The organism is Streptomyces sp. NPDC020747 (assembly GCF_044334695.1).
Taxonomy (GTDB): domain Bacteria; phylum Actinomycetota; class Actinomycetes; order Streptomycetales; family Streptomycetaceae; genus Streptomyces.
Window position 1 is genome coordinate 114,019 of the sequence record NZ_JBIRTJ010000006.1, and the last position, 111,798, is coordinate 225,816.

At 70.8% G+C, this 111,798-nt stretch carries 104 protein-coding genes and 4 pseudogenes (1 of these 108 only partly in view); 58 read left to right on the top strand and 50 right to left on the bottom strand.

Annotated features, from left to right (window positions below; translation table 11 throughout):
• The 9 genes from ACH4YP_RS17925 to ACH4YP_RS17965 form a co-directional block, all read right to left on the bottom strand.
• Positions 1 to 253: the 5' end (the start) of a TetR/AcrR family transcriptional regulator gene (locus ACH4YP_RS17925; RefSeq protein ID WP_361050832.1), read on the bottom strand. It extends 386 nt beyond the left edge of the window; 253 of the gene's 639 nt are visible here — the first part of the coding sequence; the start codon lies at positions 251 to 253; its stop codon lies off the left edge, out of view.
• Positions 241 to 978, bottom strand: coding sequence for an enoyl-CoA hydratase family protein (locus tag ACH4YP_RS17930; RefSeq protein ID WP_361050829.1), 738 nt, complete (start codon positions 976 to 978; stop codon positions 241 to 243). Before ACH4YP_RS17930 ends, ACH4YP_RS17925 begins: the two co-directional genes overlap by 13 nt.
• Before the next feature lie 66 nt (positions 979 to 1,044).
• Positions 1,045 to 2,631 carry a 4-coumarate--CoA ligase family protein gene (locus tag ACH4YP_RS17935; protein ID WP_398491130.1) on the bottom strand — a complete coding sequence of 529 codons (1,587 nt, stop codon included), beginning with the start codon at positions 2,629 to 2,631 and terminating at the stop codon, positions 1,045 to 1,047.
• Between the two features lie 50 nt (positions 2,632 to 2,681).
• Entirely contained in the window at positions 2,682 to 3,848 is a 1,167-nt protein-coding gene (locus ACH4YP_RS17940; protein WP_398491131.1) for an acyl-CoA dehydrogenase family protein, read from the bottom strand.
• 107 nt (positions 3,849 to 3,955) lie between these two features.
• Positions 3,956 to 5,827, bottom strand: a complete 1,872-nt coding sequence (locus ACH4YP_RS17945) for an acetyl/propionyl/methylcrotonyl-CoA carboxylase subunit alpha (protein WP_398491132.1) — start codon at positions 5,825 to 5,827, stop codon at positions 3,956 to 3,958.
• 8 nt (positions 5,828 to 5,835) lie between these two features.
• Entirely contained in the window at positions 5,836 to 7,443 is a 1,608-nt protein-coding gene (locus tag ACH4YP_RS17950; protein ID WP_361050820.1) for a carboxyl transferase domain-containing protein, read from the bottom strand.
• Positions 7,440 to 9,233, bottom strand: a complete 1,794-nt coding sequence (locus ACH4YP_RS17955; RefSeq protein ID WP_398491133.1) for an acyclic terpene utilization AtuA family protein — start codon at positions 9,231 to 9,233, stop codon at positions 7,440 to 7,442. The genes ACH4YP_RS17950 and ACH4YP_RS17955 overlap by 4 nt, the downstream gene beginning before the upstream one ends.
• Complete coding sequence (locus tag ACH4YP_RS17960) at positions 9,230 to 10,036, bottom strand: TIGR03084 family metal-binding protein (protein ID WP_398491134.1); 807 nt, start codon at positions 10,034 to 10,036, stop codon at positions 9,230 to 9,232. The genes ACH4YP_RS17955 and ACH4YP_RS17960 overlap by 4 nt, the downstream gene beginning before the upstream one ends.
• A gap of 620 nt (positions 10,037 to 10,656) precedes the next feature.
• Entirely contained in the window at positions 10,657 to 11,331 is a 675-nt protein-coding gene (locus ACH4YP_RS17965) for a TetR/AcrR family transcriptional regulator (RefSeq protein ID WP_361050806.1), read from the bottom strand.
• Between the two features lie 80 nt (positions 11,332 to 11,411).
• Between ACH4YP_RS17965 and ACH4YP_RS17970 the strand changes: the two genes are divergently transcribed.
• Complete coding sequence (locus ACH4YP_RS17970) at positions 11,412 to 12,185, top strand: SDR family oxidoreductase (protein WP_398491135.1); 774 nt, start codon at positions 11,412 to 11,414, stop codon at positions 12,183 to 12,185.
• Positions 12,186 to 12,788: 603 nt separating this feature from the next.
• Here ACH4YP_RS17970 and ACH4YP_RS17975 read toward each other — a convergent pair.
• From ACH4YP_RS17975 to ACH4YP_RS17985, 3 genes are all read right to left on the bottom strand, one after another.
• Complete coding sequence (locus tag ACH4YP_RS17975) at positions 12,789 to 13,775, bottom strand: EamA family transporter (RefSeq protein WP_398491136.1); 987 nt, start codon at positions 13,773 to 13,775, stop codon at positions 12,789 to 12,791.
• A gap of 249 nt (positions 13,776 to 14,024) precedes the next feature.
• On the bottom strand, positions 14,025 to 14,579 hold the full coding sequence (locus ACH4YP_RS17980) for a hypothetical protein (RefSeq protein ID WP_398491137.1): 555 nt from the start codon (positions 14,577 to 14,579) through the stop codon (positions 14,025 to 14,027).
• Positions 14,580 to 14,804: 225 nt separating this feature from the next.
• Positions 14,805 to 18,227 carry an FAD-linked oxidase C-terminal domain-containing protein gene (locus ACH4YP_RS17985; protein ID WP_398491138.1) on the bottom strand — a complete coding sequence of 1,141 codons (3,423 nt, stop codon included), beginning with the start codon at positions 18,225 to 18,227 and terminating at the stop codon, positions 14,805 to 14,807.
• A 190-nt stretch (positions 18,228 to 18,417) separates the two neighbouring features.
• Between ACH4YP_RS17985 and ACH4YP_RS17990 the strand changes: the two genes are divergently transcribed.
• From ACH4YP_RS17990 to ACH4YP_RS18010, 5 genes are all read left to right on the top strand, one after another.
• Positions 18,418 to 20,571, top strand: a complete 2,154-nt coding sequence (locus ACH4YP_RS17990; protein WP_398491139.1) for an ATP-binding protein — start codon at positions 18,418 to 18,420, stop codon at positions 20,569 to 20,571.
• 107 nt (positions 20,572 to 20,678) lie between these two features.
• Positions 20,679 to 21,068: a roadblock/LC7 domain-containing protein gene (locus tag ACH4YP_RS17995; protein WP_398491400.1), complete on the top strand. Its 390-nt coding sequence runs from the start codon at positions 20,679 to 20,681 to the stop codon at positions 21,066 to 21,068.
• Positions 21,065 to 21,421, top strand: a complete 357-nt coding sequence (locus tag ACH4YP_RS18000) for a DUF742 domain-containing protein (protein WP_361050792.1) — start codon at positions 21,065 to 21,067, stop codon at positions 21,419 to 21,421. Before ACH4YP_RS17995 ends, ACH4YP_RS18000 begins: the two co-directional genes overlap by 4 nt.
• Positions 21,422 to 21,581: 160 nt before the next feature.
• Positions 21,582 to 22,280, top strand: coding sequence for an ATP/GTP-binding protein (locus ACH4YP_RS18005; RefSeq protein WP_361051081.1), 699 nt, complete (start codon positions 21,582 to 21,584; stop codon positions 22,278 to 22,280).
• Positions 22,277 to 23,560: a cytochrome P450 gene (locus tag ACH4YP_RS18010; RefSeq protein WP_361050789.1), complete on the top strand. Its 1,284-nt coding sequence runs from the start codon at positions 22,277 to 22,279 to the stop codon at positions 23,558 to 23,560. The genes ACH4YP_RS18005 and ACH4YP_RS18010 overlap by 4 nt, the downstream gene beginning before the upstream one ends.
• A 101-nt stretch (positions 23,561 to 23,661) precedes the next feature.
• Here ACH4YP_RS18010 and ACH4YP_RS18015 read toward each other — a convergent pair whose 3' ends face one another.
• Positions 23,662 to 24,282: a TetR/AcrR family transcriptional regulator gene (locus tag ACH4YP_RS18015; protein ID WP_361050785.1), complete on the bottom strand. Its 621-nt coding sequence runs from the start codon at positions 24,280 to 24,282 to the stop codon at positions 23,662 to 23,664.
• 186 nt (positions 24,283 to 24,468) lie between these two features.
• Between ACH4YP_RS18015 and ACH4YP_RS18020 the strand changes: the two genes are divergently transcribed.
• The 3 genes from ACH4YP_RS18020 (at position 24,469) to serC (ending at position 27,705) form a co-directional block, all read left to right on the top strand.
• The gene (locus tag ACH4YP_RS18020; protein ID WP_361050781.1) at positions 24,469 to 25,614 is read left to right on the top strand and encodes an NAD(P)/FAD-dependent oxidoreductase; all 1,146 of its coding nucleotides are present in this window, start codon (positions 24,469 to 24,471) and stop codon (positions 25,612 to 25,614) included.
• A 28-nt stretch (positions 25,615 to 25,642) separates the two neighbouring features.
• The gene (locus ACH4YP_RS18025; RefSeq protein ID WP_361050778.1) at positions 25,643 to 26,479 is read left to right on the top strand and encodes an alpha/beta hydrolase; all 837 of its coding nucleotides are present in this window, start codon (positions 25,643 to 25,645) and stop codon (positions 26,477 to 26,479) included.
• 107 nt (positions 26,480 to 26,586) lie between these two features.
• Entirely contained in the window at positions 26,587 to 27,705 is a 1,119-nt protein-coding gene (serC, locus tag ACH4YP_RS18030) for a phosphoserine transaminase (RefSeq protein WP_361050775.1), read from the top strand.
• 111 nt (positions 27,706 to 27,816) lie between these two features.
• On the opposite strand, the gene ACH4YP_RS18035 is transcribed toward serC, so the two are convergent.
• From ACH4YP_RS18035 to ACH4YP_RS18045, 3 genes are all read right to left on the bottom strand, one after another.
• Entirely contained in the window at positions 27,817 to 29,373 is a 1,557-nt protein-coding gene (locus tag ACH4YP_RS18035) for a cellulase family glycosylhydrolase (protein ID WP_361050772.1), read from the bottom strand.
• A 152-nt stretch (positions 29,374 to 29,525) separates the two neighbouring features.
• Entirely contained in the window at positions 29,526 to 30,395 is an 870-nt protein-coding gene (locus ACH4YP_RS18040) for an ABC transporter permease (protein ID WP_398491140.1), read from the bottom strand.
• Positions 30,392 to 31,435 carry an ATP-binding cassette domain-containing protein gene (locus ACH4YP_RS18045; protein WP_398491141.1) on the bottom strand — a complete coding sequence of 348 codons (1,044 nt, stop codon included), beginning with the start codon at positions 31,433 to 31,435 and terminating at the stop codon, positions 30,392 to 30,394. Before ACH4YP_RS18045 ends, ACH4YP_RS18040 begins: the two co-directional genes overlap by 4 nt.
• Before the next feature lie 115 nt (positions 31,436 to 31,550).
• On the opposite strand from ACH4YP_RS18045, the gene ACH4YP_RS18050 reads away from it, so the two are divergent.
• Together ACH4YP_RS18050 and ACH4YP_RS18055 are read left to right on the top strand one after the other, a co-directional pair.
• Entirely contained in the window at positions 31,551 to 32,315 is a 765-nt protein-coding gene (locus ACH4YP_RS18050) for a TetR/AcrR family transcriptional regulator (protein ID WP_361050763.1), read from the top strand.
• A 48-nt stretch (positions 32,316 to 32,363) separates the two neighbouring features.
• A pseudogene (locus ACH4YP_RS18055) lies at positions 32,364 to 32,550 on the top strand (hypothetical protein); the annotation flags it as partial.
• Positions 32,551 to 32,643: 93 nt separating this feature from the next.
• Here ACH4YP_RS18055 and ACH4YP_RS18060 read toward each other — a convergent pair.
• Positions 32,644 to 33,402, bottom strand: coding sequence for an SDR family oxidoreductase (locus ACH4YP_RS18060; protein ID WP_361057761.1), 759 nt, complete (start codon positions 33,400 to 33,402; stop codon positions 32,644 to 32,646).
• Positions 33,403 to 33,551: 149 nt separating this feature from the next.
• Here ACH4YP_RS18060 and ACH4YP_RS18065 point away from each other — a divergent pair, with 149 nt between their 5' ends.
• Together ACH4YP_RS18065 and ACH4YP_RS18070 are read left to right on the top strand one after the other, a co-directional pair.
• Positions 33,552 to 34,205: a TetR/AcrR family transcriptional regulator gene (locus tag ACH4YP_RS18065; protein ID WP_398491142.1), complete on the top strand. Its 654-nt coding sequence runs from the start codon at positions 33,552 to 33,554 to the stop codon at positions 34,203 to 34,205.
• A gap of 147 nt (positions 34,206 to 34,352) precedes the next feature.
• A complete protein-coding gene (locus ACH4YP_RS18070) occupies positions 34,353 to 34,847 on the top strand; it encodes a GNAT family N-acetyltransferase (RefSeq protein WP_398491143.1) in 495 nt (164 codons plus the stop codon).
• Between the two features lie 177 nt (positions 34,848 to 35,024).
• Here the strand turns inward: ACH4YP_RS18070 and ACH4YP_RS18075 are convergent, their stop codons facing one another.
• Positions 35,025 to 36,110 carry a medium chain dehydrogenase/reductase family protein gene (locus ACH4YP_RS18075; protein WP_398491144.1) on the bottom strand — a complete coding sequence of 362 codons (1,086 nt, stop codon included), beginning with the start codon at positions 36,108 to 36,110 and terminating at the stop codon, positions 35,025 to 35,027.
• 227 nt (positions 36,111 to 36,337) lie between these two features.
• Between ACH4YP_RS18075 and ACH4YP_RS18080 the strand changes: the two genes are divergently transcribed.
• Positions 36,338 to 37,039: a TetR/AcrR family transcriptional regulator gene (locus ACH4YP_RS18080; protein ID WP_398491145.1), complete on the top strand. Its 702-nt coding sequence runs from the start codon at positions 36,338 to 36,340 to the stop codon at positions 37,037 to 37,039.
• A 136-nt stretch (positions 37,040 to 37,175) separates the two neighbouring features.
• Here ACH4YP_RS18080 and ACH4YP_RS18085 read toward each other — a convergent pair whose 3' ends face one another.
• Positions 37,176 to 38,168 (bottom strand): WD40 repeat domain-containing protein, encoded by a 993-nt coding sequence (locus ACH4YP_RS18085; protein ID WP_398491146.1) that lies wholly within the window; start codon positions 38,166 to 38,168, stop codon positions 37,176 to 37,178.
• An 88-nt stretch (positions 38,169 to 38,256) separates the two neighbouring features.
• Here ACH4YP_RS18085 and ACH4YP_RS18090 point away from each other — a divergent pair, with 88 nt between their 5' ends.
• Positions 38,257 to 38,940, top strand: a complete 684-nt coding sequence (locus ACH4YP_RS18090; RefSeq protein ID WP_361057772.1) for an SGNH/GDSL hydrolase family protein — start codon at positions 38,257 to 38,259, stop codon at positions 38,938 to 38,940.
• 88 nt (positions 38,941 to 39,028) lie between these two features.
• The gene (locus ACH4YP_RS18095) at positions 39,029 to 39,616 is read left to right on the top strand and encodes a Uma2 family endonuclease (protein WP_398491147.1); all 588 of its coding nucleotides are present in this window, start codon (positions 39,029 to 39,031) and stop codon (positions 39,614 to 39,616) included.
• Positions 39,617 to 39,810: 194 nt separating this feature from the next.
• Here the strand turns inward: ACH4YP_RS18095 and ACH4YP_RS18100 are convergent, their stop codons facing one another.
• From ACH4YP_RS18100 to ACH4YP_RS18115, 4 genes are read right to left on the bottom strand one after another with little or no spacing between them, the layout of a single operon-like run.
• Positions 39,811 to 40,983 carry an ABC transporter permease gene (locus ACH4YP_RS18100; protein ID WP_398491148.1) on the bottom strand — a complete coding sequence of 391 codons (1,173 nt, stop codon included), beginning with the start codon at positions 40,981 to 40,983 and terminating at the stop codon, positions 39,811 to 39,813.
• Between the two features lie 11 nt (positions 40,984 to 40,994).
• Positions 40,995 to 41,732 (bottom strand): ABC transporter ATP-binding protein, encoded by a 738-nt coding sequence (locus tag ACH4YP_RS18105; RefSeq protein WP_398491149.1) that lies wholly within the window; start codon positions 41,730 to 41,732, stop codon positions 40,995 to 40,997.
• On the bottom strand, positions 41,729 to 42,949 hold the full coding sequence (locus ACH4YP_RS18110; protein WP_398491150.1) for an efflux RND transporter periplasmic adaptor subunit: 1,221 nt from the start codon (positions 42,947 to 42,949) through the stop codon (positions 41,729 to 41,731). Before ACH4YP_RS18110 ends, ACH4YP_RS18105 begins: the two co-directional genes overlap by 4 nt.
• 14 nt (positions 42,950 to 42,963) lie before the next feature.
• A complete protein-coding gene (locus tag ACH4YP_RS18115) occupies positions 42,964 to 43,482 on the bottom strand; it encodes a hypothetical protein (RefSeq protein WP_398491151.1) in 519 nt (172 codons plus the stop codon).
• Positions 43,483 to 43,612: 130 nt separating this feature from the next.
• Between ACH4YP_RS18115 and ACH4YP_RS18120 the strand changes: the two genes are divergently transcribed.
• The 3 genes from ACH4YP_RS18120 (at position 43,613) to ACH4YP_RS18130 (ending at position 46,024) form a co-directional block, all read left to right on the top strand.
• Positions 43,613 to 44,269: a response regulator transcription factor gene (locus tag ACH4YP_RS18120; RefSeq protein WP_361057784.1), complete on the top strand. Its 657-nt coding sequence runs from the start codon at positions 43,613 to 43,615 to the stop codon at positions 44,267 to 44,269.
• The gene (locus tag ACH4YP_RS18125) at positions 44,266 to 45,462 is read left to right on the top strand and encodes a sensor histidine kinase (protein ID WP_398491152.1); all 1,197 of its coding nucleotides are present in this window, start codon (positions 44,266 to 44,268) and stop codon (positions 45,460 to 45,462) included. Before ACH4YP_RS18120 ends, ACH4YP_RS18125 begins: the two co-directional genes overlap by 4 nt.
• A gap of 91 nt (positions 45,463 to 45,553) precedes the next feature.
• Positions 45,554 to 46,024 (top strand): MarR family transcriptional regulator, encoded by a 471-nt coding sequence (locus ACH4YP_RS18130; RefSeq protein WP_398491153.1) that lies wholly within the window; start codon positions 45,554 to 45,556, stop codon positions 46,022 to 46,024.
• 67 nt (positions 46,025 to 46,091) lie between these two features.
• On the opposite strand, the gene ACH4YP_RS18135 is transcribed toward ACH4YP_RS18130, so the two are convergent.
• The 3 genes from ACH4YP_RS18135 to ACH4YP_RS18145 form a co-directional block, all read right to left on the bottom strand.
• Complete coding sequence (locus tag ACH4YP_RS18135; RefSeq protein ID WP_361057790.1) at positions 46,092 to 46,433, bottom strand: hypothetical protein; 342 nt, start codon at positions 46,431 to 46,433, stop codon at positions 46,092 to 46,094.
• A 55-nt stretch (positions 46,434 to 46,488) separates the two neighbouring features.
• Entirely contained in the window at positions 46,489 to 47,523 is a 1,035-nt protein-coding gene (locus tag ACH4YP_RS18140) for a hypothetical protein (RefSeq protein ID WP_398491154.1), read from the bottom strand.
• 107 nt (positions 47,524 to 47,630) lie between these two features.
• On the bottom strand, positions 47,631 to 48,050 hold the full coding sequence (locus ACH4YP_RS18145; protein ID WP_398491155.1) for a hypothetical protein: 420 nt from the start codon (positions 48,048 to 48,050) through the stop codon (positions 47,631 to 47,633).
• Positions 48,051 to 48,133: 83 nt separating this feature from the next.
• On the opposite strand from ACH4YP_RS18145, the gene ACH4YP_RS18150 reads away from it, so the two are divergent.
• The 4 genes from ACH4YP_RS18150 (at position 48,134) to ACH4YP_RS18165 (ending at position 51,683) form a co-directional block, all read left to right on the top strand.
• The gene (locus ACH4YP_RS18150; protein ID WP_361057800.1) at positions 48,134 to 48,943 is read left to right on the top strand and encodes a helix-turn-helix transcriptional regulator; all 810 of its coding nucleotides are present in this window, start codon (positions 48,134 to 48,136) and stop codon (positions 48,941 to 48,943) included.
• Entirely contained in the window at positions 48,940 to 49,200 is a 261-nt protein-coding gene (locus tag ACH4YP_RS18155) for a DUF397 domain-containing protein (protein ID WP_361057802.1), read from the top strand. The genes ACH4YP_RS18150 and ACH4YP_RS18155 overlap by 4 nt, the downstream gene beginning before the upstream one ends.
• A 141-nt stretch (positions 49,201 to 49,341) precedes the next feature.
• Positions 49,342 to 49,704, top strand: coding sequence for a hypothetical protein (locus tag ACH4YP_RS18160; protein WP_398491156.1), 363 nt, complete (start codon positions 49,342 to 49,344; stop codon positions 49,702 to 49,704).
• Positions 49,701 to 51,683: an esterase-like activity of phytase family protein gene (locus tag ACH4YP_RS18165; protein WP_361057804.1), complete on the top strand. Its 1,983-nt coding sequence runs from the start codon at positions 49,701 to 49,703 to the stop codon at positions 51,681 to 51,683. The genes ACH4YP_RS18160 and ACH4YP_RS18165 overlap by 4 nt, the downstream gene beginning before the upstream one ends.
• A gap of 30 nt (positions 51,684 to 51,713) precedes the next feature.
• Here the strand turns inward: ACH4YP_RS18165 and ACH4YP_RS18170 are convergent, their stop codons facing one another.
• Positions 51,714 to 52,622 (bottom strand): NADP-dependent oxidoreductase, encoded by a 909-nt coding sequence (locus ACH4YP_RS18170; protein ID WP_361057806.1) that lies wholly within the window; start codon positions 52,620 to 52,622, stop codon positions 51,714 to 51,716.
• Positions 52,623 to 52,911: 289 nt separating this feature from the next.
• Between ACH4YP_RS18170 and ACH4YP_RS18175 the strand changes: the two genes are divergently transcribed.
• Positions 52,912 to 53,268, top strand: a complete 357-nt coding sequence (locus ACH4YP_RS18175; protein WP_361057807.1) for a MerR family transcriptional regulator — start codon at positions 52,912 to 52,914, stop codon at positions 53,266 to 53,268.
• A 67-nt stretch (positions 53,269 to 53,335) separates the two neighbouring features.
• Here ACH4YP_RS18175 and ACH4YP_RS18180 read toward each other — a convergent pair.
• Positions 53,336 to 53,599 (bottom strand): annotated as a pseudogene (locus ACH4YP_RS18180) (MFS transporter); the annotation flags it as partial.
• Positions 53,600 to 53,695: 96 nt separating this feature from the next.
• On the opposite strand from ACH4YP_RS18180, the pseudogene ACH4YP_RS18185 reads away from it, so the two are divergent.
• A pseudogene (locus ACH4YP_RS18185) lies at positions 53,696 to 54,853 on the top strand (transposase).
• A 356-nt stretch (positions 54,854 to 55,209) separates the two neighbouring features.
• Here ACH4YP_RS18185 and ACH4YP_RS18190 read toward each other — a convergent pair.
• Complete coding sequence (locus tag ACH4YP_RS18190; protein WP_354609174.1) at positions 55,210 to 55,962, bottom strand: SDR family oxidoreductase; 753 nt, start codon at positions 55,960 to 55,962, stop codon at positions 55,210 to 55,212.
• 122 nt (positions 55,963 to 56,084) lie between these two features.
• Here ACH4YP_RS18190 and ACH4YP_RS18195 point away from each other — a divergent pair, with 122 nt between their 5' ends.
• Together ACH4YP_RS18195 and ACH4YP_RS18200 are read left to right on the top strand one after the other, a co-directional pair.
• Positions 56,085 to 57,041: an AraC family transcriptional regulator gene (locus ACH4YP_RS18195; protein ID WP_398491157.1), complete on the top strand. Its 957-nt coding sequence runs from the start codon at positions 56,085 to 56,087 to the stop codon at positions 57,039 to 57,041.
• A 192-nt stretch (positions 57,042 to 57,233) separates the two neighbouring features.
• On the top strand, positions 57,234 to 58,073 hold the full coding sequence (locus ACH4YP_RS18200; RefSeq protein WP_398491158.1) for a recombinase family protein: 840 nt from the start codon (positions 57,234 to 57,236) through the stop codon (positions 58,071 to 58,073).
• Here ACH4YP_RS18200 and ACH4YP_RS18205 read toward each other — a convergent pair.
• Positions 57,999 to 58,331, bottom strand: coding sequence for a winged helix-turn-helix transcriptional regulator (locus ACH4YP_RS18205; protein ID WP_398491159.1), 333 nt, complete (start codon positions 58,329 to 58,331; stop codon positions 57,999 to 58,001). The two genes, ACH4YP_RS18200 and ACH4YP_RS18205, sit on opposite strands and share 75 nt — an antisense overlap.
• A gap of 156 nt (positions 58,332 to 58,487) precedes the next feature.
• On the opposite strand from ACH4YP_RS18205, the gene ACH4YP_RS18210 reads away from it, so the two are divergent.
• The 3 genes from ACH4YP_RS18210 (at position 58,488) to ACH4YP_RS18220 (ending at position 61,400) form a co-directional block, all read left to right on the top strand.
• Positions 58,488 to 59,381: an NAD(P)-binding domain-containing protein gene (locus ACH4YP_RS18210; RefSeq protein WP_361057813.1), complete on the top strand. Its 894-nt coding sequence runs from the start codon at positions 58,488 to 58,490 to the stop codon at positions 59,379 to 59,381.
• A 66-nt stretch (positions 59,382 to 59,447) separates the two neighbouring features.
• Entirely contained in the window at positions 59,448 to 60,320 is an 873-nt protein-coding gene (locus ACH4YP_RS18215) for an NAD(P)-binding domain-containing protein (protein ID WP_361057815.1), read from the top strand.
• Positions 60,321 to 60,407: 87 nt separating this feature from the next.
• Positions 60,408 to 61,400 (top strand): aldo/keto reductase, encoded by a 993-nt coding sequence (locus ACH4YP_RS18220; protein ID WP_398491160.1) that lies wholly within the window; start codon positions 60,408 to 60,410, stop codon positions 61,398 to 61,400.
• Positions 61,401 to 61,696: 296 nt separating this feature from the next.
• Here the strand turns inward: ACH4YP_RS18220 and thpR are convergent, their stop codons facing one another.
• From thpR to ACH4YP_RS18235, 3 genes are all read right to left on the bottom strand, one after another.
• The gene (thpR, locus tag ACH4YP_RS18225) at positions 61,697 to 62,284 is read right to left on the bottom strand and encodes an RNA 2',3'-cyclic phosphodiesterase (protein WP_361057818.1); all 588 of its coding nucleotides are present in this window, start codon (positions 62,282 to 62,284) and stop codon (positions 61,697 to 61,699) included.
• A 64-nt stretch (positions 62,285 to 62,348) separates the two neighbouring features.
• Positions 62,349 to 63,698 (bottom strand): MFS transporter, encoded by a 1,350-nt coding sequence (locus ACH4YP_RS18230; protein ID WP_361057820.1) that lies wholly within the window; start codon positions 63,696 to 63,698, stop codon positions 62,349 to 62,351.
• Positions 63,699 to 63,758: 60 nt separating this feature from the next.
• Entirely contained in the window at positions 63,759 to 64,196 is a 438-nt protein-coding gene (locus ACH4YP_RS18235; RefSeq protein WP_143639706.1) for a MarR family winged helix-turn-helix transcriptional regulator, read from the bottom strand.
• 155 nt (positions 64,197 to 64,351) lie between these two features.
• Between ACH4YP_RS18235 and ACH4YP_RS18240 the strand changes: the two genes are divergently transcribed.
• Positions 64,352 to 64,534 (top strand): hypothetical protein, encoded by a 183-nt coding sequence (locus ACH4YP_RS18240; protein WP_055616674.1) that lies wholly within the window; start codon positions 64,352 to 64,354, stop codon positions 64,532 to 64,534.
• Between the two features lie 76 nt (positions 64,535 to 64,610).
• Here ACH4YP_RS18240 and ACH4YP_RS18245 read toward each other — a convergent pair whose 3' ends face one another.
• Positions 64,611 to 66,062, bottom strand: coding sequence for an NCS2 family permease (locus ACH4YP_RS18245; RefSeq protein WP_398491161.1), 1,452 nt, complete (start codon positions 66,060 to 66,062; stop codon positions 64,611 to 64,613).
• Between the two features lie 201 nt (positions 66,063 to 66,263).
• On the opposite strand from ACH4YP_RS18245, the gene ACH4YP_RS18250 reads away from it, so the two are divergent.
• Together ACH4YP_RS18250 and ACH4YP_RS18255 are read left to right on the top strand one after the other, a co-directional pair.
• Positions 66,264 to 66,545: a DUF2530 domain-containing protein gene (locus tag ACH4YP_RS18250; RefSeq protein ID WP_361057825.1), complete on the top strand. Its 282-nt coding sequence runs from the start codon at positions 66,264 to 66,266 to the stop codon at positions 66,543 to 66,545.
• A gap of 111 nt (positions 66,546 to 66,656) precedes the next feature.
• Positions 66,657 to 69,065 carry a cation-translocating P-type ATPase gene (locus tag ACH4YP_RS18255; RefSeq protein WP_398491162.1) on the top strand — a complete coding sequence of 803 codons (2,409 nt, stop codon included), beginning with the start codon at positions 66,657 to 66,659 and terminating at the stop codon, positions 69,063 to 69,065.
• Positions 69,066 to 69,242: 177 nt separating this feature from the next.
• Here the strand turns inward: ACH4YP_RS18255 and ACH4YP_RS18260 are convergent, their stop codons facing one another.
• The 4 genes from ACH4YP_RS18260 to ACH4YP_RS18275 all read right to left on the bottom strand — a co-directional run bounded on the left by ACH4YP_RS18260 (position 69,243) and on the right by ACH4YP_RS18275 (position 75,876).
• A complete protein-coding gene (locus ACH4YP_RS18260; RefSeq protein ID WP_398491163.1) occupies positions 69,243 to 70,169 on the bottom strand; it encodes a hypothetical protein in 927 nt (308 codons plus the stop codon).
• Between the two features lie 209 nt (positions 70,170 to 70,378).
• Positions 70,379 to 71,158, bottom strand: coding sequence for a DUF5707 domain-containing protein (locus ACH4YP_RS18265; RefSeq protein ID WP_361057831.1), 780 nt, complete (start codon positions 71,156 to 71,158; stop codon positions 70,379 to 70,381).
• Between the two features lie 216 nt (positions 71,159 to 71,374).
• On the bottom strand, positions 71,375 to 74,530 hold the full coding sequence (locus tag ACH4YP_RS18270) for a sacsin N-terminal ATP-binding-like domain-containing protein (RefSeq protein ID WP_398491164.1): 3,156 nt from the start codon (positions 74,528 to 74,530) through the stop codon (positions 71,375 to 71,377).
• Positions 74,531 to 74,952: 422 nt separating this feature from the next.
• Positions 74,953 to 75,876, bottom strand: coding sequence for a DUF3027 domain-containing protein (locus tag ACH4YP_RS18275; RefSeq protein WP_398491165.1), 924 nt, complete (start codon positions 75,874 to 75,876; stop codon positions 74,953 to 74,955).
• A gap of 502 nt (positions 75,877 to 76,378) precedes the next feature.
• Here ACH4YP_RS18275 and ACH4YP_RS18280 point away from each other — a divergent pair.
• From ACH4YP_RS18280 to ACH4YP_RS18295, 4 genes are all read left to right on the top strand, one after another.
• Positions 76,379 to 77,800, top strand: coding sequence for an MFS transporter (locus tag ACH4YP_RS18280; protein ID WP_361057837.1), 1,422 nt, complete (start codon positions 76,379 to 76,381; stop codon positions 77,798 to 77,800).
• Between the two features lie 88 nt (positions 77,801 to 77,888).
• The gene (locus ACH4YP_RS18285; protein WP_361057839.1) at positions 77,889 to 78,377 is read left to right on the top strand and encodes a hypothetical protein; all 489 of its coding nucleotides are present in this window, start codon (positions 77,889 to 77,891) and stop codon (positions 78,375 to 78,377) included.
• Positions 78,378 to 78,396: 19 nt separating this feature from the next.
• Complete coding sequence (locus ACH4YP_RS18290) at positions 78,397 to 79,158, top strand: futalosine hydrolase (protein ID WP_398491166.1); 762 nt, start codon at positions 78,397 to 78,399, stop codon at positions 79,156 to 79,158.
• On the top strand, positions 79,142 to 80,020 hold the full coding sequence (locus tag ACH4YP_RS18295; RefSeq protein ID WP_398491167.1) for a 1,4-dihydroxy-6-naphthoate synthase: 879 nt from the start codon (positions 79,142 to 79,144) through the stop codon (positions 80,018 to 80,020). Before ACH4YP_RS18290 ends, ACH4YP_RS18295 begins: the two co-directional genes overlap by 17 nt.
• Before the next feature lie 72 nt (positions 80,021 to 80,092).
• Here ACH4YP_RS18295 and ACH4YP_RS18300 read toward each other — a convergent pair whose 3' ends face one another.
• Complete coding sequence (locus ACH4YP_RS18300; protein ID WP_055610283.1) at positions 80,093 to 80,476, bottom strand: cold-shock protein; 384 nt, start codon at positions 80,474 to 80,476, stop codon at positions 80,093 to 80,095.
• A gap of 316 nt (positions 80,477 to 80,792) precedes the next feature.
• A pseudogene (locus tag ACH4YP_RS18305) lies at positions 80,793 to 80,951 on the bottom strand (hypothetical protein); the annotation flags it as partial.
• A 202-nt stretch (positions 80,952 to 81,153) separates the two neighbouring features.
• Between ACH4YP_RS18305 and ACH4YP_RS18310 the strand changes: the two are divergent.
• A complete protein-coding gene (locus tag ACH4YP_RS18310; RefSeq protein ID WP_361057847.1) occupies positions 81,154 to 81,402 on the top strand; it encodes a hypothetical protein in 249 nt (82 codons plus the stop codon).
• 51 nt (positions 81,403 to 81,453) lie between these two features.
• On the opposite strand, the gene ACH4YP_RS18315 is transcribed toward ACH4YP_RS18310, so the two are convergent.
• Positions 81,454 to 82,086 (bottom strand): HAD family hydrolase, encoded by a 633-nt coding sequence (locus ACH4YP_RS18315; RefSeq protein WP_398491168.1) that lies wholly within the window; start codon positions 82,084 to 82,086, stop codon positions 81,454 to 81,456.
• A 167-nt stretch (positions 82,087 to 82,253) separates the two neighbouring features.
• On the opposite strand from ACH4YP_RS18315, the gene ACH4YP_RS18320 reads away from it, so the two are divergent.
• From ACH4YP_RS18320 to ACH4YP_RS18330, 3 genes are all read left to right on the top strand, one after another.
• On the top strand, positions 82,254 to 83,246 hold the full coding sequence (locus ACH4YP_RS18320) for an iron ABC transporter permease (RefSeq protein ID WP_361057851.1): 993 nt from the start codon (positions 82,254 to 82,256) through the stop codon (positions 83,244 to 83,246).
• Between the two features lie 107 nt (positions 83,247 to 83,353).
• Positions 83,354 to 84,352, top strand: a complete 999-nt coding sequence (locus ACH4YP_RS18325) for an iron ABC transporter permease (protein ID WP_361057887.1) — start codon at positions 83,354 to 83,356, stop codon at positions 84,350 to 84,352.
• Between the two features lie 40 nt (positions 84,353 to 84,392).
• The gene (locus ACH4YP_RS18330; RefSeq protein ID WP_361057853.1) at positions 84,393 to 85,289 is read left to right on the top strand and encodes an ABC transporter ATP-binding protein; all 897 of its coding nucleotides are present in this window, start codon (positions 84,393 to 84,395) and stop codon (positions 85,287 to 85,289) included.
• On the opposite strand, the gene ACH4YP_RS18335 is transcribed toward ACH4YP_RS18330, so the two are convergent.
• Positions 85,240 to 86,247 (bottom strand): hypothetical protein, encoded by a 1,008-nt coding sequence (locus ACH4YP_RS18335; protein WP_361057855.1) that lies wholly within the window; start codon positions 86,245 to 86,247, stop codon positions 85,240 to 85,242. The two genes, ACH4YP_RS18330 and ACH4YP_RS18335, sit on opposite strands and share 50 nt — an antisense overlap.
• A gap of 369 nt (positions 86,248 to 86,616) precedes the next feature.
• Here ACH4YP_RS18335 and ACH4YP_RS18340 point away from each other — a divergent pair, with 369 nt between their 5' ends.
• On the top strand, positions 86,617 to 89,178 hold the full coding sequence (locus ACH4YP_RS18340; RefSeq protein WP_398491169.1) for a helicase-associated domain-containing protein: 2,562 nt from the start codon (positions 86,617 to 86,619) through the stop codon (positions 89,176 to 89,178).
• A 425-nt stretch (positions 89,179 to 89,603) separates the two neighbouring features.
• Positions 89,604 to 89,861 carry a hypothetical protein gene (locus ACH4YP_RS18345; RefSeq protein ID WP_398491170.1) on the top strand — a complete coding sequence of 86 codons (258 nt, stop codon included), beginning with the start codon at positions 89,604 to 89,606 and terminating at the stop codon, positions 89,859 to 89,861.
• Here ACH4YP_RS18345 and istB read toward each other — a convergent pair.
• Positions 89,839 to 91,146 (bottom strand): IS21-like element helper ATPase IstB, encoded by a 1,308-nt coding sequence (istB, locus tag ACH4YP_RS18350; protein WP_361057889.1) that lies wholly within the window; start codon positions 91,144 to 91,146, stop codon positions 89,839 to 89,841. The two genes, ACH4YP_RS18345 and istB, sit on opposite strands and share 23 nt — an antisense overlap.
• Positions 91,147 to 91,441: 295 nt before the next feature.
• Between istB and ACH4YP_RS18355 the strand changes: the two genes are divergently transcribed.
• Positions 91,442 to 93,085: a DNA repair helicase XPB gene (locus ACH4YP_RS18355; RefSeq protein ID WP_190228949.1), complete on the top strand. Its 1,644-nt coding sequence runs from the start codon at positions 91,442 to 91,444 to the stop codon at positions 93,083 to 93,085.
• A gap of 49 nt (positions 93,086 to 93,134) precedes the next feature.
• On the opposite strand, the gene ACH4YP_RS18360 is transcribed toward ACH4YP_RS18355, so the two are convergent.
• Positions 93,135 to 93,323, bottom strand: coding sequence for a hypothetical protein (locus ACH4YP_RS18360; protein WP_361057861.1), 189 nt, complete (start codon positions 93,321 to 93,323; stop codon positions 93,135 to 93,137).
• A 401-nt stretch (positions 93,324 to 93,724) separates the two neighbouring features.
• Between ACH4YP_RS18360 and ACH4YP_RS18365 the strand changes: the two genes are divergently transcribed.
• The gene (locus ACH4YP_RS18365; protein ID WP_398491403.1) at positions 93,725 to 95,830 is read left to right on the top strand and encodes a HelD family protein; all 2,106 of its coding nucleotides are present in this window, start codon (positions 93,725 to 93,727) and stop codon (positions 95,828 to 95,830) included.
• A 75-nt stretch (positions 95,831 to 95,905) separates the two neighbouring features.
• Here ACH4YP_RS18365 and ACH4YP_RS18370 read toward each other — a convergent pair whose 3' ends face one another.
• Positions 95,906 to 96,595: a copper homeostasis protein CutC gene (locus ACH4YP_RS18370; protein WP_361057863.1), complete on the bottom strand. Its 690-nt coding sequence runs from the start codon at positions 96,593 to 96,595 to the stop codon at positions 95,906 to 95,908.
• Positions 96,596 to 96,750: 155 nt separating this feature from the next.
• Between ACH4YP_RS18370 and ACH4YP_RS18375 the strand changes: the two genes are divergently transcribed.
• The 3 genes from ACH4YP_RS18375 (at position 96,751) to ACH4YP_RS18385 (ending at position 99,903) form a co-directional block, all read left to right on the top strand.
• A complete protein-coding gene (locus tag ACH4YP_RS18375; protein ID WP_398491171.1) occupies positions 96,751 to 97,440 on the top strand; it encodes a hypothetical protein in 690 nt (229 codons plus the stop codon).
• A 108-nt stretch (positions 97,441 to 97,548) separates the two neighbouring features.
• Complete coding sequence (locus ACH4YP_RS18380) at positions 97,549 to 98,799, top strand: Cmx/CmrA family chloramphenicol efflux MFS transporter (RefSeq protein ID WP_398491405.1); 1,251 nt, start codon at positions 97,549 to 97,551, stop codon at positions 98,797 to 98,799.
• Positions 98,800 to 98,817: 18 nt separating this feature from the next.
• Positions 98,818 to 99,903, top strand: coding sequence for a GNAT family N-acetyltransferase (locus ACH4YP_RS18385; protein WP_361057867.1), 1,086 nt, complete (start codon positions 98,818 to 98,820; stop codon positions 99,901 to 99,903).
• An 84-nt stretch (positions 99,904 to 99,987) separates the two neighbouring features.
• Here ACH4YP_RS18385 and ACH4YP_RS18390 read toward each other — a convergent pair whose 3' ends face one another.
• The gene (locus ACH4YP_RS18390; RefSeq protein WP_361057869.1) at positions 99,988 to 100,263 is read right to left on the bottom strand and encodes a DUF4031 domain-containing protein; all 276 of its coding nucleotides are present in this window, start codon (positions 100,261 to 100,263) and stop codon (positions 99,988 to 99,990) included.
• Complete coding sequence (locus ACH4YP_RS18395) at positions 100,260 to 100,682, bottom strand: hypothetical protein (RefSeq protein ID WP_361057871.1); 423 nt, start codon at positions 100,680 to 100,682, stop codon at positions 100,260 to 100,262. The genes ACH4YP_RS18390 and ACH4YP_RS18395 overlap by 4 nt, the downstream gene beginning before the upstream one ends.
• Before the next feature lie 164 nt (positions 100,683 to 100,846).
• On the opposite strand from ACH4YP_RS18395, the gene ACH4YP_RS18400 reads away from it, so the two are divergent.
• The 4 genes from ACH4YP_RS18400 (at position 100,847) to ACH4YP_RS18415 (ending at position 104,181) form a co-directional block, all read left to right on the top strand.
• Entirely contained in the window at positions 100,847 to 101,764 is a 918-nt protein-coding gene (locus ACH4YP_RS18400; protein ID WP_361057873.1) for a MurR/RpiR family transcriptional regulator, read from the top strand.
• A gap of 163 nt (positions 101,765 to 101,927) precedes the next feature.
• Positions 101,928 to 102,911 (top strand): N-acetylmuramic acid 6-phosphate etherase, encoded by a 984-nt coding sequence (murQ, locus tag ACH4YP_RS18405; RefSeq protein WP_398491172.1) that lies wholly within the window; start codon positions 101,928 to 101,930, stop codon positions 102,909 to 102,911.
• Positions 102,912 to 102,984: 73 nt separating this feature from the next.
• Positions 102,985 to 103,572 (top strand): hypothetical protein, encoded by a 588-nt coding sequence (locus tag ACH4YP_RS18410; RefSeq protein ID WP_361057877.1) that lies wholly within the window; start codon positions 102,985 to 102,987, stop codon positions 103,570 to 103,572.
• A 117-nt stretch (positions 103,573 to 103,689) separates the two neighbouring features.
• Positions 103,690 to 104,181 (top strand): MarR family winged helix-turn-helix transcriptional regulator, encoded by a 492-nt coding sequence (locus ACH4YP_RS18415; RefSeq protein ID WP_361057879.1) that lies wholly within the window; start codon positions 103,690 to 103,692, stop codon positions 104,179 to 104,181.
• Between the two features lie 24 nt (positions 104,182 to 104,205).
• Here the strand turns inward: ACH4YP_RS18415 and ACH4YP_RS18420 are convergent, their stop codons facing one another.
• Positions 104,206 to 104,856, bottom strand: coding sequence for an FMN-dependent NADH-azoreductase (locus ACH4YP_RS18420; RefSeq protein WP_398491173.1), 651 nt, complete (start codon positions 104,854 to 104,856; stop codon positions 104,206 to 104,208).
• Positions 104,857 to 105,037: 181 nt separating this feature from the next.
• On the opposite strand from ACH4YP_RS18420, the gene ACH4YP_RS18425 reads away from it, so the two are divergent.
• The gene (locus ACH4YP_RS18425) at positions 105,038 to 105,703 is read left to right on the top strand and encodes a nitroreductase (protein WP_398491174.1); all 666 of its coding nucleotides are present in this window, start codon (positions 105,038 to 105,040) and stop codon (positions 105,701 to 105,703) included.
• A gap of 45 nt (positions 105,704 to 105,748) precedes the next feature.
• Positions 105,749 to 106,546, top strand: a complete 798-nt coding sequence (locus tag ACH4YP_RS18430; protein ID WP_398491175.1) for a DUF899 domain-containing protein — start codon at positions 105,749 to 105,751, stop codon at positions 106,544 to 106,546.
• Positions 106,547 to 106,574: 28 nt separating this feature from the next.
• Here the strand turns inward: ACH4YP_RS18430 and ACH4YP_RS18435 are convergent, their stop codons facing one another.
• Entirely contained in the window at positions 106,575 to 107,195 is a 621-nt protein-coding gene (locus tag ACH4YP_RS18435) for a VanZ family protein (protein WP_398491176.1), read from the bottom strand.
• A gap of 15 nt (positions 107,196 to 107,210) precedes the next feature.
• Here ACH4YP_RS18435 and ACH4YP_RS18440 point away from each other — a divergent pair, with 15 nt between their 5' ends.
• The 3 genes from ACH4YP_RS18440 (at position 107,211) to ACH4YP_RS18450 (ending at position 110,113) form a co-directional block, all read left to right on the top strand.
• The gene (locus tag ACH4YP_RS18440) at positions 107,211 to 108,548 is read left to right on the top strand and encodes a sensor histidine kinase (RefSeq protein ID WP_398491178.1); all 1,338 of its coding nucleotides are present in this window, start codon (positions 107,211 to 107,213) and stop codon (positions 108,546 to 108,548) included.
• On the top strand, positions 108,545 to 109,198 hold the full coding sequence (locus ACH4YP_RS18445; RefSeq protein ID WP_361058333.1) for a response regulator transcription factor: 654 nt from the start codon (positions 108,545 to 108,547) through the stop codon (positions 109,196 to 109,198). The genes ACH4YP_RS18440 and ACH4YP_RS18445 overlap by 4 nt, the downstream gene beginning before the upstream one ends.
• Positions 109,199 to 109,483: 285 nt before the next feature.
• Positions 109,484 to 110,113, top strand: a complete 630-nt coding sequence (locus ACH4YP_RS18450; protein ID WP_398491181.1) for a class I SAM-dependent methyltransferase — start codon at positions 109,484 to 109,486, stop codon at positions 110,111 to 110,113.
• A 149-nt stretch (positions 110,114 to 110,262) separates the two neighbouring features.
• Here the strand turns inward: ACH4YP_RS18450 and ACH4YP_RS18455 are convergent, their stop codons facing one another.
• Entirely contained in the window at positions 110,263 to 111,252 is a 990-nt protein-coding gene (locus ACH4YP_RS18455) for a helix-turn-helix transcriptional regulator (protein WP_398491183.1), read from the bottom strand.
• A 93-nt stretch (positions 111,253 to 111,345) separates the two neighbouring features.
• On the opposite strand from ACH4YP_RS18455, the gene ACH4YP_RS18460 reads away from it, so the two are divergent.
• Positions 111,346 to 111,777, top strand: a complete 432-nt coding sequence (locus tag ACH4YP_RS18460; RefSeq protein WP_398491185.1) for a VOC family protein — start codon at positions 111,346 to 111,348, stop codon at positions 111,775 to 111,777.
• Positions 111,778 to 111,798: the final 21 nt, after the last annotated feature.

Here is a 111,798-nt window from a genome sequence, read left to right on the forward strand (position 1 = left end):
ACTCGACGGCTGCCGTGAAGAGGTCCTCGCGGGTCGGGAAGTGGTGCTGGGCGGCGCCCCGGGAGACGCCGGCGCGTTCGGCGACGACGGAGACCGTGGAGCCTGCCCAGCCGTGTTCGGCGAGGCAGGCGACCGCGGCTTCGAGGAGGCGCTGCCGGGTGGCCCGGCTGCGGTCCTGTTTGGGTACGCGTTCGGCCGTCGTCGCGCCGTTCACCGCGCCGCCCGTCGTCGCGCCACCGTTCAGCACACCCATGGAGGATCCCGTCGTTCGAGGAAGGCCGTCATTCCCTCGCGGGCCTGCGGGGAGGAGAACAGCCGGGCCGAGAGCGCGGTGAGGTCGGCCGCGTCCCGGTCGAAGGTGTCCAGCACCTTAGCCGTGAGCAGCCGTTTCGTCTCGGCGAGACCTTGCGGGGAGGATCGCCGCAGCCCGTCGAGCACGGGCGCGAGTACGTCGTCGGCGTCCTCGCCCGCCGCCGTGACGAGGCCGATCCGGGCGGCCTCGGCGGCGTCGAACCGTTCTCCCGTGAGGTAGTAGCGGGCCACGGCGCGCGGGTCGAGCCGCGGCAGCAGGGGCAGCGAGATCACCGCGGGGGCGACCCCGATGCGTACCTCTGTGAAGGCGAACGTGGCCTCCTGGGAGGCGACGGCGATGTCGCAGGCGCCGAGCAGTCCGAGGCCGCCCGCGCGCACGTGGCCGGTCACGCGGGCTACGACGGGCTTCGACAGTTCGACGATCTGGCGCAGGAGACCGACCAGGACATCTGGGTGCGGAGGGTCGCGCAGGTCCGCGCCCGCGCTGAAGGTGTTGCCGGTGTGGGTGAGGACGACGGCGCGTACGTCGCCGTCGTCCTCACCGCACTCCGTGAGCGCCTCCGCCAGCTCCCCCACCAGTCGGGCGGAGAGGGCGTTGCGCCGCTCGGGCGCGTCGAGCGCGAGGGTGGTGATCCCGCGCTCGTGCGACCGCCGTACCACCGTCATGCGCGCTCCCCCGGTTCCCGTCGTACCACCGTCATGCGTGCTCCCCCGGTTCCCGTCGTACCACCGTCATGCGTGCTCCCCCAGTTCCCTCAGGTCTCGCAGTTCCCGGCGCAGGATCTTGCCGGAGGCCGCCCTGGGCACGCCTTCGATGAAGACGACCTGCCTGATCTTCTTGTACGGGGCGACGTGCTCGGCGACGTACGCCATGACCTCGTCCCCGGTGAGGCCCTGTGCGGCCGGCTGGCGCACCACGTACGCGTACGGCCGTTCGTTGTTGTCGCTGTCGTAGACGCCGATGACGGCGGCGTCGGCGATGCCGGGGTGGGTGAGCAGGAGGGCCTCCAGTTCGGCGGGGGCCACCTGGAAGCCCTTGTACTTGATGAGTTCCTTGACGCGGTCGACGACGTACAGCCAGCCGTCCGCGTCGACGTGCCCGACGTCCCCGGTGTGCAGCCAGCCGTCCTCGTCGATCATCGCGGCGGTCGCGTCGGGGCGGCCGAGGTAGCCCTTCATGACCTGCGGTCCGCGGATGACGATCTCGCCGCGCTCGTCGGCACCGACGTCCTTGCCGGGGTCGTCGAGGGAGACGATGCGCATCTCCGTGCCGGGGATGAGTTTTCCGACGCTTCCGGGGGGCGGGTTCACGCTGTCCCGGGGTACGACGTGCGTGCCGGGCGAGAGTTCCGTCATGCCGTACGCCTGGCCGACGGGCGGCAGTCCCAGCCTGCGCGAACAGGCCGCCGCCAGTTCGGCGTCCAGGGGCGCGGCGGAGCTGATGACGTACTCCAGGGACGACAGGTCGTAGCCCTCGACGGCCGGGTGCTTGGCGAGGGCGAGGACGATCGGCGGGGCCACGAACAGGCCGGTGATGCGGTGTTTCTCGATGGCGGCGAGGAACGTCTCCAGGTCGAAGCGCGGCAGTACGACGACGGTGGCGCCCTGCCTGAGCGGCGCGTTCATGAGGGCGGTGAGCCCGTAGATGTGGAAGAACGGCAGGACGGCGAGGATGCGGTCGCCGGGGCCCATCGGCATGGTGGGCGACAGCTGGGCGAGGTTGGTGGCGATGTTCCGGTGGGTGAGCATCACGCCTTTGGGGATGCCGGTCGTCCCGGAGGAGTAGGGGAGGGCCGCCACGTCCTCGGCGGGGTCGATGTCGATCCGCGGCTCGGGGGCCGTGGAGCCCAGCATGTCGAAGAGCGAGCGGTGTCCGGGTGCCTGGTCGCAGACGAAGATCTCCCGTACTCCGCCCGCGAGTTCGGCCGCCGTACGGGCCGCGTCGAGGAGCGGTGACACGGTGACGATCCACTCGGCCTTGCAGTCCCGCAGCTGCTTGGCGAACTCCTCGGGTGTGGCGAGCGGGTGCACGGTCGTGACCGACGCCCCCGCGCGCGTGGCGGCGAAGAACGCCACCGGGAAGGCGACGGTGTTGGGGCTGTGCAGCGCCAGCACGTCCCCCTTGCGGACCCCGAGGTCGGCGAGTTCGGCGGCGATCCGCCGGTGGAACGTGTCGAGTTGGGCGTAGGTGAGGGTCATTCCGTCCACGCCGTCGATCAGCGCGGGCGTGTCGCCCCGGGAGGCGGCGCGGCCCAGCACCGCCTCGTGGATGGGTTCTTCGACGGCGGGGACGTCTTCGTACTCGCTGCGGAACGCCATGGCGGGCCCTTTCCGGGAGCCGGAGGTTGCAGTTGGTAGGGGAGATAGTGCTAGTAGGACTTCGGCAGGCCCAGGGTCTGGTGCGAGACGTAGTTGAGGATCATCTCCCTGCTGACGGGGGCGATCCGGGCCACGCGGGACGCGGTGATGAGGGACGCGAGGCCGAACTCGCCGGTCAGGCCGTTGCCGCCGAGGGTGTGCACGGACTGGTCGACGGCTTTCACACAGGCTTCGGCGGCCGCGTACTTGGCCATGTTGGCGGCCTCTCCGGCTCCCGCGTCGTCCCCGGAGTCGTACAGGAAGGCCGCTTTCTGCATCATCAGACGGGCCAGTTCGAGTTCGATGTGGGCCTGCGCCAGGGGGTGTGCGATGGCCTGGTGGGCGCCGATCGGGTCCCTCCACACGGTGCGTTCGCGGGCGTAGGTGACGGCCCTGGAGAGGGCGTAGCGGCCCATGCCGATCGCGAAGGCGGCGGTCATGATGCGCTCGGGGTTGAGGCCCGCGAAGAGCTGGAGCAGGCCCGCGTCCTCGTCTCCGACGAGTGCGCCGGCGGGCAGGCGTACGTCGTCGAGGGTCAGCTCGAACTGCTTCTCCGCGCCGTGCAGTTCCATGTCGATCCGCCGCCGCTCGAAGCCGGGGGCGTCGCGCGGGACGATGAACAGGCAGGGCTTGAGTTTGCCCGTACGGGCGTCTTCCGCGCGGCCGACGACGAGTGTGGCGTCCGCGATGTCCACGCCGGAGATGAAGACCTTGCGGCCCTTGAGGATCCAGTCGGTTCCGTCGGGTGCGCGGCGGGCCGTGGTGGTGATGCGGTGGCTGTTGGAGCCGGCGTCGGGTTCGGTGATGCCGAAGGCCATGGTGCGGGTTCCGTCGGCCAGGGCCGGGAGCCACTCCTGCTTCTGGTCCGCCGTTCCGAAGCGGGCGATCACTGTGCCGCAGATGGCCGGGGAGACCACCATCATGAGGAGGGGGCAGCCCGCGGCTCCCAACTCCTCCAGGACGATGGAGAGTTCGGCGATTCCGCCGCCTCCGCCGCCGTATGCCTCCGGCAGGTTGACGCCCAGGTAGCCGAGCTTGGCGGCTTCGGCCCACAGCTCGTCGGGGTGGGCGCCCGCGGCGATGACCTTGGTGAGGTAGTCGCGGCCGTAGCGGGCGCCGAGGGCTGCTGCGGCTGCTCGGAGGGCCTTGTGTTCGTCTGTTTCGAGGACCGTTGTCATTGGGGGCTCCTCAGGGGGAGGGGGCTCGTGGCGTTTGGAGGGTGCGGGTGCGTTGTGGCTGGGCGCGCAGTTCCCCGCGCCCCTGAAGACAGCCGGTCTCGACGCCTCTAAAGGGGCGGCTCTTGCTGGACGACCGCCAACAAGGCGCCCACCTCCACCTGTTGCCCGGGGACGGCGTGCAGGGCCGTGAGCGTGCCTGTCGCCGGGGCTGTGATCTTGTGTTCCATCTTCATCGCCTCCAGCCAGATGAGGGGGTCTCCGGCCTGTACGGCGGAGCCGGTGGTCAGGCCGTCGGCGATGCGGGCGACCGTGCCGGGCATGGGGGCCAGGAGGGAGCCGGGGGCCTGTTGGGCGGTGGGGTCCGGGAAGCGGGGCAGGGCGGTGAGCGTGGTGGTGTTCACGTAGACGCGGTCGTCGTGGCGGGTGACGTCGAACTTCCGTCGTACGCCGTCGATTTCGAGTACGACGAGATCCGCGGCGGCGCTCAGCACGCGGACGCCGTCGGCCGTCGGGCCCTCGCGGGTGTGGCGGTAGTGGACCTCGTGTTCGCCGTCCGCCGAGGCGTAGCGCTTGGTCTGGGGCTGGGAGGGCAGGTTGCGCCAGCCGCCGAACCGGGAGCGGCCGTGGGCGTCCGCGAGGGCGGCGGCCAAGGGGGCGTACGGGTCCGGGTGGACCGTGGTGAGGTCGGCGAGGTGGCGTTCGTAGAAGGCCGTGTCCATGCGGGCCGTCGTGAACTCCTCGTGGCGCAGGGAGCGTACGAGGAGGTCGCGGTTGGTGACCGGGCCGTGGATCGTGGCGCGTTCCAGGGCGCCGGCGAGGCGGCGGATGGCCTCCGCGCGCGTGGGGGCGTACGCGACGGCCTTGGCGAGCATGGCGTCGTAGTGGACGCCGATCGTGTCGCCGTCCTCGTAGCCGGTGTCCAGACGGATGCCGGGTACGGAGAGACGGTGCAGGGTGCCGGTCTGCGGGGCCCAGTTCCGGGCGGGGTCCTCGGCGTAGAGGCGGGCCTCGACCGCGTGGCCGGAGGGCTGCGGCGGGTCGCCGTCCAGGCGCGCTCCCTCGGCGACGCTCAGTTGCAGGGCGACCAGGTCGATGCCGAACACGGCCTCGGTCACCGGGTGTTCGACCTGGAGGCGGGTGTTCATCTCCAGGAAGTGGACGTCGTCCCCGGAGACCAGGAACTCGACGGTGCCCGCGCCCGTGTAGGTGATCGTGCGGGCGGCGGCCGTCGCCGCGGCGCGCAGGCGTCGCTCGACGCCGGGGGCGAGGGCCGGCGCGGGGGCCTCCTCGATGACCTTCTGGTGGCGGCGCTGGAGGGAGCAGTCGCGGGTGCCGTAGGCCCACACGGTGCCGTGGGTGTCGGCGACGATCTGTACCTCGACATGGCGTCCGCGTTCGACGTACGGCTCGACGAAGACCGTGCCGTCCTCGAAGGCGCTCCGGGCCTCGGTCGACGCGGCCTTCAACTCGCTCTTGAGGTCGGCGAGTTCGCGGACGATCCGCATGCCGCGGCCGCCGCCGCCGGACGCCGCCTTCACCAGGACCGGCAGATCGGCCTCGGTCACCGCGCCGGGGTCCAGGGGCGCGAGCAACGGCACTCCGGCGGCCGCCATCAGCTCCTTGGCGCGGGTCTTGGAGGCCATCGCCTCGATCGCCTCGGGGGGCGGGCCGATCCAGACGAGGCCCACGTCGAGGACGGCCCGCGCGAAGTCGGCGTTCTCCGACAGGAAGCCGTATCCGGGGTGCACGGCGTCCGCGCCGGCCGTCAGTGCGGCCTTCACGATCAGCTCGCCGCGCAGATACGTCTCGGTGGGCGTCGCGCCCGGCAGGCGTACCGCGGTGTCGGCCACGCGCGCGTGGAGGGCGTTTTCGTCCGCGTCCGAGTACACGGCGACGGTTCGGATTCCCAACTCACGGCAGGTTCGGAAGACTCGGCAGGCGATCTCGCCCCGGTTGGCGACCAGCACACTCGAAATCATGGGACCTCTCACATCCTGAAGACGCCGAAGCCGCCGCGTGCGCCCTCGTAGGGAGCCGTGTGGATCGCGGACAGGCACAGGCCGAGGACGGTGCGGGTGTCGCGGGGGTCGATGACCCCGTCGTCGTACAGCCGCCCGGACAGGAACATCGGCAGGGACTCGGACTCGATCTGCTGCTCGACCATGGCGCGCAGGGCGGCGTCGGCGTCCTCGTCGTACGGCTGCCCCTTCGCGGCGGCGGACTGCCGGGCGACGATCGACAGGACGCCCGCGAGCTGCTGGGGGCCCATGACGGCGGACTTGGCGCTGGGCCAGGCGAACAGGAAGCGGGGGTCGTAGGCGCGGCCGCACATGCCGTAGTGACCGGCTCCGTACGACGCGCCCATGAGCACGGACAGGTGGGGTACGCGGCTGTTGCTGACCGCGTTGATCATCATCGCGCCGTGCTTGATGATGCCGCCCTGCTCGTACTCCTTGCCGACCATGTAGCCGGTGGTGTTGTGCAGGAAGAGGAGCGGGATGTCCCGCTGGTTGGCCAACTGGATGAACTGGGCGGCCTTCTGGGACTCCTGGCTGAACAGCACGCCCTGGGCGTTGGCGAGGATGCCGACGGGGTAGCCGTGGAGGGTCGCCCAGCCGGTGACCAGGCTGCTCCCGTACAGCGGCTTGAACTCGTCGAAGTCGGAGGCGTCGACCAGGCGCGCGACGACCTCGCGGGGGTCGAAGGGGGTGCGCAGGTCCCCGGGGACGATGCCGAGGAGTTCGTCCTCGTCGTACTTGGGCGGGGCGGCCGGGCCCGGATCGCCGTACGCCTTGCGGTGGTTGAGGCGGGCGACGACGCGACGCGCCTGCCTGAGGGCGTCCTGCTCGTCGACGGCGAAGTAGTCGGCGAGGCCCGACACGCGTGCGTGCATCTCGGCGCCGCCCAGCGACTCGTCGTCGCTCTCCTCGCCGGTGGCCATCTTGACGAGAGGCGGACCGCCGAGGAAGACCTTCGCCCGCTCCTTGACCATGATCACGTGGTCGGACATGCCGGGGATGTACGCGCCACCGGCCGTGGAGTTCCCGAAGACGACCGCGACGGTCGGGATGCCGGCAGCCGAAAGCCGGGTGATGTCACGGAAGATGGCGCCCCCGAGGATGAAGATCTCCTTCTGGGAGGACAGGTCGGCGCCGCCGGACTCGACGAGGCTGATGCAGGGCAGGCGGTTGGCGAGCGCGATGTCGTTCGCCCTGAGGGCCTTCTTCAGGCTCCAGGGGTTGCTGGCGCCGCCGCGCACGGTCGGGTCGTTCGCCGTGATCAGGCACTCCACGCCCTCGACGACCCCGATGCCGGTGACGAGCGAGGCGCCGACCGCGTATTCCGGGGAGGCGCTCCCCCAGGCGGCGAGCGGTGACAGCTCCAGGAAGGGGGTGTCGGGGTCGAGGAGCAGCTCGATGCGTTCGCGGGCCAGCAGTTTGCCGCGCCCCCGGTGCCGGGCGACGTACTTCTCGCCGCCGCCCGCGAGGGCCTTCGCGTGCTCCGCGTCCAGCTCGGTGAGCTTGGCGAGCATGGCCTCGCGGTGGGCGGCGTAGTCCGGGGAGGCGGTGTCCAGCGCGGACGCCAGGACCGTCACAGCAGTACCTCCGGGATGTCGAGGTGGCGGGAGCGCAGCCATTCGCCGAGGGCCTTGGCCTGCGGGTCGAAGCGGTGCTGGGCGGCTACGCCCTCGCCGAGAACTCCCTCTACTACGAAGTTGAGGGCGCGCAGGTTCGGCAGGACGTGCCGTACGACGGTCAAGTCGGCCGTTTCCGGCAGGAGTTCGCGGAACCGGTCCGTGGTGAGGGTGTGCGCCAGCCAGCGCCAGGCGTCGTCCGTGCGGGCCCAGACGCCGACGTTCGCGTTGCCGCCCTTGTCGCCGCTGCGGGCTCCGGCGACGAGGCCGAGAGGGGCGCGGCGGGTGGGGCCCGGAGGTGGGGGTTCGGGCAGCGGGGGTTCCTCCAGCGGCTCCAGTACGCGGGTGTCGTGGGCCGGCATCACATGGATCCGGTGCCCGTCATGGAGGACGGCCATATGTTCCACGTCGCCATGGGGGACGTACACATCCTCGAAGACCCCATAGGGCACGCCCTTTCCGGGTGGCGCCAACACATGGAATCCGGGGTAGCTGCCGAGGGCCAGCTCGACGGCGGCTCCGCTGAGGGTCCGGCCGACGGTGTCCTGGTCGGGGTCGCGCACAACGAGCCGGAGGAGGGCGCTGGCCGTCTCCTCGGTGGGGGCGTCGGGTTGGTCGGTGCGGGCGAGCTCCCAACGGACGTCTGCCGGGCGGGACTTGGCCGCCATGAGCGCGGTCTCCAGCTGGGCCCGTACGAACGCGGCCTTCTTCTCGATGTCAAGCCCGGTCAGCACGAAGACGACCTCGTTGCGGAAACCGCCGAGCCGGTTGAGCCCGACCTTGAGGGTGGGCGGCGGGGCCTCGCCGCGCACACCGTCGATCCGTACCCGGTCGGGGCCCTCCTGGGTGAGCCGGACCGAGTCGAGGCGCGCGGTGACGTCGGGGCCCGCGTACCGGGCGCCGGACGTCTCGTACAGGAGCTGGGCGGTGACCGTGCCGAGGTCGACGACGCCGCCGGTGCCGTCGTGCTTGGTGATGACGCTCGTGCCGTCCTCGTGGATCTCGGCGACGGGGAAGCCCGGGTGGCGCAGACGCTCCGGGTCGTGTTCGGCGAAGAAGGCGTAGTTGCCGCCGGTGGCCTGCGTGCCGCACTCCAGCACGTGCCCGGCGACGACGGCACCCGCGAGCCGGTCGTACTCCCCCACGCTCGACTGCGCTCGCGCGGGGGGACCCCCACCCGGTGCCCAGCCGAAGTGGGCGGCGGCCGGTCCCGTGACCAGGGCGGCGTCGGTGACACGGCCGGTGACGACGATGTCCGCGCCCTCGCGGAGGCAGGTGGCGATGCCTTCGCCGCCCAGGTAGGCGTGCGCGGCGAGGCTCTTGGGGTGGCGTGCGGTGAGGTCGTCACCCTCGACGTGCGCCACCCGCGCCGGGATGCCGAGCCGCTGGGCCAACTCCCGTACGGCGTCGGCGAGTCCGGCCGGGTTGAGGCCGCCGGCGTTGGCGACGAGCCGTACACCCTTCTCGTGCGCGAGCCCGAGACACTCCTCCAACTGCCGCAGGAAGGTGCGCGCGTAGCCGCCGGCCGGGTTCTTGAGGCGGTCGCGGCCGAGGATGAGCATGGTCAGCTCGGCGAGGTAGTCGCCGGTCAGGACGTCCAGGGGACCGCCGGTGAGCATCTCGCGCATCGCGTCGAACCGGTCACCGTAGAAACCGGAGGCGTTGCCGATGCGGAGGGGGCGGGCTGCGGGGGCGGGTGTCGATCCTGCCCTGACTGTCGCGCCTGTTGCGCCTGTCGGGGAGTCGGTCATCCCGTGGTGGTCCCCTTCTTCGGTACGCGGCCGGTGCCGGGCGGGCCCGCGAAGGCCTGCGCGATGTCGAGCCAGCGGTCGGCGTCGGGCCCCTGCGCCCGTACGGCGAGGTCGGCGCGGTGGGCCCGCCGGGTGACGAGCAGGCAGAAGTCGAGGGCGGGGCCGGTGACGCGCTGGGCGGCGTCCTCGGGGCCGTACGTCCACGAGGCGCCACCGCCGGAGGGTGACGTCAACTCGACGCGGAACTCCTCCTCGGGTGGGGTGAGTCCCCGCACCCCGAAGGCGAAGTCCCGGGCCCGCACCCCGATGCGCGCCACATGCCGCAGCCGGTCGTTGGGTGGCCTCATCACATGCAACGCGTCGGCGATGTCCTGGCCGTGGGCCCAGGTCTCCATAAGGCGGGCCGTCGCCATGGAGGCGGCGGACATGGGCGGCCCGTACCAGGGGAAGCGCACTCCTCTGGATGCCGAACACAGTGCCTTGTGCAGGGCGTCGCGCCCCGCCCGCCACTCGGCGAGCAGCTGTGCGGGCGGCAGCCCGGCGCCCTCCTCGGCACCCTCGTCGACGAACCGCTCCGGGGCGGCGAGCGCCTTCTCCACCTCCACCGCGAAGGCCTCCAGATCGGTCACCGCGAGCAGCGCCGACCGGTCGGTCCAGGTGAGGTGCGCGATCTGATGGGCGACGGTCCAGCCCACCGCCGGGGTCGCGAGCGCCCAGGCGTCCTCGCTCAACTCCCCCACCAGCCGTTCGAGTTCCTCGCTCTCCTCGCGCAGATCGTCGAACACGGGCGTCGGATCGCTCACGATGCGCTCCCCTCGGGCACGGCGGTGTACGGCGCGGTGTGCCCAGGAGCATGGCAGCGCGGAAAGAAACAATCAAGCGTGCTTGGATAATTGACGCGTGTTGCAGAGCGTCGCGCCCAGGCGGCTCTCAGTCGCGAGAACATCGAGGGTGGAGCCCTTTACCGCATCCATGACGACCGCCGCCATAGGCAGAACGCGCTTGTCGCCGGTCTGCCCATACCTGTTTCCGGGGGTGCCGATCTGGCGCCGATCACAGGATGGACGCCCTCGGCGGGCTCGTTGTCGTTCGTCACACAACGTCAACGGCCGCCGGAGGCACCGCGGTTACGCCTATCGGCGTGCGGCGCCGCAGGTCGCAGGCGCGCAGTGAAGCGGCCGTCGGGCAGCTTGCGCAGCCGGCCCCGCCCTGCGAGCTTGGACAGCTTCCCGCGCAGCGGCTCCAGCTTTCCCCGCACCGCCACCTGCAACCCCAGCTCCTCGCCGACCCGCTTGACCGTCACCGGACCGCCCGCGCCCCGCACGATCGCGGGGATCCGCTGGTAGTCCGGCGGCAGCGCGTCCTGGTCGGCGCCGGGCCCGCGGTGCGGGACCAGCAGAGTCCAAGGCGGCTTGGATCTCCTCTACAGCCCGCTTCCACTCTCGATCGGCCCTGTCCTACCGGAATCGACGGTTGTCGACCCTGCGGCTTCCGACCGTGCTCGTGTCGGGGCCCCGTTGTCGAGCAAGGCCTTCTCCAGCATGTCCCGCAGCATCTCGAGGGCGTGATCAAGGTCAACGTGCTGCGGGTCGTTGCGCCAGATCAGATGCAATCCGGTGGCATGGGCTACGAGCGCCAACGCGAAGTCGTCGGGGGTCACGCCCGCGCGCAGCGGAAGCCGGGCCCCGACCGTGGCCAGATGCCCACGAAGACCCGCCCGCAACCGGGTGCTGGCCTGCGTACCGTCACCGCCTGGTTCATCGGTCAGAGCAAGGCTGGTGAACAAGGCGCTCTCCGGCATGCGCAGCGCTGCGCCGAGCGTGGCGATGACCGATCCGAGGAGCTCAGAGCCGGCCATATCGGCTGTCGATGCCTCGAATTGCCCGTACACCAGCTGGGAGAAGTCCGCCAGCACCGCTTCGAGCAGCCCCGCCTTGTTCCCGAAATGCCAGGGGATCGAGCCGCGACTGATGCCCGCGCGCTGTGCGACGTCCTCGAACCGCGTCGCCCGATAGCCCTTCTCCGCGAACAGCGCACCAGCCGCGGCGATCAGTCGGCTGCGACTCTCGGCGCTGGTCTGCTCACGACGCGTGTTCATCGACGCACCTCCAATCCGGGGACTGTACCCTCCTATGCCAGCGAACACTTTATATGTTGACCAGCATAGGGAGTCGATTCATGGACGAGTCGCTCGCAGGAACAGCCCGCCTCGCCGGGAAGGTCGCTGTGATCGCAGGGATCGGGGGAGCCATCGGAACCGCGGTCGCCGGACGCTTCGCCCGCGAAGGCGCCGTGGTCGTGGGAATCGACCAGGCCGAGGTGGAAACCGGCGCCGCGCTCCACCAGGCCGACCTCACCGACGAGAGCCAGGTCCGCGAGGCGTTCGCGCGCATCGCCGACGACTTCGGTCGCATCGACGTGCTCTACAACAACGCGGGGCCGCTCCACCGCGGCGACTCCTCGATCGAGGTCACCGACCTCGAGACCTGGGATCAGGTCTTCCGCTCGGTGCTCACGCCGACGGTCTTGGCCTGCAAGTACGCGGTACCGCTCATCAGGGCCAACGGGCCGGCAGGCGGATCCATCATCAACACCGGCTCGTTCCTGGCTGGAATGGGTGCGGCGACCGCCCAGATGGCGTTCTCCGCAGCGAAGGCTGCCGTTGTGCAGCTCACGCGCGACCTTGGGACGAATCTGGCCCGAGCCAACATCCGCGTCAACGCCCTCGCTCTCGGCCCGGTCGAAACCCCGGAGATCCGGGAGATGTTCGCCAGGCTCGGCGACGAGGGACGCAGCCGCCGGTTCACCCACATCCCCAATGGGCGGTTCGCGACGCTCGAGGAGATCGCCGGGGCAGCCGCCTTCCTGGCCAGCGCCGACGCGGGCTACCTGACTGCCGACGAGCTGCCAGTTGTCGGCGGCATCAGGAACGCCTACACGATTCCCGACTGATCGGGACCACCCCGCACGCGAATGGCATGGTGGCATCCGCCGCACAGGAACAGCTCTTCTTTCGAGGGCACCACCCAGCATCACCCCTTCACGGAGACCTGCATCGAGCGTCCCGACGCCACGTCGAAAGTGGGGCCACCGCAGAGCGCAGGAACCGCAGAAACCGCCCCCGTCAGACGATCAAGGCCGCAGACTCCCGCCCGCCACCACCACGAGCACGCTCAACGACCCGCACGCCGGCCCCTCCGACCAGCACGTTCGAACCACGACGGCGACCAGCGCCGTTGTGAGTGCCCCGAACCCCGCTCCGAGGAGCGTGGCTATCACGGGCGTGATTTCCATGGTCGAGAAGGACACGGGCGGACGAGAGGCTCCGGGGCCTCAAAGGGCGGGGACGGCCGGATACCCCGGGGCGGTTCACCTGCACCTGCCTCACGCGTCTGGGCCTCACGCATCTGGGCCTCACGCATCTGGGCCTCTCGCATCTGGTGGATGCGAGCAGAGGTGAACGTCGGCCACGCTGACGACCCCACCGCACCCCGCGGAGGTGGTCACCCCGCGGAGGTGGTCAGGCCGTCGTGCTCGGGTGTCCCCGGGCGTACGTCAGGACGCCGACCCCGCGTCCAGTCCCTTCGCCCTGCCCCGCCCCACCTGTGTCCGTACCGCCCCCATGCTCGCCGCGATGACGAGTGTGACCGCCAGGGCCTCTGTCATGGACAGGGTCTGGCTCAGGACGAGGAAGCCGGCGATGGAGGCGACGGCCGGTTCGAGGCTCATGAGGACGGCGAAGGTGGAGGCGGGGAGGCGGCGGAGGGCGAGGAGTTCGAGGGTGTAGGGGAGCACGGAGGAGAGGACGGCGACGGCGGAGCCGAGCGCGATCGTGGTCGGGTCCAGCAGCTTCGCGCCGGACTCGGCGATGCCCAGCGGCAGGAACAGCACGGCCCCGACCACCATGGCGAGCGCCAGCCCGTCGGCCTGCGGGAAGCGCCGCCCCGTACGGGCGCTGAAGACGATGTACGCGGCCCACATGACTCCGGCCGACAGGGCGAACGCGACACCGACCGGGTCGAGGCTGTCGAAGCCGCCGCCGCCGAGGAGGAAGACTCCGCCGAGGGCGAGGCCGGCCCAGACGAAGTTGAGGGCGCGGCGGGAGGCCACCACCGAGAGCACGAGGGGGCCGAGCACTTCCAGCGTGACGGCGGGGCCGAGCGGGATGCGGGCGACCGACTGGTAGAAGAGGCCGTTCATCGCGGCCATCGTGACGCCGAAGACGACGACGGTGCTCCAGTCGACGCGCGAGTGCCCGCGCAGCCTGGGACGGCAGACCACGAGCATCACGATCGCGGCGACCACGAGGCGGAGCGTGACGACGCCCAGCGCTCCGGTACGCGGCATCAGGGTCACGGCCAGGGCGCCGCCGAACTGGACGGAGATGCCTCCGGCGAGCACCAGCCCGACGGGCCCGAGGGCCCGGATCCCTCGCGGGGCGCCCGCCGGGCCGGCTCCCGAGTCGGACACGGGGGCCGGGCCGGCGACGGCGGCCGCGGGGTCGGCGACCGACGGGGACCGGTCAGCGCTGGGGATGTTCACGGGGCCGTCCAGGTGGTTCGGGTCAAGAGCGGCTGCACGCCGCAGTGCAGCGTGATGGACTCGCCAGTCCAGGGTAATGGACTCGGTCAGGACTGTACAGCAGTTTTGCAGCTTACGCTGCGGTGAAATGTCGGCCGGTTGGGCGCAGGGGGGCGTTGTAGCTGGTCGCGCTTACGCGGCGGAGCCGCAGGGGGCCGCCGGCCTCCAGGTCGTTGATGGGACTGCAAGATCGGCTTCCGGCATGTGCCCCTAGTGCGGGCAGAGGGGCCCGGGCCTCTTTCGCTCGCCTTCCGGGGTGAAGGTGAAGGTCTCACGGAAAGGGCCGTCACCGAATCGCACCGCGAGGAGGAGCGGCTGTTCGTGCTCGGGCGGCCAGGAGTCGACTCCTGGAGCACTGCCGTTCCACAGGTGGAAGACCACCATCGGCTGCTCCGTGTCCTCGCTGAGGTAGCCGAGGGTCTTCCCGTACAGGGGGTTGTCCCCTCCCAACAGGACAGAGGGCGGCCCGAACGCCGCAGTCACGTCCGGCCATGTGCGGTCCTTCTCGACCCATGACCGCACGGAGCCCTTGAGAGCCTCGTACTCGGCGGGCGTGAGGAGCCGGTCCGACTCCAGCCGGCCGCACCGCTGCGCGAATTCCGCGTACACCGAGGCCATGCCGTCGTAGTAGTCGCGTCCGGGGATCAATTCCCTGTAGGCCCCGATCACACCGGTGGCCAGGAAAGTTCCGCTGTCGATCCAAGCCTGCCGTTGGGGGGCGAAGGCCTCGGACCGGCGTTCGACGAACAGCAGGTCTGTGATCATGACGTTCAGTGAGACCTCGCGTCCGAACGTCTCAGGGGAACGCAGGGCGCGGTTGAACTGATCGACAAGGTGGGCGTGTATCTCGGAGGCGGTTGCGAGGGAGTCGTCAGATGCCACAGATTTCACCCCACAGTTTCTCGTACACGAGGGCCGACCCGCCAGCCTGGAACCCCTTGAACGAGTGGCCTTGACCAGCGCATTCGGTACAGGCCCTATGTCTCGCGTTCAGTAGGTCTCCGGGTCGTCCAGAGCCTCCGCCAGCACCTCGGCGAGGTGTCTGCCCCTGTGGCCTCCGAGCTGTTCCAGTTGGGTGCGGCACGAGAAGCCGTCCGCAAGGATCACCGGTTCCTCCCCGGCCGCCCGGACCGCCGGCAGCAGTTGTTCCTCCGCGCAGGCCACCGACACTTCGTAGTGGCCCTTCTCGAAGCCGAAGTTGCCCGCCAGGCCGCAGCAGCCGCCGGAGAGCTCGCCGGTCAGGCCCGCTGCCGTGCGCAGGCGGCGGTCCGGGGCGTCGCCGAGGATCGCGTGCTGGTGGCAGTGGGTCTGGCCAACGACCGGGCGGTCCAGGCGGGGTGGGGTCCAGTGCGGGTCGGCGTGGCGCTCCAGCGCCTCCGCGAAGGTCACGACCGCCGACGCCACACGATGGGCGCGCGGATCATCGGGCAGCAGCTCGGGCAGGTCCGTGCGCAGGGCGGCGGCACAGCTGGGTTCGAGGACGACGATGGGCGGGCCTTCCCCGGGGAAGGCCGGGTCCCCGAGCGGGTACAGCAGGTCGAGCGTGCGACGCATCACCTTGCGGGCGCGGTCCAGTTGGCCCGTCGAGACGTAGGTCAGACCGCAGCAGACCCGGCCGCGGGGAGCGGAGCGCGGAACGGCCCGCGGGTCCGTCCCCGGGTCGGTCCGCCGGTCCGCGCCTGGGTCGGTCCGCTGGTCCGCGCCCGGGTCCGCCCGCCGGTCCGCCTCCGGGCCCGACCCTGGGGCCACGCCCGGGTCTGCCCCTGGTTCGGTCCGCTGGTCCACCTCCAGGTCCGCCCCCAGGCCGGTCTGCAGACCGGCCTGCCCATCCGACCGCGAGTCCGCCCCCGGAGCCGCGCCCCGGTCCGTCCGCCCGTCCGCCCCAAGGTCCGCCCCCGGAGCCGCCCCGGTGACCAGGCCGGTGGCCGGGCCGGTCGGCACCCCGGCGCCCGGCGTCCGGCCCGGCAGCGGCCGCAATCCCCTGGTCTGCTTCCGCCGAAGCCACCTGCCCACGGCCGGCACCCGCAGAAGCCGCCTCTCCCTAGGCGGCCACGGCAGCACCGTCAGCCCCGCCGCCTCCAGGACCCGTGCGGCCGCCTTCCCGACGGACGGCGACAGGTACTCCGTGAAGGTGTCCGGCCAGAGGACGACCGTCTTGGGCAGGCCGTCCGGGTGCTCGACGTGCTCTTCACGCTCGACGCGCTCTTCGTACTCGGCGTACTCGGCGTACTCGGCGTACTCGGCGTGCTCGGCGTGCTCGGCGTGCTCTTCGCGCTCGTCGTATTCGACGTGCTCTTCGTGCTCGACGCCCGCGCGCATTTCCTGCCGTGCCTGCTCCCTGGCCCTGCGGCCCCACCACCGGGTGAACGTCTCCCCCATCACCCGCGGAATCTCCCGCTCGGGCGCGATCCCGCCCAGTCTCTTGGCGAGGGCCGCCAACGGGCGTACCGATGCGAGGAAGTTGACCGGGCCGGCCAGGCGCAGGCGGGACACCGTCCGGAGCCAGAGGGGCAGCCATCCCATCGCGTAGTGCGCGGCCGGTCGCCGACGGCCCTCGTAGTGGTGGTGCAGGAACTCCGCCTTGTACGTGGCCATGTCGACGCCGACCGGGCAGTCGGAGCGGCAGCCCTTGCAGGACAGGCACAGGTCCAGCGCGTCGCGGACCTCCGTGGACGCCCAGCCGTCGGTGACGACCTCGCCCGCGAGCATTTCGTGCAGCAGCCGGGCCCGCCCGCGGGTGGAGTGCTCCTCCTCGCCGGTCGCGCGGAAGGAGGGGCACATGACGCCGGAGCCCGGACCGGCCGTCTCCGTGCGGCACTTGGCGACGCCCACGCATCTGCGGACCGCCGCCGAGAAGTCCCCGCCGTCGTGCGGATAGCCGAAGGCCACGTCCACCGGCTCGCGCGGGAGGACGGCGAATCTCAGGTTCTCGTCCAGGGCTGCGGGCCTGACCAGCATTCCCGGGTTCAGCAGATCGTCCGGGTCCCACACCGACTTGGCCCGCTCGAAGAGGGCGACCATCTCCTCCCCGTACATCTTCGGGAGCAGTTCGGCCCGGGCCTGGCCGTCGCCGTGCTCTCCGGAGAGCGAGCCGCCGTGGGCGACCACCAGCTCCGCCAGCTCCTCCGAGAAGCGGCGGAAGCGGCCGATGCCCTCGGGGGAGAGCAGGTCGAAGTCGATGCGTACATGGATGCAGCCGTCCCCGAAGTGCCCGTACGGCGTGCCGCGCAGGCCGTGGGAGGTCAGCAGCCCTCTGAAGTCCCGCAGGTACGGGCCGAGTCGGGCCGGGGGCACCGCGCAGTCCTCCCAGCCGGGCCAGGCCTCGGTGCCGTCCGGCATCCGGGTCGCCGTGCCGCTCGCGTCCTCGCGGACGCGCCACAGGGCCCGCTGACCGGCCGGGTCGGTGACCACGAGGGAGTCGACGACGTCCGCGGCACGCACGATCGCGTCCGCACGCGCGCGTGCCTCCGCCGCCGTCCCGCCGCCCGTCTCCACGAACAGCCAGGCGCCGCCCCTTGGCAGTCCCGCGTCCGCCCGTACGAGATCGGCCGCCATGCCCTCCACCGTCAGCGGCCGGTGCGGCAGCAGGCCCGCGGCTGCCTCGGCCGCCGCGCTCTCGTCGGCGTACGCCAGCACGGCCAGCGCACGCGCGCGTGGGGCCTCGACCAGGGCGACGACCGCCTCCGTCAGCACGCCCAGGGTGCCCTCGGAGCCGCAGAAGGAGCGGGCGACGTCGGCGCCCTTCTCGGGGAGCAGCGCGTCCAACGCGTACCCCGAGATCCGGCGGGGCAGTTCCGGGAAGCCGGTGCGCAGCCGCCCCAACTCGCCCTCCACCAACGCCCGCAGCCCCTCCGGAGCACCGGCCCAGGACCTGCCCGGTGACAGGAACTCGCCCCTCGCCGTCACCACGGACAGCTCGCGCACGCTGTCGGCCGTCGTGCCCCAGGCCACCGAGTGCGACCCGCACGAGTTGTTGCCGATCATCCCGCCGAGCGTGCACCGGCTGTGGGTCGACGGGTCGGGCCCGAAGCGCAGACCGTGCGGCGCGGCCGCCTCCTGGAGACGGTCCAGGACGACTCCCGGCTGGACGACGGCCGTGCGCGCCTGCGCGTCCAGGGACACGACGCGGTTCATGTGGCGGGTGAAGTCCAGCACCACACCCGTGCCGGTCGCCTGTCCCGCGATCGACGTACCGCCACCGCGCGCGACGACCGGCACGCGGAGACGGGAGCAGACGGACAGCGCCGCCGCCACGTCGTCGGCGTCTCTCGGGGCGACCACTCCGAGCGGCACACGCCGGTAGTTGGACGCGTCCATCGTGGTCAGCGCCCTCGCCGTCACGTCGAAGGCGACCTCTCCGCGCACGGCTTTCCGCAGCTCCGACCGCAGCTCCCCGAGATCCTTTTCCGTCATGCCTCCAAGAATGCACCCCGTCACTGACAGTGACCCCCGGCGAGTGAAAGAGGGCCTGCCCCCGGATTGGGGACGACTTGTGAAAGCGGGCACGAATCCTGCCCGGTCCGATCACGAACTCCCATATAGTGACCGCCAGTTGAGCACCAGGTGTCGCATCCCGCCCAGGACACGACCGAGGACACGATTCATGACCGCGCCCACCCCGCAAGCGCGCCCCACCCCAGATCGGCCGTCTCCGGCGCACCTCGGCGGGGAACGACCTCGCCTGCGTGCCGTCGTGCTCGCCCCTCTCCTGGCCGCCGTACCCGCGGCGCTCGCCGTCGGAGCCGCGGTCGCCCTGGCCCCCGCGTCCGTGCGCGTGCCCCTCGCCTGGGGCGGCGGCGCGGGCGTCGTCCTGCTGTGCGCGGCCGTCGCCCTGGCGAGCCGCGCCATGGCGACGTCGCGATTACTCGTCCGCCGCCTCGAAGCGGTGTCCGAGGAGGCCGGCCGCCTGCTCCAGGAGCACGCCCGCCTCACCGAGGAGTCCGCGCGCGAACGCGCGCGTCTGATCGACGAGCACACCCGGGAACGCGCCCGCCTCGCGGAGCAGAACACCCACCAGAAGGTCCGTCTGGCCGCCGAACTCGACCGGGAGCGCGTCCGCCTCGGCGCCGAGCACGCGCGCGTGGCCGACGAACTGCGGCAGGCGAGAACCGACCGCACCGCCGCGATCTCGGCGGCAGCCAACACCGCGGGCCGGCTGCAGGCCCTGGCCACGAGCATGCTGGCCGACCTTCGCGCCATGGAGGAGCGGCACGCCGACGAGGACGTCCTCACCGACCTCCTCCACCTCGACCACCGCACCGCCCAGGCGGGCCGTCTCGCCGACTCCGTCGCCGTCCTCGCGGGCGCGCGCTCGGGCCGCCGCTGGGCGCGGCCGATCGTCATGGAGTCGATCCTGCGCGGCGCGATGGGCCGTATCAGCGGCTACCAGCGCGTACGCGTGCACTCGTCGAGCGAGGCCGCCGTGGCCGGGCACGCCGCCGAGGGCGTGATGCACGCGCTCGCCGAGATCCTCGACAACGCCGCGAACTTCTCGCCGCCGACGGCCGAAGTGCACGTCTACGTAGAGGAGGTTCCGGCCGGAGTCATCGTCTCCGTGGAGGACAGCGGGCTGGTGATGGGCGACGTTCAGCTGCGCCGCGCCGAACGCGCCGTCTCCGGTAAGGAGGCCGAACTCGGCGGCCTCAGCGGCACCCGGCTCGGCCTCACGGTCGTCGGCCGCCTCTCCCGCAAGTACGGCCTGAAGATCTCCTTCCGCCCCTCCGCGCGCGGCGGCACGGGCGTCCTGGTGCTCATCCCCCAGGACATCCTCGCGAGCCCGGCCTCGACCGCGACGCCGACGCAGGCACCGACGCAGGCACCGGCTTCGAGGCCGACCTCGGCTTGGATGCCGACTCCGGCTCCCGGTCCGGGTCCGGGTCCGGACCCGGACCCGGCTTCAACATCGGCTTCTATGCCGACTTCGACGACTGCCTCGGCTCCGGAGGCCGCCCCGACACCGGCATGGGCCTCCACCACGACGCCGACCTCGACACCGACGCCGGCCTCGACAACCGCTTCGGCCCCGGACGATGCCCCGAGGCCGGAATGGGCGTCGTCCTCGCCCTCGCCTTCGCCCTCGGCGCCTGCCCCGACGCCGCCTTCGGACCCGGATGCGACTCCGGGCCACGTACCGGCCGAGCACCAGGTACCTACCGCGAACCCGACCTCGGCCTCTGCACCCGGCCCGGCCGTGGCCTGGGTCCCGGTTCCGGCCGCCCATGAGGTCTCCGAGAGCCATGGGCGCCATGCGGCTCACGGCACCCACTCCGCCCGTCACGGCCACGAGCCCGAAGTGTCCGAACCGGCTCCGCAGTCCTGGCCCCTGCCGCAGCCCTGGCCCCGCCCCCAGGAGTCGTACGCCGCCGCGCACGCCCTCTCCGACCTGGACCCGGAGCCCGTGCCGGCCCACGGCTCCCCGCTCCAGCCGGTGGTCGCCAACCCCCTCGTCAGCCTCCCCAAACGCCACCGGGGCCGCACCCTCGCCGAGGCGGAGGCCGAAGTGGAGGCCCAGCGCTCCCGCAACCGGCCCCCGGCCGCCCTCGGCAGACCCGACGGTTCCGACGGTCCCGATGGATCCGACGGCTACGGCACCCCCCACTCCCCGGAGGCCCCCGGCTCCGCACCCGACGACGTCATGACCCGCGCCGCGCGCTTCAGCAGTTTCCGCCAGGCCGTCCGAGGGACGTCGGCGGAGGAGCCCGTACAGGCCCGTACAGGCCCTGCCACCTCCCACCCGGAAAGCGACCCCACTTCATGACCGGCCCCACCGGCCCCATCGGCAGCACGGCCACGGCCGCCATCGCCGCAACCTCCTCCCGCACCGCCTACTCCTCCGCCTCCACCGAGGAGAAGCTGATCTGGCTCATGCAGGGCATGCTGGCGCGCACCCCCGGCGCCCGGCACGCGCTCGTGCTCTCCCGGGACGGCCTGAAGCTGTGCCGTACGCCGGAACTCTCCGTCGACCAGGCCGACCAGCTCGCCGCCATCGCCGCCGGTATCCAGGCGCTGTCCCAGGGGGCGTCCATGGAGTTCGGGGACGGCACCGGGGGCGTACGGTCGGCGATGGCCGAGTTCTACGGCGGGGTCCTGTTCATCGTGGAGGCGGGCGAGGGCGCGCATCTGGCCCTGGTCACGGCCGAGGAGGCGGACCCCGGGCTCGTCGGGCACAACATGGCCGAGCTCGTGGAACAACTCGGCGAACACCTGAGCTCGCGACCCCGTACGTCACTGAGCGCGCAGCCACGTACGTCATGAGCCGGCCGGGCAGGGACGACGCGCCCGACCGGCTCTACACCGTCACGCAAGGACGCAGCCGGTCCACGCCCGGAACCCCGTTCGACCTGGTGACCCTGGTCGTCGCCGAGTGCGCCGCGGTCCCCGGCATGCAGTCGGAGCACGCGGCGATCCTGCGCCTCGCCGAACGGCCCACCGCCGTCGCGGAGGTCGCCGCGGAGCTGCGGCTGCCGATCAGCATCACGAAGATCCTGCTCTCCGACCTCCTCGCCGAGGGCCGCGTCAGCGCCCGCCACCCGCGCAGGGCCGAAATCGCCGGCCGCCCCGATCCCGACATCCTGGAGCAGGTGCTCGTTGGACTCCGCAACCTCTGAACCAACCGCCACCACCCGGACACCCGACACGGGTACGCCCGGGGGCGGTGCGTCCGACGCCCGTACGCCGAAAGACCGGGCGCCGGACGACCGTACGCCCGAGCACCGAACGTCGGACGCGCGTGCACCCGAGGACCGCGCGCCCGAGGTCCGTACGCCCCTGGAGGCGTCCGCCGACAACGGGCTGAAGATCGTGGTCGTGGGCGGTTTCGGCGTCGGCAAGACGACGATGATCCACTCGGTGAGCGAGATCCGCCCGCTCAGCACCGAGGAGACGATCACGGGGGCCGGTGGGACGGTCGACGACGTCAGCGCGGTGCCCGGCAAGTCCCGGACGACCGTCGCCTTCGACTTCGGCCGCATCACGCTCAGCGCCCGCACCGTGCTCTACCTCTTCGGCGCGCCCGGCCAGGAGCGCTTCTGGTACCTCTGGGACCGGCTCTTCACCGGCGCGCTCGGCGCGGTCGTCCTCGTCGACACCCGGCGCATCGACGACTCCTGGTACGCCATCGACCGGCTCGAACGCCTCGGTACGCCGTTCATCGTCGCCCGCAACGACTTCGGCGGCCCCGCCCACACGCCCGACCAGGTCCGCGACGCCCTCGACCTCGCCCCGCACATCCCGCTCGTCGACTGCGACGCGCGCTCCCGCGACTCCGGAAAGCGTGTCCTGATCACACTGGTCGAGCACATCAAGAGCCTGTACCTCGCCGAGGACCCGCAGGTCGTCGAGAGGGTGCGGGCCGCCAGGAGTCCGTACGCGGCCCAGGAAGCCGCCCAGGCCGCCGCCGGTACGCCGCAGGCCCAGGCAACCGCACCCGCACCCGCACCCGCACCCGCACAGGAGTTGTCCCGGTGAACCCCGCCCCCGTGCGCCTCAACGGGCCCCGGTTCCTGGCCGAACCAGCCGAGCTGTACCGGGAGTTGAGGCGCGAGCACGGTGCCGTGGCGTCGGTGCTGCTCGACGGGGACATCCCGGCCTGGCTCGTGCTCGGCTACCGCGAGCTGCACCAGGTCACCGGGGATCCCGTGCTGTTCAGCCGCGACTCGGGCCTCTGGAACCAGTGGGACCGGGTCCCCGACGACTGGCCGTTGCTGCCGCTGATCGGCCGCGGCCAGCCGTCCATCCTCTACACCGTCGGCGAACGCCACCGCGAGCGGGCGGCGATGGTCAGCGACGCCCTCGAAGCCGTCGACGCCTTCGAACTGCGCGCCCTCGCCGAGCGGTTCGCCGACGAACTCATCGACGCGGTGTGCGCCAAGGGCGCGACGGACCTCGTCGCGGACTACGCGTCCCTGCTCCCCGTACGCGTCCTCGCCACCCTCTACGGCTTCGCCGACGAACAGGGCCCCGGGCTCGTCGCCGCCCTCAACGACATGGTCGACGGGCACGAGGACGCCATCGCCGGGCAGTTGCACGTGGCCGCCGCGATGGCCCACCTGGTCGCGGACCGGGCGGCACGGCCCGCGGACGACGTGGTCAGCCGGATGCTCGCGCGGGGACACGGACATGCGGGAGGGGGCGCGGGCGGCTTCACGCCCGGCGCCCCCGTCACACCCGTCTCACCCTTCACGCACGAGGAGATCACCCAGGACCTGATGGTCATGATGGCCGCGGGACACCAGCCGACCGCCGACTGGATCGGCAACTCCCTGCGGCTGATGCTCACGGACGAGCGGTTCGCGGCCTCGCTCTTCGGTGGGCGGCGCAGTGTCGCCGAGGCCATGAACGAGGTGCTGTGGGAGGACACGCCCACCCAGAACGTGGCCGGGCGCTGGGCCGCCCGCGACACGTGGCTCGGGGGACGGGCCGTCCGCGCCGGTGATCTGCTGCTGCTCGGCCTCCAGGCCGCCAACCACGATCCGCAGGTCCGTACCCACAGCTCCGCGCTCACCGGCGGCAACAGCGCGCACTTCTCCTTCGGCCACGGCGAGCACCGCTGTCCGTTCCCTGCTCAGGAGATCGCGGAGGTCGTCGCCCGCACGGCCATCGAGGTCGTCCTGGACCGCCTCCCGGACATCGACCTGGCCGTCCCCGCCGCGTCGTTGACCCGCCGCCCCTCCCCCTGGCTACGGGGCCTCACACAACTGCCCGTGCGCTTCACACCCTCCCCGCCCCTCAGGGGCCCGTCCGCATGATCAGGACAGTTCGATCGGGACCCTCTGATCGGGACCGGCTGTTCGAGACCGGCTGACCGGGATCGGTGCGATCGGAACCGGCGTGACCGGGACCGGTCGGGTCAGTCCTCGTGGGGCTCCGTGGTCGCGTCCCCTGAGCCGAGCTGCGACGACCGCCAACCGTGGATCAGCAGATCGAACACCGTCTCCACGGAGGCGTGTGGATCGTGCCGACCCGTGGCCAGGGCCGGGACCTCCAGGACGAACCGTGCGAGTGCCGCGCAGGCGAGATCATCGGGTTCCCGGCCGAGTTCCTCCGCGATCGCGGCGCCGAGGGCGCCCGCGTGCCGCATCCACATCCGCTCCCAGTACTCGCGCAGCGCGGGCGTTTCGTTCACCAGGGCGGTGAACCGGTCCCGGCGTGGATCCGACGCGATCCGCGCCCAGGACGTCAGCGCGTGGGCGCGGAGCGCTTCGACGACGTCCCGACCCGCGGGCCGTTCACGGACGGCGGAGGTCAGCCCGGCCTCGACCTCCGCCTCACGGTCGAACACCAGCGCCTCCTTGCTCGGGAAGTGCGCGAAGAGGGTCGTCGTCGACACGTCGGCCCTCTCGGCGACGTCACGGACGCTCACCCGCTCGAATCCGTGCTCCAGGAAGAGCTCCAGCGCGGCGTCTGCGATGGCCTGCCTGGTAGCGGCCTTCTTGCGCTCGCGGCGGCCAACGGTCGGGGTGTCGGGCATGCCACCACCGTACCCCACAACTGGAACAAAGCAGAAAGCACATCGAATACGAAACTTGAGCGGTTGCAGTTTCGTACTCGTTGCTGCTTTCCTGGTCCCGGCAGGGGTCGCCGCCCATCAGGGCTCGGCACCGGACATCGCCGCGCCGCGGCGTCACGGAACCCCGCCCGACGGAAGGAATCCACCGTGGGCTCTCCGACACCCGCAAGCGCGCGCATCGCCGTCATCGGCGCAGGCCCGGGAGGCCTCACCTGCGCTCGCGTCCTTCAGCAGCACGGCATCGCGGTGACCGTGTACGACCGCGATCCGGACGCCGACTCCCGGAACCAGGGCGGCTCGCTCGACCTGCACGAGGACGACGGCCAGCTCGCACTCCGTGAGGCCGGCCTGCTGGAGGAGTTCTTCGCGCTCGCCAGGTTCGAGGGGCAGGAGATGCGCCTGCTGGACCCGGCGGGGAGCATTCAGGCCCACCACGTGCCGGGCGAGGACGAAACGGCCCGCCCCGAGATCGACCGCGGGCAGCTGCGCGATCTCCTGCTGCGCTCACTCTCCGCGGGGACGGTTCGGTGGGGCCGCACCCTCGACTCGGTGCGCGGACCGGCCGACGGGCCGCGCACGTTGACGTTCACCGACGGGACGGCCGTCGAGGCCGACCTCGTGATCGGCGCGGACGGCGCCTTCTCCCGCGTCCGCGCCGCGGTGTCACCCGCGACACCGCACTACACAGGGGTCAGCTTTCTCGAAGCACGGTTCGACGACATGGAGACCGCGCACCCCGAGCTCTCCGAACTGGTCGGCAAAGGCAGCGCCCACGCCGCCGACGGGGAGCGTGGCCTCTTCGCGCAGCGGAACAGCGGCGGCCACCTGCGCGTCTACATCATGCGGCGCGTCCCTGTGGACTGGATCGCGGCGAAGGGGCTCCGCCCCGAGGACACCGAGGGCATCCGCGCGCAGCTGCTCGGCGAGTTCGCGGCCTGGTCACCACGGACACTCCGGATGATCACCGACAACGACGGCCCGTACGTCGACCGCCCGATCCTCGCCCTCCCGGTGCCGCACACCTGGGAGCACTCGCCCAGCGTGGCGCTCCTCGGAGACGCCGCACACCTCATGCCCCCGCTCGGCGTCGGCGTCAACCTCGCCATGCTCGACGCCAGTGAACTCGCGCTCGCACTCGTCCAGTCCGCCACCATCGACGACGCCGTACGCGGCTACGAGAAGTCGATGCTCCCGCGCTCGACCGAAACAGCCCAAATGCTCGAAGGCGGCGCCGAGTTCCTGCTGGCCGTGCCCGACCCCGACGAGGAGCGGTTCGGCCCGGCCCGGTCCTGACAAACGCTCGAAGCGCGAGGAGATCACCATGGCCTACGCACACATCCCCGACCAGGTGTTCAGTCACCCGGAGAACACCGCCACCGGCACGGCCACCACCCCCCTCATGCTCGATGTCCATCGCCCAGCGCATGACGAGCAACTCCCGGCGGTCCTGTACGTACACGGAGGCGGCTGGGGGCGCGGTGACCGGACGACGGACGTGGACAAGCGCGTACTGCCACTCGTGGACGCCGGATTCGTCGTCGCGACGCTGGACTACCGGCTTGCGCCCGACCACTCCTATCCGTCGCCCGTCGAGGACGTCATCGCGGCCGGCGAGTACCTGCGCTTCGAGGCGAACCGGTTCCGCCTCGACCCACAGGCCGTCGGAGTCTGGGGCTCTTCGGCCGGTGCCTCGCTCTCCACGCTGGCCGCGCTCCGACGGCCGGACCTCTTCGGGGCGTTCGTGCACTACTGCGGGCCGACCGATTTCCACGCCTCGTCATCCAGAAGCCCCATGGAAGCCCTCCTGCTCGGCAAGCCGATGGAAACGGCCTACCTCGGTGGCGAAGACGACAAGCACGATGAGGGTGACGCGGGCGACGAGTACCTCAAGCGCGCAAGGGACGCCAGCCCGATCTCCCTCGCCGCACAGGCCGCGCGGCCGAGTCTCGTCGTGCACGGCGACCGGGACCGCCTGACGGGGCTCGCGGACGCGGAGGCACTGCACTCGCGGCTCTCCCGCGCCGGCAGCGAGTCGACGCTGATGACCGTCGCCGGAGCGGGCCACGACGATCCCCGGTTCGACAACTCGTTCATCAGGGCCGCGACGGCCGCGTTCCTCACCGACGCGCTTCACCGACAGCCGCTCGCCCTCGGGTGACACGGCTGGGTGACGCGGCTGGGTCACGCAGCAGGGATGCCGCCCACTCCGTCTCATCGGACGGACGACGTTTCACCCAGGTTTCCGGAAACGGCTACGCTCCCGTCGTGGCTGATATCCAGATCCCCGCTGACCTCAAGCCCGCCGACGGCCGTTTCGGCGCGGGCCCCTCCAAGGTGCGTACGGAGTCGCTCACCGCGCTCGCCGCGACCGGCACGTCCCTGATGGGCACGTCCCACCGCCAGGCCCCGGTCAAGAACCTCGTGGGGAAGGTCCGCGAGGGTGTGCGCGACCTCTTCCAGCTCCCCGAGGGCTACGAGGTGGTCCTCGGCAACGGCGGCTCCACCGCGTTCTGGGACGTCGCGACGCACGGCCTGATCGAGAACAAGTCGCAGCACCTCACCTTCGGTGAGTTCAGCTCGAAGTTCGCGAAGGCCGCCAAGCTCGCGCCCTGGCTCGCCGACCCGGACGTCATCACCTCCGAGCCTGGCACCCACCCGGAGCCGGTCGCCCAGTCGGGCGTGGACGTGTACGCCCTCACGCACAACGAGACCTCCACCGGTGTCGCGGCCCCCGTCAAGCGCGTTGCCGGCGCCGACGAGGGCGCCCTCGTCCTCGTGGACGCGACGAGCGGCGCGGGCGGCCTGCCCGTCGACATCGCCGAGACGGACGTCTACTACTTCGCCCCGCAGAAGTCCTTCGCGGCGGACGGCGGCCTGTGGATCGGGATCTTCTCCCCGGCCGCGATCGAGCGGGCCGAGCGCGTCCACGCGAGCGGACGCCACGTCCCGGAGTTCTTCAGCCTGCCCACGGCGATCGACAACTCCCGCAAGAACCAGACGTACAACACCCCGGCCCTCGCCACCCTCTTCCTGCTGAACGACCAGCTGGAGTGGATCAACGGCCAGGGCGGCCTCGACTGGTCGGTCCGCCGCACGGCGACCTCCGCGCGCACGCTGTACGGCTGGGCCGAGGACGTCAAGTACGCGAACCCGTTCGTCACCGACCCGGCCAAGCGCTCGCAGGTCATCGGCACGATCGACTTCACCGACGACGTCGACGCGGCCGCCGTCGCCAAGGTCCTGCGCGCCAACGGCATCGTCGACACCGAGCCCTACCGCAAGCTCGGCCGCAACCAGCTCCGTGTCGCCATGTTCCCCGCGATCGACCCGGCGGACATCGAGTCCCTCACGAAGTGCGTCGACTACGTGATCGAGAAGCTTTAGCTGTAACAGTCGTTCGTACGGCAACTGGGGCGCCCGGCACAGCAGTTGTGCCGGGCGCCCCTGTCCGCGTCAGGTCGCGCGTCTCATGCCGCCTGCGTCATGCCACCTGTCTCATGTCGCCGTGCAGCTCACCGCCGGTGCCCCGCCGCCGCCCGGCGCACCACCGAACCCGAAGCTCGCCGAACCGCCCACCGCGACCGCGCCGTTGTGGTCGGCGTTGGTGGCCGTGACGGTCGCCGCGCTCTGCGTGTACGAGGCGTTCCACATGCTGGTGACCTTCTGGGCGCCGGGCCAAGTCCATGCGACCTTCCAGGACTTGAGGGCGGTGGTGCCCGAATTGGTCACCTTGACCTCGGCGTTGAAGCCGCCGCCCCAGTCGCTGCTGACGGTGTAGGCGGCGGTGCAGGCCGCCGTACCCCCTCCGGGATCACCAGGGTCGCCGGGGTCACCCGGATCACCCCCGCCGCTCGGGAAGCCCGGCGCCTTCACACTCGCCAGGTAGCCGTCCTTCACCGTGTCCACGGTCGTCCAGTCGTCCTTCAGGATCCCGCCCGTGTCACCGGAGTTGGGGTTCCACGACCAGAAGGTCCAGGAGATGCTGTCGGCGCCGTACGTGCTCGTGGGCCGGAGGTAACTCACCAGCGCGGCAAGCCACTTCTGGTCGATCGTCGACTGGAGCGTCGTGCCGAACTCGCCCACCCACACCGGCGCGATGTTCTGCTTGAAGATGTAGCCCCAGTACTTGTCCCAGATGCCCGGCATGTTGGCGGGGAAGGTGGGGTCGCTGAACCAGCTCTGCTGGGCCACGCTCGTGGCGTAGTCGTGGGCCGAGTAGACGACCCGGTTCGGGACGTCCAGCTGGACCGGGTACTGGGCGACACCCATCAGGTTGCCGCCCCACCAGCCCGACACGCCGTTGAAGGTCTGCACGCCCTCCACGAAGATCAGCAGCTCGGAATTGACGGACAGGACCGCGTTCCCGGCGCGCTGGGCGGCCAGCCGCCAGTCCCTCGCCGTGTCGCCGCAGCCCCAACAGGCCGGATCGTGCGGCTCGTTGTGGAGGTCGATGCCGATCACTGTGGGGTTGCCCTTGTAACGGGTGGCCAGCGCCTTGAGGTTGGCGATCCACGTCGACTCCGGGACCGCGGAGGTGTACCAGAGCGCCGACTGTCCGGCCGCGTCCGGACGATGCCGGTCCAGTACGACCTTGAGGCCGCCCTGACCCGCGTACGCCACGATCCTGTCCATGATCTGGAGGGAGCCGAGGCCCTGGAGGTCGGCGTTCTTGCCGCCGGAGAAGTCGATGCTGTTGGGGACGGTGCCGCTCTTGAAGAGGTCGTCGCTGTACGGCAGCCGGACGGTGTTGTAGCCGAGCGACTTCATCTGGTCGATCATGCTCTTGTAGTCGCGCGCCCAGAGGCCGTGCGGGGTGTGGTTGGCGGTCTCGAAGCCGAACCAGTTGATACCGGCGATCCGTACGGACTGACCGGCCGCGTCCAGGATCTGACGGCCGCTGGTGTGCCAGTAACCGGCTCCGGGGGCCGCCGCCACGGCCGCCCGGTCCGCGGCGGCCGCCGGTTCGGCGTGGGCGACCGTCTGCACACCGGCCAGCGGTAACAGGAGCGCCGCGGCGGCAGCACACAGCGCTCTTCGCAAGCTGCGGAACATGTCGCTGCTTCCTCTCGGGAGGCGCGGGCCCGGAACGGGTGGGAGCGCTCCCACCACACCGCGCACCCCCATGGAAGAGATCCAGCGTGGACACGTCAAGAAGTCGTGCGGTATTCGGGACACTTGAGGTCCCGAACACCGCCCACGACCGACTACTTGCTGAGCTTCTGGAACCTCCGCACCGCGAGCGGGACGAAGAGCAGTGTGAGGACCAGCGGCCAGGCGGCCGACATCAGCAGGGCGTGCTGCTCGACCCACGAGTCGCCGCTGCCCACCGGTGTGCCGAACAGTTCGCGGGTGGCCGCGGCCGTCGACGAGATCGGGTTCCAGGCCGCCACGAAGCCGAGCCAGTCCGGCATGAGCTGCGGGGCGACGAAGATGCTGGAGATCATCGTCAGCGGGAACGCGACCGCGAACAGACCGCCCGCCGCCTCCGGGTTGGGCACGAGCAGCCCGAGCCACACCCCGAGCCAGATCAGCGCGAACCGCAGCCACACCAGCAGCGCGAAGGCCCCCAGGAAGCCGAAGCCCCAGTCCGGCCGCCAGCCCATGGCGACGGCGGTGAGCATCAGGATCGTCAACTCGGCGCAGGCGACGATGAGATCGGTGACCCCGCGCCCGGCGACGACCGCGGACGGCGCCATCGGCATGGAGCGGAACCGGTCGATGACGCCCTTGGTGGAGTCGTACACGACGAGCGTCGCGGTGTTGATGAACCCGAAGGCCATCGTCATCACGAACATGCCCGGCATCAGGAAGTCCCGGTAGTCACCGCCGCCGGGCACCTTCATCGCGCTGCCGAAGACATACCCGTACAACAGCACGGACAGGATCGGGAAGCCCAACTGCCAGGCGATGTTGATCGGTTGGCGCTGGTAGTGGGTGAGCCCGCGCCGGACGACGTTCCAGCAGTCGGCAAGGGCCCAGTACGCGCGGCCGTGGTCGCTCTGCGGGGCCGGGTCGGGGGTGGCCTTCGCGGCCGGGTCGGGGGTGACCTGTGCGGCCGGATCGAGGGTGGTCACGCCGCCGCCTCCTTCTCTTTCAGCACGTCTTTCTCGTCAGGCACGTCCTTCTCTCTCGACACGTCCGTCTCGTTCGACGCGCCAGTCTTGTTCGACGCGGCCGTGCGGTGGCCGGTCAGGCGCAGGAACACGTCGTCGAGGCTCGGCCTGCGCAGGCCGATGTCCTCCACGCGCACGCCCTCGTCCTGGAGGGTGCGGGCCACCTCGGTGAGGGCCGCGACCCGGTCGGTGACGGGCGCGTGGACCCTCAACTCGGTCTCGTCCGACTCCGGTTCACCGTCCGAGACGCGGGCGACGACCTTCACCGCCCGTGCGATGTCGGCGCGCTCGGCGACGACGACCTCGATCCGGTCGCCGCCCACCGTGCTCTTCAGCCCGTCCGGGGTGTCGTCGGCGATGGACCGTCCCTGGTCGATCACGGTGATGTGCGAGGCGAGCTTGTCGGCCTCCTCCAGATACTGCGTGGTCAGCAGCACGGTGGTGCCGCCGGTCACCAACGCCCGTACGGAGTCCCAGACTTCACCCCGGCCGCGCGGGTCGAGGCCGGTCGTCGGCTCGTCCAGGAACAGCACGCGCGGGGTGAGGATCATCGACGCGGCGAGGTCGAGCCGCCGTCGCATGCCGCCGCTGTACTTCCCGACTCCCTTGTCCGCGGCGTCGGTCAGGTCGAACTGCTCCAGCAGCTCGCCCGCCCGCAGCCGCGCCCGGCGCCCGCCCAGGTGGAACAGCCGCCCGAACATCTCCAGGTTCTGCCGGCCGGTGAGCACCTCGTCCACCGCGGCGTACTGGCCGGTGAGCCCGATCCGGGCCCGCACCTCCCGCGGCTGCCGGGCGACATCCAGGCCCGCCACCTGGGCACTTCCCCCGTCCAGCTTCACCAGCGTGGAGAGGATGCGGACGGCGGTCGTCTTCCCCGCGCCGTTCGGCCCGAGCAGGCCGTGCACCGTGCCCTCCCGCACGGCCAGGTCGAAGCCGTCGAGCGCCCGCTTCTCCCCGTACCTCTTCTCAAGCCCCTCGGCCCTCACCGCGTAACCGCTCACAGCACTCCCCCATCCCTGAAACCCATTCCTGGACCCATCCACCGAACTGAGTACACCGTACCCTTTTGAGAGTACAGCGTACCCAGTTCTGGCCCAAGGGATTATTCTGAGGTCCATGACAAGCGGTTCGGGCGGTACGGAGACCAGCGGGAGCGGAGACATCGTCCGCACCCTCCACCTGCTGTGGGACACGGGCCCCCGGCCCAGCCGCGGACCCAAGCCGGGCCTCACGCTCGACCGGATCGTGGAAGCGGCGGTCCGGATCGCGGACACGGAAGGCCTGGAGGCCGTCTCGATGCGCCGGCTCTCCACGGAGCTCGGCACCGGCACGATGTCCCTCTACCGGTACGTTCCCGGCAAGGGCGAGCTGCTCGACCTGATGCTGGACCGCGTGCAGCGCACGGGCGACGACACGTCGGTCTTCGGCGACAACTGGCGCTCGGCCCTGGAGTTGGTCGGCCGCGAGAGCCTCGCCCTCTACCAGCGCCACCCGTGGCTGCTGATGGTCAACCAGTCCCGCCCGGTCCTCGGCCCCAGCGCCATCGACGGCATGGAGAAGGTGATCTCCCGCATCAAGCCCATGGGCCTGAGCGACCCGGAGCTGGTCTCGGTGGTCATCATGATCGACTCGTACGTCATCGGCGCCGCCCGCTCCCAGCTGTACACCCAGGAAGCGGAGCGCAGGACCGGCCTGACGGACGCGGAGTTCTGGGCCGCGCAGGCCCCGGTCCTGGAAAAGGTCATGACCAGCGGCCGCTACCCCGTGATGGCCACACTCTCCGAGGAGGCCTTCGGCCCGGACTTCGACCACTTCGACTTCGGCCTGCAGCGCATCCTGGACGGGCTGGAGACACTGGTCGAGCGCAGAGGTGGCCGCTAGTTACGTACTTCGCGGGTGGCTTCGGGTGGAGTGATGGTCCGTGCCGGACCTGAGATCGACCTGCCGGACCTGCTGTTCGAGGTGCACTCCTGGACCGGCCACCTCGACGCCTTCGTCCACCTCGGCGACGGCACCACCCGCATGAAGGACCTGGCCACCTCCCTCCACCGCGGCGAACGCGAAGCTGACCGAGGCCCGGGCCCAGGTGCCCATCGTGCAGTTCTGGGGCAACGGGCGGACATGCGCCGGGGCTGGACGAGGACGAGACCGGCTGGGAGTGAGTCGGGGCCGTCGCTGCCTGCGTTTCTATGAGCCGTCGCCCGGTCGTTCAGAGGAGGGCGCCGCCGGAGACCTCGATTCGCTCGGCGGTGACCCAGCGCAGGCCCTCCGAGGCCAGCGTGGCGATGGCGTCGCCGATCTCCTCAGGTTCGCCGACGCGGCCGAGCGCGATCTGTCCGGCGAGAACCTGGCGCATCTCGGCGTTGTCCCGCATCGCTCCACCGTTGAAGTCGGTGGCGGTCGGTCCCGGGGCGATGGAGTTGACCCGGATGCCGCGCGGGCCGAGTTCCGCGGCGAGGGTGCGGCTCAGGGCTTCGACGGCGGCCTTCGAGGCGGAGTAGACCGAGGTGGCGGGGCTGGTGTGGCGGGTCAGTGACGTCGAGACGTTGATGACGCGGCCGCCCTGGGTCAGCAGCGGCACAAGTGACTGGATGAGGAAGAACGTGCCCCGGAGGTTGGTGCCCATCACCGTGTCGAAGTCGTCGATCGTGACGTCCTCCAGCGGTCCGAAGACCCCCACTCCCGCGTTGTTGACCAGGATGTCGAGCCGCGAGGTACCCCAGCGCTCCAGCTGCTCGCTCAGTTCGGAGGTGAAGGACGCGAAAGAGGAGACGTCGCTGATGTCGAGCCGGAGAACAGCGGCAGTCCCACCCACCTCCTGCACCTGTTGCACCGTCTTCTCGGCCCCGGCCTCATCACCGCGGTGGGTGACCACGACCCGCACCCCGCGTGTGGCGAGGGCGATGGCCGTGCTGCGTCCGAGGCCGCGATTCGCACCGGTCACCAGGGCGATCTTGTCGATCGTCATGAACTGTTCCTCCACCGCGCGGCTACCGGAATTCACCCGGGCACCACAAATAGGATGCGAGTCACTTGACTCGCCTTACTCTCGTACCGTAAGCAGGACCGCCGAGACGAGTCAAGTGACTCGCCTCGGGCCTGCGGCATACTGTCCGCATGGCAGCAGAACTCTCCGCACACCACCGCAGAGTCGCTCAGCAGAAACGCGAGGCGATCACCACCGCAGCCACAGAACTGTTCCTGGACCGTGGCTACGACGGCACCTCACTGGCCCGGATCGCCGAAGTGGCCGGGGTCTCGAAGTCCACCCTGTTCAAGCGGTTCCCCACCAAGGCGGCCCTCTTCGAGGCCATCGTCACCGAGTCCTGGCAGCGTGACGCCGGCGACGGTGCCGCCCAGCCACAGACCGGAGATCTGCGCTCCGGACTGACGACCATCGGCCACCGCTATGCCGACCTGGTCGGCCGGCCCGGCATGACAGCCCTGTTCCGGATCGTCATCGCCGAACTGCCTCGTTTCCCCGAACTGGGACGGATGCAGTTCGAGCTCGGCAAACTGCCCTACTTCACCTCTGTTCAGCACTACTTGGAATCCGAGCACGAGGCGGGCAACGCTGATGTCCCGGACGCGGCGAGCGCCGCGAACCAGTTCCTCGGCATGATCGCCAACTACGTCCTGTGGCCCCGCATGCTGCTGACCGACTGGAACCCCGCAGCCTCCGACATCCACGGCGCCGTCGAACAGGCCGTCCAGACCATGCTCGCCAGATACGCCCCGACCCACCGGCCCGACCCGAAGCCGGAACGTTGAAACTGGCCCGGTCGCCTTCGAGGAGGCCGTCGCCCCCTGAGCTGCCGGTCACCCAGCAGGACTTCGCTGCCCGACCTGGTCTTGGGGCTGTCTGACACTGGCGGAAACTCAGGTGGCCTCGGCGCACGATCTGGTTAGAGTCGGGCGGTGCCCGAGCTGAAGCGGCTGCATATCAGCCACGCCCCGGCGGTCCTGGCCTTCGAGCTGGCGAACCGCAGCTATTTCGCCGCCTCGGTCTCCGACCGTGGTGACGACTTCTTCGACCAGTTCACCGACCGGTACAACGCCGTGCTGGCCGAGCACGAGACCGGCAGCTGTGCCTTCTACGTGCTCGTCGCCGAGGACGGCTCGGTACTCGGCAGGTTCAACCTGTACGACCTGGCGGACGGGACTGCCAGACTCGGCTACCGGGTCGCGGAGCGGGTCACCGGCCGCGGCCTGGCGACCACGACCGTCCGGGAGCTGTGCCGGACGGCGACCGCGATACACGGCCTGTGCACACTGCGGGCGGCCACCTCCCACGACAACGCCGCGTCCCGGAAAGTCTTGACCAGGGCCGGTTTCGTCCCGGTCGGCCCTGCCACCCCGGCCGACCTCGGCGGCAGGTCGGGCACCTGGTACCAGCGCGACCTCCAGCCATAGACCTTGATCCTGCACAGACCTTGATCCTGCTCGTGGGCCTGCTACGTGCCGGCCGTCGCCTGCTCACCTGAAGTCGCCACCGGCGCAGGGGAGTTCCGCGCGGACACCCTGGCCGCGAAGGTGCCCGAACAGGCCTGACAGAAGCTGTCGGCCGGGGCCGGTGCCAAGGGGCACCGCTCAGGGTACGAGGGTGATCTTGCCGACCGTCGTGCGGCCGGAGGACTCTGCCAGCTCCATGGCCTCGGCGACCTCGGTCAGTGGGAAGCGGGCGGCGATCTTCGCGGTGAGCCGGCCGTCGCGCAGCAGGCCGAAGACCTGCGCGAGGTCGGTGCGCATCCGGGCCCGGAACGCCTCGCGCTTGGCCGACTCCGGCTTGCCGGAGCCTGCCCAGATGTCGTAGAAGCTCGCGTGCCTGCCGGTGGGCAGGTAGTTCCAGAACGCCAGCTTGGCCAGCAGCGGCAGGAAGTCGAGGATCACGGGCTTGGTGTCGTCGAGCGCGGCCGCGATGCTGTACGAGACCAGCGTGCCGGTGCGGTTGAGCAGCCGGTAGGAGAGGGTGACACTCGCGCCGCCGAGGTGGTCGAACACCGCGTCCACCCCGTCGGGGGCCAGTTCCCGGACGCGGGCGGCCAGGTCGGGGTCCCGGTAGTCGACCGGCTCCACGCCCAGGGCGCGCAGCGCCTCGTGATGACGCGGGTGGGCCGTGCCGATCACGCGGGCACCGGTGTCCCGGGCGAGCTGCACCAGGACCGAGCCCACGCCGCCGGCGGCGCCCGTGACGAGGACCGTCTGCCCGGCCTGCACCTTCGCGCTGCGGTGGAGCATCTGATACGCGGTCAGCCCGTTGACGATCAGCGTCTCCGCCTCGTCGGCGCCGATCCCGTCGGGCACCTCCACCAGGTCGGCGGCGGTCAGCACGACGGCGCTGCTCCAGCCGCCGGTCTTGGTCAGTGCGGCCACCCGTCGGCCGAGCAGCGCGCGGTCCACTCCGGGGCCGACGGCCTCGACGACGCCCACGAGGTCGTAGCCGGGCACGAACGGGAACGCCGGCTGGCCGAAGTAGCGGCCCCGGCGCATCGCGCTCTCGGCGAAGGACACGGCAGTCGACTCGACGCGGACCAGGGCCTGACCGGCGGCGGGCGCCGACAGTTCGCGCTGGACCAGTCGCAGACCGGACGGGTCCACCTTGCCGGGCAGCAGCACCTCGGTGGCGGTCACGGTAGCGGTCACGGTGGCCTCGTTGGTGACACTCGTCTCGATCATGATCCGACTCCCTCAGAGTTTCGCGACTGCCCGTCGCTCCGTTAATGGTCGTAACTATGCACCTGACTGTCAGCCTGCGTTAACGGATAACTCAAAGCGGGGTGGCGCGGATCAAGGCCGCCGTCACGGCCCAGGTGCTCGAAGCCGCCTCCAGGCGGGCCATGCGTTACTGCTCGTAGCATGCTGTTGGATCCGTAAGTATTAGAACGATCCGTTACGATGCGACGATGACCAACGAAACGCGGGCGGTAAGCAGGCGCGAGCGGCTACGGGCCGAGTTGCTCCAGGAGATCGAGGACACGTCGTTCGCGATCATCGACGCGGACGGCGTACAGGCGTTGTCGATCGCGGCGCTGGCCCGGAGCATGGCGATGTCCGCGCCGGCGCTCTACCGCTACTTCCCGTCGCGGGACGCACTGGTGGCGCACCTGGAAACCGCGTCCTACCAGCAACTCGCGGCGGCGATGAGCCAGGCCGTGGAGGGCAGCAGGAAGGCGCCGCGCACCCAGCTGCGGCAGGTGGTCACCGCGTACCGTGACTGGGCGCTGCGCTACCGGCGCCGCTACGGAATGCTGTTCGGCGAGCGGGCCGGCGCCCTGCCCGGCAAGGCCACCACGCAGACTCCGCTGGATCAGGCGATGGCGATGCTCGTGGACATGCTGGTGGCCCTCCAGGACACCGCCTCGGCCGACAGCACCAGCGGCGACCGCACCCTGGACGGGCAGTTGCGGCGGTGGGCCCGCTCGCAGGAGCGGCCGGACACCCCACCGGGTGTGGCCCGCGCCGCCATCCTGATCTGGACGCGGGTCCACGGGATCGTGAGCCTCGAACTCACCGGCGTGTTCGACAACCAGGCGGTCGAGGCGCAGCGGCTGATCGACCTGGAGATCGACAGCGCCGTCCAGTCCATGCGGCCGACCACCCCCTGAACAGCCGGCGGTCCGCCGCGTGAGGCGCGAGGTGGGGGGCGCGCGTGGGACGTGAGGCGTGGGGCGGGCGTGAGGCGTAGGCCGTGGGCCACGGCGAACCGCCAGCCGTCGTCGAACACCCCCGCCGGCGGCGCCCTCAGTCGCGCCGCAGCAACCGCTTGAGCCCGTAGATGACGGCCAGGGCGACCACCAGGGCAACCGCCCCCATCTTGATGTCGGCGTTCATCCCGTCACCGCCGCTGCCCCCGTCGGCCGAACTGCCTTCCCCGGAAGGGGACTTGCCGTCTCCGCCGCCCCCGCCCGGCACGTTCCCCGGTTCGACCGAACTGCCGGAGCCCTCGCTCCCGTACAGCAGGGTGGAGCCGTCGGGGGTGTACGCCATGGACTCGCCCTGGCCCTGGAGGGGCACGCTCAGTCGGCCCTCCTTCTTCACCTTCCCGCCGTTCCAGTCGTACGCGAGGCCGCCGAAGTAGCCGCGTACGGCGAGCTGCTTGCCGTCGGGGGAGAAGGCGCCGTCGGTGACCCAGAGGTCGATGGGGGCGGTGCGTTTGAAGGTGTTGGTGCCGGAGGGGGAGAGCTTGGCGGGCCCCTCGTACAGGCCTCCGCCGTCCTCGTTCTTCGAGACGATGTAGACGCGCCCGGTCTTCGGGTGGACCATCAGCGCCTCGGCGTCCCGCGCCCCGTCGGCGTACTTCACGTCGTACTGCGTGGCGCGGACGCTCTGGTTCTTGAGCTGTTTCGGCTCGGGCAGTTCGTAGATCCAGACGTGGTCCCAGGTGCCGCCGAGGTTGTCGCCGATGTCGCCGACGTAGAGGTGGCCGTTCGGGCCCATGGAGATGGCCTCGACGTCGCGGGGGCGGCCGACGCCCGTCATGGTGACCGTGGCGACGGTCTCGCCGGTCTTGCTGTCGACGGCGTAGAGGAAGGCCCCGTCGTCGCTGTCGTTGTGGGTCCAGTAGACGCCCGGGTGGGCGCGGGAGGCGACGAGCCCGCTGGACTCGGTGATCCGGGGATCCTTGATCGTGAACCCGTCCGCCCCCTCCGAACCGGCGCTGTCGGCGGCAACGGCGGGCGCGACGAGCACCCCGGCGAGGAGGGCCCCGAAAAGGAACGCAAGCGAGCGACGCATGCCCCAAGACTGCCATCCCCGCCACCGGTTCAGCGGGCGTGTCCAGCCTCACACCCTGCCTCTCACACAGATCGTCCATGATGAGCGGATGCTCAGGTTCATGCCCGTCGGCGATTCCATGACCATCGGAAGCGCGGGTGAACACACCTGGCGTTACCGGATGTGGCAGCACCTGCGTGCGACGTACGGCGGCCCCTTCAAGATCGTCGGCCCCCGCGAGACGCTCTACGACAAGGCCACGGAGAACGCCGACTCCTACGAGTACGCCGATCAGGACTTCCCCCGCGCCCATCTGGCGGGGTGGGGCGAGGGCTGGCACCACCTGACCCCGCTGATCGCGGACGCGGTCCGCAAGTCCCGCGCGGACGTCCTCCTCGTCTCCCTCGGACTGATCGACCTGGGCTTCTACACGAACGCGGCCCAGACGGCGGAGAACGCCCGCACCTTCATCGCCGAGGCCCGCTCGGCGAACCCCCGCGTGGCGATGGTCGTCCTCCCGGTGATCCCGAACACCAGGGCGGAGACGGACGCGCCCTTCGCCCGCGAGGTCGGCCTCTTCAACGAACTCCTCGCGAAGTCGGTCGCGGATCTGGACGAGCCCGCGTCCCCCCTCCTCCTGGCCTCGATCCCGCCCTCGTACGACGTCAACGACGACACGTACGACGGCACCCACCCCAACGCCTCCGGCGAACACAAACTGGCGGCCGCCTTCGCCGAGGCGATGCACCAGGCGTGGGACGTGGGCGAGCTGTACGAGGCCGAAAGCGGCTGACCGAATCCCGGCGTGCCTTGGTCACCGTGCGTATCGTTGTACTGCGCGGCTGTACTCGTCCGAGGAGCGGCCGGGGAGGAGCGCCACGATGACCGTCCTGGAAGACAGGATCGAGATGGCCGACAAGAACGTCGATCGCCTGGACCAGTGGTTCGCGCGACTTGAGCGGATGCCCGTCCCCGAGGGAATCAAGGTCGAGATCGTCGGGGGTAACGTCTTCATGACGCCGCAGCGAAGCGTCCACTGGCACGTCATCCGGAGGGTCATCCGGGCGTTGGAGGACAGGTTCGGCATGGACGTCGAGGCATTGTCCGACGTACGGATCGACTTCCCCGGTCACGAGAACGGCTTCTGCCCCGACGTGGTCAAGATGCGTGACGGCGCTACGGATGGCCTCGAAGGCCGCTGGCGTCACGAGGATGTCGAATTCGTCGCCGAGGTCATCTCGAAGGGAACGGCCCAGAACGACTACGGCCCCAAGAAGGCCGCCTACGCACTCGCTGAGGTCCCCGTCTACCTCATCGCCGACCCATACCAGGGCAAGTGCCACCTCTTCACGCAGCCCAAGGACGGGGAGTACGTCATCGAAACCTCCGTCGGCTTCGGCGCGGACGTCGACATGACAGGCACGGTCATCGACCTCACCCTCAGGACGGCCGAGTTCCCCCGGGACTGACCACCCCTGAACGCGATCCGCCCCGCTCAACCCGTACTTGGTCTGCCGCCGCAGCGCTTCCACCACGTCGGCGATTGCCCTCGCTGGTACTCGTAGGGCCGGCAGGCGGTCGGGAAGAGCGGTCGAGCAGCCGTCCTCGCCGCGTGCCGCAGCTCGCTCTGCGGCACGCGGGCCTCCGTTCGTACGGGCCGGCATCAGGCCCCGGACAGTGCCTCCGTCGGGGCTAGACGAGACGCCCGTACGGCGGGGTACAGGCCTGCCAGGGCGCCGATGGCCAGCGTGGCGAGCAGGCCGCCCGCCATCGCCCAGGGCGGGACTACCGCCGGCCAGCCCTGCGAGACGGCGTACGCGGTGGTGACGGCCACCCCGATGACGACTCCGGCGATCCCGCCGAGGCCTGCCAACAGCTGTGATTCCGCGAGGAATTGGGTGCGGATGTCGCCGCGCCGTGCGCCGAGGGCGCGGCGCAGGCCGATTTCGGCGCGGCGTTCCAGGACGGAGATGACCATGGTGTTGGCCACGCCGACCCCGCCGACGAGGAGCGCGACGCCGCCGAGGCCGAGCATCAGGCCGGTGAAGGCCTTGTCGGTGGCGCCCTTGGCGGCGAGAGCGTCCGAGGGACGGCTGACGGTCACTTCGGTGGGTGCCTCGGGGTTGACGGTGGCGGCGAGGACGTCGCGTACGGCCGTGACCCCACTGTCTGCGGTGCGGACGTAGAGCGTCGTCGGGTGTCCGTCGAAGTCCAGGTACCGCTTGGCGGCGTCCCAGCCGACGAGCGCGCTGTCGTTCAGTTCCGGTGCCAGTTCCGCCTCGTCGAGGATGCCGACCACGCTGAACCACTGGCCACCGAGCCAGACCCGGGTGTCGGCGCCGACCTCCCCGATGCCCAGGCGGTCGGCGGCGCCGGAGCCGAGCACGACGGCCGGGTACTTGGCGGTGGCGGGGTTGAGCCAGTCGCCGCGGGCGAGTGTGCCGCCGACGGTGTCCAGGAGGTCGATGCGGGCGGCCTTGACGTTGATGCTGCCGGTCTCGACGGCCGGGATGCGGTCGTTGCGGTAGACGTACGCCTTCACCTTGCCGGTGCCGGTCGCGGACTCGACCGGGGCGATGCGGCCCGCCATGTCGATGGAGCGCTCGGGAAGTTTGGCCTCGCCGCCGGTGAAGGTCTGGCCGGGGGTCGCGGTGAGGAGGTTGGTGCCCAGGCGGTCGAGGGTGCGCTGCAGTTCGGCGTGGCTGGAGGTGGAGATGCCGACCACGCCGATCATCGCCGCGATGCCGATGGCGATGCCGAGAGCGGACAGGAAGACCCGCAGCGGGCGGGCGCGCAGTCCGGAAGCGCCGACGCGAACGATGTCGCGGGTGCTCATGCGGGGGACCTTCAGCACGCGGGCACCGCCTGAGAGCCGGGCCGGGCGTCGGGCCGGGCGTCCTGGGTGGAGTCCTGCGCGGAATCGTGCACGATGCGACCGTCGCGTACGTGGACCTGGCGGGGCAGCGAGGCCGCGATCTCCCGGTCATGGGTGATGATCACGACGGTGGTGCCGTCGGCGTTCAGGGCGCGCAGCAGGTCCATCACGATGATGCCGGAGTGGGAGTCCAGGGCGCCGGTCGGCTCGTCCGCGAGGAGCAGGCTCGGCCCGACGACCAGAGCGCGGGCGATCGCGACGCGCTGCTTCTCCCCGCCGGACAGCTCGTGCGGCCGGTGATACACGCGGTGGCCGAGGCCGACGCGCTCCAGGGCGGTGTGGGCCGCGCGGCGGCGTTCGGTGAGCGGGATGCCCGCGTACAGCAGGCCCTCGGCGACGTTGTCGATGGCCCGTATGCCCGCGGTGAGGTGGAAGTGCTGGAAGATGAAGCCGATGCTGAGCGCGCGCAGCGCGGACAGCTCCCGGTCGCCCAGGGCGGCGATGTCGTGGCCCTCGACGGTGACCGTGCCGCTGCTGGGCCGGTCCAGGCTGCCGATCATGTTGAGCAGGGTCGACTTGCCCGACCCGGAGGGCCCGACGATGGCGACCAGCTCGCCGCGGCGGATGTCGAGCGAGACGCCGTCGAGGGCGGTGACGCCGCCGGCGTACGAGCGGGTGATGTGGTCGAGGCGTACGACGTTGTGGTTCATTGCGGCACCCCGACCTTGTCGCCCGCCTTCAGGCCGGCGCCGGTGATCTCGACCCGGCCGTTCGCGAACATGCCGGTCTCCACCGCGACCGTGCTGCTGACGGAGCCCTTGACGACCTGGACGCCGTAGCCGCCCTCCGACAGCGCGAGGAGCGCGGAGATGGGCACGGTCAGCACGTTCTTCTTCTCTTCGGAGGTGATCTCCACATCGACGGGTGCGCCGTCGTAGCTGCCGAGCTTGCCCTTGTCCTTCTTGTCGATCCGGACGGTGACCTTGATGACGGTCTTGCCGTCGTCCTCTCCCGGAGCACCGTCACCGCCTTCGGTGCTGGCGACCTTGCCGACGGAGGAGACCGTTCCGGCCGCGCGTGCACCGTCGGGCAGGACGACGGTGACCTTGTCTCCGCGGCGGACGAGCTTCTGCTTCTTCGCGTCGAGCTCGACGACGACCAGCCGGCCGGTGCCGGTGTACGTCAGCACGGGTGAGCCGGGCTGGAGGATCTGGCCCTTCCGTACCTCGTGGCCGGTGACGCGTATCTTGCCCTCGGCGACGATCAGGTCCCCGGGCTTGACCGTGCCCGTCTGTGGTACCCCGAGGCGCTTCTGCCAGCGCTTGACGGCCGCCGCGGTCTTGTCGGAGTACTCCTCGTCGGCGGTGAAGCCGGTGTAACCGAAGGCGGCCAGGGCCCGTTCCACCTCGGCGACGTCGGGGCCCTTCGTGCCGGCGCGCAGTTCGCGGTAGAGGGGGGTGTCACCGTAGATCAGGGGGATGGGCCGCCCGTCGGCCTTGAGCGCGTTCTGGCCCTGCGCGACGGTGGCGCCGGACTTCGGCAGCCAGGTCACCGTGCCCGACGCGCCGCTCAGCAGGGGTTGCTTGTCGCCGTAGCCGAGGCTGCCGGTGACGGTGTCCTGCTGGGCGAGGTCGGAGCGGGTCGCCGGGGTGGTCGCCGGCGGCAGGCCGCTGCCCTTCTCGGACTTCTCGCCGCCGCTGCCGCCGCCGAAGCCGTACGCCGCCATGCCGGCGGTGCCCAGGACGACCGCGAGAGCGATCAGTACGGCGGTGGTGCGGGCTCGGCGGCGACGCGGTGGGGCGTGCTGCGGGCCGTCCGGAGACCTGTCCGCCGAGACCCCTGACGGGTCCTCTGCCGGGCCTCCCTGAGGGGAAACCTGGTGTGTCCGGAGCGTCGCGTCGTCTGCGGTTTCGGGCGTGTGCGTCATCTCGGTCCCGCCCGTCACTTCTTGGACGCGGGGTTGACGTCCTTGCACTTCTCCGCGGCCGCCTGCAGCTTGTCCATGTTCTTCATGGCGTCCTCGTTGAGCGGCAGGCCTCCCGTCTCCGGGTCGGGGTCCGGGGCGTCATAGCCGTTGGCCCGCAGGCACTTGACGTACTTCCGCGCCTGTTCGAGCCTCTTCGCGTCGGGCTTCTGCCCGGATTGCATGTCCTGCGCGGTGGGCGCGAAATCCTTGCACGCCGCGAGCGCGGCCTCCACCTCCTCGGGCGACGCGGTCTGCTCGAGCGGGTCCTCGCCGGCCTTCCCGCTCACCGGTGCCACGCCCCGCTCGGCCAGGCAGGCGTTGTACTTCTTGGTCCTCTCGGCAGCCGTGAGCTGCTGCCCGTTCTCCTTCTTGCCGCCGCCGGCCGACGCGATGTCGTCGTTCCCGCCGGTGCTGCCCCCGCAGGCGGCCAGACTCAGGCTCAGCAGCGGTACGGCGGCCAGCAGCCCCCAGTTGGTGCGCGAAATAGTACGCATGTGCTCGGCAGTCCCTTCTGTGCCGGGTCTCTCCCGGCGTCGGGGACCAGTAGAGGCGGGGCCCGGTCTCCCCTCCGTAACCGCAGGCGGTTACGTCCTGGTTATCCCGGCCTCTGGCACTCTGGGGCTCATGAGAGTGCTGATCGCCGAGGACGAGCGGATGCTGGCCGACGCCGTCGCCGAGGGGCTGCGCGAGGAGGCGTTCGCCGTCGACGTCGTGCACGACGGGGACTCGGCTCTGGAACGCCTCTCCGTGAACGAGTACGACGTGCTCCTCCTGGACCGCGATCTGCCCGTCGTGCACGGCGACGAGGTATGCCGGGCCGTCGTCGAATCCGGCGGCCGGACCCGCATCCTCATGGTCACCGCCGCCTCCGATGTGCCCTCCCGCATCGAGGGGCTCGCCATCGGCGCCGACGACTACCTCACCAAACCCTTCGCCTTCGAGGAGCTCGTCGCCCGCGTCCACGCCCTGGCCCGCCGCGCCCAGCACGCGGGCCCGCCCAGCTACGAACGGGCCGGCCTGCGGGTGGAGACGGCCCGCCGCGAGGTCTACCGCGACGGCCACTACGTATCTCTCGCACGCAAGGAATTCGCCGTCCTGCTCGAACTGCTGCGGGCGGACGGCGCAGTGGTCTCGGCCGAGGAACTCCTGGAGCGGGCCTGGGACGAGCACATCGACCCGTTCACCAACGTCGTCCGCGTGACCGTGATGAAGCTGCGCAGGAAACTCGGGGAGCCGCAGGTCATCCAGACCGTCCCGGGCTCGGGGTACCAGATCCCGTGAGGCTCACCCCGAGGCTGCCGCGCCTCCCCATCCGCGTCCGGCTCACGCTCCTGTACGGCGCCCTGTTCATGGCCTGCGGGGTGATCCTGCTCGGCGTGACCTACCTGCTGCTCGATGCGGGGCTGGCCGACCGGTTCAAAGGCGTGGACCTGCAGATCACCAAAGAGGGCGAGTTCACCGTTGTGCCCGGATCCGCCTCCACGGACCTCCCGCAGAAGGTCGCCGGCGGAATGGCCCGCAGTGCCGAACTGCGCGAGCTCCGGGAGCGCTTCCACGCCGCGGCCCTGCAGTCCCTGCTCCGCCAGGGCGCCCTCGCTCTGGGTGTGCTCACCGTCGTCGCCACGCTGTTCGGCTATCTGATGGCCGGCCGTGTGCTGCGTCCCCTCAACCGCATCTCCGAGACCGCGCAGCGCATCACCTCCCGCGGCGATCTCAGTAAGCGGCTGGCTTTCACCGGCCCCCGCGACGAGGTGACCCGGCTCGCCGACACCTTCGACTCGATGATGGGACGCCTGGAGAAGTCCTTCCTGGACCAGCAGCGATTCATCGCGGACGCCTCCCACGAACTGCGCACGCCCCTCGCCATCAACCGGACCCTCATCGAAGTGGCCCTGCGCCGCAAGACCGCGACCGAGGACACCAAGCGCCTCGGCACCTCATTGCTCACCGTCAACGAACGTAACGAACGCTTGATCAACGGCCTCCTCGCGCTGGCCAAGGGCGAGACGGAGGTCGCCGACCGCACACCCGTCGACCTTGCCGAACTCGCCGGTCACGCCGCTGAGGTGCACCAGTCACAGGCAGCCGAAACGGGCATCGGCCTTCGGCTCGACACCAAGCCCGTCACCACCTCGGGCAACGCCGTGATGCTGGAACGCATCATCCACAACCTGCTTGAGAACGCCGTCCGCTACAACGAGCCGAACGGCTGGGTCCACCTCACCACCCGCACCGCCCCGGACGGCGCCGCGACCCTCACGGTCGAGAACACCGGCCCCGTGGTCGCCGGCCAGGACATCGAGGCGCTGTTCCAGCCTTTCCGCCGCCTGGGAGCGGACCGTACCGACTCCGAGCGGGGCTCGGGCCTCGGTCTGGCGATCGTACGAGCCATAGCGAGCTCCCACGGCGGCGATGTGACCGCGGTCCCCCGGGAGCGCGGCGGGCTGATGGTCACCATCTCCCTCCCACGGTGAGGGTCCCCCGCGCGCAGGCCGTTCCTCCAGCTCGGCTGCACCCGACCAGCCCTCTTGACCTCAACCAAACTTGAGCTCCTACGGTCGGCACATGACCACACAGCAGCTCACCCCGTACCCCCGTCAGCAGCTCGCCGCCCAGCCCATCGGCTACTGGACGGGCGCCGCCTACCGTGAGGTGGTGGGCCGGATCCGCAAGGAGCTGGCGACGGAGTCGCTCACCCAGCCCCACTGGTGGATCCTCAACCACGTCGCCGCGTCCCCGGCCCACTGGACCCGCCCCGAACTCGCCGCCAAGCTCACCCGCTACGACGACCAGGGCACCGACTTCACCGAGGTCTTCGACGACCTGGCGAACCGCGGCTGGACGACTGAGGACACCACAGGCACCCTCACCCTCACGGAAGCGGGAGAGGCCGGCCGCATCCGCGCCAAGGAGCGCAACCTCAGGGCCCACGAGCAGACACACGCCGGGATCACCGAGGAGGAGTACGTGGCCACGCTCGACGTCCTGCGCCGAGTGATCGCGAACCTGGGCGGGGACAGCGACCTGCCGAATTAGGTTCCACAGCCTCGTCTTCCGCCCCCGCAGCCGTCACACCTGTGTCCGCCCCACCATCAGCACGACCTCATGAGGCCTTGCCCTTCAGCATGTCCTCCACCTGGGCCTGCGTGTACGCGCCGCCGCCGGTCGCCTTGGCTCGCAGCGCGGTCGCGAGGTCGGCGAAGTCGATGGCGAGGGCCTTGGCGTCCGCGTCGGTGGCCGTGTCGGCGAGGGACTGTGTCCACCAGTGGTCGAGGAACGCCTCGAAGGCGGACCCTTCCGAGAGGGTCGCCAGTTCGGTGTCGAGGTCCGACAGCCGGTCGGGGCGGAGGGCCGCGCGGATCCCCTCAAGGTTGCGCGAAACCACGGGCCCGGTGAAGCCGACGGCCTCGCGGGCCTCCTGAAGGATCTCGCTCCATGCCGCCATGTCCCTGCTCCTCTCCGACGCCGCCTTCCGGGCCGCGGCAGCGGCGTATGACGCGTTACGCACCGGCGGCACACTCCTGAACACGCGTCCCCCACTCTTCGGAGAGCGGCTGGAAAGTCGCCTCGAACGCGGCGGCCGTACGGCAGCGGAGGCAGTGGGTTTCGTCGTAGCGGGGGCGGAAGACGTGTTCGTTGCCGGGGCCCGGGCAGGTCACCAGGCCCCGCCGGGCCGGGGCCGCGGCCCACTCGGGCGGCGGAGCAGGAGCCACCTGGCACCTCGCCGCCGGAAGCTTCTCGATCAGGCGGTGCCGCAGGAACCCGACCGCCGAACGGACACCGCCCGCCGGAAGGCCGCTCGTCAGGGCCCGGCGGAGGTCCGGCACCGAGACACCCCGCCGCAGCCACTCCGCCGCCGCGTCGGCCAGGAGACGCGCCTCCCGTACGCCGAGGAGCAGATCCCGGTGCGCGTGGCGCAGGGACAGCAACACCCCTTGCGCCTCGGCGAGTTCGGGGGCGGTGCCGGGCGCAGGGGCGGGGACGGACTCTGGCTCTGGGGCGGACTCTGGCTCTGGCCCCTCGCCGATGGCCGCAATGGCCTCAGTGGCCGCTTCGTCGGCGTCCGGGGTTCGGTCTTCGGGTGGTGGGTGGGGAAGGTTCTTCTCTCCCAGGTCTTCTGTCCTGGGAGAGTCACCGACCGTCCGCTCCCCCGGCCCGCCGACCGTCGGAGGACGCTCACTCGGTACGTCCGCGTCAGCCCCTCCCCCACGGGCCCGGGTCGCCTCTTCACGCGTGAGGGTGACATTGGTGAGGAGTTGTTCCGTGACCCAGCGGCCCCGCGCACCCTGCTCACGCCACTCGTGCAAGTACCCGCAGTCGGTGAGGAGTTGCTTGGCTTTCTGGTAAGCCCGGCCCTTCAGCCCCAGCCTGGCCGCGTGTTCGCTGAGCGGCTTGGGGGCGGTGGACTCGGCCTCGGGCAGTCCCTGTACGTACAGCAGCAGCACTTTCGCGTCACTGTTGAGCCGCGAGTGCCGTACGACGTCGTGCGAAGCCTTCGTGTAGCGCCGAACCGGCGCGATAGCATGCCGAAGCATCCCTGGTGGACCTCTATTCCACTCGGTGGTGAAGGTCCTCGGATTGGTGTTCCCGCACCGCCGGGGACCGCTCCGTGTGCGGATGTACACAGAGTGTGATGTCGCGGTCACCGTACAACACGGATCAAGCGGCTCACCACTTCATGCAGCAACCCCGCCTCCACGAACGGCACTTCGGGCGTCGGCTCCGACCTCCACTCCAGCGGCCAGGTCAGCCCACCCAACGCGGGCACCCCGACGTACGCCCAACCCTGCGCGTCCCTCCCCAGGGCACGCGCCCCGGCGGGCCAGCGGTGGCCGGTGGCACTTTGCGGGGGCAACAGGAAGTACATGTACCGGTGCCCCGTCACCTCCCGGACGATCGGGCCCGCCCGAAAGTCCGTGAACTGCATGAGTTCGTACGCGACTTGCTCTGCGAGTACGCCCGCGACGCGTACGGCGTCGAAGTGGATGCCGGCGTGCCGGAGGCCGTGGCCGGAGACGGGGATCCAGGCGTGGACGGTGGCGGGGGGAGTTTTCCGGTTCATGGAGCAAATGCTTATGGGCGGTCACATACTGTGACCAGGGTTACGCAAGGTCCGTGCACCTCTGTGCACTTGGGGAGGTCGCTGTGCACTCCAGTGAACGCGGGTCGGAGTCCTTCGGTGTGCTGTTGCGGTTCCACCGCGAACGGGCCGGGATGACACAGGAAGGGCTCGGCGGTCACGTCGGGTATTTCAAGTCGCAGGTGGCCATGGTGGAGCGCGGCGAGCGACCGCCCAAGGGCAAGCTGGTCGAGACCGCGGACCAGGTGCTGGGTGCACAAGGTGCACTACTGGTGCTGGCGGAGAAGGAGTTCGGGGACAGCGGCCTCCGGCCCTGGACCGAGGACTATCTGGCGGAGGAGAAGAAGGCCTCCGCTCTGCACGTGTACCAGAACCATCTGATTCCAGGTTCGCTCCAGACCGAGGCATACGCACGGGCTGTCTACACCTGCAATCGCTACCCGACTCTGGACGACGACGAAGTCGAGAGGCGGGTCGCGTCCCGACTGGAACGGCAGCAGCTCTTTGAGCGCAAGCCCTCGCCGAGCGTCAGCTACGTCCTCGAACAGAGCACACTCACGCGGCCGTTGGGCGGTCCGGTGACGCTCAAGGAGCAACTGCACCACGTCCTCGCCATTGGCCGACTCCGCCATGTCGAGGTGCAGGTCATGCCGCACGACCGGCATACCCATGCCGGACTGAACGGTCCCATGATCCTGCTGGAGACAACCGAGCGTCTCCAGCTCGCCTACCTCGAAGGGCACCGCGGCGGCTTCTTCGTAAGCCAACAGCCCGACCTGGGGGACCTGTTCGGCAAATATGGCATTCTGCGGGCACAGGCCCTCACTCCCGAGGAGTCCGCGAAGCTGATCGAAGAGGTGGCGCGGGAGCTATGACCACGGATCTCAACTGGTTCAAGAGCAGTTACAGCGGCAGCGAGGGCGAATGCGTAGAGCTTGCTGTGCAGTGGACCAAGAGCAGCCACAGCGGCGACCAGGGTGAATGCGTCGAAATAGCCATAGCCGAGACCAGCCCCACCGATCCCGCCACCATCCACATCCGCGACTCCAAAATCGCCACCCCCACCGCCCCCACCCTCAAGGTCGCCCCCAAAACCTGGCTCACCTTCCTCGGTCTCCTCGCGGAGCGGTGACGTGAGGTGACGTAGGTGAGTCGGGCGCACTCTAGGTCGCCCGTCCAGGTCGGACCCGGCCTCGCCGGAACTTCCATCCGGACGAGGTATCCCGCCCTGGTTTCCGCACGTCGTACCGCCTCTCGCGTGATGCTGAGCAGCATGGAGATCCGGATCACGATGGACGGGGCTCGGCACGACACCGAGCGGCGTTCGCTCTACAAGTGGCTGTGCGACGACCGGGAGTTGAGGGGGGTCGTCGAGGTCGCGATGGTCGGCTCGGGCCCACAGGAGCCGGACTCCGACGTGATGGGCCCGTGCTTCGAGGTCATCGGGATCGTCCTGGACACCGCACTCCAGCTCGGCAGCCTCGCGGTGGCGATCGCGGCGTGGCGGCAGGGACACACACCCCGTTCGACGATGGTCATCGAGCGCGACGGGGTCAGGATCACGCTCCCCGAGGACCGTCTCGACGACGCCGAGGCGCTGCTCCGCGCCCTGGACGACCGGCGCGTGGACCGATGACACCGAGGAAGCCGAGGACACCGACGCCCCTGACGCCCCTGACGCCAGGGGAGACGAACTCCCGGCTCGATCCGGCGCGTTCGACCTGCGTGCTCATCGGAGTGGACGCGTACACGGACCTGGAGCCACTGCGGGCCGTCGCGAACAACCTCACCCGGCTCAAGGAGACCCTGACCGACCCGGACATCTGGGGCGTACCCGCGGAGTCCTGCCAGATCTTGTCCAACCCGGTGACCCAGCAGGAGCTGGTCGGTCCGGTCCGCAAGGCGGCCTTGGCGGCCCAGGACACCCTGATCGTCTACTACGCGGGACACGGGTTCATCGACCCCACTGACGGCGCGCTCTACCTGACACTTCCGGGGACGGAACGCGGGGAGATCGACGGAGCCGTACCGTACGAGTGGCTGCGCCGCGCCATTCGCGACAACGGCCTCGCCAGGCGTCGCATCGTGGTGCTGGACTGCTGCTACAGCGGCAGGGCGCTCGACGGCATGTCCGCCGAGGAGACACTCCAGGTCGCGGCGCTCATGGACGACGTCGAGGGCTCGTACGTGGTGGCTTCGGCAGCCGGGACCCAGCAGGCCCTGTCCCCTCGGGGCGAGGAGTGCACGGCGTTCACCGGCGAACTCGTGAAGGTGCTGGAGCACGGCATCCCGGACGGTCCGGAGGTGCTGCCCCTGAACACGATCTTCCGCCAGGTCGGCGCCCGACTGAGGAAGAAGAGGCGACCGCAGCCACAGCTGCAGGACCAGAACGGCGTCGGGTCACTGCTCTTCGTGAAGAACAGGCAGCGCCCCGCAGCCGCCTCCCCACCACCGGCGGACTCGGCTTCGGACTCACCCGGGAAGAAGCGCGGGTGCCTGCTGGCCGTCGCGGTCGTGGTCGTCGCGACTCTCACGACCGCCGGGGCGCTGGTGTGGTGGCCGGAGGGAAGAGCGGCCGGGCCCTGCTCCGGCGAGTCGAAGGGCGTGTCACTGCTGAGCGTCTCCGACAACCTGAACAAGGTGGACACCCCCAAGTACCAGAGTGGGCCCCTGGAAGGTCTGTCCGCGATCGCCCTGGAGGGGCCGGCCCAGGCATGGGTGCTGGCGGACAACGAGCCGGGCCGGATGTTCCGCGTACCGCTCGGTGATCCCGGACGTCTCGACCCCGACACCGAGGCCGGGGTGGGAATCCGCATCCTCAGGCACCGGGACGGCACGCCGTACAAGGACGACTTCGACGGTGAGGGTCTGGTCGTCGAGAAGGGCGGCGAAACCGTGCTGATCAGTACGGAGAAGGACTCGACGATCCACCGGTTCCAGGTCGGGGACGGGAAGGAACTGGGCACCCTGCCCGTCCCGAAACACTGGAAGAACGCGCGCGAGGGCGGGCGGGCCGACGGAAACCGCAACGTCGAGTCCCTGACCGCCACTTCGGACGGCCGGTACCTCTACACGGGGCTGGAGGGACCGCTGGCGGGCGACGACGACGCGGCGGGGCGCAACCTGCTGCGCATCCAGCGCTACAAGGGCTCGGCGGGCGCCTCGTACTCCCTTGACGGCCAGTACGCGTACGAGGCCGACGCGGGCGCCTTCCTGACCGAACTGGTGGCTGTCGGCCCCGACCGGCTGCTCGCCCTGGAGCGCACGTACTCGGCGGGCATGGGCAACAGGATCCGCGTCTACGACGTCACCCTCACCGGCATGAGGGACGTCACGGGCATCGAGTACCTGAACGACGAACTCGCCGACACATTCGCCACCCAGAACAAGAAACTCGTCCTCGACCTGGCCGACTGCCCCGCGGGAGACCTCGAAGCGCCCGAAGGCCAGACCCAGCCCAACCCCCTCCTCGACAACGTGGAGGGAATGGCCCTGGGCGGCCGGCTGACCAAGGGCGACGACCGCGGCCGACGCCTGCTCTACCTGATCAGCGACGACAACGGCAGCTCGACCCAGGTCACCAGGCTGTACGCCCTGAGCGTGTCCCTGAAGTGAATCCACGCCGCCAGATACGGATCGGCCTGTTCAGATGCAGATCACGATCTTTCCTCGGGTGCGTCCGCGCTCGGCGTGCGCGTGGGCGTCGGCGATCCGCTCCAGGGGATAGGCCTGTTCGATACGGGGTGTGTAGCGGCCCTGCCCGCCCAGTTCCGCGGCCGCGGACAGGAGAGCGGAGTCGTTCACCGCGTGGGCCACATGCGTGCCCAGGCGCTGCCCGCCCTCGTGGTCGGCGACCGTCACGACGCGCTTCGGGTCGCCCGCGATCGCGACGAGGTCGTCCAGGGAGCCGGAGGCCGCGGTGTCGAGCACGATGTCGACGCCGTGCGGAGCGAGGGTGGTGAGGCGCTGCGCGAGGCCGGGGCCGTAGGTGGTGGGAACGGCGCCGAGAGAGGTGAGGAACTCGTGGTTGCGTTCGCCGGCTGTCCCGATCACGGTGGCAGCACCTTGGGCCACGGCGATCTCGACCGCCGCGCTGCCCACGCCTCCGGCGGCGCCCTCGACGAGGAGGGTGCGCCCCGCGAGGGGGCCGAGCGCGTTCAGTCCGCCTATCGCGGTCACTGACGCGAGACCGGCGCCCGCGGCCTGCTCGTCGCTCCACGTGGCGGGGGTGCGCGCCCAGGCCGAAAGGATGAGCAGCTCCGCGGTCGCGCCGGTGACGCCGCCCAGCCCGAAGACCCGGTCGCCGATGCTCACCCCCTGCACCCCGTCGCCGATCTCGTCGACCACACCGGCGCCGTCGCGCCCGGGAATGCCGGGCAGGTCCAGGGGGAAGATCTGGTGCAGGGCGCCGGAGCGCAGTTTCCAGTCGATGGGATTGACGCCGGCCGCCGCGACGCGGATACGAATCTCACCGGGTCCGGGGTGGGGGTCGGGGGCCTGCTCGACCACGAGGATCTCCGCTCCGCCGTATTCGTGGAACCGGGCTGCGCGCATGATGGTCTGCCTTACTTTGACGGGCCGGAATGACGTGTTCATCCGATGCTCGTCACCCTAGAACCTGACGTTGACGTGAGGTGCAAGTCGCAATTGCCGCCCGGCCGGAGGAGGGCGGGCGCGGGTGGGCGAGGTTGCCGAGCGGGCGGGGGTGACCGCTGCCAGGTCATGATCGATCTCGGCGCCGGCAACGGTTCGGGCGACCCCCAGGGCTGCCCCCGGAGCCGGCATTGCTAGCCTTAACCTGACGTGAACGTGAGGTACGAGCGGGAAGTGAGTGACCTGCGTCATGCGCATCGGACAGCTCGCCAGGCGGTCAGGGGTCAGTGTGCGGGCCCTGCGCTACTACGAGGAACAGCGGCTCCTGGAATCGGCGCGGACGTCCGGTGGGCAGCGTGAGTATCCCGACGAAGCCCTGGAGCGGGTCCAGCTCATCCAGGACCTCTTCGCGGCCGGCCTCTCCAGCCGTACCGTCGTCGAACTCCTGCCGTGCGTGAGCACCGGCGTCGCGACCCCCGCCATGCTCGACCAGCTCATCATCGAACACGACCGCATCGCCGCACGCATCCAGGACCTGACCCGGGCCAAGACCAAACTCGGCCGCGTGATCGAGAACGTGACCGCGGCGAACGTGCCGCAGGACTGATCGACCCGTCGCGAGGGGTGGGGCCCCGACGTGTCCGGCATCTACCGGGCACCGGCCGGCCACGGGAAGCCCCAGGCGTATCAAGCAACGCGATGCCGAGAGCATTGCCGATCTCGTTGCTGGTCTCCGCGATCGCGCCTGCGGATCCGGCGCGCTCGGGAGGGACTGCGGCAACGGCGGTGTCGGCGACGACAGCGAAGGAAATGCCATAGCCGAGGCCCGCGACCGCGGTGGGTGCGACGTACCAGCCGATTCCGCCTGTGATGGTGGTGGGCAGCAGCAGGAGCAAACCGGCGGCGATGGAGAAGTAGCACACGAGCAGCGCGGCCCGCAGGACGGGGAACGCCGAGGATGGACCGCAGGCAGATCCCGGCCAGGTACGCGGCAGCTGACCTACGCGTACGGTACGAACACCGGGATCAAGGCCGTGGCGTCCGGCGGCCACGGCCACACCGAGGACGAACTGCGCTACGTACGCCGCCGCTACCTGTCGGCGGAGGCAGCCCGCGCCATCGCCGTCCAGATCGCGAACGCCACCTTCGCCGCCCGCAGCACAGAGCTGTGGGGCCAGGGCTCGACCGCGGTCGCCTCCGACTCCGCCCATGTCCGTGCCTACGACCAGAACCTCTTCACGGAGTGGCACTCGCGCTACGGCGGCCGCGGAGTGCTCATCTACTGGCACGTCGAGAAGAAGTCCCTGGCCATTCACTCCCAGCTGATCAACTGCACCGCCTCCGAGGTGGCCGCGATGATCGAGGGCGCGATGGGGCACGGCACCACCATGGACCTGGAAGCCAACTACACCGATTCGCATGGCCAGTCGGAAATCGGGTTCGGCATCACGCGGCTGCTGAACTTCGACCTGCTGCCGCGTATCAAGCGGATCAACAAGGTGAAGCTGTACCGGCCGGTGGCCGGCGAGCCGGACGCCTACCCGCAGCCGACTCCGGCGCTGACCCGCCCGATCCGCTGGGAACTCATCACCCAGCAGTACGACCAGATGATCAAGTACGCGACCGCGATCCGAACCAGGACGGCGTCCACCGAGGCGATCCTGCGGCGCTTCACCCGCAACGCCTCCCATCCCACCTACGCGGCGATGCTGGAGGTCGGCCGCGCGCAGAAGACCATCTTCGTGGCCCGGTACCTGCGGCTGAGGGACCTACAGCGGGAGATCGAGGAGGGCCTGAACGTCATGGAGTCCTCCAACGGTGCGAACTCCGTGATCGCCTAAGGCAAGGGCGGGGAGATCGCCTCGAACCGGCGCGACGAGCAGGAGATGTTCGTGCTGTGCCTGCGGATTCCGCAATCGGTCCTGGTCTACGTGAACACCCTGATGCTCCAGGACGTCTTGAACGAGCCGGAGTGGGCGGACCTCCTCACGCCCGCCGACCGGCGCGGCCTGACCCCCCTGTTCTGGTCCCATGTGCGCCCGTACGACGAGGTCACCCTCGACATGGCCGCCGCCTCAACCTCACCGCGGTCAAGGTGCCCAGCCCTCGTACAGCGGGCGATGAGGAGCCGGCCGAGGAAGGTGCGGACGCGTAAGGGCTGTCCAGTCCCGCCACCGACGCGGTGCCGGTGACACGGGCCACCAGCTCGGCGTCTACGAACGGGCGCCGTTTGCACTGTTCGACCAGCTCAGCCAGGTGCTCGCGCGAACATGCGGTCAGCCACGGCTTCCCGTCGAACTGCGGATCAGGCGCGTGGACGACCGACTGATCCGGCACCAGCGCATCATCTCGGAGTCATTGACGACCACCGTTCCTCACAGATCACCTAGCTCAGGCAGGCGTCCGACACCGCCCCGCCCGACCCCGTCCGTCCCCCCTTCCTGCCTCCCTGCCCCCGCCGCCGCGCGTCAAGAGCGTGAAGAACGAAGAAGAAGCAGCTCAAAGGCTTGGCGTTTCTCACCGATCAGCAAGAATCGAAATCAAGTTCTCAGATCTGGTTCTGCCCGCCGTCGACGTAGATGTTCGCGCCGACGATGTAGCTGCTCTGTCCGGAAGCCAGGAACGCCACCACTGCGGCGACCTCCTCAGGACGCCCTATGCGGCCCTTGGCCACGGTCGCGGCGACATTCTCCTTGACAGCGGACAGTGTCTCCTCGCCGCCGAGAATGTTGGCGAGTCCGGGAGTTTCCACCCCACCCGGCGACACTGCGTTGACCCTGATGCCCCGGCCTTTGAGTTCGTTGGACCATGTCCGCGCGAATGACCGGACGGCGGCCTTGGACGCCGCGTACGCACCGAACGCCTCCATGCCGTTGTCGGCGGCTGTGGAGGAGGTCAGGATGACCGAGGCGCCGTCATTGAGCAGCGGGAGCGCCTTCTGCACGGTGAACACAGTGCCCCGGACGTTGACTCCGAAGGTCTGGTCGAAGTGGTCTTCGGTGGTCTGTTCCAGCGTGACGAACGTACCGACCGCCGCGTTCGCGACGAGCACGTCCAGTCCCTGTCCCCGGGCCCGGACCGCGTCGTAGAGCCGGTCCAGGTCGGCTGCCTCGGAGATGTCGCCGGCCACCGCGGTGGCCCTGGATGCTCCGATGGTCTCGATGGCGGCGTCCAACTCGGTCTTGCGCCGGCCTGTGATGAACACGTGCGCGCCCTCGTCTGCCAGACGTGCGGCGGTGGCCAGACCGATTCCGGTGCTGCCGCCGGTGACCACAGCCGTCCTGCCCTCAAGCTGTCCCATGTAAGTGTCTCCATATCCCTCTGTGTTGACCTGCTTCGATAGCCATCCTTCAGGAACACCCCGGTACGGTGCATCATGTGTAGTCCTTGTTTCTTTACGTATCGTCCAGAAGGGAGGTGGGCGTGCTCGGCTCCAGCGATCCGATCGCCGACGCCATCGGTCTTCTGCGCCCTCGCACCGTGATCGACCCCGGTCTTCATGCGGCAGGGCCGTGGGCGCTGCGCTTCGATCAGTCCTCGCATGTCAAGCTTGGTGTCGTCGCGCGCGGCGCATGCTGGCTGACCCTTGACGGGCACAAGCCCGTTCTGCTGGAAGAGGGCGACTTCTACCTGCTGGGCAACCCCCCGCCTTACGTCCTGGCCAGCACAGTCACCGCACCATCGCGCCCCGCGAAGCCGCTGTGGGGGAGCGCCAAGGACGGTGTCGTACGCATCGGCCCGGAGGCCGAGGAAGACACGTACCTCTGCGGCGGGCACTTCTCGTTCGAGGACACGAAGACCCCAGTCCTGACCCAAGTCCTACCGCTGCTCGTGCTTGTCCGTGCCGCAGATCCCCGCGGCAGGCTCCTGGCACATCTCAGCGAGCTCCTGGTCTCCGAGACCAGGACCGCCGCCGCCGGCAGCTCTCTCGTCCTGAACCACCTCGCACAGGTCCTGTTCGTCCACATGCTGCGCGCCCACGCCGAACAGGCCGATCAGCCCACCGGCTGGCTGGGAGCGCTCAACGACGACGGTATCGGTGCAGCCCTTCGCGCCATGCACACCGACGCAGCACACCCCTGGACACTCAAAGAGCTGGCCGCTATCAGCCACATGTCACGTTCCGCGTTCGCCTCATCCTTCAAGGGCCGGGTCGGAACCACCCCGCTGGACTATCTGATCCAGTGGAGAATGAGCCTCGCCCGCGACGCCCTGAGTCATGGCACGCGAACGATCTCCGAACTCGCGTTCATGATCGGCTACAAATCCGAGAGCGCGTTCAGCAGCGCATTCCGTCGCGTGGTCGGCTCCTCACCCAAACAATTCCGGATGAGTAGCACTGGGACCGACAACCCGAAGGTCGTACAAGCGCACGGGTGACCGAAAGGCGTCGCGCATGTTCGCGAACACACGGCTCGTTCGCGCGGCGCTCACCTATCGACCGATTGATGAGCAAGATCGGTAAGCGATGGTGCGCGGCCGGATCGGCGCCGGATCATGCCCATAAAACGGTGTCAGAAAGTCGATGTGCTCAAGAACTTGAGGAGCACCTTTTTCTCTACGATCTGGCGGGTGCAGCCACCCCAGGACGACGACACCGCCGATCTCCTCGCTCCCGTTCCGGCCGTACGGACCGGCAGCCTCGTGGGATACGCACGCGTGTCCACCAAGGGGCAGTTGCTCGACCGGCAGATCCACGCACTCAACACAGCGGGCTGCATCCGGATCTTCTCCGACAAGAAGTCCGGCAAGAACGCCGAACGCGAGGAACTGTGGAAGGCCCTCGACTACCTGCGCGAGGGCGACACCCTCGTCGTCCCGTCACTGGACCGGCTCGGCCGTTCCATCCAGGACCTCATCGCGATCGTGTCCGGCCTGCGCAAGCGCGGCATCGGCTTCACCTCGCTGCACGAGGCACTCGACACGACCATGCCCGGCGGGCGCCTGGTCTTCCACGTGTTCGCGGCGCTCGCGGAGTTCATCCGCGAACTCATCGTGCAGGGCACCAACGAGGGCCTGGACGCCGCCCGCGCCCGCGGCGCCCGACTCGGCCGCCCGCCGGCGATGACGGAGGAACAAGTACGTCACGCCCGCGACCTGCTCGCCCGGAGAACACCGTCACCTCGATCGCAAAGCTCCTCGGCGTCTCCACGAACACGATCTACGACTACGTGCCCGAGCCGAAGGGCGGTCGCCTCGCACTCGCTGAGGCGACGAGCACGCCGGAACTGCCCCAACCCACCAGGTCCGAGGACTGATCACTGCCGTTTACGGCTGGTGACAGCATTCTTACCGGCACCCCACATCGCGGGCGAGGACGACTCCGACGTCCAGCAGTCAGGGGATGGCCTGGATGCGCTCCATATGGTCCTCGCCCCACTCCCCGAGCGGTGCGAGTGCGGTGTTGAGTGAGCTGCCGAAATCGGTGAGCGAGTACTCCACCTTGGGCGGAACCTGGTGGTGGACCTCCCGGTGCACCAGGCCGCTGGCCTCCATCTCCCGGAGTTGAAGGATCAGCATCCTTTCGCTGATGCCGGACACCGTCCGCCTCAACTCTCCGAAACGCAGCGCCCCCTCCTCACCGAGCGAAAACAGGATCAGCCCCTTCCACTTACCGCCCATGACGGCGATGGCGGCGTCGAGCCCGCAGACATAGGTCCGCTTGGTCATCAGCACTCCTACTGACAAAAGTGTGGGTACCGAACAGAATTGTAGGTACTTGATCAAATGTATGTGGGCTTCCAGAATGGAACGGGAGCCGCGCCCGACGCACCGATCGGCGATTGCGTGGCTGCTCAACCACCCGACCGCTGACTGGAGTTACCCATGACCAAAATTGCCCCCACACCCGTGACCGTCGTCGGGCTGGGGTCGATGGGCCGGGCGCTGGCCGGAGCGTTCGCCGACGCGGGGCACCCGACAACGGTGTGGAACCGCACACCGGCCAAGGCCGCTCCGCTGGTGGCCAAGGGTGCCGTCCACGCCCGGTCGGTGGAGGCCGCGGTCGAGGCGAGCCCGCTGGTCATCACGTGCCTGACCACCTTCGAAGACACTCGCTCCGCCCTGGAGCCGGCTGCGGCTGCGCTGTCCGGGCGTGCCCTTGTCACCTTGAACAGCGGTTCGCCCGCCGGCGCCCGCGCCACGGCTGCCTGGGCGACCGGCCATGGCGTCCGGTTTCTGGCCGGAGCGGTCAAGAACGTGCCGGAGGCCGTGGGAGCGCCGGACACGCTGCTGTACTACAGCGGAGACAAGACGGTGTTCGCCGAGTACGAGACGACGCTGAAGGTACTGGGCGGCGACACCGTCCATCTCGGAGACGAGACCGACCTCGCCGCCCTGTACGAGATGGCCGTGGGCGCCATGCTGCTGCCCGCGCTCGTCGGTTTCTTCCAGGGGGCCGCGGCCGTTCGGGTTCGCGGGCTGGAGGCGAGCAGCATGGTGCGATTCGCCGGGAAGTGGCTGGACATGATCAAGTCTCTGCTGCCGGTCTACGCCACGGAAATCGACAGCGGTGACTACACCGATGCCGCCTCCTCCGTGAATCTCTTCCTCGCGGGCGCCGCCCACGACATGGAACTGGCCAAGGAGACGAACGTCGACATGGCCTGGCTCGCTCCGCTGCACGACCTGGTGGAGCGGGCGGCTGCGGCGGGTCACGGCGACCACAGCATCTCGGCCCTGACCGAAGTACTCAGAAAGCCGGCACAGGTCGTTCGGTGAGGGAACGTCACGTTCAGACCTCACCCGGAAGGACGTTCAGGCTTTGGTGCGATGCCGAGGAGTGTCATGAGCAAGCACGCTGTAACCGTCATCGGGCTCGGGCCGATGGGACGGGCGATGTCGAGCGCGTTTCTCGACAGGGGCTACCGGGTCACCGTCTGGAACCGGACCGCGGGCAGGGCGGACGAGTTGGCGGACGCCGGAGCCGACCGGGCCGCCACGGTCCACGACGCGCTCGCCGCGAGCGAACTGGTGATCCTCAGCCTGACGGACCACCACGCGATGTACGCCGTCCTTGAGCCGGCCACCGAGGCACTGTCCGGCCGGGTCCTCGTCAACCTCGGCTCGGACACGCCGGAGAGTGCCCGCAGCGCCGCGCGGTGGGCGTCAGGACACGGTGCCCGGTACCTCACCGGAGGTGTGCAGGCTTCACCCCCGGGCATCGGGCAGCCCGGGTTCTCCACCTTCTACAGCGGGCCCAAGGAGGTCTTCGACGCGCACCGGGAGGCCCTGGAGGTGCTTACCGGCACGGACTACCGCGGCGAGGACCCAGGGCTGGCGGCGGTGTACTACCAGGTCGGGATGGACCTGTTCTGGACGACGGTGCTCGGCTGGCTGCACGCCCTCGCGCTGGCCGATGCCCACGGCGTCTCGGCCGAGGAGATCCTGCCGTCCGCGTCATCCGTCCTGGCCGGGATGCCGGACTTCCTGGCCTTCTACTCACAGCGGATCGACAAGGGTGAGTACCCGGGCGACATCGAAAGGCTCGCCATGGGTGTGGCGAGCGTCGACCATGTCCTGCAGACCGCCAGGAGTGCGGGGGTCGACACCTTGCTGCCGACGGCGGTCCTGGAGATATTCCGGCGGGGCACGGCAGCCGGCCATGCCGACAACAGCGCGACCAGCTTGATCGAGGTCCTGAAGAAGGCCGCCGTGTAGCCGCTTCGCGCCGTCAGTGGCGCAGGCCCGGTCAACACCATGAAGTGGTGTTGCCTAGAGCGCACTCCACGACGTTGGCTATGAGCCATGAAGTACACGCAGCTGGGACGCACAGGACTCAAGGTCAGCCGACTCGTACTCGGGACGATGAACTTCGGTCCGCAGACCGACGAGGCCGACAGCCACGCGATCATGGACGCGGCGCTGGACGCGGGGATCAACTACTTCGACACCGCCAACGTGTACGGCTGGGGCGAGAACAAGGGCCGTACCGAAGAGATCATCGGGAACTGGTTCGCCAAGGGCGGCGAGCGGCGCGACAAGGTCGTGCTCGCCACCAAGGTGTACGGGAACATGGCCGCCGAGGGCGACGCCTGGCCCAACCACGACAAGCTCTCCGCGCTCAACATCCGCCGCGCGGTCGACGCGAGCCTGAAGCGGCTCCAGACCGACTACATCGACGTCTACCAGTTCCATCACATCGACCGCCGCACTCCCTTCGAGGAGATCTGGCAGGCCATCGACGTACTCGTACAGCAGGGCAAGATCCTCTACGTCGGGTCCTCCAACTTCCCCGGCTACAAGATCGCCCAGGCCAACGAGATCGCCGACCGGCGCGGCGGCACCATCGGGCTCGTCAGCGAGCAGTGCCTCTACAACCTCGCCGAGCGCCGCGCCGAGATGGAGGTCATCCCGGCCGCGCAGGAGTACGGGCTCGGTGTCATCCCGTGGTCCCCGCTGCACGGCGGCCTGCTCGGCGGTGTCATCAAGAAGGAGATCCAGGGCGGGCGCCGGGCGAGCGGCCGGGCCGCCGACGCCCTCGCCGACACCGCCGTCCGCGCGCAGATCCAGTCGTACGAGGACCTGCTCGACAAGCACGGCATCGAGCCCGGCGAGGCGGCCCTGGCCTGGCTCCTCACCCGCCCCGGCGTCACCGGCCCGATCGTCGGCCCGCGCACGGCCGAACAACTGGACTCCGCCCTCAGGGCCGTCGAACTGGAACTGAGCGAGGACGTACTGACCGGCCTCGACGAGATCTTCCCGGGCCCGGGCCCGTCCCCGGAGGCCTTCGCCTGGTAGCACCGTAAGGGGCGCGGGGCTGTGACATATGCGGCTCCTCCCCCACTCTCGGCTTCGCTCGAGCGGGGGGACCCCCATCGTGGGCGCAACCAGCCACGACGGCGCCGCAGCCGCGCAACCCGCCGGAGCTCAACGGCAGCGGCGGCCGGTCACCTACCGACGGCCGCCGCCATCGCCACCACAACGAACATCAGCACAAGAACACCGGCCATGATCCGGTTACGCGTCTTCGGGTCCACGCCACCGAGCCTAACCGCCCCTCCCTCAGCCACCCCGGCGAGGGGTCGGGCGAGAGGTCAGGCGAGGGACCCGTCGGGCGGTCCGCCGAGGGGCCACCGCCCGTGCACCTCATACCGCGGCTGCTCCCCCGGCACCCCCGAGGCGGGCAGCCGGCTCCGCATCAGGCACAGCTCGCCGACCGTCCACGCCCGCCCCTCGAACCGGTCGAGCACGGCCACGTACGGAGTGAAGTCGGCCTCCTCCCGGCTCCGCGCCAGCGTGAGATGCGGCCGGTAGCGCCGGTGCTCCTCCCGCTCCACCCCGGCCTTCCGCCCGGCCGCCCCCGCCCGCTCGGCGAGCAGCCGCAACGTACGTACGTCCCCCGCCGCGCCCGCCCACAACGCGCGGCCCCCGAACCGGCCGCCGCCCCGCAGGGACAGGGGGAACGGGTCCGTCCGCCGCGCCGACCGCTCCAGCCGGGCGGACAGCTCCGGTACGAGTTCGTCGTCGACCTCTCCGTAGAACGCGAGCGTGAAGTGCCAGCCGGGCAGGCCCGTCCAGCGCAGCCCGCGGCCGGCCCCGGGCAGGTTCCTCAACTCGTCGACCACCGAGGCCAGTTCGGCGGTCACGTTCTCCGGGGGCAGCACGGCGGCGAAGAGTCTCATGGCGTCACCCTTCCAGGGAACGGATCACCGGGCACACGGCCCGCGCCATGACTGCTCGACAGGTCTACGCCGCGGTGGCCAGCGCCCGCTCCCTCGGTACGAAGCGGACCTGTGGGTGGCCGTGGTGCCAGCGCACCGACAGGCGCAGGCCGCCCACACGGGCCAGGGCCAGGCCGACGGTGATGGCGGCCAGGGCCGAGACGACTCCGCCGATGGCGAAGCCGACCCGGGGGCCGTAGGCGTCGGTGATCCAGCCGACGACGGGCGCCCCCAGTGGCGTACCGCCCATGAAGACCATCATGAACAGGGCCATGACGCGGCCGCGCATGGCCGGGTCGGTGCCCATCTGGACCGCGGTGTTCGCCGTGACGTTGACGGTCAGGCCGGCGATCCCGATCGGGATCATGAGCAGGGCGAACAGCCAGTAGGACGGGGCCAGGGCGGCCACGATCTCCAGGACACCGAAGGCGACGGCCGCCGCGACCAGCACGCGCGCCCGGGCCGTGCCACGCCGGGCGGCGAGCAGCGCGCCCGCGAGCGACCCGACGGCCATCAGCGTGTTGAAGAGGCTGTACGCACCGGCGCCGGCGTGGAAGACGTCGTCCGCGTAGGCGGAGAGCCAGACCGGGAAGTTGAAGCCGAAGGTGCCGATGAAGCCGACGAGGATGATCGGCCACATCAGGTCCGGGCGGCCCGCGACATAGCGCAGGCCCTCGCGGAGCTGGCCCTTGCCGCGCGGGGTGCGCTCGACCTGGTTGAGCTCGCGGGAGCGCATCAGGAGCAGACCGGCGATGGGCGCGACGAACGACAGTCCGTTGAGCAGGAACGCCCAGCCCGTGCCCACGCTCGTGATCAGCAGGCCCGCGACGGCGGGGCCGACCAGGCGGGCGGACTGGAAGTTGGCGGAGTTGAGGCTGACCGCGTTCTGCAGCTGCTCGGGGCCGACCATCTCGGAGACGAAGGACTGCCGGGCCGGGTTGTCGATCACCGTGGCGAGGCCGACGGCGAAGGCGGCGACGTATACGTGCCAGACCTGGACGTGGCCGGAGATGGTGAGGAAGGCGAGCGCGAGGCCGGTGAGGCCCATGGCGGTCTGGGTGGCCAGCAGTGTCGGGCGCTTGGGGAGGCGGTCCACGAGGACACCGCCGTAGAGACCGAAGAGCAGCATCGGCAGGAACTGCAGGGCCGTGGTGAAACCGACGGCGGCGGATGAACCGGTGAGGCTCAGCACCAGCCAGTCCTGGGCGATGCGCTGCATCCAGGTGCCGGTGTTGGAGACGACCTGGCCGGTGAAGAACAGCCGGTAGTTCCTGATCTTCAGCGAGCTGAACATCGAGGAGCGGGGCTTGGGAGCGGACGGGGAGTTGTGGGCGGCAGGTGCGGGGGCGGAGTCTGCTCCGGGTCCCGTACTCAACGGCGTTCGCCTCCTTGGACGGGGGTGGGTTCGGTGCGCGCGGCGTGCGGGTGCGCGCGGTTACAGATGCGCGAGCTTCTCCAGGACGGGGGCGGCCTCGCGGAGTTTCGCCCAGTCGTCCTCGTCGAGGCCCTCGACCAGTCCGGCCAGCCACGCGTTCCGCTTGCGGCGGCTCTCGTCGAGCATGGCCTCGGCCCGCTCGGTCTGTGTGACGACCTTCTGGCGCCGGTCCTCGGGATGCGGCTCCAGCTTGACCAGGCCCTTGGCTTCGAGGAGCGCCACGATGCGGGTCATCGAGGGCGGCTGCACATGCTCCTTGCGGGCGAGCTCGCCCGGGGTGGCCGTGCCGCAGCGGGCGAGGGTGCCGAGCACCGACATCTCGGTCGGGCTCAGCGACTCGTCGACCCGCTGGTGCTTGAGTCGACGTGACAGGCGCATCACGGCGGATCGCAGGGAGTTCACGGCGGCAACGTCGTCGCCATGGGTCAGGTCAGGCATGTTCCTTAGAGTAACTCATTACTCTCGCTAAAGACCACCCGAGTGCACGCCTGATGCCCGTGAATCGGGCCACTGACGCCTTTCATCACTCATACGAGTGAGATCACTCCGGAAAGTAACCCGGCGACGGGCCGGATACGGCAACCCTCGACCGCATGGGGACCAGTGTGCTCAGCCTGCGGATAGACGGGGAGCTGCTCGATCGGCTCCGGCACCATGCGGCGAAAAGGGGAATGAGCGTCCAGGACTACGTCGTCCGGACGCTCGTTCGCGACGACTTCGACGAGCGGTTCCAGACCGCGGTCGAGGAGACGGAAAAGTTCTACGGGGTCACGTGAGCGCGAATGTTCCACGGGGTCACGTGAGACCGCAGCCGGCCGAGGCCCAGGTCGGACCCTGCGCCCGGGCCGGCGCTCAGGTCAGGCCCAGCGCCGGCATCAGGTAGTAGAAGGCGAACACCGCCGACACCACGTACATCGCGACCGGTACGTCCCGCCCGCGCCCGGCCGCCAGCCGCAGCACGACGAACGTGATGAAGCCCATGCCGATGCCGTTCGTGATCGAGTACGTGAACGGCATCATCAGCATCGTCACGAACGCCGGGATCGCGATGGTGTGGTCGTTCCAGTCGATCTGGCGGATCGAGCCGGACAGGATCAGGAAGCCGACCGCGAGCAGCGCGGGCGTGGCGGCCTGGGACGGGACCATCGTGGCGACGGGGGTCAGGAAGAGCGCGACACCGAAGAGCCCACCGGTAACGACGTTCGCGAAACCGGTGCGCGCCCCCTCGCCGACGCCCGCCGTGGACTCCACGAAGCAGGTGGTCGCGGAGGACGAGGTGGCGCCGCCCGCGGCGACCGCGATGCCGTCGACGAAGAGCACCTTGCTGATGCCCGGCATGTTGCCGTCCTTGTCGGTCAGCTTCGCCTCGTCGCCGACGCCCATGATCGTGCCCATCGCGTCGAAGAAGCACGACAGCAGGACCGTGAAGACGAACAGCACACCGGTCAGTACGCCGACCTTGCCGAAGCCGCCGAAGAGGCTGACCTGCCCGACGAGCCCGAAGTCGGGGCCGGCGACCGGGTTGCCGGGCCACTTCGGGGTGGTCAGACCCCAGGAGGGCACCGTGGCGACGGCGTTGATGACGAGCGCGACGACGGTCATGGCGACGATCGAGATCAGGATCGCGCCCGGCACCTTGCGCACGATCAGCGCGAGCGTGAGGAGCGTGCCGAGCACGAAGACCAGTACGGGCCAGCCGTCGAGGTGACCGGTCCCGCCGAGCTGCAGCGGCACGGTCGTGTGGGCGGCGTCCGGGATGCGCGAGACGAAGCCCGAGTCGACCAGGCCGATCAGCATGATGAACAGGCCGATGCCGATCGCGTTGCCCTTGCGCAGGCCGAGCGGCACGGCGTTCATCACGCGCTCACGCAGACCGGTGGCGACGAGCAGCATCACCACGAACCCCGCGAGCACCACCATGCCCATGGCGTCCGGCCAGGACATCCGGGGCGCGAGCTGGAGCGCGACGACGGTGTTCACGCCGAGACCGGCGGCGAGCGCGATCGGTACGTTGCCGATGACGCCCATCAGGAGCGTGGTGAACGCGGCCGTCAGCACGGTCGCGGTGACCAGCTGGCCGTTGTCCAGCTGGTGCCCGTACATGTCCTTCGCGCTGCCCAGGATGATCGGGTTCAGCACGATGATGTAGGCCATCGCGAAGAAGGTGGCGAAACCGCCGCGGATCTCGCGCGACAGCGTGCTGTCGCGCTCCGAGATCCGGAAGTAGCGGTCGAGCGCGCCGGAGCCGGACCGGGGGTCCGGCTGCTTGGGCGCGGAGGCCTTGGCGGGGGCCGAGGTGGGCATGCGGGGACCTCATCGCCGGCGGACATCCCCGATGCCCAGGTGGCGTTTCGTGATTTGGAGTTGCGTGATTTGGAGTTTCATACGAACAGAAGTGGCCAGAAAGAAACAGTTTCAGTATGAACATACGTCATCAGGAACGCTATCTCCGCGCGTAGACATGACCGCCCGCGCATGGTCCTGATCACCTCGTAAGCTGTGCCCATGGCAGGGTTTTTTTCGGGATCCCCGAAACACGAGGCGCCGGAACCCCTGGAGGGTCCCGTGGTCGCCACCGTCGTCGGTGGCACGGTCCTCTGGTTCGTCCTCTTCCTGGCACAGCTGCCCTTCTACAACTGGTTCGACGACCACGGACACCTGTGGTGGCTCTGGACCTGTCTGGCCGGCGCGGGCCTCGGCCTGATCGGCATCTGGTACGTGCGGGGCCGTGAGGCGGCGATCAAGAGGGACGAGGCCGCGCAGCCCGAGCGACCGGTCACGGAGTAGCGGCTTCCGCTCGGGTCCGTACAACCACGGCATCATCCCGGGTCCTCCCCTGGTCGGATCTTTGCCGCACTCGGCGGGTGAAGCCGTATGTCCCGCCGTACCGTCGGATGCATGACGCACATCGACGCGGGCGCCGAACTCGACCCTGTGCATCCCCATCCCATACCCGCCCCCGCGCCGAGGGCGGTGGGCCTCACCGCGGCCGAGGTCGCCGAACGGGTGGCGCGGGGCGAGGTCAACGACGTACCCGTGCGCAGCAGTCGCTCCACGGCCGACATCGTCCGGGCGAACGTCTTCACCCGGTTCAACGCGATCATCGGTGTGCTCTGGCTGATCATGATGTTCGTCGCGCCGTTCCAGGACAGCCTGTTCGGCTATGTGATCCTCGCGAACACCGGGATCGGCATCATCCAGGAGCTGCGCGCGAAGAAGACCCTGGACTCGCTGGCGGTGATCGGCGAGGCGCGGCCGACCGTCCGCAGGGACGGGACCGCCGCCGAGGTCGGCACCTCCGAGATCGTGCTCGGGGACCTGATCGAGATCGGGCCGGGCGACAAGATCGTCGTGGACGGCGAGTGCGTCGAGGCCGACGGTCTGGAGATCGACGAGTCGCTGCTCACCGGCGAGGCCGACCCGGTCGTCAAACAGCCCGGCGACCAGGTGATGTCGGGCAGCTTCGTGGTGGCGGGCGGCGGCGCGTTCACCGCGACGAAGGTGGGGCGCGAGGCGTACGCGGTGCAGCTCGCCGAGGAGGCGAGCCGCTTCACGCTCGTCCACTCCGAGCTGCGGACCGGTATCTCCACGATCCTCAAGTACGTGACGTGGATGATGATCCCGGCCGCGATCGGCCTGGCCATCACCCAACTCGTCGTCAAGAACGACGACTTCAAGGCGTCGATCGCCCGAGCCGTCGGCGGCATCGTGCCCATGGTCCCGGAGGGGCTGGTCCTCCTCACCTCCGTCGCCTTCGCGATCGGGGTCATCCGGCTCGGCCGGAAACAGTGCCTCGTCCAGGAACTCCCGGCCATCGAGGGCCTCGCCCGCGTCGACACGGTCTGCCTCGACAAGACCGGCACGCTGACCGAGGGCGGCATGGACGTCACCGAGCTGCGTCCGCTGGGCGGCACCGACGAGTCGTACGTACGGAAGGTGCTGGGCGCCCTCGGGGAGTCCGACCCGCGGCCGAACGCCTCGCTCCAGGCCATCATCGACGCCTACCCGGACCAGAAGGACTGGCGCTGCGTCCAGGCGCTGCCTTTTTCCTCCGCGCGCAAGTACAGCGGGGCGTCCTTCAGCGAGGGCGACGGCGAGTCGAGTACGTGGCTGCTGGGCGCCCCGGACGTACTGCTGCCGCCCGAGGACCCGGCCCTCGCCGAGACCGAGCAGCTCAACGAGCAGGGGCTGCGGGTGCTGCTGCTGGCCCGCGCCGACAAGGACCTCGACGACCCGCTGGTCCAGGAGGGCGCCCGGCCGACCGCGCTCGTCGTCCTGGAGCAGCGGCTGCGGCCCGACGCGGCCGACACCCTGCGGTACTTCGAGGAGCAGGACGTACGGGCCAAGGTGATCTCCGGCGACAACGCGGTGTCGGTCGGCGCGGTCGCCGCCAAGCTCGGGCTGGCCGGTGCCTCCGCGACGGTCGACGCGCGGCGGCTGCCCACCGAGCGGGAGGAGATGGCCAGGGCGCTGGACGAGGGGACGGTGTTCGGGCGCGTCACACCGCAGCAGAAGCGGGACATGGTGGGCGCCCTCCAGTCGAACGGCCACACCGTCGCGATGACCGGCGACGGCGTCAACGACGTGCTCGCCCTCAAGGACGCCGACATCGGGGTCGCGATGGGGTCCGGGTCGGAGGCAACCCGGGCCGTCGCCCAGATCGTGCTGCTGAACAACAGCTTCGCGACCCTGCCGTCCGTCGTCGCCGAGGGACGGCGGGTCATCGGGAACATCACCCGGGTCGCGACGCTGTTCCTGGTCAAGACCGTGTACTCGGTGCTGCTCGCGGTGATGGTGGTGTGCTCGCAGGTGGAGTACCCGTTCCTGCCGCGCCACTTGACCCTGTTGTCGACGCTGACGATCGGGGTGCCGGCGTTCTTCCTGGCCCTGGCGCCCAACAAGGAGCGGGCTCGCCCGCACTTCGTGCGGCGGGTGATGCGGTACTCGATCCCGGGCGGGGTCGTCGCGGCGGTCGCCACCTTCGCCACGTATCTGATCGCCCGTCACCACTACACGGGGGACGGGGCGTTGGACGCGGAGACCAGTGCGGCGACGCTGACCCTGTTCCTGATCGCGATGTGGGTCCTTGCGATCATCGCGCGGCCGTACACGTGGTGGCGGGTGGGGCTCGTTGCCGCGATGGGGCTCGGGTTCGTCATCGTGCTCGTCGTGCCGTGGCTCCAGGAGTTCTTCGCGCTGAAGCTGGTCGGGACGACCATGCCGTGGACCGCCGTCGGTATCGCGGTGGTGGCTTCGGCGTCACTGGAGTTCGTGTGGAGGTGGGTGGACCGCCGCTTTCCCGCGTGAGCGCGGCGCTTGGGGCGGGGGGTTGGTGAGGCCCGGCTTATGGGTGCGGGTGAGTGGGGGGGTGCCCGCGCAGTTCCCCGCGCCCCTAAAGGCAAAAGCCCCGCCAACTCCCTCCTCTCCACGCCACTGGCCCCACACCCGTCAGGGCGTGGGGCCAGTGGTGGCAAGGCGGGAGGGTTACTTCACGTCGACGAAGTCGCCCGCGGCCTTGACGGCCGGAGTGGTCGTCGTGCCCGCGAAGTTGTAGCGGAAGTAGCCGTCGGCGGCAGCCTTGACGGTGGTCTTCAGGGCGCCGGCCGAACCGGACTTGACCGTCTTGACGTCCGCGTAGGTGGACGTGCCCTTCTTCTTGAACTGGAGCTTCACCGACTGGACGGTGTAGCCCGCGTACTTGTTGGTCTCCCAGTTGGCGCGCGTCAGGTTGCCCTTGACCGTGATGGTCTTGCCCTTCTTCACGGGCTCGGGCGAGGCGTTGACGGTCAGCTTGGAGAAGCGCTGGACTTTGGTGGTGCCGGCCTTGGCGACCTCGGCGTAACCGACCTTGGTGACGTCGAAGTCGTCGGCGGTCGGGTCCTGGCCGTTGAAGGCGACGGCGTAGGCGTTGGCGTTCCACGTGCCCGCGTCGGAGTTGATGAGCTCGTCGTCGCCCGGACGGACGTCGATGGTGCCCTTGCAGGACGCGACGGTGGTGGAGACCGGCGTGCAGGTCGGGTAGAGGTCGCCGAACAGGTAGTTGTCCGGCGAGTCGTAGGAACCGCGGTAGATCTCCAGGTCGAAGACGAAGTCGTCGGCGGCGATGTCGACGTCGGCGCCGTGCGTCAGCGTGAACGTCGTCGGGACGGTGACGTGCTTGCTGGTGCCGGCGACGATCGCCTTGCCGCCGTTGACCTTCACGTTCGAGAAGCTCGCGTCGAGGGCGTACGGCGCGTCGTCCGCGGCGGCGATACGGGCGCCGTTCTTGCCGGCGGCGGCGTGGGCGGAGTCGAGCACCTTCGCGACGTCCGCGCGCGAGATGGCGGAGTCGTCGGCCTGAGCGGCCGGAACGGCGAAGGCGGAGAGAGCCAGGGCGCCGGTGACGGCGGCCACGGTGGCACGTATACGCATGCGTTCCCCTGATGGAGAAAGGGCCCCGGACGGCATTCGTCCTCACGTCGGGGCCGAAGTGATCAAGAGTCTGTTGACCCGTAGTGATCAGATGCGTGACGGGGGTGAATGGTTGTACGCGAGGTGAATCTTTTGCGTACACGTGACCAAGATCGTCATCACCACTCACCCCCACACAACCGAGGGGCCTGCCTACGGACCCGAGGGGCCTACTTCACGTCGATGAAGTCACCCGCGGCCGCGACGGCCGGAGTGGTCGTCGTACCCGCGAAGTTGTAGCGGAAGTAGCCGTCGACCGAGGCCTTGACGGTGGTCTTCAGGGCGCCGGCCGAACCGGACTTGACCGTCTTGACGTCCTTGTAGGTCGTCGTGCCCTTCTTCTTGAACTGCAGCTTCACCGACTGCACGGTGTAGCCCGCGTACTTGCCCGTGTCCCAGTTGGCACGGGTCAGGTTGCCCTTGACCGTGATGGTCTTGCCCTTCTTCACGGGCTCCGGCGAGGCGTTGACGGTCAGCTTGGAGGCGCGCTTGACCTTGAAGCCCTTGGCGTTGTCCTTCTGGACATAGTTGGCGTCGACGCCCGCGGCGAGCGCCCAGACCTTCCAGCCGCCGGCCACCGAGTTGATCAGGTTCTCGCCCGCCTCGACGGTGAAGCTCGACTTGCAGGTCGAGGTCGTGGCGTTGACCTCGGTGCAGGTGGCGCGGCCGTCGCTGCTGTTGGCGACGGCGCCGCTGTCGGACGACTCGATGTCCGAGCCGTGGTAGAGGATCGCCTGGGCCCAGTCGATGCCCGAGTTGTCCGTGGCGGTGAAGCTGACCGTGAAGGTCTTCTTCCCGGTCGCGCCGCCGACGACGTCCTTGCCGCCGTTGACCACGACGTTCGAGATCTTGGTGTCGCCCGCCGAGTCGTCGGCCTGAGCGGCCGGTACGGCGAGGACGGACAGGGCCAGGGCACCGGTGACGACGCCCAGGGTGGCACGTATACGCATGCGTTCCCCACGTGGAGAGGGACCTCGCGGCGAAGCCATGTCACGCGAGATCCGGTCATTGAGACTGCGGAGCCCGAGGGCTCGCGGTGATCAGATCCACGAAGGGAACGAATGGTTGTACGAGTTGTGAACTTCTGGTGCCTATGTTGCCCAGATCACATCAGTGGCCCCGGGCGCCTCTGCCGAACTCCGGGGCCAAGGGCCCTTCAAGGCCCCTCAGTCGAACCAGCGGTCCCGTGCCAGTTCCTCCGTCCTGGACGGGTCCTCCAGGAGCGCGCCGACCTCGAAGCGGCGTGGCCACTGTCCGGCCGCCCAGGCGAGGCCCGCGGCGACGCCCTCCACGGTGGCGGCGTGCAGTACGCCGTCGCGGGTGCGGCGCCAGTCGAGTTCGGTCTCGTCGACGAAGAGTTCCTCGTGCTCGACGTACGTCGTGGGGGTGGAGGGGCCCAGCAGGACCCGTACGGACTCCGGGACGTCGTGTTCGACGCCCTCGCTCGTCACCTCGCCGGTGACCGACTCGCTCAGCCGCCGGACCTGGAACAGCTCGGCGAGGTCGGCGGCGCGGGACGGGCGGACGGGGAGCAGCGGGGTGCCGGCGGTGAAGGGCAGCAGGTCGGGCGAGTCGACGACCATGGCGTCGGCCGCTTCCACGACGGTCACCCGGCCGTCCACCACGGCCCGCAACTCGTCGGGCAGGGTGACCTGTTCGGGGTCGAGGTCGGCCAACGCGCTGTAGAGGGCGTGCAGTTGGGACGAGGTGACCTCGCGGTCGGGGTCGGCGAGGCGGTCGAGGAGCTCGGCGGCCCCGCCCGGTTCGGCGAGGAGGGCGGCGACGGAGGTGCGGACGCCGAGGGCCCGCAGGACCTGCTCGTCGTTGAAGCCGGTGGCGTCGGCGGCGTCGTACAGGCCGTGCAGGAGCGGGTCGCCGCCCTCGGCGCGCAGGCCGGCCGGGCGGCGGCCGTCGAGGACCGGGTTCCCGCGCAGCCACCAGGCGGTGTACGGCCGGACGATCTCGTGCGTCCCGTCGGGCAGCAGGAGGCGGACCGGCTGGGTGAGGGCGTCCCGCAGCGGCGGGCGGGAGAGCAGGGCGAGGGCCTCGGGCCAGCGGTCCTCGTCCACCAGGTCGAGGTCGCGTACGGCGACGAGTTCCGTGGCGACGGGCGGCACCGGCGAGTCGGGCAGCCGGTCGAGGACGTCCTCGCACCACACGTCCACGGCGTCGAGGAGCCCCGCGTCGTCGGGCTCGGCGAACTCCCCTTCCCGCGGCTCCAGTTCGTCGGGATCGAGGACGACATCCGTGGCACGTACGAGGGTGAAGTTGGCCAGCACCCCGCAGGCGGCGAGCGGCTGTTCGCCCCAGCGCTCGGCCAACTCGGCGTCCACGGAGGCGAGTTCGTCCTCGCGCATCACCTGGGCGAACGGGCTGCCGGGCAGGACGAGTTCGCCGGCGGGGGCGAGTTCGCCCTCCTCGTCGGGGAGGGCGAGGGCGCCGAGCCAGGGTTCGTCGCCGGGTGCGAGGCCCGCGTCGCGGACGAGCGCGAGGACGGTGTCGGCCAGCTCCTCGGCGTCCGGGGCGTCCTCGTCCCAGGCACCGCCGTCGTCGTCGAGGGAGGCGGCGACGGCCGCGCGGACCTGCGGGGTGGTGAGGACGGCCCGCGGGGTGGCGGGCAGGGCGCCCAGCTTCTCCAGGAGCGGATGGGCGGCGTCCGGGTGGGCGACCTTGAGACCGAGGCGGGCGAGGCGCACCAGGGCCTCCGGGGCGGCCCGTTCACCGTCCGCGGCGGGCAGCAGGACCTGCCGGGGCCCGATCGTCGTACGCCCGTCCGCGAGCGGCACCGGGAGCCCCGTGAGCCGGTCCGGGTCGACGCCGGCGAGGCTGTCGTAGAACCGCCGCCACCACGCCGGGTCCTTCTCCAGTCCGGCCAGCCGGTCGATCGCCTCGGTCAGCGGTACCCGCGCGACGCCCAACGTCCGCAGTTCCACCCGCCGTTCGAGCCCGGCGGGCAGCAGACTGGGCAGCACCTCGGCGAGGACCTGCACGGTCTCGGCGCCCGCCCCCTCCACCACCTCGGCGTCACGGGGCCGCAGAGCCTCCGGAAGGCCGGAGTCCTCGTCATCATCGTCATCGCCGGTCGGCTCGACCGCGGGCGGCAGGAAGGCGGTACGCGGCAGCCGGTCGAGGATCGCCTGGCGCAGGGTCCCGTCGAGCTCGCCCTTGCCGAGCGAGCCCGGCACGAGGCCGATGATCCCGGGGGTCACCGGCCGCCAGTCGGCGAGCAGTTCGGCGTACGCGTCCGCCGCGCGCTGCATCAGGAAGTCGGTCAGCGGGCCGGGGGCGGCGTGCCGGCGGGTGGTGTCGAGCGGGAGCGAGGCGATGAGCAGCGCGGGCACACCGAGGGGTTCGTCACTGGGCGTGGGCGCGTGCACGACGGGGCTGGTGCGGGGCTTGCCCGGAGTCCCGTCGGCGTCGACCGGAACGGCCCAGGTGACCGACCAGTGGGGGCGCAGCCGCTCCTCGACGGGCCGGTCGGCGAGCAGCGCGGGCTCCAGGGCGCCGTGCGCGGAGACGGTACGCCAGCGGGTCGTACCGTCGCGGGAGTCCTCGACGACCACATCGCCGTCGGTATCCGCGTCGGCGCGGCGCCGGACGGTCCGTACGCTCCCGTCCCCGGCCTCCACGACGACTTCCGCAAGCCCGGGCAGGGCCAGCAGCAGCGCGTCGTCGACTCCCCCGAGCAGCCGCTCGGCGAGATCCTCGGCCGCCGCGTCCCGCAGCGGCAGGATCACGACGCTGTCGTACGAGTCCGGGGCGGTGCCCTCGGCCGCGAACGGCAGCCGGAGCAGCGGCACATGACCGTCGCGGCGCCGCAGTTCGTCGCCGAGGCCGGGGCTGTGGCGGGCGATGTCGGTGGCGAGTTCGCGGGCCTCGACGAGGGACCAGCGGACGCCTCCGTGCCGCCCCACGAGGGCGGGTTCGTCGGTCACCGCGAGCACGGACGCGAAGCCGACGCCGAAGCGGCCGACCGCGCTGTCGTTCTCGTCCCGCTTGGCGGAGGCGCGCAGTGTGGAGAGGGACTCGACGCCCGTCGCGTCCAGCGGGGCGCCGGTGTTGGCGGCGACGAGGACGCCGTCGCGGAGGGTGAGGCGGAGCCGGCCCGGCACTCCGGCCCGGGCGGCGGCGTCGGCGGCGTTCTGCGCGAGCTCGACCACCAGCCGGTCCCGGTAGCCGCCGAGGACCAGGTCCTCCTCGGCGTTGGCGTCCTCGCGGAACCGCGCCGGACTCGTCGCCCAGGCGTCCAGCACCCCGCGCCGGAGCCTCGCCGTCCCGAACGGATCCGCGCCCTCGGCAGCCGGCCGCACGAACTTGCTCACGGTTACTCTCCCTTACGTTGTACGGCCGCACGCGGTGGCTCGGTCGCGGCAAGAAGGTACCGCGGGTTCCCTTGCAGGGGGCTCGGCGGGAGGCATGCCTGGCCGACGGGGGTGGGGTTGGTCGGGCAGTTCCCCGCGCCCCTGGGGGGGGGTGAGTGGCTGATGCCCTGGGTTCACCGCGGGGCAGTGGGTGTTGCCCGCGCAGTTCCCCGCGCCCCTAAGGGGCGCGGGCCGCACCGCCTGCTTTTAGGGGCGCGGGGAACTGCGCGCTCAGCCGAAACGCACCCGCACCCGACACACCACCCGAACACCCACCCACCCCAGGGGCGCGGGGCTGTGACATGTGCGGCTCCGCCGCGTGGGCGCACTCAGCCACGGGCAACCCGCACATCACAGCGAGCCGGCGGCAGCCAGAGGGCAGCCTAGGAGTGGCCGAAGTCCGCCGAGGATTCGTCCGGGCCGACGGACACGGAGCCCGAGTCCGGGGACGGGCGGAGGGGGAACGGGTCCACCCGGGTCTCGTCGATCACCGGCGGAGCCGGCCGCGGCGGTGAGGGCATGACCGCGGCCTCCGAGTGACCGCCGCACCCGTACGACAGCGACACCACGCGCCCGTCCGCCGGCGAGAACTCGTTCGCACACAGGCCGAACGCCTGCCCGAGCGAGCCCCCGATGGGGTTCAGGAAGCCACAGCTGACGCACGTGGCGGGAGCGGCCTGGGCCATCGCGGTCTTGGGCCCGTACGAGTCCTCCCAGCGGTCGGCGGCGACATGCAGCCCGTACCGCGAGAGCACCCGCGCCCGCCGCATCCCGAGCTCCTCGGCGACGGAGGCGATCGACCCGCGGGTCGGCACGGCCGGCAGCGCGGCCGGTGTCCCGGCCGTGACCTCGGCGTCCTCCGCCTCCACGAGCTCGGCCATCTCCTCGGAGATCAGCGAGTTCGGCGCGGGCTCGTCCTCGCCGGAGAACCCCGCCTCCAGGCGCAGATCCTCCGCGTCCGTGGGCAGCAGGTCCCCCGGACCCATGTCCCCGGGCCGGAGCCGCTCGCTCCACGGCACCCACTCGGGCGCCTGCAGTGCGTCCGCTCCCGGCAGCAGGACCGTCTCGTCGAGGGTGACGAGCTTCGCCCGCGAGGCCCGGGCCACGGTCACGGCCCAGCGCCAGCCGCGATAGCCCAGGTCCTTGCACTCGAAGAAGTGCGTGACGACGCGGTCCCCTTCGCTGACCATTCCCGCGTGCTCGCCGACGACGCCTGGTACGGCGGCCTCCTCGGCGGCGGCCCGGGCGAGGTCGACGGCCTCGGCGCACAGACGGTCGGGGGTTCGGCTTCGCGTTGTCGCGCTCACAGGTATCGCTTCTCTCCTACGCCGTCTCACGAGTGCGCCGTCCCTCGACGGGGGTGCGGACGGAGCGGACCGGAGGGCCGCGTCGACGTCCGCGCCCGATCGCACTCGGGCGCACCTACGTCATCCATTCTGCGGGATGGCCGAGAGGCGCGCGGCCGAGAACAACCGCCGCGGGCGCGCTACGCACGCTACCGTCTCGCTGGCGCCTGGCCTACACCGGCGTTCACTTCGCCGCTCCGCGGCGGCGTGGCTCCGCCCACTCCGAGGGCCCCGGCCCGGCCGCTCGGCAGCCCTTTCCGCACAGCTCTCCGGCGGTTTCCTCACCCGTTCCTCACTCGTTCCCCGTCCGTTCCCCACCCGTTTCCCACCCCGCGCATCCCGCTGGATCCGCTCCACGGCCCTCTGTCGGCCGCCGCGCCGCGGCGCAACTCACAGCGCCCACTCAGCCCCTATACGCGCGGTAACCGCACTACATACGCCGTTCTCGGGGCACTATTGCGGAGTGGCAGCCGCAAGGTCGCCCCACGGTGCCACCGGGATCGGTGGGGCCGGGGCGGGACGAACGAGCGGATCGGGCCCGGTGCGCGGGGCCGTCCGTTCCGTCGGGCGTGCCCTGCACCTGCCGTTCACGGGGACGGCGAGGGGCATCAGAAAGGCGACACACGCGCACGGCGCGGGCGAGTCGGGCCTCGGCAAGCTGATCGAACTCCACGGGGTGAACGGCGCCGGCGACATGATGATCACCGTCGCGCTCGCCTCCACGGTCTTCTTCTCGGTGCCGACGGACGAGGCCCGCGGCCGCGTGGCGCTCTATCTCGCGATCACCATGGCCCCGTTCGCACTCCTCGCCCCGGTCATCGGGCCGCTCCTGGACCGCCTCCCGCACGGCCGCCGGGCCGCGATGGCGGGCGCGTTCATCGCCCGCGCGTTCATGGCCCTGCTGCTGTCGAGCGCGGTCGTCACGGGCAGCATCGAGCTCTACCCGGCGGCCCTCGGCGTCCTGGTGGCGTCGAAGGCGTACGGCGTGGTCAGAAGCGCGGTGGTGCCCCGGCTCCTGCCACCCGCGTTCTCCCTGGTGAAGGCGAACTCGCGGGTCACCCTCGGCGGCCTCCTCGCCACCGGTGTGGCCGCCCCGATCGGGGCGGGGCTGCAGGCGCTCGGGCCGCGCTATCCGCTCTACGGCGCCTTCGTGATCTTCGTGGCGGGTACGTTCCTGTCGTTCCAGCTCCCGCACAAGGTCGACTCGGCCAAGGGCGAGGACAAGGCCCTGCTCGCCGCGGACGAGCAGCACCTGCACGGGCCGCACCTGAAAACGCCGAAGCGCCCGGGGCTGCGTACGGTCGGCACGGCGGTCACGCACGCGCTCGCCGCGAACGCGTCGCTGCGCTGTCTCTCCGGGTTCCTGATCTTCTTCCTCGCGTTCCTGCTGCGCGAGCATCCGCTGGCCGGTGCGAGCGCGGCGGTCTCGCTGGGGATAGTGGGCGTCTCGGCGGGCGCGGGCAACGCGCTCGGCACGGCGGTCGGGGCGGCGCTGAGAACCCGGTCCCCGGAGCTGATCATCGTGACGGTGATCGCGGTGGTGCTGGGTGTCGCGATCACGGCCGCGGTGTTCTTCGGGGTGATCCTCGTCGCGATACTCGCCGCGTTCGCCGGATTCGCGCAGGCGCTGTCCAAGCTGTCGCTGGACGCGCTGATCCAGCGGGACGTGCCGGAACTGGTCCGCACGTCCGCGTTCGCCCGCTCCGAGACGCTGTTGCAGATGGCGTGGGTGGTCGGTGGCGCGGTCGGGATCGCGCTGCCGCTCTACGGCACGCTCGGGATGTCGGTGGCCGCCGGGATCGTCGCCGTCGGCTGGCTCACCACGGTCCGGGGGCTGCTGAGCGCGGCCCGCCGCGGGGGGCGGCAGCACGCGCGGGTGGCGTGAGCGTCCCTGACTGGGTTTTTCAGGTGCGGCACGCCGCGTACCCCACCCGCGTAGGTGGGGTGCCGGGGCCGCCCGATAGCCTTCGGGCATGAGCTCCCAGCGTCCCCTTGCGCGCCGTCGCCGCGCCGTCGCCGCCGCCGGCGCCGTTTCCGCCGGACTTCTCGTCCTGTCCGCCTGTGACAAGCCGACGCCGATGGCCACCGTCACGATCGGCAACGACTCGGTCAGCACCGAGGCCGAGTGCTACAAGGACGGCGACAACATCGGCCGCGCGGAAGCCACCAAGTGCGCCCGCGAGAAGGCCTCCGACACGATCAGCGTCCCGCAGGGCGAGACGCTGCGGATCGGTGTCGACCCGGAGATCGCGGACGAGGGCTGGGCCCTGTGGATCAACGGTCAGCGCGTCACCGACCCGTTCAAGAAGACGTACTACTCCTTCGAGGGTGTCGACCTCTTCGCGAGCCAGCAGGGCCAGCCCGCGCCGAAGACGCTGAACATCAGCATCGTCCAGCAGAACAAGGCCGACTCGAAGTTCGCGGGCGTCTGGAACTTCAAGCTCGAGAACGCCGACGCCTGAGCCGGCTGATCCGCCGCGCATGCGTGTCCTCGTAGCCACCGCGGTCCTCGTCGAACGGGACGCGGTGGCCGCGGCGTTCGCGCCCTCCCCGGCCCGTGAGTACGCGATTCCGGGGGCGACCCTGAGCAGGGTGGCGTCCCCGCCGGGCGGCTCCCCCGTCTTCGATCTGCTCGCCGCGGGCGTGGGCCCGGCGTCCGCCGCCGCGTCGACCGCGGCGGCGCTCACGGCAGCCGCCCTGACCGACAACCCGGACGGGCCGTACGGGCCGTACGGGCCGTACGACCTGGTCGTCTCCGCCGGTATCGGGGGCGGCTTCCAGCCCGGGGCGCCCGTCGGGTCGCTCGTCCTCGCCGACGAGATCACCGCGGCGGACCTCGGCGCCGAGACCGCGGACGGATTCGTCCCGGTCACCGAACTGGGCTTCGGGGCCGTCACCCACCGTCCACCGCAATCACTCGTACGAGCGGTCGCGGCCGTCACCGGAGCGCGTACCGGTGCTGTTCTCACCGTCAACACCGTGACCGGAAGCGCCGACCGCGCCGCCGAACTGCGCCGGTGCCATCCACGGGCGCTCGCCGAGGCGATGGAGGGGTTCGGGGTCGCCGAGGCGGCCACCGCGCACGGTGTGCCCGTGCTGGAGATCCGTGCCGTGTCCAACCCCGTCGGGCCCCGCGACCGCGCCGCCTGGCGGATCGGGGACGCCCTCGCGGCACTCACCGGGGCGTTCGGGAAGCTCGCGCCCGCATTGGAGAGTTGGAACCCACATGACCGCACTCAATGAGAACGAGACCGGTACCGGTGCCGAGCCGCTGAAGATCGCGTACTCGCCCTGTCCGAACGACACCTTCGTCTTCGACGCGTGGGCGCACGGCCGGATCCCGGGCGCACCCGCGCTGGACGTGACCTTCGCGGACATCGACATCACCAACGGCATGGCGGAACGCGGCGAGTTCGACGTCCTGAAGGTGTCGTACGCCGTCCTGCCGTACGTCCTGGACGAATGGGCCCTGCTGCCCTGCGGGGGCGCGCTGGGGCGGGGCTGCGGGCCGCTGGTGCTGACCCGGGAGCCCGGCGTGGACCTCACCGGGCGCACGGTCGCCGTGCCGAGCGAGCGGTCGACGGCCTACCTGCTGTTCCGCCTGTGGGCCGCGGACACCGTGCCCGGCGGGGTAGGCGAGATCGTCGTCATGCCGTTCCACGAGATCATGCCGGCGGTACGGGACGGCAAGGTCGACGCGGGCCTGGTGATCCACGAGGCGCGCTTCACCTACCAGAACTACGGGCTGCACAAGCTCGCGGACATGGGCGAGCACTGGGAGTCGACGACGGGCCTGCCGATCCCGCTCGGCGCGATCATCGCCAGGCGGTCGCTGGGCGACGACACCTTGCGGCTGCTCGCCGAGTCCGCCCGTACGTCGGTGCGGGCCGCCTGGGACGACCCCGAGGCGTCGCGGGCGTACGTCATGGAGCACGCCCAGGAGATGGACGTCTCCGTCGCGAACCAGCACATCGGGCTGTACGTCAACGAGTTCACCGCCGACCTCGGCGAGGACGGGTACGCGGCGGTCCGGGGGCTGTTGACGCGTGCGGCGGCCGAGGGGCTGGTGCCGGCTCTCGCGCCGGACGCGCTTTCCTTTCCCTGAAAAGCCGCGCCCGCTCCCCCGAAGGGGCGCGGGCGCGGAAGCCCCGTGCCGGAAATCCGCGAACGCGGGTCCCTAGACGTCCAGTTGGTCCGCCACCGCGCGGAGCAGGCCCGCGATCTTCGCGCCGGAGGCCTTGTCGGGGTAGCGGCCCCTTTCCAGCATGGGCGTGATGTTTTCGAGGAGGGTCGTCAAGTCCTGCACGATGGACGCCAGTTCGTCCGGCTTACGGCGCTGGGCGGCCGCGACGGACGGGGTGGGGTCCAGGATCGTCACCGAAAGCGCCTGGTCACCGCGCTGTCCGGCGACCACGCCGAACTCCACGCGCTGACCCGGCTTGAGAACATCGACTCCGGCGGGCAGGACCGAGGAATGAACGAAGACGTCGCCGCCGTCGTCGCGGGAGAGAAAGCCGAAGCCCTTCTCGCTGTTGAACCACTTGACCTTGCCAGTCGGCAAAGCACACACTCCCTCGATCACTCCCGGACGGACCCGGACGCCCTTGAACTGCCGTCATGAAACCTTACCGGGGGTCTCTCCAACCCAACACGCCTTAAAACGAGACTCAGCCCCTGCCTGTGGCGGCAGAGGCTCAAAGTAGTGGGGGAAGTGTGAGGGGCTATCCGATGGGCCGGTAGAGGGTGGCACGGGAGACACCGAGAGCCTTGGCGGCATCGATTCCGGCACGCGTGCGCTCCACAAACTTGTCTCGCTCAGGCTCAGCAAAGGCAACCCCCGTCGTAAACGAGAACTCGCTCTCCCTCTGGGCGAGTAGTTACCGGTGAGAGTGCCAGTGAGCATGCCCAGCCGCGATTCCACCGGCGTCCAGATTCTCAACGATGGTCAGTACGTCCAGAGTTGAACAGCCAAGCCGGTCAAACTTCCACACGCAAGAGGCCTCTCCCTCCCTCACGCAGTCGAGAGTGGAGAGGAGATCAGGGCGCTTACAGCACTACAGCGGGGCGTCGGACCGGCACTGTCCCCGCTGCCGCACCCCGCTGCGCCACCGCAAGGCCCCCGACCGGCACAACGCACCGGGCTGGGATCGCTTCGCTGATCAGAGACGCTGATGGTCCGGCGGCTGCTGACCAGACGTCGCCGGATTGTTCCTCCGCGCAGGGAACTACCCTGGTCGGGTGCGTGACAAAACCCAAACGAATTCCGCCGCGACCGGAGACGGACTGATCCGTGCCGGTGCCATCGTGTTCTTCGTCGGCGCCTTGGCCACACTGGTCACCGTTGCCCCACTGTTGCTGGGTACGACGCCCTTTCCTACGTACATGTTCGGGTTGAGCATGTTGATGGGGGTTGGATTCCTCATCGCGGGGGCGGGGGTGTTCCAGTCGATCGCCAGTGGGCGGCGGCGGGCGCGTGAAGGTTCCTGAACCTCTTGGCCGTTGGTCGGCCGCGGGCCCGGTGGAGGCTGGTCACGCCCCCTAAAGGGGCGCGTTCACGTATCCCGCCAGCCAACTCGGGAACTCCGTCAGGTCCGTGAGAACCACGTCCGCTCCCGCCGCGCGCAGTTCCTCCGCGTCGCACGGGCCCGTGGCGACCGCCACCGACAGGGCGTTCGCGGTGCGGGCTCCTCGTACGTCGCCGGTGTGGTCGCCGACGTAGACGCCCGCGTCGTACTCGCGCAGGGCCTCCGCCTTGCTCTCGGCCCACAGGCCGCCGATGACGGCGTCGGGCTCGATGCCGAGATGGCTGAGATGCAGCTTCGCATTCGGCTCGTACTTGGCGGTGACGACGATGGCCCGGCCGCCGGCCTCCCGTACCGCCGCTATGGCCTCGCGGGCGCCGGCCATCGCGGGCGTCGGGGCGACGGCGTGTGTGGGGTACATCTCCCGGTAGACGTCCGCCATGGCCTCCACCTGCTCGGCCGGGAACCAGTTCACCAGCTCCTCCGCGAGCGGCGGCCCGAGCCTCGTGACGGCCAGATCGGCATCGATGTACGTCCCGGTCCGCGCGGAAAGTGCCTGGTAGCAGGCGTGGATACCGGGCCGGGAGTCGATGAGGGTCATGTCGAGATCGAAGCCGACGGTCAGCGCACGAGAAGTCATATGGTCCATTGTGCCCAGCCATCGTGCCCGGTAAGGGGCGCGGGACCGCAGACACTCGCGGCTCCGCCGCGTGGGCGCGACCGGCCCCCACCCACCCGCAGCCGGCGCCCCACAACCGCCACATAGACTCAGCCAAGCCTTACCGAACCAACGTCCAGCCCAGCGGAGCACCAGCCATGCAAGCCAGACGCACAGTCGCCCTGGCGGCAGCCGTACTGGCACTGCTGCTGGCGATCCTGTTCAGCCTGGCCGTCGGTGCCCGCGCCGTCCCACCCTCCGCCGTGCTGGACGCACTGCTGAACGGCGGTCACAGCGACGCCGCCGAAGTCGTACGCGGCCTGCGCGTCCCCCGTACCCTCATCGGTCTCATGGTCGGCGCGGGGCTCGCGCTCGCGGGCACGGTCCTCCAGGGGATCACCCGCAACCCCATCGCCGACCCCGGCATCCTCGGCATCAGCCAGGGCGCCTCGGTCGGGGTCGTCCTCGCCATCGCGTTCGCGGGGATCCACACGCTCACGGGGTACGTGTGGTTCGCCTTCGCGGGCGCGGCCGTCGCGTCGGTCGCGGTGTACGCGATCGCGTCCAGCGGGCGGGGCGGCGCGACGCCCGTGAAGCTCGCGCTGGGCGGCGCCGCGATCAACGCGCTGCTCGTGTCGGTCACCACCGGCGTGCTCACCACCAAGGCCTCCGCGCTGGACGAATTCCGCTTCTGGCAGGTGGGCTCGCTGTCGGGGCGGGACGCGGAGATCGTCGGTCAGGTGTGGCCGTTCCTGCTGGTCGGGGCCGTGCTCGTACTGTCGGTCGCCCGTGGGCTCGACGCGCTCGCGCTCGGCGAGGACGTCGCCCAGGGGCTGGGGCAGCGGGTCGCGACGGTACGGATCGTCGGCGGGCTCGGGGCCACCGTCCTCACCGGGGTCGGGGTCGCCGCGGCCGGGCCCCTCGCCTTCATCGGGCTGGCCGTTCCGCACATCGCCCGCGCGATCGTGGGGCCCGCCCACCGGTGGGTGCTGCCGCTCGCCGCGCTCCTCGGCCCGACCATGCTGCTCGTCTCGGACACCGTCGGCCGGGTGCTGTTCCCGCCGAGCGAGGTCCCGGCGGGCGTGATGACGGCGCTGATCGGGGTGCCGTTCCTGGTCGGGCTCGTCCGCAGGAAGGCGGTACCGGCGTGACGACGGACGCGACGACCACCCCGACGGCCAAGACCTCCACTGCCGGAGGAGCCACCACCACCGCCTCCGCCGGGTACTCCGTACTCCGCGCCCGGCGGGCCACCTTCCTGCTGCACCGGCGGGCGGTCGCCGTGGGCGCGGGCCTCGCCCTACTGCTCGCGGCGGCCTGTCTCGCGTACCTCTGTGTCGGCGAGAGCTTCGTCGCGCCCGGTGAGGTGCTGAAGGTCCTGACGGGGCGGCCGTCGGCGGACGAGCTGGTGGTCGGGACGCTGCGGGCGCCCCGGCTGGTGGTCGGGCTGCTCGTCGGGGCGGCCTTCGGGGTCGCGGGCGGGCTGATCCAGACCGTGGCCCGCAATCCGCTCGCCAGCCCGGACATCATCGGGATCAGCCAGGGCGCGAGCGCGCTGACGGTGGGCGCGATGACGTTCGGGGTGACCTCGTACACGGTCCTGCCGTATCTGTCCGTCGTCGGCGGGCTGCTGGCCGCCGCGCTCGTGTACGTCTTCGCCTGGCGCGGCGGGCTGCACGCCACGCGGTTCGTGCTCATCGGGATCGGGTTCGCGATCGCGCTGCGCTCGGTGACCACGCTCTTCATGACGAAGGGCGACTATCTGGTCGCCCAGCAGGCACAGATCTGGATGACGGGCTCGCTGAACGGCCGCGGCTGGGCGGAGGCCGCGCCGCTGGGCTGGACGCTGCTGGTGCTCGTACCGGCCGTCGCGTGGGCGGCCCGGGCGCAGCGGGCGGTCGGTCTGGACGACGACACGGCGACGGCGCTCGGTGTGCGGCTGAACCGGGTACGGCTGGGGCTCGTGGTGCTCGGGGTCGTTCTCGCGTCGGTGGCGACCGGGGCGGCGGGGCCCGTCGACTTCGTGGCGCTGCTGGCTCCGCAGATCGCCCGGCGGATGACCCGTACGGCACAGATCCCGTTGCTGTGTTCGGGGCTGCTGGGTGCCGTCATCGTCGTACTGGCCGATCTGCTGGGGCGGAAGCTGTTCTCGCCGACCGAGGTGCCGGTGGGGGTGTTCACGGCGGCCGTGGGGGCGCCGTATCTGATCTGGCTCATCGTCCGGAGCCGTACCGTCCGTTCTGGGGTCAAGGCGTGAGGCAGGGCATGTGGCAAGGCATCGGGATGAGGGGCAGGGCATGAGCAGGCTGTCGGCGCGTGGGCTGACGCTCGCGTACGAGGACCGCACGGTGGTGCGCGAGCTGGACCTCGCGATCCCGGACGGCCGGGTGACCGTCGTCGTCGGGCCCAACGCCTGTGGCAAATCGACCACTTTGCGTGCGCTCGGGCGGCTGCTGAAGCCGAAGGGCGGGGCCGTGCTCCTGGACGGGGCCTCGCTCGCCAAGCTGCCCACCAAGCGGATCGCCCAGCAGATCGGGCTGCTGCCGCAGACGCCGGTCGCGCCCGAGGCGATCACGGTCGCGGACCTCGTCTCGCGCGGGCGGCAGCCGCACCAGAGCTGGTGGCAGCAGTGGTCGGAGGCGGACGAACGGGCCGTGACGGAGGCGATGGAGCGTACGGACGTGGCCTCGCTGGCCGAGCGGCCCGTGGACGAGCTGTCGGGCGGGCAGCGGCAGCGGGTCTGGATCGCGATGGCGCTCGCGCAGGAGACCGAACTGCTGCTCCTGGACGAGCCGACGACCTACCTCGACATCGCCCACCAGGTGGAAGTCCTGGACCTGGTGCGCCAGTTGAACCATGACCGCGGCCGCACGGTCGTCGTCGTCCTCCACGACCTCAACCAGGCCGCCCGCTACGCCGACCACCTCGTCGCCATGAAGGAGGGGCAGATCGTCGCCTCCGGGACGCCGTCGGAGATCGTCACGGCCGATCTCGTACGGGAGGTCTTCGGCCTGGAGTGCGTGGTCGTGCCGGATCCGGTGACGGGGTCACCGCTGGTGGTGCCGGGGGCGCCGTGGCGGGGCGGCGATGCCCGTGTCCCGGCCCAGGAAGGCGCCCCGGAGAGCTCCGCCGGCTCAGCCACCCCTACCTCGGCCGCTGCGACCTCCACACCAGGTACAGCGCCGAAGCGATAGCCGCGCCGCGTAGGACCCAGGGCCAGGTCTCGGTCACCGCGTCGTTCATGTGGCCGTCGGCGATGGGAGTGCCCCAGCGGCCCTCCGTACGGCCCCAGAGCCAGACGATGCCCGCGGTGGCGGCCAGACCGGGGACGCCGAGGACGGCCCACTTCGACTCGGTGGGGCTGAGGCGGCGCGAGAGGTAGGCGATGAGCCAGCCGAGGCCGAGCATGACGAGGTTGCCGATGGCGGCGCCCGCGACCAGCAGGGCCGCGGCGAGCAGCAGCAGGGGGTTCGTCCAGCCGCCGCCGACGGGGCGCAGCCGGGGGACGAGACGGCGGGTCCTCTTCCCGGCCGCAGTGTCCGCCTCGGCGGCCTCGACGGGTGCCGCGGGTACGACGGGTGCCGCGGGCTTCGGGTCCGGCTCGTCCGGCTCGTCCGTCTCGCGGGGCGGTGGCTTGAGCAGTTCGGGGATCTCGATGCCGCCCGTGAACCCGGGCACACTGTCCACCGACCCGAACGGGCTGCTCTCCACCCGCCACCAGTCGGGCTGCCCGGACCCGAGTTCCTCCGCGCTCGCGAGGTGCGGCGGGGAGGGCGCGGCGTCGGCAGTCGCGGGGACGTCGGACTCCGCGGGGCGCGGCCGGGGAACGACCCGGCGCAGCCGCTTCGGCCGCGGCTCGGGTTCCTGGGCGCGCTGGGTGGGGACGGCCGCGCGGGGCTCGGACGGGCCCTCGCCCCCGCCGGTGTCGGCGTTCGCGGCGGCGACGACCGACTCGGGGGTGCCGAGCCGTTCGAGGATGCGGCGGACCGCGGCCGGGCTGTCGACCGTCGCCTTGGCCCGGCGCCTGTCGATCTCGTTGCGCAGCTCCGAGACCAGGCGCATGCGGATGCCCGACGGCAACTGCCGTTGCTGAGCCACGTCACCGACACGGCTCAGATACTCGTAGACGACCTGGTCGCTCTCGATACCCACGAAGTCCCCTCCGGGGCGGGTGCGTCGAATACCCCGTGGGACGACGTTAGCGCAGGGCGGTGGGCACGGACGCGGGTCAGGTCGGCTCGCACACGCGTCGAAGGCGAGGTCCGTTCCCGGATCCTCCAATCCCCTTGACCGGCGGAACAGTTGACCGGGTGCCCAGAGTGACCGGTGCGGGTGGAGTGTCGCCGGGAGTGCCCTGATCCTCCTGACGATGTTCGTCCCGAGGTCATGCCGAAGGTCAGCCCGAAGGTCATCGCGTGGCCGTCCGGGAAACGTCCGCCCGCCAGGCGTCCGCCCGGTGCACAGGCTCCGGGCCCCGGCACACGGCCCCTGGCGGGCCCGCCACCCGCTACCGTTGAGCGGATGAGCAGCGATGAGAAGCAGGTGGCCCCGCGGTCCCTCGCGGAGGCGCTCCGCGCGAAGGACGACGGTTCCCTCGCCGCGCTGCTGCGCGCCCGCCCGGACCTCATCACGCCCGTGCCCACCGACCTCACCCAGCTCGCCACCCGTGCCGGCACCCGCGCCTCGGTGATCCGCGCCCTGGAACGCCTGGACCGGTTCACGCTCCAGACGGCGGAAGCGCTGGCCGTGGCCCCGGAGCCGGCGGACCGCGGGACGCTCCTGGCGCTGCTGGCCGGCGACGAGAGCGACCCCGCGGTCGTCGGGGCGTTCCCGCACGCCCTGGCCGCCCTGCGCGAACAGGCCCTGGTGTGGGGCCCGGACGACCGGCTCCGTCTGGTGCGTACCGTCCGCGAGCTGCTCGCGCCCTCGCCGCAGCACCCGTCCCCCACGGGTCTCGGGCCGACAGTCGCGGAGGCCACGTCGGGCATGTCCCCCGGCCGGATCCAGGAGATCCTCACGGCGGCGGGGCTGCCGACAACGCACGACGCGGTGTCGGCGGTGGCGTCCCTGACCGGCCTCTTCGCCGACCGTGCCCGGATGGCGGAGCTGCTCGCCGCGGCCCCGCCCGACTCCCTGGACGTCCTGTCCCGGCTGGTCTGGGGCCCGCCCTACGGCCAGGTGACCGCCGAACCGGCCGCGCGCCTGCGGTGGCTCCTGGACCGCGGTCTGCTCCTGCCGACGGCGCCCGGCACGGTCGTACTGCCCCGCGAGGTCGCCCTCCATCTCCGGGCGGGCCGCGCCCATCGCGACACCCAGCCCCTGCCACCGGCGGTCGAGCCCGCCACCACGCACCGTCCACAGGTTGTGGACACGACGGCGGCCGGCCAGGCCTACACCTCGCTCGCGACCATCGAGGAGCTGCTGAAGGACTGGGACGAGGGCGGCCCGACCGTCCTGCGCGCGGGCGGCCTGAGCGTACGGGACCTCAAGCGCACCGCTGCGGCCCTGGACCTGTCGGAGCCGGTCACCGCCTTCTGGGTCGAACTCGCCTACGCGGCAGGCCTGTTGGCGTCGGACGGCGAGGCCGACGAGCGGTACGCGGCGACCCCGGCGTACGACGAGTGGCTGGAGCTCCCGTCGGCCGGGCGCTGGACGCGGCTGGCCACGGCCTGGCTGTCCGCCACCCGCACCGCGGGCGTGATCGGCGGCCGGGACGCCAAGGAGCGCACGCTGTCGGCGCTGGGCCCGGGCCTCGACCGCTCGGCCGCCCCCGAGGTCCGCCACCGCGTGCTGACGCTGCTGGCCGCGCTTCCCGAGGGCGCCTCCGCGTCCCCGGACTCCGTCGTCGCCCGCCTCCACTGGGAGCGCGCGCTGCGCGGGGCCGCGTCCTCGGACGACCTGCGGGCCCGGCTCGCCCGGTGGACGCTGTCCGAGGCCGAGTCTCTGGGGATCACCGGTCGGGGGGCGCTGTCGGCGCACGGGCGGGCGCTGATCGGGGCGCAACCGAGCACGGCCGCCCCGGAGACGGGCTCCCCGGAGACCGACTCCGGCCCGGGCGACAAACTCCCCGTCCACCACCACAGGCACCACCCCGCGCCCCCTCCGCAGCCCCGCTCACCCGCCGAACTGGCCTCCGCCGCCGCCCGAGCCGGCAAGCTGCTCGCGCCCCTGCTCCCCGAGCCCCTCGACCACGTGCTCCTCCAGGCGGACCTGACGGCGGTGGCCCCCGGCCCGCTGCAACGCCCGCTGGCGGACACGCTGGACGTCCTCGCGGACGTGGAGTCGAAGGGCGGGGCGACGGTGTACCGCTTCACGCCGGGCTCCGTCCGCCGGGCGCTGGACGCGGGCCGCTCGGCCTCGGACCTGCACGCCTTCCTCTCCGAGCACTCCCGTACGCCGGTTCCGCAGCCGCTCAGCTACCTGATCGACGACGTGGCGCGCAGACACGGTCATCTGCGGATCGGCTCGGCGTCGGCGTACGTCCGGTGCGACGACGACGCCGTGCTGAACGAGATCCTCGCCGACAAGCGCTCCCAGGGGCTGCGCCTGCGCCGCCTCGCGCCCACGGTGCTGGCCGCGCAGGCCGACCCGGCGACGCTGCTCGAAGGGCTGCGCTCGATGGGCTTCGCGCCGGCCGCCGAGTCCGCCGAGGGCGACGTACTGATCACCCGCGCGCACGCCCACCGCACGCCCCCGCGCACGGCGCCCGAGCCGGTCCCGGACGGTCCGCCGTCCCCCGACACCACCCTGCTGGGCGCCGCGATCCGGGCCATCCGCGCGGGCGACCTGGCCTCCACGACCCCGCACAAGCCCACCGCCTCCACCGCTCCCGGCCGAGGCGGCACGCTCCCCCGCACCACCTCCGCCGAGACCCTCGCCACCATGCAGGCCGCGGTCCTCACCGGCGACACCCTCTGGATCGGGTACGTCAACGCCGAGGGCTCCGCCAGCCAGCGCGTCATCGCCCCGGTCAAGGTGGAGGGCGGCTTCGTGACGGCGTACGACCACACCGCGGACGAGGTCCGCACCTATCCGCTGCACCGGGTGACGGGCGTCGCGGAACTGGCGGACGAGCAGGCCTGAGGCAGCTCCCTGCCCGGGGCCTGCCCCGTCTCACTCGTCCGGGTGTACGCGGCGGTTCATGCGCGCCACGCCGGACGCTTCCCACCCATGAGGGACCTTCGGGGACCTCCCGCATCGCGGCGCGAGTCGCGGGGCAGCCACTGGACGTCCTGATCGGGCACCGGCCTGATCACAACCAGGAGGTAGTCCCATGCGCACTGCTCGCCGTGTCGCCACCGTTCTGATCGGTACCGCCGCGCTGCTCGGCGCACTCGCGTCACAGGCCGCCGCGATCGGTATCGATCTCGGCGGGGGCCTGACCCTCTGAGGCCGCCCCCGCGCGCGCCGTACGCCCCGCGGGCCGGACTCGGCACCCGAGTCCGGCCCGTCCCCTCCGAGGGCCCCCACCCCCGCCTCAGCGGCATTCGAAAGGCTTCAGAAACCCCATGCGTTCCAACGTCCGGACCCGCACCGCGCCCCGTGCCTCGACCCGCACCACGCGCCGTGCCGCGATCCGTACCGCCGCCACCGCCACACTCTTCGCCTCGGCCGCGCTCGTCGGCGTGCTCGCCCCGCAGGCCGCCGCCGCTCAGCCCGCGCTGCCGCTGCCCATCCCGGTCGCCGCCGTCGAACCGCTCGTCACCGAGGGGGTCAGCGTCGAGGGACCGCTGGTCAACAACATCACTCTGCCCACGCTGAAGTAGCCCGGCGCATCCGGTAGCTGTCCCCTTCGAGGCGGACGATCTCCGCGTGGTGCGCGAGGCGGTCGACCATCGCGGGGGCGGCGCCGCCGAAGATCTCGTCCCAGCGGCCGAGCGGGCGGTCGCCGGTCACGATCAGCGAGGCCCGCTCGTAGCGGTGGGCGACGAGCTGGAAGAAGAGATGGGCGGTGTCCGCGTCGAACGGGGTGTAGCCGACCTCGTCCACGATCAGCAGCGGGTGGGCGTCCAGCGCGGCCAGCTCCTCGGCGAGCCGCCCGGCCGCCCGCGCCCCGGTCAGCCGCGCGGCCCACTGGGCGGCGGTCGCGAACAGCACCTGGTGCCCCGCCTGGCAGGCCCGCACACCGAGGCCGACGGCGAGATGCGTCTTGCCGGTGCCGGGCGGCCCCACGAACACCACGTTCCGCCGCGCGGCGACGAAGTCCAGCTTGCCGAGCCGGGCCAGCACCTCCCGGTCGAAGTCCCGCGGATGATCCTCGTCGAACTCCTCCAACTGCTTCCGGGAGGGAAAACGGGCGGCACGGATCCGGGTCTCGGCGCCGGTTTCGTAGGAGGAGTTCTCGTACGGGGACGAGGACAGGTACGAATCCGTCGCCTGGGCCGGAATCGGGACCGGAATCGGGACCGGGGCCCGCGTGTCCGCCGCCGAGATGGAGGTCGAGGTCGAGAACTCGGCCGGGACGGTCGAGCCGGAATGCTCCCCGCAGGCTCCACCGTGCCCGTGCCCGTGCCCGTGCCCCTTGTGCGAGCGGTCCCCGTGCTCCGCCATCGGCCCCGACATGTACGCCAGGATCGCCGCCGAGGCGATGAAGGCCATGTGGATCACCGTCCCCCACAGCAGCGAGTGCTGCGAGGTGTGGTGCACGTCCACGAACATCTGGAGCAGGTGGACGGAGGAGATGCCCACGATGGCGGTGGCGAGCTTCACCTTCAGGACGTTGGAGTTGACGTGCGAGAGCCATTCCGGCTGGTCACGGTGGCCCTGGAGACCGATCCGGGAGACGAAGGTCTCGTACCCCCCGACGATCACCATGATCAGCAGGTTCGCGATCATGACGACGTCGACCAGCTTCAGCACGGCGAGCATGACGTACGTCTCGTTCGCCTGCCCGGTCACGCACCGGAGAATTAAATTCCACAGCTCGTTGAAGAACTTGTAGACGTACACGCCCTGCGCGGCCACCAGCCCGAAGTAGAGCGGGGCCTGCAGCCAGCGGGTGGCGAAGAGGGCGTACCCGAGCGTCGTGGACGGCTGGGAGACGACCGGCAGCGCGGCGGCCGGTGAGGCCGGCGGAGGCGCGTGCGGCGGGGCGTGGATGTGGCTGTGACCGGGTCCGGACAACGGTGGCTCTCCCTGGGCGGTGACCTGGGGCAGTGACCTGCGGGGATCGCCATTCTTCGGGTCCGCGGCCGTAAATCTGAATTCCCACCACTCATTGGAATGAATAGACATCCAGTAGGACAGGAGGGGGCGCCATCCGGTTCGAGGCGTGCGGCGAGGACGATCAGGCACACTGGACGTTTGGCCGTGCACACCGCACAGCTGTGCAGAAGGGGACGCACGCGTGAATGGTCCACTCATCGTCCAGTCCGACAAGACGCTGCTCCTGGAGGTCGACCACGAGCTGGCCGACGAGTGCCGTCGTTCCATCGCACCCTTCGCCGAGCTGGAGCGGGCGCCGGAGCACATCCACACCTACCGGCTGACGCCGCTCGGGCTGTGGAACGCGCGCGCGGCCGGGCACGACGCCGAGCAGGTCGTGGACGCGCTCGTGCAGTACAGCCGTTATCCGGTGCCGCACGCGCTGCTGGTCGACATCGCCGAGACGATGGACCGCTACGGCCGCCTGACGCTGAGCAAGGACCCGGCGCACGGCCTCGTCCTCACGACCACCGACCGGCCCGTGCTGGAGGAGATCCTCCGCTCGAAGCGGGTCATTCCGCTGGTCGGCGCCCGGATCGACCCGGACACGGTCGCCGTGCACCCCTCCGAGCGCGGCCAGATCAAGCAGACGCTGCTGAGGCTGGGCTGGCCGGCCGAGGACCTCGCCGGGTACGTGGACGGCGAGGCGCACCCCATCGAGCTGGCCGAGGACGGCTGGGCGCTGCGGCCGTACCAGAAGCAGGCGGTGGAGAACTTCTGGCACGGCGGGTCAGGGGTGGTCGTACTCCCCTGCGGCGCCGGAAAGACGCTGGTCGGCGCCGGGTCCATGGCCCAGGCGAAGGCCACGACCCTGATCCTCGTCACGAACACCGTCTCCGCCCGGCAGTGGAAGCACGAGCTGGTGAAGCGGACCTCGCTGACCGAGGAGGAGATCGGGGAGTACAGCGGTACGCGGAAGGAGATCCGCCCGGTCACCATCGCGACGTACCAGGTCCTGACGACGAAGCGGAAGGGTGTCTATCCGCACCTGGAGCTGTTCGACTCCCGCGACTGGGGCCTGATCGTCTACGACGAGGTGCATCTGCTGCCCGCGCCGGTCTTCAAGTTCACGGCGGACCTCCAGGCGCGTCGGCGCCTGGGCCTGACGGCCACGCTGGTGCGGGAGGACGGCCGTGAGTCGGACGTGTTCTCGTTGATCGGCCCGAAGCGTTTCGACGCTCCGTGGAAGGAGATCGAGGCGCAGGGGTACATCGCGCCCGCGGACTGCGTGGAGGTCCGTGTCAATCTCACGGACGCCGAGCGCCTCGCGTACGCGACCGCCGAGACGGAGGAGAAGTACCGCTTCTGCGCGACGACCGTGACGAAGCGGAAGGTGACGGAGGCGCTGGTGCGGCGGTTCGCCGGGCAGCAGATCCTTGTCATCGGGCAGTACATCGACCAACTCGACGAGTTGGGCGAGCACTTGGACGCGCCTGTCATCAAGGGTGAGACGTCGAACGCGCAGCGCGAGAAGCTCTTCGAGGCGTTTCGGCAGGGCGAGATCAGTGTGCTCGTGGTGTCGAAGGTGGCGAACTTCTCGATCGACCTGCCGGAGGCGACGGTCGCGATCCAGGTGTCCGGGACGTTCGGGTCCCGCCAGGAGGAGGCGCAGCGGCTCGGGCGGGTGCTGCGGCCGAAGGCCGACGGGCACCAGGCGCACTTCTACTCGGTGGTGGCTCGGGACACGATCGATCAGGACTTCGCCGCGCATCGGCAGCGGTTCCTGGCGGAGCAGGGGTACGCGTATCGCATCGTGGACGCGGACGAGCTGCTCGCGGACAGCTGAGGGTTCGCTCCGCACATGTACACGGTCCCGCGCCCCTGAAGGGGCGCGGTTACCGGCGGCGTACGCCCGCCTCCTCTTCGTATTCGCCCAGGAGCACCACGCTCAGGGTCGCGGTCGCGAAGACCTTGACCGCGCGGAGGGCGTCGCCGAGGCGGTGGTGGTGGCTGCCCCGGAGGGCGGTGGCTCCCGGGGGTGGGCCGGGACTGACGGGGGCTGGGGTGAAGGTCGCTGCGCTCATGTATCCATAGTGGAATTTCCGCCCTCCGCTTTCATCGGTCTGCGGACCGAACCTCCGTCGTCCGCGCGTACGACTCCGGGGTGACACGTGCCCCGTAGGGAGGGGGACCCCGTCCCCTAGGGGACGGCAGGTGTCGTACGCGGTCGGCCGTACGGATCCCGGGTTCGGTCGCCGCGAATAATGGTTGGCCCCCGTCACCCCCTCTCGCCTAGGATCTTCGCTCTTGCCCGCCTCCCTCGCGGAGTGCCGCCGCCCGGACGGAAACCGGTCGGCACACACAGCCCGGCCATACGGCGACAGCCCCGCCATACGGCGATGAGGCACACCCACGCAGCAGGCTCCAGGCCCCGGAGGCATCACCCGTGTCCAGCCCGTCCGACCCCGCCATGCCCGACCCCGCCATGCCGGTCCCCGGTTCGTCCGAGTCCGACGACCCGCTCTCCCGCGAGCGCGCCCACCTCACCCACTCCCGCGCCGCCCTCCGCTCGATGCGCGAGGACGTCGAGTCGCTCGACATCCGGGACGTCACCGCGAACTGGGTCAACGCGGAGGTCCTCTCCCGCCAGATCGACGAGCGCGTCAAGGCGCTCGCGGACCTCTCGCACACCCCGCTCTTCTTCGGCCGCCTCGACTATCTGCACTCCCCGGGCGCGGACCAGGCGGAGGGCGCGGAGGGCGAGCGCTTCTACATCGGGCGCCGGCACGTGCACGACGCCGACGGGGACCCGATGGTGATCGACTGGCGTGCCCCGGTGTCCCAGCCCTTCTACCGGGCCTCCAAGAAGAACCCGCTGGACATCGCGCTGCGCCGCCGCTTCGGCTACACGGCGGGCGACCTCACCGCGTACGAGGACGAGCACCTCTCCGACCCCGCCGAGGCGGCCGCCACCAGCAAGCTGCTCCAGCAGGAGATCGAGCGCCCGCGCGTCGGCCCGATGCGCGACATCGTGGCGACGATCCAGCCCGAGCAGGACGAGATCGTACGGTCCGGTCTCGGCGGCTCGGTCTGCGTGCAGGGCGGTCCGGGCACCGGGAAGACGGCGGTCGGCCTGCACCGGGTCGCCTATCTCCTCTACGCCCACCGCGACCGGCTCGCCCGCACCGGCACCCTGGTCATCGGGCCGAACGCGTCCTTCCTCCACTACATCGAGCAAGTGCTGCCCGCGCTGGGCGAGTTGGAGGTCAAGCAGGCCACGGTCGACGACCTGGTCGGGCATGTGGAGGTACGGGGCAGGGACGAGGCACCGGCCGCGGTCGTCAAGGGCGACGCCCGGATGGCCGAGGTGCTGCGCCGGGCCGTCCGCTCGCACGTGACCATGCCCACCGAGCCGGTCATGGTGGTCCGCGGTTCGCGGCGCTGGCGCGTTCCGGCGTACGAACTCGAAGTCATCGTCCGGGAGTTGCTCGACCGGGACATCCGGTACGGCGCCGCCCGCGAGGCCCTGCCGCAGCGCATCGCGCACGCCGTGCTGGTGCAGATGGAGCGGTCGGGCGAGGCCCCGGACGACCGGGTGCAGGACGCCGTGGCCCGCGACACCGCGGTGAAGGCGGCGGTGAAGGCTCTCTGGCCGCCGGTCGATCCCGCGAAGCTCGTGCTGCGCCTGCTCTCCGACGCCGACTTCCTGGCCGTCCACGCGGAGGGCGTCCTCACCGAGGACGAGCAGAAGACGATCCTGTGGGCCAGGCCCGTACGGTCGGTGAAGTCCGCCAAGTGGGCCGCCGCGGACGCCGTGTTGATCGACGAGGCCACCGACCTCGTACAGCGCACGCACTCCCTCGGGCACGTGGTGCTCGACGAGGCGCAGGACCTCTCCCCCATGCAGTACCGGGCGGTGGGGCGGCGCTGCACGACCGGTTCGGCGACCGTGCTCGGGGATCTGGCGCAGGGCACGACGCCCTGGGCGACGCGGAGTTGGGACGAGGCGCTGACCCACCTGGGCAAGGGGGACGCGGTCGTCGAGGAGCTGACGGCCGGTTTCCGCGTGCCGACGGACGTCATCGCCTACGCGTCCCGGCTCCTCCCCCACATCGCGCCCGGCCTGACCCCGGTGGCGTCGGTCCGCGAGAACCCGGGCTTCTTCGAGGTCCGCCCGGCCACCGCGGACGCCACGGACGCCGCTGCCATCGAGGCCACCGCGGGCACCGAAGTCGTCGCCGCCTGCGAGGAGTTGCTGCGCAACGAGGGTTCGGTCGGCCTGATCGCGGCCGACGCACGCGTGCCGCTGCTTGCCGAGGCGCTGACGGCGGCCGGGCTCCCCTACCTGGGCCCCGGCGAGGAGACGACCCTCACCACCCGCCTCACCCTGGTCCCGGCCTCGCTCGCCAAGGGACTGGAGTACGACTACGTGGTCCTGGACGAACCCCGGGCCGTCGTCGACGGCGAACCGGACGAACGCACGGGCCTGCGCCGCCTGTACGTGTCCCTGACCCGAGCGGTCTCGGGCCTGATCGTGACCCACACGGCCCCGCTGCCGCCCCAGTTGTCGCAGCCCCGGTCAGAGAGCTGACAGGCCAGGACGCGGGGAACTGCGCAACCAGCCCCCACTCACCCGCGGTTGAAGCACCGCGCCCCGGCGGAGCGCCTACGCGTCCAGTGCCGTCCGCCACTCCCGTACCGCCTCCGCCGAGACCGGCACGTCCCAGCCGTCGGGCCGGGCCGCTCCCCCGATGTGGAAGGCGTCGACACCGGCGGCACGCAGCCGCGGTACGTGGTCGAGGCGGAGGCCGCCGCCGACGAGGAGCCGGGGCTCGTACCCCGGTTCGCCGCGGCGGGCCGCCTCCGCGAGGAGCGTGGCCAGGCCCTCGTCCACGCCCGCCGCCGACCCCGCCGTGAGGTAGGCGTCCAGGCCGGGCAGGTCGGCGAGGCTCTTGCGCAGCGCGTCGCGGTCGGCCGCGCGGTCGATCGCCCGGTGGAACGTCCAGCGGCAGCCGTCCAGCTCGGCGAGCACCGCCTCCAGCGCGGGCAGGTCCGGCTCCCCCGTCTCGTCCAGGAACCCGAGTACGAACTCGTCCGCCCCGGCGCCCCGCAGCTCCCGAGCCGCCCGTACGAGCTCTCGTACGTCCCCGGCATCGAAACCGTCGGCCAGGCGCAGCATCACGCGCAGCGAGATACCGACGGCGGCCCTGATCCCCGCGTAGGTCGCGACCGGCGGGGTCAGCCCGTCGGCGGCCATGTCGGTGACCAGTTCCAGCCGGTCCGCGCCTCCGGCCTCGGCGGCGACCGCGTCCTCGACACCGAGGGCGATCACCTCCAGGACTGCACGCTCACTCATAGGACCTCTTCCCTCGGGCGGCTACAGGTCTAGTCCAATAGTCAGCCTACGCGCTCACCACCACGAACCGACGGACCGGGACCGATCGGCCTGGCCCCTATGGGGCGCTGAGGGGCACCCGGAGTATGGACAGTGGACCGGCGGAGAATGACCCCATGGCAAACCTCGACACCCCCGACACCGCCAATAGCGCCGACCCGCTCGGCGCCCTGCGCGCCCGCTGGGTCCGTACCCTCCGGGCGAGCCGTGGGACGGACGACGGCCCGGACCCCGCCCCCTACGCCGACAACCTCCTCTCCCGCTGGGCGGAGCCGCAGCGGCGGTATCACACGGTCGAGCATCTGACGGCGGTCCTGGACCACATCGATGTGCTGGAGGCGCGCGAGAAGTACGCGGCGGACGCCGACCTGGTGCGGCTGGCCGCGTGGTTCCATGACGCGGTCTATCTGCCCGACCGGTCCGAGAACGAGGAGCGGTCCGCGCGGCTCGCCGAGCGCGCGCTGCCCGAGGCCGGTGTCTCGGCGGCCGGCACGGCGGAGGTCGCCCGTCTCGTCCGCCTGACCGTCACGCACGCCCCGGCCGACGACGACCCCAACGGCCAGGTCCTCTGCGACGCCGACCTGGCGATCCTCGCCGCGCCCCAGGCCGCGTACGCCGACTACACGGCCGCCGTCCGCGAGGAGTACTCCTTCGTCCCTCCGGAAGCCTTCCGCGAGGGCCGCGCGGCCGTCCTGCGACAGCTTCTGGACCTGCCCCGCCTCTTCCACACCCCGTACGGGACAAGGGAATGGGAGGGTCCGGCACGCCGGAACCTGGAGTCGGAGCTCGGCCTGTTGACGGGCTGAACGGCAGCCGATGGAATGACAGGCCCATCCATGAGGTTGGCACCTGATATGCCCGTCCCCACGAGCGCCGGCTCCGCCACGCCTGCCCACACCAGCACCCGCACCCGTATGCCCCTGGCCGTCTACGTCCTCGGGCTCTCCGTCTTCGCACTGGGCACCAGTGAGTTCATGCTCTCCGGCCTGCTGCCCGCCGTCGCGGACGACATGAACGTGTCGATTCCGCGCGCGGGGCTCCTGATATCCGCCTTCGCCGTCGGCATGGTGGTGGGGGCGCCGCTGCTGGCCGTGGCGACGCTGCGGCTGCCCCGTCGTACGACCCTGATCTCGCTCATCGCGGTCTTCGGGGTCGGACAGATCGCGGGCGCCCTCGCCCCGAACTACGCCGTGCTCTTCGCGTCCCGGGTCGTGAGCGCGCTGGCGTGCGCCGGGTTCTGGGCGGTCGGCGCGGCCGTGGCCATCGCCATGGTCCCGGTCAACGCCCGGGCCCGCGCCCTCGCCGTGATGATCGGCGGCCTGTCCATCGCCAACGTCCTCGGTGTCCCGGCGGGCGCGTTCCTGGGCGAGAGCCTCGGCTGGCGTTCGGCGTTCTGGGCGGTCGGCGCGGCCTCCGCGGTCGCGCTGGTCGGAGTGGCCACACTCATCCCCCGTATCCCGCTCCCCGACGAGAAGCCGCAGCTCAGGCGGGAGCTGGGGATCTACCGCGACCGGCAGGTCTGGCTCTCCATCACGCTGATCGCGTTCGCCGCGGGCGGTGTCTTCTGCGCGTTCAGCTATCTCGCGCCGCTGCTGACCGACGTGTCCGGGCTCGACGACAGCTGGGTGCCCGTGGTGCTCGGGCTGTTCGGCGTCGGGGCGCTGATCGGCACGATGATCGGGGGCCGGATCGCGGACGCGCACCTCTTCGGGGTACTGCTCTCCGGCATCGCGGCCTCGTCCGTGCTGCTGGTCGCGCTGGCGCTGCTCGGGCAGTACGCCGTCGCCGCCGTCACCATCGCCTTCCTCCTGGGTGTCTCCGCCTTCTACACGGCCCCGGCCCTCAACGCCCGGATGTTCAACGTCGCGGGCAAGGCCCCGACCCTGGCCGGTGCCACCACCACAGCGGCCTTCAACCTCGGCAACACCGGCGGCCCCTGGATCGGCGGTGCCGTCATCGACGCGGGCCTCGGCTTCGCCTCCCCGGCCTGGGCGGGCGCGGCCCTGACGGTCACGGCGGGCGCGGTGACGGCGGTCTCGCTGCGCCTGCACCGGCGTACGGCGGCCTCGCGAGTGGTGATCGCCGGAGCGCAGGCCTCCACCGCCACAGCGCCCTCCGCCACCGCACCCAACGAGCCGATTAATCAGTCCCGTTCCACGAACTGATCACCTATTCTCGCCCGCATGCTGGCCATGGGCGGGGATCAGGTGGAAGAGGCGGTCGCGGACGCGGTGGCGACACTGCGGAGCGTGGCCGACCGGGACTGGAGCGTCAAGGCGGGCCGCCTGGACTGGAGTTGCCGTCTAACGGCGGAGCACATCGCGTCGGACTGCATCGCTTACGCGGGGCAGTTGGCGGGCCTCCCCACCGACCGTTACGTACCGTTCGAGATCAACTTGGACGAGTGCGAGAGCCCCGAGGACGTCCTCCAGGTCGTCGAGGCGACCGGCACCCTGCTCGCGGCAGCCGTCCGGACCGCCCCGCGAGAGGCCCGCGCCTTCCACCCGTACCCCTTCCGCAGCGCGAACCGCGAGGGCTTCGCCGCGATGGGCGTCACCGAGGTGCTCGCGCACACGCACGACATCGCCGAGGGCCTGGGCGTCGCGTACGAGCCCCCGGCGGCGCTCTGCGAGGCGGTGCTCACCCGGATCTTCCCGCACGTCCGGCCCGCGACCGGAGCCGACCACTGGCGCACGCTCCTGTGGGCCACGGGCCGCGGCGACCTGCCCGGCCGCCCGCCCGTCACCGACTGGCGCTGGAACAACAACCTCGTGATCCCCGCCGACCGCCTCACCCTCCAGGGCGTCACTCCCGCGGCCGCCGCCGACCTCCGCACGGGCGGCACCGGCGGCTTCGAGTGGACGGAGGACGGCCCCTTCGAGGGCACGCGGGACGCCGCCGGCATGGTGACGAAGGCGTACGAGGCCGGGGTGCACCGCCCGGAGTTCGGCCTGTTCGTCCTGGTGCGCCGCGAGGACGGCCGCGCGGTCGGCGGCATGGGCTTCCACGGCGCCCCCGACGAGGAGGGCCGCGCCGAGGTCGGCTACGACCTGGCCGAGTCCGCCCGCGGCAACGGCTACGCCGCCGAGGCCCTGCGCACCCTGTCCGCCTGGGCCCTGACCCGCGACGACGTCACGTCCCTGTTCGCCACGGTGGACCGCGTCAACGCCCCTTCCCAGAGCGTGCTGTCCCGCGCGGGCTTCACCCGGGTGAGCGGGGCGGACGGGGACGGCGACGGCGAGCAGTACGCGTACGAGCTGCGGGGCTGAACTCCGCGCGAGTGACGGCTGCGTGAGTGGTGGCCCCGCGCGAGTGATGGGTGCGCGGCCGGCGCCGGAGAGGTGTCGGGCCCGTCAACTCCCGGGTACGGCCCGCCCCTTGGGCCTGCGCAGCCCGGAGGCGAGCAGCAGCCGCACCACGTCACGGCTGCGGACCTGCACGGCCCCGGCCGCCACCGCGTCCTCGTACCGGTGCGAGGGGATGTCGTAGTGATCACGCTCGAAGGCCCGGGCGGGGGCGCCCAACCTGCGGGCGAAGTCGTGCAGTTCGTCGTACGAGACGTCGCTGACGAGGTGGGACCACATACGGCCGTGCCCCGGCCAGTCGGGCGGGTCGATGTAGACGGTCACGAGGAGGGCGCCCCTCCACCGGCACTACCGGTCCCGCCGCCGGCCGCCTGGAGCGCGCCCACCGCCGAGACCTTCACCCCCGCCTTGTGGCACACCCAGTGCGGGTCGGCCCCCAACTCCGGCTCCACTTCCAGCGCGTGGGGATCACCGGCACCGCAGACGGGACACAGCGGCCAGCGCCCGTGCCGTTCGAGGAGCGCGTCCTGTACGTCCTGGGCGACGAGCCCCGCCACGTAGTCGGCCCCCTCCGGCCACTGCTCCACCCACCAGCGCCGCTGCACCACCGATTCCTCGACGTACGAGACGACGTCCGGCTCGGCGACCTCACCGGCGGCGAGATCGGCAAGCACGAGCGCCCGCGCCGCGTGCAACGCCTGCTCCAAGGGGCTGATGGGATGGGGGGAGGGCGGAGAATCCATACGTCCATTGTGCGTCACCCGGGCAGCGGATTGCCGGTCCTCGTAAGGGGCACGGGCTGTGACGCAGGTGCGGCTCCGCGGTATGGGCGCGACCGGCCCCCACCGGCGCGCGGACGCGGAACCCACCCCTTGACCCTCCCCCGCGGCGAAAATATCTTTCATACGTGACCCAAGAAGTGAAGGAAATTTTCGCGGGCGAGGCCCCGCCGGCCCCCGCGGCCCTGGCAGCGAAGGTGCGCACACTCGCGCCTTCCATGACCCGCTCCATGCAGCGCGTCGCCGAGGCCGTGGCCGCCGACCCCGCCGGCTGCGCGGCACTCACGGTCACCGGCCTCGCGGAACTGACCGGTACCAGCGAGGCGACCGTCGTCCGTACGGCCCGCCTCCTCGGCTACCCCGGCTACCGCGATCTGCGCCTGGCCCTCGCCGGGCTCGCCGCCCAGCAGCAGTCGGGCCGCGCCCCCGCCGTGACGGCCGACATCGCGGTCGACGACCCGATCGCGGACGTGGTCGCCAAGCTCGCGTACGACGAACAGCAGACGCTCGCCGACACGGCGGCCGGACTGGACACGGTCCAGCTCGGCGCGGCGGTCGCCGCCCTCGCGGCCGCCCGTCGTATCGACGTGTACGGCGTCGGGGCGTCCGGCCTCGTCGCGCAGGACCTGGCCCAGAAGCTCCTGCGGATCGGGCTCATAGCGCAGGCGCACAGCGACCCGCACCTCGCGGTGACGAACGCCGTGCAGCTGCGGGCCAAGGACGTGGCGATCTCGATCACGCACTCCGGGTCGACGGGTGATGTCATCGAGCCGTTGCGGGTCGCGTTCGAGCGCGGGGCCACGACGGTCGCGATCACCGGGCGTCCGGGCGGTCCCGTCACCCAGTACGCGGATCACATCCTCACCACGTCCACGGCCCGGGAGAGCGAGCTGCGGCCGGCCGCGATGTCCTCGCGGACCAGTCAACTGCTGGTGGTGGACTGCCTGTTCATCGGGGTCGCGCAGCGGACGTACGAGACCGCGGCGCCTGCGTTGTCGGCGTCGTACGAGGCGCTGGCGCACCGCCACCGGAGCACGACTCGATAGCCGCGGTCCGGGGCCGGTGGGTAGCTGCGGGTGAGTGGGGGCCGGTCGCGCCCATGCGGCGGAGCCGCACATGTACACAGCCCCGCGCCCGTTACGGGGCGCCCGACCGAACCGTAACGAGATCAAGCACCAGAACGCCCCGCACCAGAAAGAGCCGTCGCACATGACCTCCAGCGCCGATGCCACCGACGCCCCCTCGCACTCGTCTCGCTCCTCGCGCTCCGACTTCCGTGATGTGCGGGCCGAGTTGGAGAGCCTGACCACCGAGGCCTTTCGGCCCGAGTTGTCCGAGATCGATCAGTTGCCCACGCTGGACATCGCGAAGCTCATGAACGGGGAGGACGCGACCGTGCCGGGCGCGGTCGCCGCGCAGCTGCCGAGCATCGCGGCGGCGATCGACGCCATCGCGGAGCGGCTGGGGCGCGGCGGGCGGCTGGTCTACGCGGGCGCGGGCACCGCCGGGCGGCTCGGGGTGCTGGACGCGTCCGAGTGCCCGCCCACCTTCAACACCGACCCCTCCGAGGTCGTCGGCCTGGTCGCGGGCGGCCCGGCGGCGATGACGACGTCGATCGAGGGCGCGGAGGACTCGGCGGAGCTGGCCGTGGAGGACCTCTCCGCCCTGGACCTCACGGCGGACGACGTGGTCGTGGGCGTCTCCGCCTCGGGCCGCACCCCGTACGCGATCGGCGCGGTGGAGCACGCCCGGGCGCTCGGCGCCCTCACGGTCGGCCTGTCCTGCAACGCGGACAGTGCCCTGGCGGCTGCGGCCGATCACGGCATCGAGGTGGTCGTGGGCCCCGAGCTGCTGACCGGCTCCACCCGGCTGAAGGCCGGCACGGCACAGAAGCTCGTCCTCAACATGCTCTCGACGATCACGATGATCCGGCTGGGCAAGACGTACGGGAACCTCATGGTCGACGTACGCGCCTCGAACGAGAAGCTGCGCGCCCGCTCCCGCCGTATCGTCTCGCTCGCCACCGGCGCCTCCGACGAGGAGATCGAGGCAGCCCTCGCGGCAACGGACGGCGAGGTCAAGAACGCCATCCTCACCATCCTGGGCGACGTGGACGGCCCCACGGCGGCCCGCCTCCTGGAGGAGAGCGACGGCCACCTGAGAGCGGCACTGGCGGCAGCGCTCCGTCCATAGTCTTTTGGCTCTCCCCGGACTGTCAGTGGGACGTGCGAGGGTGGAGGAGCCAAAAGGAAGGGACGCCAAAACCGTGAACCACGCGCAACTGACCGCTCTGGGCCGTGCCCTGCGGGTGCTCGGCGAGCACGGGGACGCCCTGTCCTCCGACACGCAGGACGCGAAACTGCACGAGGTGAAGGCCGACCTCAAGCGGGCCCTCGACCTGCTGGAGGAGACCGTCACGACGGCGGCCCCGACCACACGCTGCCCGGAGCACCCCACGGGCCCGGTCGACCAGGACGCCCCGGACCTGTGTCTGCTCTGCGAGACCCGTCGCCGCCTCGCCCGCCGTTCGAAGGTCAACGACTCGTTCCCGCAGGGCCGTCCGACCGCCCCGGACGAGCTCGTGGAGCGCACGAAGTCGCGTTACGGCGTACGGGGCGACCGGCCCCAGCCCCAGCAGCGCTGGCTGCCCGAGCTGTGGACCGGCCAGACCTGGCAGCTCTGCGGCACACCCCGCCGCGACAAACACGAGGCGGAGCTGTATCTCGCCGCCCAGCGCCGGGGCCCCCGCCCGAGCATGGCCTACCGGCTGGTGCACGAGTTCACCGACTACGAGGTGCTGCGGATCTGGGGCACCCCGGTGAAGATCGACATCGAGCCGATGGGGAACCTCTAGCCGGTGGGGAACCCTCTAGCCGGTGGGGAGAACCAGCCGGTGGGGAACACCACGGGCACCCACACACCGTTTCAATCGATACCGTATCGATTGAATTGACAGCGGTAGCATGCCCTCATGACCGCCGAAGCTCCCCACCCCGCCACCGCCGCCGCCTCGCGTGCGACCGACCGCCCCGGGGACACCTCGCCCTTCGCTCTCGGCCTGCTGCTGCGGCAGGCGCACTGGCGCGCGGCCGCGGTGATGTCGGAGGCGCTCCGGCCGCTCGGCATCGAGCTGCGGCATTTCGCCGTGCTGATCGTGCTGGTCGACCGCGGTCCCACCGTGCAGCGGGACCTGGCCGCGGCGACGGGGACGGACAAGGCGGGAATCATGCGGGTCGTCGACGACCTGGAGCGCAAGGGTCTCGCCGTACGCAGGTCCGTTCCCGGGGACCGGCGGGTGCGGGCGGTGGAGATCACACCTCAGGGCGTCGAGCTCTTCGACGCGGCCCACGCGGGGGCGGCGGCACCGGCCGACCGCCTGGTCGCCGACCTGGGGCCCGGCGAGCGGGAGCAGCTGACGGAGCTGCTGACCCGGTTCGCCTACCCCGCCGACGGCGAGGCGTAGACGCGCCCGGGGCCCGGAGGCGGGTTACGCGGCGAGGCGTTCCGCGAGCGCCTTGGCCTTGGCGGTCGCATCGGCGAAGGCGCGCTCGCGGGAGGCCTCGTAGAGGGGGATCAGCTCGGACATGGCCGGGTTGCGGGGGGCCATGGTGAGCTCCGGGACGATGAATTCGAGGTCCAGGCCGAGGGCACCCTGGAGGACGACCTCCAGGTAGTTCTGCACGAACTCGAAGCCCTCGCGCGGGGTGCCCGGCGCGTAGGAGCCGCCACGGCTGGCCACGACGACGACCGGGGTGCCCTGGGCGGAGGGGGCCTCGCCCGCCGTGCGGCCGAGCAGGAACACGTTGTCGAGCCACGCCTTGAGGGTCGACGGGATCGAGTAGTTGTGCATGGGGGCGCCGATCAGGACGGCGTCCGCCCGCTCCAGTTCCTCGATGAGCCTCACGCGCTCACCGAACGCGGCGGCCTGCTCCGGCGTGCGCTCGGACGGGTCGGTGAACCCGGCGGACCAGCCGGCGGCGGTGATGTGCGGTACCGGGTGGGCGGCGAGGTCGCGGTGGATCACCCTGCCCTCCGGGTGCTGCTCCTCCCAGGTCCTGCGGAAGGCGTCCGCGACCGAACGGGACGAGGACGCCCCGCCGGGGAGCACGGACGAGTCGATGTGCAGCAGCGTGGTCATGCGCTTTCTCCAAGGAACGGTGCCCGGGCCGGAGCCGGGGCAGAGGATTCGTACTCGACGACAGTTAAACACGAGAAGGTATCGAATGATACCGTCGTGGTCGAGACTAAAACAGGGACGTCGAGCAGTGACGTCGAGCAGTGACGAGCAGTTGCGATGAGCAGTTGGGAGGTAGGCGGCCTTGGACGTCTATGAGGCGGTCACGAGCCGACGGGCGGTGCGCGAGTTCACCGACCGGCATGTCCCGGGGGAGGTACTGGAGCGGGTGTTGTCCGCCGCGGCCTGGGCGCCGTCCGCGTCGAACCTCCAGCCGTGGCACGCCTACGTGGTGACCCGCGGGCCGCTGGCCGAGCTCAAGAAGCGCGCCGGCGAGCGGCTGGCCGCGGGCGACCCCTGGGACGAGCCGGAGTACGAGATGTACCCGCCAGGGCTGAAGTCCCCGTACCGCGAGCGCCGGTCCGCCTTCGGCGAGCAGCGCTACGGCGCGCTCGGCATCGCGCGCGACGACCTGGAGGCACGCCAGCGGGCCGCCGCCGCGAACTGGGAGTGCTTCGGCGCGCCCGCCGCCCTGTTCTGCTACATCGACCGCGACCTGGGCCCGGCCCAGTGGTCCGACGTCGGCATGTATCTGCAGACCGTCATGCTGCTGCTCCGCGCCGAGGGGCTGCACAGCTGTACGCAGATGGCGTGGGCGAAGTACCACCGGACCGTCGCGGAGGTCCTGTCGCCCCCGGACGAGCTCCTCCTCTTCTGCGGCATGTCGATCGGGTTCGAGGACACCGCGGTGGAATACACCCGTACGGGCCGGGCACCGCTCGACGAGACGGTCGTGTTCGTCGAGGCTTGAGTTCGTGGAGTCCTGAGTTCGACGAGAGCAGCTGGGAGGCCCGCGATGGCGACGATGGGAAACCTGCCCGAGGTGGTGTCACGCGAGGACTGGCTCGCGGCCCGCAAGGAACTGCTGGCGAAGGAGAAGGAGCTCACCCGGGCACGCGACCGGGTGAACGCCGACCGGCGGCGCCTGCCGATGGTCCGCGTCGACAAGCCGTACACCTTCGAGGGCCCGGACGGGACCGTGTCCCTGCTCGACCTGTTCGAGGGGCGGCCCCAGCTGGTCATGCACCACTTCATGTGGACGTACGACATCGACGCCGACGGCAACGAACACCCCCGCGACACGGGCTGCCCGAGCTGCTCCTCCGCCGCCGACGGCATCTCCGGACTGCGGCAGCTGCACGCCCGCGACACGACGCTGGCCGCGGTGAGCCGCGCGCCGTACGCGAAGCTCGCCGCCTACCGCGAGCGAATGGGCTGGACGTTCCCCTGGTACTCCTCGGCGGGCGGCGACTTCAACTACGACTTCCACGCGACGGTCGACGACCGCGTCGCCCCGGTCCAGGTCTTCCACCGCACCGAGGCCGAGCTCGCCGAGGCCGGAATGCCCTGGTCGCAGAGCATGCGCGGCGACTGGCCGGGCATCAGCGCGTTCCTGCGGGTGGACGACGAGGTGTTCCACACGTACTCGACCTTCGGCCGTGGCATCGAGGAGTTCCACAACGGCTACCGCTGGCTCGACCTCACCGCGCTCGGCCGCCAGGAGGCCTGGGAGGAACCGAAGGACCGCGCGACCCCGCGCGGCACGGAGGTCGGCGGCCCCGGGATGCGTATCCCGGACGAGTACGACGTCTGAGACAGGCCGCCGATACGGGCGTCGGCCGTCAGACGGTCCGATCCACTGTCGGGGTGGGCCGGGCTTCGGGGGTGGGGGAGGCGAAGGCGGTGCCCGGGAGAGCGAAGGTGCGGGTGGGGGTGGAGAGGGTGGTGGAGCGGAGTGCGAGGCGGAGGAAGAGACAGCCGAGCGCGGCGCCGAGGGTGTTGGTGACGAGGTCGTCGACATCCGCCCCTCGGCCGTTGCTGAACAGGATGTACATGCCGAGTTGGATGAGCTCGATCGTGGCGCTCACGGCCAGGGCGCGGAGGGCGGCCCGCCCCGGGCCGAGTTCCCGACGGGTCATGAGGGGGAGCAGCATTCCGAAGGGGAGGAACAGGAACACGTTGAGCGGGAACGAGACATCCATGCCGAGGAGGCCCATGAGGGGGATCGGCTGGACCTGACTGGTCCAGGGGGAGAGGTTCTGGGCCCGGTCCACGATGATCGGGAACAGGGTGAAGTGCAGGGCACCCGCCGCGTACAGGACGGCCACGAGCCGGGTGAGCGCGGGCCTGCCGTGCCAGCCCGGACGTCGACGGGTGGCACGAACGGCGAAGAGCACGGTGAAGGCGGCGAGGAGCGGCCCGAGCACCTCGACGGATTCGACGCGGAAGGTGATCCCGCTCATGGCATGCTCCTTGGTGTGACGGATCGCGTAACCGGCCTGACGAAGTCGACTCTGCCCGGCGGTCCGGAGCACCGGATCGGCCGAAAGTCAGATCTCACGCCGCCCGCTACGACTTTCGGCAGAGCGGCACGCGGCGTCCGGCGGCCCTGGGCGGAATGGTCGGCGTGGCTGGTGTGGACGGCGCTGGTGTGCCTGGCGTTGCGGTTCGACTACCCGGCGCTGGGCCTCGACGACAGATTCGGCAACCGTTCCGCCAAGCCGGTCGGCGCCCTGGCGGCGGTGGTCGCTGTCGTCGGCACGCCGTGGCTCGGTGCGCGGGCCCTGCCCGTGGCCGGTGCTCTGGCGGGGGTGACGTCGCTGGCGGTCTCGGTCCTGTTGCGCGTCGGTCCCGGCAGCGCTCCGGATCCCCTGGCCTCGGACGCGTACGGACTCGCGGAGCCGACGGCGCTGCTGTGGCTGATGCTGCTTGTCACGCTGCGCGGGCGGCGGAGCTGGGTGGTGTGGGCGGCGCCTCCGCTGCTGTGGGCGGCGATCGTGCTGCGGCCGTTGGCGGTCGCGGTCGGGGAGAACAGCGTCATCGTGGCGCTGTTCCTCGCCGTCGGGGCGACCGCGGTGCTGGGTGGCGGCGTCGCCTGGCGGCTGGTCGTGGCGGACCGGCGGCGGCGGGCGGCGACGCTGCGTCTTGAGCAGCGGGCCGAGTTCGCCCGTGATCTGCACGACTTCGTCGCCCACCACGTGACCGGGATCGTGGTGCAGGCGCAGGGCGCGCTGGCGATCGCGCAGCGGCGGCCGGAGCTGGTGCCACCGGCGCTGGAGCGGATCGAACACGCCGGGTCGGAGGCGCTGACGTCCATGCGGCAGATGGTCGGGATGCTGCGGGACACCGACGGGGAACCGGCCCTCGCGCCGTTGGCCGGGATGGCGGAGGTGCGCTCGCTCGTCGAGGAGTTCTCGGCGGTCGGCGGCGCGTCGGCCCGGCTCGAACTGACGGGTCCGTTCGACGACCTGCCGGTGGAGGTGACCACCACCGCCCACCGGGTGGTGATGGAGGCCCTGACCAACGTACGCAAACACGCCCAGGGCTGCACCGAGGTGCGGGTGCGCGCGGTCCGGTGCGGCGACGGCGTCACGGTACGGGTCAGTGACGACGGCCGGCCGCGCCGCCGTACCTCCGGCGGTGGGTTCGGGCTGCGAGGGCTGGCCGAACGGGTGCACATGGTCGGTGGTGACCTCCGGACGGGCCCGGTCGCGGAGGGCGGCTGGAGCGTCGAAGCCACCGTTCCGGCGGCCCCGGCCCAGGTTCCGGTCACGGCCCCGGCCCTGGTTCGTGTCCCGGGCGGAGGGACCCGTTGACCATCCGGGTACTGATCGCCGACGACCAGGCCATGGTCCGCGCCGGATTCTCGATGATCCTGGGCGCCGAGGACGACATCGAGGTCGTGGCCGAAGCGGTGGACGGCCTTCAGGCGGTGGAACTCGCCGAGCGGTACCGCCCAGACGTGGTGCTGATGGACATCCGGATGCCCCGCCTCGACGGCCTCGACGCGCTGCGCCGACTGAACCGCCCCGGCGCCGTCGACCCGCCGAAGGTTGTCGTGGCGACGACCTTCGACGACGACGAGTACGTCCACCGCGCGCTGCGCGACGGTGCCTGCGGTTTCCTGATCAAGGACTCCGGTCCGGCCCTGCTCGTCGAGGCCGTGCGGGCGGCGGCCTCGGGTGAAGCGCTGGTCAGCCCCTCCGTCACGGTGCGGCTGCTGCGCCGGCTGAACGCTCAGGCGCCCGGCCGTCGGGTGGCGCCGAGCCCCCTGTCGGCACGCGAGCTGGACCTCGTACGTCTGGTGGCCCGGGGACGTACCAACGCGGAGATCGCCGCCGCACTGACCATCACGGTGGGGACGGTGAAGACCCACCTGGGCAACGTGCAGGCCAAGCTGCACGCCCGGAACCGGGTGGAGATCGCCGCCTGGGCCTGGGAATCCGGCCTCGTCGGCCAGGAGTGAGACCAGGAACGACCGGGACCGACCGGGACGGGACCGACCCGGAACGACCTGGAAGCGGGCACCGGTTGTCGACCGTTTCAGGTAGCAGTTGACGATCGAACAGCTCGAAAATGGCGCGAACCGACATCGCCGCGAGTACTTCCGGGTTCCGGTGGAAAGCGCATACCCTGCGATGTGGCGACTTACAACAGCATCGGTGCGACCTACGCTTCCACGCGGCGACCGGATCCCCGAATCGCCGCCAGGATCCATCAAGCCCTCGGTGGTGCCGCCACCGTGATCAACGTGGGAGCCGGCACAGGCTCCTACGAACCACCGCAAACGGTACTGGCTGTCGAACCCAGCTCAGTGATGATCGCGCAGCGTCCGGCCGGATCCGCGCGGGCTCTGGAAGCGTCCGCGGAGTCGATCCCGCTCGCCGACGACTCGGCCGATGCGGTGATGGCCCTCCTGACCGTGCATCACTGGAGCGACCTGGAAGCCGGTATCGGCGAACTCCGCCGAATCGCCAGGCAACGGATCGTCATCCTCACCTTCGACCCGGACATCAACCACAGGTTCTGGCTGCTGGACGAGTACCTGCCCGAAGCAGCCGCGTTCGACGGCACACGAGCCGTCGCGGTCGACCGCCTGGTCGCACTGCTGGGAGGCGCCCGCACCGAAACCGTCCCCGTCCCGCACGACTGCACCGACGGATTCCTCGCCGCCTTCTGGCGCCGACCCGAGGCATACCTCGACCCGGAAATGCGGGCCGGTATCTCACTGCTCGCCCAGACCGGCGACGAAGTCATCCGGCCGGGCCTGGCCCGGCTGTCGGACGACCTGTCCTCCGGCCGGTGGCACCAACGCCACGCCGACCTGCTCGACCGCGAAGCCCTCGACGTCGGCTACCGGCTTCTCGTGGCCGACCTGTAGAACCGGACGAGCCGTCAACTGCACACTCCAGCCTGCGAGAAGGGCCGGCCACGACGGCACGCCGCCCGTACGTTGCACCGGCCCAACTCCACCAGCACGTACGGCTCACCGGTCGCCGCGGCCACCGGGTCGACATCCGTTCCTCGCGGTCAGGCTTGGCGGGCGTAGGACGCGAGGCGATCGGCGAGCGCGGTGACGAGGTCGCGCAGTTCGTCGGGGCGCTCGATGACGAACGGCCGGTCGAGTGAGGCGAGTACTGGAGGCAACCAGTCGAGCCGCTCCGCCCGCAGCTCGACGCGCAGCCAGCGCTCGGTCGCCCGGTCCTGGCCTGCCGCGGGCTCGTGCTCCTCCAGGCTCGCGACGCCGGCGGGAAGGCGGGCGCGGATCTGCTCGACTGTCCCGTGGATCCGCAAGGTCACCTCATGCCGGTACTCGGCCGTGGCGAACGCCGACAACACGCGCTGTGCCGGACCAGGACCCACGGGCGCTTCGAATGAGCCGGGCAGGGTCCGCGCGTCCGCGATGCGATCGAGCCGGAGGGTTCGGTCCTCGCCGATCCGGGTGTCCTTGCCCGTGACGTACCACCGGCCCGCATGGGCGACGATCCCGTACGCGTGCAGCGTGCGTTCGCTGCGCCGACCGTCGCGGTCGGTGTAGCGGATCGAGACCGGTCGGCGGTGGCGCACCGCATCGGCGATGGTGAGCAGGACCCCGGCGTCCGGAGTGTCGGACTCGCCGGGCTGATCCGTGAAGGCGAGAGCCTCCAGAAGTGTGTCGAGCCGACGGGCGATGTGCTTGGGCAGCACCCGCCGGATCTTCGCCGATGCCGTCTCGCTCGCCGTGTGCTCCGTCGTCGTCAGCCCTGCTCGGCGGCCGGCGACCAGGCCGAGCAGCACGGCCAGCGCCTCGTCGTCGCTGAGCATGAGCGGAGGCAAGCGGTACCCGGGAGCGAGCCGGTACCCGCCGTAGCGGCCGCGCACCGATTCCACGGGCACATCCAGGTCGATCAGCTGGCCCACATACCGCCGCACGGTGCGCCCTTCGACGCCGAGCCGGTCGGCCAGTTCGGCCACCGTCCGGGTGCCGCCCGACTGCAGCAGCTCCAGGAGTGTCAGCACGCGGGCAGTGGGTCGGGGCATGTGCACAACCTAATGCGAATACAGGACCGATTCTGTCCACTATTTCTCCTAGCCTGCGCAGTGCACCCCTCCAGCACAGCCAAGGAGATCCCCATGGACTTCGTCTCGATCCGCATCATCACCAGCGACGTGGCACGCCTCGTCGAGTTCTACGAGCGAGCCACAGGGGCGCGGGCGACGTGGGCCACCGAGGACTTCGCCGAACTCGACACAGCGGGCGCCACCCTCGCGATCGCCGGCACCCGCACCGTCCCGCTGTTCGCCCCGGGCTCTGCCCGCCCTGCGGACAACCACAGCGTGATCACCGAGTTCCTCGTCGACGACGTGGACCGCGTCCACCAGAACCTGACCGGCTTCGTCACCGACTTCGTCACCGAGCCCACCACGATGCCCTGGGGCAACCGGTCACTGCTGTTCCGTGACCCCGACGGCAACCTCGTCAACTTCTTCACCCCCGTCACCCCGGCGGCCATCGAAAAGTTCACACGCCGACACCACGCAAAGCCGCTCACGCGGGAGCCCTGAGATGGTGCGCCCGCACCTCCG

Coding starts and splice junctions, on each gene's coding strand:
- ACH4YP_RS17930 (WP_361050829.1), bottom strand. CDS start 978: ATGACGGTGGTACGGCGGTCGCACGAGCGCGGGATCACCACCCTCGCG.
- ACH4YP_RS17935 (WP_398491130.1), bottom strand. CDS start 2,631: ATGGCGTTCCGCAGCGAGTACGAAGACGTCCCCGCCGTCGAAGAACCC.
- ACH4YP_RS17940 (WP_398491131.1), bottom strand. CDS start 3,848: ATGACAACGGTCCTCGAAACAGACGAACACAAGGCCCTCCGAGCAGCC.
- ACH4YP_RS17945 (WP_398491132.1), bottom strand. CDS start 5,827: ATGATTTCGAGTGTGCTGGTCGCCAACCGGGGCGAGATCGCCTGCCGA.
- ACH4YP_RS17955 (WP_398491133.1), bottom strand. CDS start 9,233: ATGACCGACTCCCCGACAGGCGCAACAGGCGCGACAGTCAGGGCAGGA.
- ACH4YP_RS17965 (WP_361050806.1), bottom strand. CDS start 11,331: ATGAACACGCGTCGTGAGCAGACCAGCGCCGAGAGTCGCAGCCGACTG.
- ACH4YP_RS17970 (WP_398491135.1), top strand. CDS start 11,412: ATGGACGAGTCGCTCGCAGGAACAGCCCGCCTCGCCGGGAAGGTCGCT.
- ACH4YP_RS17980 (WP_398491137.1), bottom strand. CDS start 14,579: ATGATCACAGACCTGCTGTTCGTCGAACGCCGGTCCGAGGCCTTCGCC.
- ACH4YP_RS17985 (WP_398491138.1), bottom strand. CDS start 18,227: ATGACGGAAAAGGATCTCGGGGAGCTGCGGTCGGAGCTGCGGAAAGCC.
- ACH4YP_RS17990 (WP_398491139.1), top strand. CDS start 18,418: ATGACCGCGCCCACCCCGCAAGCGCGCCCCACCCCAGATCGGCCGTCT.
- ACH4YP_RS17995 (WP_398491400.1), top strand. CDS start 20,679: ATGCAGGGCATGCTGGCGCGCACCCCCGGCGCCCGGCACGCGCTCGTG.
- ACH4YP_RS18000 (WP_361050792.1), top strand. CDS start 21,065: ATGAGCCGGCCGGGCAGGGACGACGCGCCCGACCGGCTCTACACCGTC.
- ACH4YP_RS18015 (WP_361050785.1), bottom strand. CDS start 24,282: ATGCCCGACACCCCGACCGTTGGCCGCCGCGAGCGCAAGAAGGCCGCT.
- ACH4YP_RS18025 (WP_361050778.1), top strand. CDS start 25,643: ATGGCCTACGCACACATCCCCGACCAGGTGTTCAGTCACCCGGAGAAC.
- ACH4YP_RS18035 (WP_361050772.1), bottom strand. CDS start 29,373: ATGTTCCGCAGCTTGCGAAGAGCGCTGTGTGCTGCCGCCGCGGCGCTC.
- ACH4YP_RS18050 (WP_361050763.1), top strand. CDS start 31,551: ATGACAAGCGGTTCGGGCGGTACGGAGACCAGCGGGAGCGGAGACATC.
- ACH4YP_RS18060 (WP_361057761.1), bottom strand. CDS start 33,402: ATGACGATCGACAAGATCGCCCTGGTGACCGGTGCGAATCGCGGCCTC.
- ACH4YP_RS18065 (WP_398491142.1), top strand. CDS start 33,552: ATGGCAGCAGAACTCTCCGCACACCACCGCAGAGTCGCTCAGCAGAAA.
- ACH4YP_RS18075 (WP_398491144.1), bottom strand. CDS start 36,110: ATGATCGAGACGAGTGTCACCAACGAGGCCACCGTGACCGCTACCGTG.
- ACH4YP_RS18080 (WP_398491145.1), top strand. CDS start 36,338: ATGACCAACGAAACGCGGGCGGTAAGCAGGCGCGAGCGGCTACGGGCC.
- ACH4YP_RS18085 (WP_398491146.1), bottom strand. CDS start 38,168: ATGCGTCGCTCGCTTGCGTTCCTTTTCGGGGCCCTCCTCGCCGGGGTG.
- ACH4YP_RS18090 (WP_361057772.1), top strand. CDS start 38,257: ATGCTCAGGTTCATGCCCGTCGGCGATTCCATGACCATCGGAAGCGCG.
- ACH4YP_RS18095 (WP_398491147.1), top strand. CDS start 39,029: ATGACCGTCCTGGAAGACAGGATCGAGATGGCCGACAAGAACGTCGAT.
- ACH4YP_RS18100 (WP_398491148.1), bottom strand. CDS start 40,983: ATGAGCACCCGCGACATCGTTCGCGTCGGCGCTTCCGGACTGCGCGCC.
- ACH4YP_RS18105 (WP_398491149.1), bottom strand. CDS start 41,732: ATGAACCACAACGTCGTACGCCTCGACCACATCACCCGCTCGTACGCC.
- ACH4YP_RS18110 (WP_398491150.1), bottom strand. CDS start 42,949: ATGACGCACACGCCCGAAACCGCAGACGACGCGACGCTCCGGACACAC.
- ACH4YP_RS18115 (WP_398491151.1), bottom strand. CDS start 43,482: ATGCGTACTATTTCGCGCACCAACTGGGGGCTGCTGGCCGCCGTACCG.
- ACH4YP_RS18120 (WP_361057784.1), top strand. CDS start 43,613: ATGAGAGTGCTGATCGCCGAGGACGAGCGGATGCTGGCCGACGCCGTC.
- ACH4YP_RS18130 (WP_398491153.1), top strand. CDS start 45,554: ATGACCACACAGCAGCTCACCCCGTACCCCCGTCAGCAGCTCGCCGCC.
- ACH4YP_RS18135 (WP_361057790.1), bottom strand. CDS start 46,433: ATGGCGGCATGGAGCGAGATCCTTCAGGAGGCCCGCGAGGCCGTCGGC.
- ACH4YP_RS18140 (WP_398491154.1), bottom strand. CDS start 47,523: ATGCTTCGGCATGCTATCGCGCCGGTTCGGCGCTACACGAAGGCTTCG.
- ACH4YP_RS18145 (WP_398491155.1), bottom strand. CDS start 48,050: ATGAACCGGAAAACTCCCCCCGCCACCGTCCACGCCTGGATCCCCGTC.
- ACH4YP_RS18155 (WP_361057802.1), top strand. CDS start 48,940: ATGACCACGGATCTCAACTGGTTCAAGAGCAGTTACAGCGGCAGCGAG.
- ACH4YP_RS18160 (WP_398491156.1), top strand. CDS start 49,342: ATGGAGATCCGGATCACGATGGACGGGGCTCGGCACGACACCGAGCGG.
- ACH4YP_RS18165 (WP_361057804.1), top strand. CDS start 49,701: ATGACACCGAGGAAGCCGAGGACACCGACGCCCCTGACGCCCCTGACG.
- ACH4YP_RS18170 (WP_361057806.1), bottom strand. CDS start 52,622: ATGCGCGCAGCCCGGTTCCACGAATACGGCGGAGCGGAGATCCTCGTG.
- ACH4YP_RS18175 (WP_361057807.1), top strand. CDS start 52,912: ATGCGCATCGGACAGCTCGCCAGGCGGTCAGGGGTCAGTGTGCGGGCC.
- ACH4YP_RS18190 (WP_354609174.1), bottom strand. CDS start 55,962: ATGGGACAGCTTGAGGGCAGGACGGCTGTGGTCACCGGCGGCAGCACC.
- ACH4YP_RS18205 (WP_398491159.1), bottom strand. CDS start 58,331: ATGACCAAGCGGACCTATGTCTGCGGGCTCGACGCCGCCATCGCCGTC.
- ACH4YP_RS18210 (WP_361057813.1), top strand. CDS start 58,488: ATGACCAAAATTGCCCCCACACCCGTGACCGTCGTCGGGCTGGGGTCG.
- ACH4YP_RS18215 (WP_361057815.1), top strand. CDS start 59,448: ATGAGCAAGCACGCTGTAACCGTCATCGGGCTCGGGCCGATGGGACGG.
- ACH4YP_RS18220 (WP_398491160.1), top strand. CDS start 60,408: ATGAAGTACACGCAGCTGGGACGCACAGGACTCAAGGTCAGCCGACTC.
- thpR (WP_361057818.1), bottom strand. CDS start 62,284: ATGAGACTCTTCGCCGCCGTGCTGCCCCCGGAGAACGTGACCGCCGAA.
- ACH4YP_RS18235 (WP_143639706.1), bottom strand. CDS start 64,196: ATGCCTGACCTGACCCATGGCGACGACGTTGCCGCCGTGAACTCCCTG.
- ACH4YP_RS18240 (WP_055616674.1), top strand. CDS start 64,352: ATGGGGACCAGTGTGCTCAGCCTGCGGATAGACGGGGAGCTGCTCGAT.
- ACH4YP_RS18245 (WP_398491161.1), bottom strand. CDS start 66,062: ATGCCCACCTCGGCCCCCGCCAAGGCCTCCGCGCCCAAGCAGCCGGAC.
- ACH4YP_RS18250 (WP_361057825.1), top strand. CDS start 66,264: ATGGCAGGGTTTTTTTCGGGATCCCCGAAACACGAGGCGCCGGAACCC.
- ACH4YP_RS18255 (WP_398491162.1), top strand. CDS start 66,657: ATGACGCACATCGACGCGGGCGCCGAACTCGACCCTGTGCATCCCCAT.
- ACH4YP_RS18260 (WP_398491163.1), bottom strand. CDS start 70,169: ATGCGTATACGTGCCACCGTGGCCGCCGTCACCGGCGCCCTGGCTCTC.
- ACH4YP_RS18265 (WP_361057831.1), bottom strand. CDS start 71,158: ATGCGTATACGTGCCACCCTGGGCGTCGTCACCGGTGCCCTGGCCCTG.
- ACH4YP_RS18285 (WP_361057839.1), top strand. CDS start 77,889: ATGAGCTCCCAGCGTCCCCTTGCGCGCCGTCGCCGCGCCGTCGCCGCC.
- ACH4YP_RS18290 (WP_398491166.1), top strand. CDS start 78,397: ATGCGTGTCCTCGTAGCCACCGCGGTCCTCGTCGAACGGGACGCGGTG.
- ACH4YP_RS18295 (WP_398491167.1), top strand. CDS start 79,142: ATGACCGCACTCAATGAGAACGAGACCGGTACCGGTGCCGAGCCGCTG.
- ACH4YP_RS18315 (WP_398491168.1), bottom strand. CDS start 82,086: ATGGACCATATGACTTCTCGTGCGCTGACCGTCGGCTTCGATCTCGAC.
- ACH4YP_RS18320 (WP_361057851.1), top strand. CDS start 82,254: ATGCAAGCCAGACGCACAGTCGCCCTGGCGGCAGCCGTACTGGCACTG.
- ACH4YP_RS18330 (WP_361057853.1), top strand. CDS start 84,393: ATGAGCAGGCTGTCGGCGCGTGGGCTGACGCTCGCGTACGAGGACCGC.
- ACH4YP_RS18340 (WP_398491169.1), top strand. CDS start 86,617: ATGAGCAGCGATGAGAAGCAGGTGGCCCCGCGGTCCCTCGCGGAGGCG.
- ACH4YP_RS18345 (WP_398491170.1), top strand. CDS start 89,604: ATGCGTTCCAACGTCCGGACCCGCACCGCGCCCCGTGCCTCGACCCGC.
- ACH4YP_RS18360 (WP_361057861.1), bottom strand. CDS start 93,323: ATGAGCGCAGCGACCTTCACCCCAGCCCCCGTCAGTCCCGGCCCACCC.
- ACH4YP_RS18365 (WP_398491403.1), top strand. CDS start 93,725: ATGCCGGTCCCCGGTTCGTCCGAGTCCGACGACCCGCTCTCCCGCGAG.
- ACH4YP_RS18370 (WP_361057863.1), bottom strand. CDS start 96,595: ATGAGTGAGCGTGCAGTCCTGGAGGTGATCGCCCTCGGTGTCGAGGAC.
- ACH4YP_RS18375 (WP_398491171.1), top strand. CDS start 96,751: ATGGCAAACCTCGACACCCCCGACACCGCCAATAGCGCCGACCCGCTC.
- ACH4YP_RS18380 (WP_398491405.1), top strand. CDS start 97,549: ATGCCCCTGGCCGTCTACGTCCTCGGGCTCTCCGTCTTCGCACTGGGC.
- ACH4YP_RS18385 (WP_361057867.1), top strand. CDS start 98,818: ATGCTGGCCATGGGCGGGGATCAGGTGGAAGAGGCGGTCGCGGACGCG.
- ACH4YP_RS18395 (WP_361057871.1), bottom strand. CDS start 100,682: ATGGATTCTCCGCCCTCCCCCCATCCCATCAGCCCCTTGGAGCAGGCG.
- murQ (WP_398491172.1), top strand. CDS start 101,928: ATGACCTCCAGCGCCGATGCCACCGACGCCCCCTCGCACTCGTCTCGC.
- ACH4YP_RS18415 (WP_361057879.1), top strand. CDS start 103,690: ATGACCGCCGAAGCTCCCCACCCCGCCACCGCCGCCGCCTCGCGTGCG.
- ACH4YP_RS18420 (WP_398491173.1), bottom strand. CDS start 104,856: ATGACCACGCTGCTGCACATCGACTCGTCCGTGCTCCCCGGCGGGGCG.
- ACH4YP_RS18430 (WP_398491175.1), top strand. CDS start 105,749: ATGGCGACGATGGGAAACCTGCCCGAGGTGGTGTCACGCGAGGACTGG.
- ACH4YP_RS18435 (WP_398491176.1), bottom strand. CDS start 107,195: ATGAGCGGGATCACCTTCCGCGTCGAATCCGTCGAGGTGCTCGGGCCG.
- ACH4YP_RS18455 (WP_398491183.1), bottom strand. CDS start 111,252: ATGCCCCGACCCACTGCCCGCGTGCTGACACTCCTGGAGCTGCTGCAG.
- ACH4YP_RS18460 (WP_398491185.1), top strand. CDS start 111,346: ATGGACTTCGTCTCGATCCGCATCATCACCAGCGACGTGGCACGCCTC.